This is a genomic window from Paenibacillus glycanilyticus (genome assembly GCF_030161375.1).
GTDB lineage: Bacteria > Bacillota > Bacilli > Paenibacillales > Paenibacillaceae > Pristimantibacillus > Pristimantibacillus glycanilyticus_B.
In genome coordinates this window covers 1-115,343 of sequence record NZ_BSSQ01000035.1, presented here as the reverse complement: position 1 = coordinate 115,343, position 115,343 = coordinate 1, and the positions used below count along the sequence as shown (strand labels likewise).

Genomic DNA, 115,343 nt, shown 5'->3' with positions numbered 1-115,343 from the left:
AAACAGGAGCAACGGGAGTAACTGGTGCGACGGGTGAAACGGGAGCAACCGGGGCGACAGGTACGACGGGAGTGACGGGAGCAACAGGAGCGACGGGAGCAACGGGAGCAATGGGAGTAACCGGGGCAACTGGGGAGACGGGAGCAACGGGAGCGACGGGAGTAACTGGGGAGACGGGAGCAACGGGAGCGACTGGAGAGACAGGAGCAACCGGGGCAACAGGGGCGACGGGAGTAACAGGAGCCACAGGAGCCACAGGAGCCACAGGAGCCACAGGAGCCACAGGAGCAACGGGAGCCACGGGCGAAACGGGAGCAACAGGAGCAACGGGGGCGACAGGAGCAACAGGTGCGACGGGAGCTACGGGAGCAACAGGAGCAACTGGGGAGACGGGAGCAACAGGAGTAACAGGTGCGACAGGTGCGACGGGAGCGACAGGGGCGTCGGGAGCCACCGGGGCAACAGGTGCAACCGGGGCGACGGGAGCAACGGGAGCGACGGGAGCAACCGGGGCAACAGGAGCCACAGCTGCGACGGGAGCAACTGGGGAGACAGGAGCGACAGGTGCGACGGGAGCGACAGGGGAAACGGGAGCGACGGGCGAAACAGGAGCAACTGGAGCAACCGGTGCAACGGGAGTAACTGGTGCGACGGGAGCAACAGGGGAGACAGGAGCAACAGGGGCGACAGGGGCGACAGGGGCGACAGGAGCGACGGGAGCAACCGGAGCAACAGGAGCAACGGGGGCGACGGGGGCGACGGGAGCAACCGGAGCGACAGGAGCGACGGGAGCAACAGGAGCAACGGGAGCAACAGGAGCAACGGGAGCCACCGGGGCAACGGGAGCAACAGGAGAAACAGGAGCAACAGGAGCAACAGGAGAAACAGGAGCCACAGGAGCAACGGGAGCGACGGGCGAAACGGGATTAACTGGTGCTACGGGAGCCACCGGGGCAACGGGAGCAACAGGAGCGACGGGAGTAACCGGGGCAACGGGCGAAACGGGAGCAACAGGTGCGACAGGGGCGACAGGGGCGACGGGAGCAACCGGGGAGACGGGAGCCACAGGTGCGACGGGAGCCACAGGTGCGACGGGAGCAACGGGAGCAACGGGAGTTACAGGAGCGACTGGGGAGACGGGAGCAACGGGAGCAACTGGGGCAACGGGAGCAACGGGAGCAACCGGGGCGACAGGGGCGACAGGGGCGACAGGGGCGACGGGAGCAACAGGAGCAACAGGAGCAACAGGAGCCACAGGAGCAACAGTAGCAACCGGAGCAACTGGGGCGACAGGAGCGACAGGAGCAACTGGGGCGACAGGAGCGACAGGAGCAACGGGGGCGACAAGTGCGACAGGAGCAACGGGGGCGACGGGAGCAACCGGGGCAACAGGTGCGACGGGAGCAACGGGAGCAACGGGAGCGACGGGAGCGACGGGAGCAACGGGAGCAACAGGAGTAACAGGAGCAACGGGAGCGACGGGAGCAACGGGAGCAACGGGGGCGACAGGGGCGACGGGAGCAACAGGAGCAACAGGAGCGACAGGGGCAACGGGAGCAACGGGAGCAACCGGGGCCACAGGAGCAACAGGACCCAATCTGTTGTCTGAGGGGTTTTCTGGATTTATTAGTACGCTTAACTTAGCGGCGAGCCAGCAATTGGCGAACTGGTCGACGGCTGCGCCGTATTTTACAAGCGCCAACTTCAACGCGGTTACAGGGAACTATACCGTTCCCGTTACTGGACGTTATGAAATTCTGGCCACGATCAACTACTCAACAACTGCTGCGATTTCCTTATCGTTAGGGGGTGGCATTAACCCCTCCTTTGCTGTCCAAAGGACTTCACCAGTAGCAACAACACTGATCAGCGGTCTATTCCCGTTGCTAAATGTTAACGTAACCCTTCTTAATCTAAGAGCTATACTTGGCAACGGAACGGTTACTTTGTCCGGTGACGTGACCTTAAACTCTGGCGATGTTATCGGTTTGTTCTATAATGCGGACGGTCTTACAGTTTCCCTAGTATTAGGCGGAGCTAACTCAGGAGGAATTGTCTGGAGTATGCACAGAATCACCTAATGAAAGCTAAAATAACAGTGAACGCACCGGGCTGGTGCGTTTTTCTGTTGCTAAGTACAGACAAGCTTCCCGAACCGTTCATATAATTTAGTAGCAAATGATAGAAAGGTGAGTGAAACGGTGAGTGATGGATTAACAGGTTATACCGGACTAACGGGACAAACAGGTCCTCCGGGACCGCAAGGCATTCAGGGACCTCCGGGGCCAACCGGATTAACGGGGAAAACAGGCGCAACTGGGGCAACAGGTCCTACTGGACCGACTGGGCAAACAGGGTTGACCGGTCCTCCTGGACCGCAAGGACCGCAAGGAGTACAAGGTGAGCAAGGGCCGCAAGGCATTCAAGGACCTCCTGGGCCGGTAGGCAGTCCCGTGAGCAGCTTTGGGGATGCGGGGTTAGCAGCCGAGTCGGTTAATTTGGTTAGCGGCGAGCCCATTGCCGTAAATAATTTTTATGAATGGGATAATGCGGAGCTTCAAGGCGGATCCATCATTGTGCCTGAGACGGGCTTGTACCTCGTTTCGTATTCCGTTAATGTAACCTTGCCTCCCGTTACTAACGTGACGTTTATCCTTGCAGTTGACGGTGTATTCATAGACAAGACAAGAGGAAGGCTTGGTAATGGGAAAAATGGAGATATCATCGCGACCGGCATAAGCAGAACGCATATTTTGACGTTATTCTCTGGATCGGCGATTACCTTAACCGTTGAAAGCATGACCGGCACCGTTGCTGCGTTTGAACCCGTTCTAACGGTAGTGAAGTTAAAAGAATTAGTCTTCATTCCAACTATTTCCTAATGATCTCCTATGTGATATTGTTTGTTATCATGCGGGAGAAGGATGAAGCAGATGGATATACCTGCGGAAGTTCAAGAGGTCATTGACGTTTACACGGCTCGAATGAGTAGAGATTTGCCCGGATTAATAGAGGATTGTTGTTTGTTTGGATCGGTCTCATTGGACGCTTTTCAAGCGGGATTAAGCGATTTGGATTTCTTGGTCGTCACTAGCCGTAAGCTCAAAGCTCAGGAAGTACAGACATTGGAGCAGATTCACCGTGAATTGGAAAACAGTTTCTCCCGTATGAGCTTGGATGGGAGATATGTTTGGACAGAAGAATGGGCTAACTTAGGCGTGGCGTATTGTCCTTATTATTATTTTAACAACGGGAGATTGATAGGCATCGAAAAGCTCTATAAGGACTCGATTGATGCTTTTCAAATCAAACAGTACGGTATCCCGGTTATCGGCGCGGATCCTAGGTCTTATAGTTATTCAATCGACTGGGATGTATTAACGGAGAACTTGAAGGGAAATTTGCAGACGTATTGGCTGAAATGGATCAACAAAGTGGAGAAGTTTCCATCCATTCCGTATTTCGGACTCTTGTTCAAAGGCTCGATGATTGAATGGGGAGTGCTTGGCGTATCCCGTATTTATTATTCCATCAGAGAGCATGACATGATCTCCAAATACGGAGCAGGCGAATATGCGTTGCAGCGTGTTCTTGAGCAGTGGCAACGAATTGTCCGGGAATCCATCAACTTGCGAAACGGAAATAGTAAGTCGCTGTACCGATCCGTATTCAAACGGAGACAGGATACGCTCGCTTATATGAATGATCTGATAAAGGAGTGCTTGGATGCGTAATTTAACCGCCGTTATCTTCGATCTTGACCAAACTTTATTGGATAAAGATTGTTCGTTAGTTCGATTCGCCGATCATCAATATGATTCGTTTCAGTTGAAGATCTTCGGAATTGATAAAGCCGAATTCATTCATCAATTTACGTTAATGAATCATGTTGTCCGGCCAAAAGAGGAAGTGTACAAAGAGTTAATTGAGCTATTCCAAATCGATCCGTCATTAATCACTGGCATGTTGGAAGACTTGAACCGCAATTTTGCTCGTTATGCGGTAGGTTATCCGGGGCTGATCGAGATGCTGGAGGAGCTCAAGGCTTCTTCATTCCAGCTAGGCATGATTACAAACGGCAGGGTTTTCTACCAGCGCAACAAAATTCAATCATTGGGTATTGAGAACTTTTTCGACGAAATTATCATTTCCGAAGCGGTTGGCCTCAGGAAGCCCGATCCCGCGATTTTTCAGTTAGCGTTAACGAAACTAGGCGTGGCGGCAAGCCAATCCGTATTTGTCGGGGATAATTTGAAGGCGGATATCATTCCGGCGAAGGAGCTTGGGATGGCGACAATATGGAAGCAAAAAAACACGAGTAATGAGGCAGCGGATATCGTGTGCGACGATCTTCGGGATATGGCAGGCCAGATCCAAAAGCTGATGGCTCTAAAAACCGGGTAACACAGCAAGTGTGTTACCCGGTTTTTCCTTACTTCTTGTTTGAGTTTGCAGTCAAAAACTTCTCCATCTCGGTACGGTTAGCCGTGTCTTCCGAAGGGACGGTATCGGTAACCCCCCAGTAATCCCGTTGGACAGTATCTTTATTCGGGAAAGCATATAAATCCAGATCATGCAGGATACGGTGCATGAACCGTAAAGCTTCCGGATCATGCTTCTTATTAGCGATACCGGCAAGCTCAATCATGGTGTTCATATCAAGCTGCAATCCTTGAACGCCATTTAATGTTTTGCCGATTTCTTCATATTTCTTCGCATCCAAAGCATCCGAAGCCAGGAATTCATTCCAGGCGTTGTCATTGTCGGTCGTGAAATTATCTAAGCCGCCTCCGGTTACTTTGAGGTCAAACGCAGCATGATATTCTTTTATTTGGGCAATCGCTTTGCCTTCCGCGGAATCAGCGGCAAAATCAACCTGCGGAACATGAAGAGGCTGCGCTTTAGTTGTGGTTTCGGTGCTATCGGCAGTCTCGGACTTGCCGCCGCCGTCCAACGCTTTCAGAACGTAATTTGCTCCAATGGCTCCAGCTCCGCAAATCAGGACGAAAGCGATAGCCGCGCCTATTAAATTCTCTTTTACTCGCAATGTATAATTCCCCTCCTTGGATGTCTGTCTCAAACGTAACGTCTAGTGTACCAAATTATGATCCCGTATGGAAATCTGCACGTGTGACGAATATAGGTTTTCGTAAAGGAAGGTCAGGATAAGACGGTCAGGAGAGAAAGCACATTAATAAGCTCCCCTATATTCCTGAATTATACAATTATACTTATAACTTGTATATTAGTTGTGCCGCACGTAGCAGAAAGAAGACCACTGCATGGTGCCGTGGTCTTCCGAGTCGTCTACTTCTTATTCCCGCATGAATTGAAACGATTGGAAATGGAATTGGCTGCCTGGCAGGAAAATAAACGTAACGGTCTGCATGCCGGTCATACAATCCAATACGTATTCCCGTTCAACATATTGTTCCGAATAGGGGAATTCGATGAGTTGTTTCGTCTCTCCTTCAACACCGCTGAATAAGACGTGTATTGTATTATTGTCGATGGGATATTGGCCGCAAATGACTAGCTTGCTTGTGCCTGCCGTTCCAAAATCCATCTCTTCAAAGACGAGCGAAACGTTGTTGCCGATGTTCTCGATTGCATGGTTTGCAAGCTTGAACGTATCTCCGTAAATATGAGTGTTCTCTAAGGCCTCCAGCCGTTCGAATGCTTTGGCTGCTTGACGGAATTGAAAACCTTTCAGATGAATCTTCCGCCGCAAGACAAAAGTAAGCGAAGTTATCCCTTTTAGCCTACGGGGCAGGCGATAGGTTTCCTCTTGATAGACATTCCATCTCGTCGGTTTTTGATAGGTTAATTGCGTAACTAACGTAGACGATGGATCGCTTGGAATACCTTCCCAGATCTCAAAGGTGAACCGCTCGCTGTCGAGGGAGAAGATCGGCAAAGTAATCTCGTCTGATCCAAAGCTGCCAAAATCAATATGGTCAAAACAAATCCAGCTTTCGCCGTCTCTGCTTGTCGCAACGCCGCGTTCGTTGCCGTTAGTCAGATTGCGGCTGAACTGGCTATGATAACCCGCGGATACAAATGCATAAGGATTGATAAACGCCTCGCCTATGCCGGTAATCCGCATTTCCATGACAGAGTATAACCGGATGTTATCCGATCCGTTGCGGGTTGCGCATCGGATATAAAACTCGCCGTCACTAACGGCAGTAACTTCTGCTTGGTGCCCGTCTGCCTTCAGCGTTGCAATATTCGCGTCGACTCCTGCGGCGTTAGTGACACGCCATTCTACCTCTTGATACGTGGCATTACTCGGGTGAACGATGACCTGAACAGGGAGTGAGCGGCGATCTTCCGCAAACGAGTTGCCTTGCGGACAAACGATTTCCATCTTGCGGACAGGAATCTCATCGTTTTCTAACGATATTACAGCCGTAGTTAATGCCGCTTGTTGCTCCGGCGCGTAATCGTACAGCGTATATTCCTCTCCAGGAGCTGCCGGTGACGGATCAATAGCCGTAAGTACGATTTCTCCGGCAATCAAACCATTGGACACGGCGCGAACGGTTACCGTACCGCTCTCGAGCGTTGGTGCAATGATAGCCAGAAGCTTGCCGCTGAACATGCGGCGATGCGTTCCTTTGTAGGAATCATAATCCGTGCTGTCGCCGTTATCGAGTCCAACAAGCCTGCCAGGTCCTTCTACGGAAATATGAACCCGATTGTTCGCATTGGCTACGGACAGGCCATTCTGGTCTAGCGCGGAGATCTCGATAAAGATCAGATCCTCACCGTCTGCCGCCATGGTTATCCTGTCAGGCGTTAGGCGAATAGATGCCGCATCTCCGAAAGAGGATTGGATGTCGGTCGCAATCCGATTGCCGAATTCATCATAAGCGACAGCGCGCAAGACGCCTTTAGCATACGGAATTTGCCATTCGCCAAGCAGTTGCTGGCCGTTCTTATGATCGATCTCATATGTCCCTAGTGACACTTCATTGAAGAACAACTCGATCTTAGGCGCATTCGAACAGACACGCACATCGATGAGCTGACCCTCCGAGAAGTCCCAATACGGGAAAATATGAACCATCGGATCGGTTTTATAATCGGTCCATTCCGCTTGATAAATATAGAAGGCATCTTTCTTGAAGCCCGCCGTATCGATCTGTCCGAAATAGGAGTTTTTCGTATGATAAGGCGTCGGCTCGCCGATATAATCAAACCCGGTCCACAGAAATTGTCCGATAGAGAAAGGCGCATCACGGTCAGCAATAATGCACGCTTCCGTGCTTTTGGCTCCCCAGCTGGTCGAGCTGTTGCCAAGCGAAGAGCATTGCTCATCGTCATCGGCCAGTACCGATTGGGCGAGAGGGAAATGATAGATGCCCCGGCTTTGCACGGTTGAGCAAGTTTCGCTGCCATAAATGAACCAATCCGGATGTTGTTCGTGATGCGGTTTGTAATATTTGTCCCCATAATTGTATCCGGCGAACTTGACCAGATCGGCGCATTTCTGAGCGTTCTCCCACGGCATATAGTTGGAGCCAATCGTAACGACGGCATTGCCCTTCGGATCATGAAGCTCGACCTCATTCCGCAGCTCCGCTGTCAATACTTGTCCGCGCTCATCCGCATGGGTATCGTAAATTTCATTCCCGATGCTCCACATCAGCATGCTGGGATGATTCCGGTCCCGGCGAACCCAGCTTGCGATATCTTTTTTCCACCATTCCGCATAGAAGCGGGCAAAATCGTAAGGCGTCTTCGACCGTTCCCACATGTCGTACGCTTCGGAGACGATAAGCACGCCCATCTCGTCGGCTAATTCCATCAGTTCTACCGCCGGCATATTATGGGCCGTTCGAATCGCATTAACGCCCATTTCCTGGAGGAGGGCAATTTGTCTTCTCAGAGCCGACTTGTTGACCGCAGCTCCAAGGGAACCGAGGTCATGATGCTGACAAACGCCTTGAAGTTTCACATGTCGGCCGTTCAGGAAGAAGCCTTTCTCCGTATTAAAGTCGAAGGTGCGGAATCCGAAGGTTTGCAGCTCGCTGTCTAGGACGATGCCGTCCATGATCAGTTCGGTTTGCAGCATGTAGCAGTATGGTTGATCAAGATCCCAAACATTCGGATCGTGAACGTTAAGCATCTGGTTGAAGCGTGCGGTAGAGTCGTTGTGCGGTTGAATAGCGGCTTCGAATTGCGTAATGATTGCAGATTCGGCATCCCTAATCGTATGGCGCAGCTTATATTCGGACGATAGGTTCGTATGTTTGGAAAAAGCTATCTCAGCATCGATCTGTACGGACCAGAGGTCGGCAGCATTTTTACGGGCGGAAATATAAATCCCGTCTGAAGCAAGATGCGTATCGGACGAAGTAATGAGCCAGACGGACCGATAAATCCCTGCTCCCGAATACCAGCGGGAATTTGGAGATTCATGAATAACCTGAACGAGAATCTCGTTATCGCCTTGTACAAGGAAAGAGGTCAGATCAACTTCAAAGGTGGAGTAGCCATTTTTCCAAGTACCTGCTTCTTGCCCGTTTATATAGATGGTCGAGTTCATGTAAACGCCTTCAAATCGCAGCGCAATTCGTTGGCGCGGATCTAATGCGTCGAAGACAATCGTCTTGCGGTACCAGCCGACCCCATTCTCGTATAGATTGCCGGAGTCGTATATTAACCAATCATGAGGAAGCGTAACGGGAGACCAATTGATGTTAGGTTCTACGATCGCATCTAGTTCCGTACCAAGCGGATGTTTCGAGAAATACCAGTCATTATTCAACTTTTGCTTATGGCTCATGGAAGAACTCCTTTCGGTTCTGACGATACTAATTCGATAGTGGCATCCGGTGTGCGAGAGTGCAATGAAAAATGGCAAGAAGTAAAGTAATTGAAGTAAATGATTTAATTTTCAAAGAAAAAGAGAGTACATAATTTCAATTGTATATGGAGATAAGTTGCATTAAAATTAAGTAAAAAGTCCCATTTTTGTGTATCTATCGGAGGATCTTGGGGCAGAAGGGTAGATGAGACTAATCTCAACCATTCGATTGCACTTATTACATGCGAAGATTGCTCAGCAACAAGTGGCGGTTTGGACGAATGAGGGGAAAATATGGCGCGGCAGAATTGAAAAGGTCGAGGAGCTGTTCGTACAGCTAAGACAAGACGCGAACCTATTAATTCATGTACCGATCTCCGTGATCGAAGAAGTCAGGCATAACTAAGGAAGAGGAGGCAGGCCATCCCGGCTTGCCTCTTTTCTTCGATACCGTTAATATGGTGCATGAAATGTCGGATGCGGTCGTTCGTCTTTTGATAATCTTGGAGTTAGGAAGGAGGGAAAGCGATGAATACGCTGGATCATATGAATCAGGCGCTCAAGTATATCGAGGATCATTTGGCGGAGGAGATTGATCTGAGGGAAGCGGCGAAGCGGGCCTATTGCTCGGAATACCATTTCTCGCGGATGTTCTCCTTCCTCGCGGGAGTGTCTCTGTCCGAATATATACGGCGCAGAAGATTGTCGCTTGCCGCGTTTGATCTCATGAACTCGTCATCAAGGGTTATAGATGTAGCCATAAAATATGGTTATTCTTCTGCGGATTCGTTCGCGAAAGCTTTCCAGAGCGTTCACGGAATTACGCCGTCAGAAGCTAGGCAAGAAGGTCAACCGCTCAAAGCTTTTCCCCGCATGTCCTTTCAATTAACGATATCAGGAGGAGACGAAATGAACTACCGGATCGAACAAAAAGAGGCCTTTAGCATCGTTGGCCTGATGAAGCGGGTTCCCATTGTATTTGAAGGGGTAAACCCGGAGATTGCCGCGATGTGGCAAAGCTTGACTGAAGAACGCATCCATCTGCTGAAATCATTGTCCAATATGGAGCCGAAAGGGATGATTAGCGCATCCGTTAACTTCTCGGAGGAACGCATGGAGGAGAAGGGAGAGCTGGATCATTATATCGGAGTGGCAACAACCGCGGTTTGCCCGGAGGAATTAAGCGAGCTGCATGTTGCGGCGGGTACATGGGCCGTATTTGAAGCGGTAGGGCCATTCCCGGCCACTCTTCAAAATGTTTGGGGACGCATTTATTCGGAATGGTTCCCGTCCTCGAATTATGAAGCGGCAGCGGGACCGGAGATCTTATGGAACGAACATAAGGATACGGCGTCGCCGACGTTCCGGAGCGAAATTTGGATTCCGGTTATCCAGATGGTGTAGTTGATCTAGGCGAGAAGAAGAGGTCAGATCCTCTTCTTTTTTTGCTTTACATAAGAACGTATGTTTGGTAATGTTTGGTGTATGGATGTTATTTCCAATGATTAGGGAGTGGAATGAAGATGAATAAGGCGAAAATCGAGAATTCTCTTACGGTCTTATTGGTATCCGATCTGGCAGCGTCGCAGAAGTATTATGAAGAAGCGTTAGGTTGTGAAGTGAATGACTATTGGGTCATTCGGGATAACTTTGGTCTAGGCTTCAAGCTTATTCAGGCGGAAGACGGCCAGGATGTGCGTCCTAACAAAGGAATATGGAATACGTATGCTTATGTGCAGACCCATCAAGAACTGGATCTTCTCTACGCGGAGTTCAAGGCTAACGGAGCAATCTTTGACGCGGAGCCTGCCCTGTCCGAGCACGATTGGGGCGTATGGAAGGAGTTTTCGGTGAAGGATCCGGACGGTTATATAATCGGATTTGGTTCCGGGAATAGGAATGAGGAATCTTAACATGGCGCTAGCTGTTAAGGAAGGCTGAATATTGGCGGTGTCAAAAACAAGCTGTACGGGGACTATTCCTGTACGGCTTTTTTGTTATTTGCGGGTTGAGATTGCCGCTTCATTTCAACTTCGTTGCCGAGGTGTAGTTTTCGTTGCTGCGGTAGATTGATAGAGGGTGGCGCAGCCAACTATGCTTAGTTTTGTAAGCGCTATATTCATGGTTGAATAGGTTCCATTACAAAGGAGGTAGTCTCGTGTATCGACGAACAAGAAGATTCGTGAGCTTGGCGACGAGTCTTCTGCTGGCTGCAACTCTGGCACTCGGAGCTGGCCCGGTTCCGACTGGGACAGCGAATGCGGAAGAAAGCAATCTGATAGTCAACGGGGATTTTGCAGACGGAACAACCGGATGGACAACATGGGGGGCGGACTGGAGCGCTGATGGCGGCATCGCGAAGATGCAGCCCGCTCAAGGCGGGATTGTCCAGGAAAACCTGCCGCTTGCGGCAGGAGCTACATACAAGCTGAGCATGGATGTCAAGCTTGGGGCAAAAGAAGGTGCAGAGCGGTACTTCTTCTTCGCCGTGCGAACGAATGAAGCTTCGCCCGTCGATATCGAAGGGACGAAATACGAGACCTATGTCAATGCGGCGGATGACGCGGGCATGGATTGGCAGACGATCGAGAAGACGTTCACCGCGCCAAGCACGCTAAGCGCAAGCGGCTATCGACTTGAATTGTGGGGGCTTGGCTCGGAACGGGACATTGATCATGTTCAATTGGTCCGAACAGGCGAGGGGAGCGGCAGCGAACCGCTGGAGCTCTTGCAGAACGGAGATTTCGAAAGCGGGCTTGATCATTGGGGAGTCTCGACAATTAGCCCCGCGGAAGCGGAAGTAACCGCTTCGGGCGATTCTCCGCTTACGGGCGCAGCGTCTTTCTACGCCAACATAGCCAAAGGAGGCTCTGCCAACTGGAACGTGCAGGCATTGCAGGTTGTGCCGGCCGACAAGACGCTTACTTACACGCTTCGCTTCAAGGCCAAGGCGGAGAAGCCGGGCAAGGTCATTGGCGTAGACATTCAGGAGAACGGAGGCTCTTGGACCAGGTATATGGATACTACCTTCGAGCTGACGACGGATGTCCAATCCTACGAGTATACGTTTAAGCCGGCAGATACGGACTTGAAAGCCGCCTTGAACTTTTTTGTGGGAGAGGGAGCAAACAGCGTCTGGCTGGATGATGTATCGCTGATGGTGAGCGGCATTCCTTCAGACGGGAAAACGCTGTACGCTTCGGGATTCGAAGACGGATTGACGACCGGCTGGGCACCTGCCGGAGCGCCTGCACTTTCAAATTCGGAAGCTGAGGCCCATGAAGGACAAAAAAGCATGCTCGTGTCTGGACGCACCGAGAATTGGCAGGGCGCGCAATACGATCTGCTGGGCAAAGCCCTTCCCGGGACGACCTATGTATTCACTTATTGGGTCAAACCAGTTGGAAGCGTTGCATCAACCGATGAAATGGTCATTACGCTAACGAGGGATTCGGGAGAAGGACCTTCCTATGAACGGGTTGCGGCAGCTGCCGTTCAGGAAGGGGAATGGACGAAGATAAGCGGTGATTATCAGATTCCGAGTCTAACCTCTGGAGCTTCCTATTCAACGCTTAACGTCAAGCTGGATTCGGCGATCGGTACGTTTGACTACTACGTGGATGAAGCAAGCATTACTCTTAAGCCTCCTTCCGCCATACAAAACGACATTCCTTCCATGTGGGAAGTTTACGCCGACAAGTTCCCGATTGGTGCTTCTGTAGAACCGCGCGATCTGGAAGGCGGAAACGGGGAACTGGTAAGCAAGCATTATAACAGCATGACGCTTGAGAATTCGATGAAGATGAACGTGCTCGAAGCTTCCAAAGACGTATACAACTTTACGTCTGGCGATACGGTTGCGCAGTACGCTCTGGAATCGGGCAAAAAACTTCGCGGGCATGCTCTGGTCTGGCACGCGTCCACTCCCGACTGGGTATTCAGGAATGATAGCGGAGGGAACCTCAGTCCGGATAACCCGGCGGACGTTCAGTTGGTGGACAGCCGGCTCAAGACCTACATTGAGACGGTCGTGAAGCATTACGAAGAGATGGATCATGCGGTATACGCCTGGGATGTCGTGAACGAAGCCATTGACGAGTCGCAGCCGGACGGATTCCGCCGAAGTCCGTGGTATGAATTTTTTGGTCCCGATTACATCGCCAAGGCATTCACATACGCGCATGACGCGGATATGGAAGACGGACATAAGGATCTCGAGCTTTTCTACAATGACTATAACGAATACGATCCGAAGAAACGGGCGCTTATCTTGAATATGCTTCAAGGGCTCAAGGATCAAGGCGTGCCAATTGACGGTTTTGGCATGCAAATGCATATTGGCCTGGCTTCGCCTTCCGTTGATGCCATCTCGAAGACGATAGACATGTATTCGGCGCTTGGTCTTAAGGTGCAGGCGACGGAGCTCGACGTAAACGTTTTTGATGTATATCCGCTTGCAATGGATAGCTTGACTCCGGAAGCGGACGCCGCGCTTGGTTACCGTTATAAAGCGTTGTTCGACGTCTTTAAGGAAAAAGCAGCGGAAGGGAAATTCCAGGCCGTAACGTTCTGGAACATCCATGACGGCCGCTCGTGGCTGAACGCTTACATTCAGCCGCTTAACAAGTCGCATCCGCTGCCGTTCGATCGCAATCTTCAGGCAAAAGGCGCTTATTGGGGAATTGTTGATCCTACAAAGCTGCCTGCGCTGATTAGGGAAGCTAAGGCTGCGGATGTCGCGGCCGTGAATGACGGATTGGAGGATGAGGGCTACCGGTATTTGGCGGCCACCAAACTTCCGTCCATTCAACCCGTCTCCTTCCGCGCGGTTTGGGATGCCGGCCATTTGTCCTTATTCGTTCATGTGTCAGATGCTACTGTGGATCAGACGGATAAAGTCGAAGTGTTTGTCGATCCCGACAACTCGGATAATGCCTTTGATCCATTGAAGGATATGACAGCCGTTCACGAACGAGGCGGCGAGGCAGGAGAAGGCTACAACGCGGAATTCGCAATTCCGGTTAACGGCTTGCGGTTAGGCCAGACGCTTGGGCTAGATATCCGCGTGACGGATGGAGAAAATGTGTTCAGTTGGAACGATGCGGCCAATGCCCAAGAGACGAGTACGTCGAACTACGGCAACCTAACGTTGTCTCATGTCCAGTTTACGACGGCCGTACAAGCGAAGAATAAACCGGTGATCGACGGTTTGGCCGATGCCTCATGGGAGAAGGCCGTGCCGGTTACGACGGACGTTGCGGTCAGCTCGAAGGAAGGAACAACTGCCGCTAAGGGCACATTCCGAGCCATGTGGAGCGAAGATGGCCTATACGTACTGGCTGATGTAAAGGATCCGCTTCTGAACAAAGACAGCGTCAACTCCTATGAACAGGACAGCATTGAGGTATTCCTCGACGAGAATAACGCCAAAACATCCGAATACGAGGAAGCGGGAGACGCACAGTACCGGATTAACTACAACAATGAGTACAACTTCAACGGCAAAACCTTGAATTCGGCTGTTCAATCGGCCACGAGCTTGACGGATGACGGGTACATCGTTGAGACCTTTATCCCGTTCCAGACCGTTAGCCGCGCCGAGGCAGGCATGCTGCTTGGTTATGACGTTCAGGTTAACGACGCGGATGAAACCGGCAAACGAATCAATACCCGAACATGGTCGGGAGCGGCAGACAACGGTTGGCGGAGTACGACCGATTACGGCGTCCTTAAGCTGGCGTCCGGCGTGGACGAAAATTCGGGCGGAGGCAGTACCGGTGGCGCAGCAATCCCCGTGACAGCTGACGTGCATGGCGATTCCGCGATCTTAAAGCTGAACGCCGACGTTATTGGCAAGCTGTTGGATGGCGATTCCAAGGTAATCCATATCGAGGCTAAAAGTTCGGGCGGCAACGCTTCTTCCATCTTAAATGAAAATGTTCAAATTCCAGCCTCGTTAATCGCCAAAGCAACGGCTAAGGGAAAGACGCTTGTTCTTAAGCTGAATGATACCGTGTTTACGATTGAGCCAGGTACGTTCAAGCTGAGCGACAACGCGCAACTCGTGGAACTTCATGTGGCGAAGATGCCGTTCGCCGATGCGGCGAAGAAGAATGCGGGGCTTCCAAGCCAAGGCGCAACGCCGGCATATGCCTACGAATTTGGTCTTGAGATCGACGGCCAGAAGCTGTCATCGTTTGAGAAACCTCTGGGTATACAGGTGCTGCTCGATGAGTCCGAGCGTTCCAAGCAAGACAAAGCCGGCGCTTATACGTTTAACGAAACAACCGGCAAATGGGATTATATCGGCGGGCATGCGGTTAACGGTATGTTGACATTTGCAACCGCACACTTCTCGGCCTATGCAGTCGTCGTGAACGACAAGACGTTTTCGGATATTGCCAGCCACTGGGCCAAGGCGGCGATTGAGCGGCTTGCATCAAGATGGATCGCAACAGGATTAACCGAAACGAAATTTGCACCGGATCAGAACGTTACCCGAGCCGAATTCGCCGCGCTTCTCGTTCGCGCGCTAGGAATGAAAGAGGCGAACGCAAGCGCAAGCTTTACGGATATTGGCGAGAACGACTGGTACCGCTCGTATGCCGAGGCTGCTGCGGATAATGGAGTGTTGCTAGGAAACGGCGCGGGACAATTTGTACCAAATCAGGCCATGACAAGGGAAGAGATGGCCGTGTCCATTATACGTGCCTACCATCTTTCAGAAGGGGAAACACGAGGCAATGGGGCAAGCGTCTCCATGTTCAGCGATCAATCCGCAGAGGCGCCATGGGCGCGGGCTTCCATTCAAGAAGCAGTTTCCCTTGGATTGCTGCAGGGCTACCCGGACCATACTTTCCGGCCTAAGGAAACGCTGAGCCGCGCTGAGGCGGCGGTTGCCTTGACGAAATTAATTGATCTTATCGGGCAATAGACAACTTGCATCATTGGAACCGAGCTGCTGGAAAATGCCCTTGAGCGGGCAAAACATTCAGGGAGGGAAAATAAGCATGTCTATTAAATCCATTCGGGAATCCGGTTTGTCTTTACTGATCATGATCATGCTCTTCTCGGCAATCGGGTGGGCACCGGGAGTTGTTCACGCGGCTGCGACTTATTACGTTGCCACAAACGGAACAACTTCGAATCCGGGCACGTTCAGCCAACCTTTCGCCAATATTAATCAGTTCATGGCGGTTGCGCAACCGGGGGATACCGTGCTAGTGCGCGGAGGGACTTATTCGATTGGCGAGACCTATTTGTCCAAGTCGGGAACCGCATCCGGCGGCAATATTACCATTAAGAATTATCCCGGAGAAGCTCCGATTCTAGATGGCGGAGGCTCGAACGGCGTCGCGTTTTATTTTGGCGAAGGGAATCAGGGCGCGGGCAATGGCAGTTATATTACGATTGACGGATTTATTATCCGGAACTACTGGCGCAGCGGGATCAATATCGGCTGCTGCGAAGTAAACGGCGCTCATCAGACGGTAAGCAACGTGACGATCCGCAATAACGTCGTTGACCGCATGGGTCAAAACGGCATTACGCTGATGAATGCCGCCAATGTTACCGTAGAGAACAATCTGGTCGGACGGACCGGATGGGATGCGGGTACCGGCTCTTGGTCCAGCGGAATTAACCTCTATCAAATTTACGGTTCCAATAATGTCGTTCGCAATAACGTCACCTATCACAATATTGACGTATCCGGCTATCATACGGACGGCAACGGCATTATCGTCGATTTGTCCTATTACAACGGCAGTGCAAGAATCGAAAATAACCTCGCTTTCGAGAACGGAGGAGCGGGGATTATTATGACCCACAGCGCGGGAGGCACCATCGTTAACAACACGTTATACGAGAACGGCAAGGAGCCGACCTATGTCAACGGAGGAACGGGTCTTGGCTTTTACGGCTCGGAAGGAACAAACGGCATGACCGTCAAGAACAATATTGTCTATCAATCGTTTGGCAATGGGCTCTACACGTCCCAAAGCATGACAAGCAGCACGTTTGCAAACAACAATATTGCCGGTCAATCCGGTTATGCCGATCCGGCATTCGTAGATGCCAACAACGCGGATTTCCGGTTGCAGTCGACTTCTTCCAGCATCGATACGGGCACATCCTCAGGCGCTCCTTCGGACAGCATTGGATTCGACAAAAACGCGCTAATGAAGACGACATCCAATCAGCCGGTCAGCTGGTATCGTTATGCGCCCGACTTCACGTATATTTTGGGCAAAGGCGAAGTTAAGAATTTGTTCGCTTCCGTCTCCAGACCTCAAGGCGGCGGTTATGATAAAGGGGCTTTCGAATCCACGGGCACTGGAGGAGGAACGGGCGGCCAAACGGGAACGAATCTGATAGCAAACGGCGAATTTGATAGCGGAACGAACGGCTGGTGGACGTATTTCGACAGTACGGCATCCGGTTCGATCGCTACAACGGCTAGCGCGGGGCTAAGCGGTTCAAATGCGCTTAAGTTCGATCTGGCAAACGGCGGGGATGCGGATTGGAAAGCCCAATTGGGCCAGACGGTTTCTTCGCTCTCGTCAGGGACAACGTATACGTTAAGCTTCAAGGCGAAGGCGGATTCCGCCCGCAGCATAACCGTCAGCGTCTCGCAGGAGGGATCGCCTTATTCGACCTTCTTAAGCCAATCTGCAAGCCTGACAACTAGCGGCCAAACTTATTCTTATACCTTTACGCCTAACGCGGCCGGCAATGTCTATGTCAAATTTAACGTTGGAGGCAGTAACGCGGATGTTTATGTTGACCAAATCTCTCTGGCGAGCGGGAGCGGAACGGCTTCGAATCTCGTAACGAACGGCGGCTTTGAATCTGGGGCGCTTGATGGCTGGTCGTCTTGGGGAGGGACGCAGCAAGCAACGGCTACTGCAAAATATTCGGGCAATTACGGATTGTCTTCTTCAAGCAACGGCATTGCTCAAACGATAACGGTAGAGCCTAATACGACTTATGTATTAACCGCCATGGGCAAGGCTGTTACCGGTTATATGAATATCGGCGTAACCAATTACGGAGGAAGCGAGATCAGCAGGCAGGTTTCATCCAGCTCTTGGGCAGCTATAGCGCCGATCACGTTTACGACGGGCTCAAGCACGACTACCGCTCAGATTTATGTATGGGAGCCGCAAGGCAATACGGGTTACGCGGATGATTTCAAGGTTGTCAAACAATAGCGTTCGGCGATGTCCTATCCTCCCCGCGAGCCGCGGGGAGGCTTCTCTGCCATATGCGGCAGAAGAATAGAGATTTCCGGGAGAGGCGGAGTTGAAATGTTTACTAGAAGAGCTTATCTGATTGAACCGGGCAAATTAGAGGTAAGGGAAACGGAGCTGCGGATGCAGCCGAACGAGCTGTTGCTGGAAGTATTGGCCTGCGGATTATGTACCTGGGAGCTTAACCATTATCAAGGGCGAATCGGAGAGGCTCCAATGTCGCTTGGACATGAATTCGTAGGTAGGGTTGTAGACAAAGGGGGACATGTTGCCGGCTTTGAGATTGGGGATGTGGTTACCGGTCTGCCCGGTGCGCTCGACGGGTTCTCCGATTACATGACGGTAGCTGCGAGCAACTGCGAGAAGGTTGCCCCGGGAATTAAACCGGAACATGCGCTTGGCGAACCGCTTAAGTGCGTGGTTACCGTGCTGCGCGGCGCTGCGCCGGAAGCGGGCGATTACGGGGTAGTGATAGGCGCGGGACCGATGGGACTATGGGCTATTCAAGCTCTTGCGGGCAACTCGCTCAGCGCTTTGATCGCGGTAGACGTTGATGAAGAGAAGCTGAAGCTGGCCGCGAATTACGGCGCAACGCATACGGTGAACCCGGCTGCCGGGAATGCAATCGAAGCGATCCGGGCGATTACGCGGGGCCACATGGCGGATTTTGTAATCGAAGGGACAGGCAACACGAAGGTCATTAATGACGGGATCGCAATGCTTAAGGCTGGCCGTGGCCGATTGGTTCTAATGAGCTCGTATAAATCGGCTGCCGACAACCTTGACGTTGTGGGCATGGTAGAACGTTCTGTTGAGATTCGCGTCCCTCATCCGGGTTACTCTCTCAGTGAGCAGGATGATTTGAGAAGAGCTGTACAGCTTCTCAATAAGGGGGTATTCCGTTTGGAAGGCATTGTAAGCCACCAATATTCCTTGAATCAGATTCAGCAGGCATTTGAGGCTCTTGAGAAGCGGCCGGCCGGTTATCTGAAGGGAGTCGTGATCCCCAAGCTATGAAGATGGAAGGAATGGAGACCCTGCAGCAAAGAAAGTTCAGCGTGAACTTTTTGTTAGCAGACGGAGCGGTGCTGCAGCGCGGCAAGCCCATCCGCGTCTGGGGCAAGAGACTAACGGCGAATACTAACCTGAAAGTAAGTTTAGAAGGCTATTCCGCATTTGCTACTGGCTGCGGGGAGGAATGGGAAGCGTTCCTGCCGGAGTTTGAAGCCGGGGGACCCTATGAGTTGCGGATTGAGGATCAGGAAAGCAACAATAACCTGGTTCTGACCGATATCTGGGTCGGAGATGTGTGGCTCGCGGGCGGACAATCCAACATGGAGTGGCCGTTGGAAGAATCCTTTGGAGGGCAAGAAGCGCTGCTTCAGGCAAAGGATTCCAACTTGCGGTATTTCCATGTTCCCCGGGTCGCTCACGAAAGTTTATATGAGGAGAGGGAGCATGGTCAGCCTAGTTGGGAGTCAGCGTCTCCCGAAGCAGCAGGGAAGTTCTCCGCGGTTGCTTATTATTTTGCCCGTAGCTTGCGGGAGTCGCTGGACGACGTGCCAATCGGGATCATCGGCTGCAATTGGGGAGACACGTCGGCAGCCTGCTGGGTCCCGGAAGAGACGTTGTTATCCGATCCTTGTCTGACTCCTATTCTGGAGAAACATCAGAAGGTTATGGAAGAGTTTCACCTTCCTGATTACGAGCGCCAAATGAGCGTTTATCTCGAGCAGGTGAAGCTGCAGGAAGAAGGAGTCAGGCAAGGTTTGCCTTCTGAGCAGCTGCCGCCATATCCTTGGCCAATGCCGCTTGGGCCGCATAGCCATCAGCGTCCAAACGGGCTATATCATACCATGGTGAAGCGGGTCATCCCTTACTCCATAAAAGGGTTTATCTATTACCAAGGCGAGAACGACGTCATGCTTGGCGGAGAATACGAGAGGCTTCTAACCGCCTTGATTCTCAAATGGAGAGCCGATTGGCAAGACCGCGCCTTGCCTTTTCTATTTGTGCAACTGCCGTTCTTTGGCAAAGGAGATGCTGCATTCGGCCAGGATTGGCCGAATCTTCGGGACGCTCAACAAGCCGTGGCACATCTGGTACCTCATGCGCATATGGTCGTCTCGCTGGATTGCGGGGAGAAGGAGGATATTCATCCGAAGGATAAGAAGCCGATTGGGGAACGCCTTGCCCGATTGGCTTTAAATAAGGTGTACGGGCTGCCCGTTATTGCAGAAAGGCCAACCCTCGAAGCGGCATGGCTGGAAGCGGGAACCGTTCATCTTCGCTTCGGACATGCGGATAGCGGGTTGAAAGGCGGAGTACGGGGAATAGATGGATTTGAACTAGCCGATGAGGAAGGCTTATTCCATTATGCGGCAGCATCCGTGCTCTCGGATGGCCGGACCATTCAAGTATCCTGCGAACACATCTCCCATCCGAGAAGGGTTCGTTACGGGTGGCGGAATTGGATGATGGCCAATCTGAGGAACGGACATGGCCTGCCTGCGGCGCCACTGCAAGCTTGCCTTGAGCCTGCTCAATTGCGTAAACCGGGCGATCTCTGGCTGGATACGGATAGGCGTCCCGTACATGCGCATGGCGGAAGCATCTTGTACCATGAAGGCGTATATTACTGGTATGGCGAATACAAACGCGGAGCAACATCGACGAGCCCAGCCGGCATTAACCGGGTCGATTTCTTGGGCATTGGCTGTTATTCTTCAATCGACCTGACCAATTGGCAGTTCCGGGGACTTGTCCTTAAGGCCGAGAACGATCCGGAGAGCGAATTGCATGCGAGCAGAGTGGCGGAGCGTCCGAAGGTTCTATACAACGCCTCCACCAAGCGGTTCGTGATGTGGCTGCATGCGGACGATGAAGATTACAAAGCAGCCAGCTGCGGGATTGCCGTGGCGGAAGCGCCGGAAGGACCGTTCCAATACGTGGGGAGCATTCGGCCAAACGGGGAAGAAAGCCGCGATTTTACGTTGTTTCAAGACGAGGATGACCGGGCATACCTCTATTATTCGTCGGAAGGGAATGCCACTTTGCATATAACGGAGTTGTCCGAAGATTACTTGGGAGTGCAGAATACCTTCACCCGCAACTTTGCTGGCCAATATCGGGAGGCGCCTGCCGTCTTCAAGAAAGACGGAAGCTATCACATGATTACCTCCGGTTGTACCGGCTGGGAGCCTAACGAGGCGGAGTGGGCAATGGCGTCAAACCCCGAAGGACCTTGGATGCCTATGGGCAACCCATGCCAAGGCGAGGGGGCTGACCGAACCTTCGAGGCTCAGGGAACATGGGTCTTGCAGTCGCCAGATACGGGTAAACCTGTGATATTTATGGCCGATCAATGGAATAAGGACGATTTGGAGAACTCGCGTTATGCCTGGTTTGTTATGGACTGGGAGAAGAATCGGCCTATCGTTCGCATGTCGGAATCTTAATACAGATTAATAGAAAGCCCTCCGCGATTTGCTTCGCGGAGGGCTTTTTCATGGCATTTCATCAAGTTTTAGCGAAGTCCGTTGTTCCCGTCTAGTTTTCGTTGTTCGCGTCGATTGATGGCCCCGGCGGCTGAAAGGTATGCTGAATACAAGCAAAACAAGGCAATCGGTTACTGGAGGGACAGTTAGGATGAGAACACAATCACAACTAAAAAAACGCTTGAGACGAGAATGGGACATCCATCTCATGATTATTCCGGGAGTGCTGCTGCTCTTTGTGTTCAGCTATCTGCCCATGTACGGCGTGGTGACGGCCTTTCAGGATTACAACTTGTTCAAAGGTTTTGCCGACAGTCCGTGGGCGGGTACGAAGCATTTCCGAATGTTTTTCCATTCGCCGGATTTTTGGACCATTATGCGGAACACGGTTATTGTAAGCCTGTTGAAGCTGGTATTCAGCTTTCCGGCTCCAATAGCGCTCGCGCTTCTGCTTAATGAGGTAGGCAGAGCTGCCTTTAAGCGAATTATCCAAACTGTGAGTTATTTACCGCATTTTCTCTCATGGGTTATAGTAGGGGGCTTCGTCATTTCCATGTTATCGGTCGACAACGGCAGCATCAACATTCTGCTTATGAAGCTGCATCTGATCGACGAACCGATCAACTGGCTTTCCGAATCGAATTATTTCTGGGGCATTCTGATCGCAAGCAACGTGTGGAAGGATATTGGCTTCTCCTCAATCGTCTATCTGGCAGCCATTTCGGGCATTGATCCCCACCTGTATGAATCGGCTTCCATTGACGGAGCCAACCGCTTCCGGCAAATGTTCTCCATTACGCTGCCAAGCATCATGCCGGTCATCGTTATCTTTATGATTCTGGCCATCGGCAACGTCATGAACGCCGGGTTTGAGGATATTCTGATCTTGACCAACAACGGGGTTAACGCGATCGTGCGGGATGTCTCGGATGTCATTGATACTTACGTCTACCGGATCGGCATTCAAAACCAGCGTTTCTCTTATGCGGCCGCTGTAGGACTATTCAAATCGGCGATTAACGTGTTGCTGCTGATCGGTGCAAACCGCTTGGCCAGAAGATCGGGACAAAGCTTATGGTAAGGCTAGAAAAGAAGAAACGAGGATTCGCTTATGATAAAGCTTAGCTCTGGCGAGAAGGTATTTCAATCTTTCGTATATATCGTACTGATTCTGTTAGGCCTGGTAACCTTGTATCCGTTCTGGAATGCCATCGTTATTTCGTTCAACGCGGGCGCTGATACGGCAAGAGGAGACATTACGTTTTGGCCGAGGGTATTTACACTGGACAACTATAAGCTGGTCTTCGAAGACGGACGGCTCACCCACGCTTTTCTAATTTCCGTTCTGCGCGTGATCGTTGGCACCGCATTGTCGATCGCCTTCACGTCCATGCTGGCTTACGGATTGTCCAAGACGAAAATTTTATTGTTCAAACCTTATATGTTCTATTGCATCGTCACGATGTTCTTCAGCGGCGGACTTATTCCTTCGTTTGTTCTGAACAAGGAACTGCATCTGAACAATACGTTCTGGGTACTCGTTATCCCTTCGTTGATCAGCGTGTATAACATGATTATATTCCGGACGTTCTTCCGCGAATTGCCTGACGGGCTTGAAGAATCAGCCAAAATGGACGGCTGCACGAATTTCGGAACTTTCGTTCGAATCGTGATCCCCGTATCGGGTCCGGTATTCGCAACTCTGGCTTTATTTACGGCAGTCTACCATTGGAACGACTGGTTCACCGCCGCTATCTATATCAATAAGATGAATTTGCTCCCAATCTCCTCCGTCCTGCAACAAATTCTGAACTCGAATTTGGCAACGGAGATGCTCGCCACACAGACGGGAGGCAATGCGTCGGCGATCGATGCAGTAGGGAAGATTCAGACCGTTACGAGCAAATCGCTTAGCATGGCTACGATGCTTGTCGCTTCCATGCCGATTATCCTAATCTATCCTTTTCTTCAGAAATATTTCGTAAAAGGCGTTCTGGTAGGTTCCATCAAGGGGTAGAGTTTCTTCCGGGAGGTTATCCTCTTATACGCTTCCTCCCGAAGAGTTTCTATATATAATAAAGAAGAACGAGAGGGGTTACTAGACTATGAAGAAGACTAGGAAATCATGGATTGCCATCATGTCCGCTTTGCTAATTGCCAGCACGGCTCTTGGAGCCTGCAGCAACAGCAACAACGGGAACAACAAACCGGAAGCTTCTCCAAGCGGCTCATCCGGTGAATCAACGCCATCCTCGAACAACGCTTCCGCTTCACCGGCCGGCTTCCAGCTTGGCAGCCAACCGCTTAAATTCTCGATGTACGGCAACTATGATTGGCTTACGCTTGATCCATGGGCGGACGATGTTCCTACGAAGTGGATTCAGGACAATCTGAAGGTGACGATTGAACCAGTTCAATCCGGCGGTGCCGCGCAGCAGAAATTCAGCACGATGCTGGCTACCGATGATTTGACGGATGTCTTACTGCTCGACCGCGGACCCGATGTGGAGAAGCTTCGCCAGGCTGGCAAGCTAATCCCGCTCGACGATTACTACAACAAATATCCGAACTTCAAGAAATGGATGGGCGATGAGACGATTAATATGCTTCGCTCCTCGGATGGACATATTTACCAAATGCCGAACTGGTATACGACTTCCTCCAACGGCAACGCGGGTTACTTAATTAACCGCAAAGTGTATAAGGAGCTTGGTTCGCCGAAGCTCGAAACCTTTGACGACTTGTATGCGTATTTGCAAAAGGTGAAAGCTACGTATCCCGACATGGTGCCGCTTGAGACGGACGTAGAAGCGCAAGGCGTTCAAATTCTGGCATCCGGATTCGGAGAAGGTTATTCGCCGAACTGGCCGGGTCAGAACCGCGCGGTGCCTGTGGACGGCAAATTCGTATCTATATTCACGGACCCTGTATTTAATGAAACAATGAAATATGCAAGCAAGCTGTTCAGAGAGAAGTTAATGACGCAGGATTCTCTTACCGAGAAGAAGGAACAGGTATTCGAGAAGCTGACGAACGGCAAGGTTGCCGTATTTGCTTCCTACTCCGTGCTGGAAAATCAGATCAACGCGGCCAATACGGTCATGCGCAAAAATGATCCGGATAGCGGTTACGAGGTTATTTGGCCGGTTCATAAGGAAGGCGTTAGCAAGGATAAAGTGTTCCCTAACAACTATAACAAGCTTGGTTGGAACGTGAACGTTATCACGACGGCCGCCAAGGATCCGGAAGCCATCTTTGCCTTCATGGATTGGCTTACAGGTCCGGAAGGGATGTCCACGCTTTACTTTGGTCCAAAGGGCAAATATTGGAACGAAATGGACGCTAACGATTATCCTGTACTGAACGATACCTGGTTTAATACTCCGCAAGAGGACAAAGACAAAGACAAACTTGGCCGCTGGGCATGGGTGGGCAATACGACTTATCTGGACACAATGAAGATGGCCAACAATGCGAAGATGAAGCCGGAGCAAGTGCAATGGCCGGATACTCAGCAATCGGCCGTTACCTGGAAGACGTCTCAGGATCTTACGGCTTTCGTTAATCTGATGCCTGCCGGAGACACGGAAGCGGGTATTGCCAAAACGGCGGTTGACGAGATCTTCAAGAAATATTATGCGCAAGCCTTGTTCGCCAAGAGTGATGAAGAAGTTGATAACATCTTGAAAAAAGCGCAAGACGAAGCGATGTCTCAAGGCTACCAGAAGCTGCTCGATTACGAGACTGAAGCTTGGCAGAACAACCTGAAACAAATGGCTGGCAAATAAGAATATTGTGCACTGTAAGCGAAAGGGCCGAGCAGATATACTAAAGCTATATCTGCTCGGTCCTTGCTATATTTTCCATTGCCGACAGGAATGACAGGAATCGAGGTGGCTTCCGTGTATCGAGTAATACTAGCGGATGATGAAATGCTGGATCTGGAGGGCATGGAGTTTCTCCTGCCTTGGAAGGAACTTGGCATGGAGGTTGTGTACCGGGCAACTAACGCTTTCAAGGTTATCGAGTATTTGAAAAACAATGAAGCGGATGTGCTGGTCACGGATATCCGCATGCCGATTATGTCGGGTCTTGAACTCGTTCGCAAGCTTAAGGATGCGGGCTGTGAACTGAAAGTCGTGTTTGTAAGCGGGCATGAGGAATTTCAGTACGCCCGGCAAGCCATCCAGATGAATGCAAACGGTTACGTTCTAAAACCCGTAGATCACGCGGAAATGATGAAAGTGCTTAAGGAAATCCGTTCCCAACTCGATACCGAACGGTATCGCGGTGCCATGGACGAGAAATACCGCGAGTCAGCCCCTCTTATTCGGGATGAACAAATGAAAAGATGGCTGCGGGGAGAACAGGTGCCTGCCTCGGAGGAAGAGTGGCTCGCAGAAGCAGGGTTAGACAATCGCGAATCGAGTTATGGGGTCATACTGGCAGAATTGGATGACGCCGGTCTCAAATACGCAAAAAGAGAAGCAGCAGATTCCGGGGACGAGCAAGCTGAACAAGCATTGAAATTCATAGAGTATGCTTCAAGCTCAATGGGAGCTTTATTTGCGTTACGGGTCCATGCGATTCGGATACTGCTCGTATTTGACGTTACCGAACAATCACTGGAAACAGTGGCGCAGCAGCTGTTGACGACATTCAGAGAGCGGTTAAGCGGCACGATTACGGCAGCGGCTGGAGCGCCTTTCCCTCTACTTACGGCATTGCCAACAGCTTTCTCGGAAGTAAATAAGTTATTGGAGCACAAATGGCTGAGCGGGAAAAACCGGATTATTCAAGCCATCGACGTTGCGGAGGAAAGAGGAGCAGAAGGAAGACGTCCGGAGATCATGCTGGACGAGATGTTTGCGGCTATGCTGAATTACGATCTTGTCAAAATTGACGATTGTCTGCAGGATTTATTTTCCTTTATCAAGCATTTCGACCGAAAATTAAATGTCCAGTCCTTCGCCCAGCATATTCTTTCCAAGCTGGATACTTATTTGGAAAGCGTGAACGAGAATCTGGAAAGTCTCTTAGGCATCCGATTTGATCAGCTAGACATACTCTATCATTTCGAGACGGTGTACGATATCCAGTCGTGGATGCGCAGGAGATTCTTCGAAATTTCGGAATCCTTGCAGAGAAAGAAGCAGAAGAAGAACCATAAAATCATTAAAGAGATCGAGGAGTACGTGAATGCCCATCTTGACCGGAGCATCGAGCTTCGCGAAGTGGCGGACCGTTTCTCGTTCTCGCCCAACTATCTGGGCCATCTCTTTAAGGAAGAGAGCGGGGTCACGTTCAGCGAGTTCGTCATTCGGCAAAGGCTCGCCAAAGCGCATGAAATGCTGCAGGACCCGGTACGCAAAGTTTACGAGGTTGCCTTCAGCGTCGGTTACAAAAATCTGACCCACTTCAACAAGCTGTTCCGGGATGCCTACGGGCTCTCGCCGAACGAGTTCAGGAGGCAGCGTTGATGAAGCGGTTGCTTGGACTTAAGGATAAGCGGATGTCCTTCGGCTTCAAGCTGATGATCTCTTATCTTGTCTTCGCCTTAACGCCAACGGCGGTTGTTGGCATGATTGCCTACCAGTCGTCGGTGCACTCGATCAAGGAGCAAACCCGCGTTAATCTTAGCGGAACCTTGGAGCAGATGCGGGATAATATCGATTACAAGTCGTCCGAGATCAAGCGAAGCTCGGATCAGCTGTTTTACGATCTGACCGTGCAAAAGCTGCTGCGAACGTACAAGGAAGGCTGGACGAGCTACGATTCTCTTCAGAATTACATGCTGCCCACCTTGCAGAACATAATGCTTAGAGCAAGCGGCAAGCTGCAGGTACGGCTCTATTTGGCCGAGGAATCTTTTCCCGAGATCTATGGCGAGCTGGATTCGCGGAACGATCCGCTTAACGAGAATAACCGGTTCGATATTTACCATCTGTCACGCATCGAAGACGAATCTTGGTACAAAGACTTGCCTTGGCAAGCCAATCCGGATGCCATTGAGCCCAAGGTGTACAGGGGAGAAGAATATGTCTGGAGCCAGGTCGAGAATGACGGGGAATTCGGCAACGTGTCCATGATTCGCCGCCTTGTCGATTTCGATAAGGGCAAAACATTTGGCATCCTCCGCATTATGGTCAAGGTGGATGCTCTGCTGGAAGCGGCCGATTACCGGAAGCTCGGAGACTCCAGCACTTTATCGGTAGAGGACAGCGAGGGCAAGACAATGCGGCTGTCCGGTGTTACGGATAACAACTTTGGCGAGACTGCAGGTCGCCAAACGTTTACCATACAGGATGTTTTGCCCGGATTGGGCTGGAAGATCATAGCATCCCTACCTCAATCGGTACTGGAGAAGGATGCCAGGCATGTCCGCAATTTGACGCTGCTTGTTTGTTTTATAAGCACGATCGTGCTGATTGCGATTGGAATTGTGATCTCTCGTTATTTCTCCAACGGGGTAAAGAGAGTTATCGCTTCCTTGAACGCGTTCCGGAGCGGCGATTTCGGAAGCCGGATGGAGATTCACGGCGCCGATGAATTCGCTCAGATTGCAAGAGCGTTTAATAAGATGAGCAAAGACATCGATCTATTGATTCAAGAAGTGTATCTGGCCAACATAGAGAAAAAGGAAGCCGAGCTCGAGACGCTGCAAGCGCAGATTAACCCGCATTTTCTGTACAATACGTTATCTTCGATCAGCCGGTTGGCCAAGATGGGCGAGATCGACAGGCTGCATGACATGGTTATGGGACTTGCGAAGTTTTACCGTCTTACGCTAAACGAAGGCAAGACTCATATTCCCGTTACCAAAGAGCTGGAGCAGGCTATCACTTATCTGGAGATACAGAAAATCAAGCACCGGGACCGGATTCAGGTATGGTATGATATCGAACCTTCCGTATACGGGTACGAAACGATCAAAATTATTCTTCAGCCGTTCCTGGAAAATGCGCTGCAGCATGCTTTTTTCGAGGATGAAATGTCGTTAAAGCTAATGGCGAGGCGGGAAGGCGATCTAATCGTCTTTGGCATTGTTGACGATGGCGTAGGCATGAGCAAAGAGCAGCTTCGGCAGATCAATGATCCGAATGGAGTCAAAATAGGCTACGGCGTCCGCAATGTCGATGAGCGAATTAAACTTCAATACGGACAGGCCTACGGCGTGGAGTTTGGCGGCGGTCAAGGAATAGGGACATCCGTACGCATAACGGTACCCGCCATTCGAATCGGCGGGAGAAATGCCTAACGATTGTCTATCCAAGAACAGTCATAAATCCTACTCCGCTAATGGCCGTTCATAGGTAACATAGGGGGAGACGTAAGACACTTAAAGAGGGAGCCTGTTGAATGAACATTTCCTTTGTACCGGTTACGGCAAATGCGGTTGTCACTTACGATCGCTACGAGATCGTTATTCGGGTTGATGAACCGGCATTTCGCAATCCATTCACCGAAGTGGAGATCATCGGACAATTCGGACGCGATGAAGACTTATTTACCTTTCAACATGGTACGCCCGATGGCGAGCTCGGAACGGCGGACAATCGCGATAGCCTTATTCCGGTAGACGGATTTTGCGATTCGGAGGACGGAAGCTTGTATCGGATTCGATTCATGCCGCGTTCGGCGGGGCGGTACGTTTACACGGTCTCTTTCCAATACGGGGGCAAGGTATGGTCACATGAGGGGCATTTCGATGCCATAGCCGGCGATAACCGCGGACTGATCCGGGTAGATGAGGAGCATCCGTTTCATTTCGTATGGGAGGGAACGGGCGAGCATTACTTCTATAACGGAATGACGGCTTACCATTTGCCCGGCATCCGCAAGGAAGAAGAAATCAGGCGCACGCTTGACCGCTTTCATCATCATAAAGTTAACCGGGTGAGGTTCGGATTAAGCTCCAGCAGGGTGCGCAGCGCGATGGCTTGGTTTGAGCCGGTATACGAATCGGAGGATTTCACGTTCTGCTATGGCCCTTGGAAGGCTGAACGTCCGGAAGATGCGGAAAATCCGGGATGGGACGTAACCAGGTTCGACCTTGCTTATTGGCATAAGCTGGAGCGGTTAGTCGAATACGCCGGCCGGAAAGATATCGTTCTTTCTATCATTATGTATGTAGACGCTTACCGAAAGGGTGCTGATCCCTTTGGCAAGCTTCTGATGGGCGGCCAAGACGAACAGAGGTATTTCCGTTATGCGGCGTCACGGCTCGCTGCTTTCCCGAATATAACCTGGGACCTAACGAATGAATACCGGTTGATCCGTCCGCGGCAATGGGTGGAACGAATGGGGCATTATCTTCAATCATGCGATCCCTATCATCATCTCATGACCTGCCATGGGCACGGAACCTTTGAATTCCGCACGTCGGGCTGGGCGGATTTCGCCGTATACCAAAGCTGGGATGAGAACGGCGGTTATTCGTACATGCGGCAGAACAGGGAATTGCAGCTGCAAACAGGCAGAATCATTCCTCAAATCAACGAAGAATTTGGCTATGAAGATCATTACCCGACGGCTTGGGGCGAAGGCAAAGTATACCCGATGAGAAGCCGCGATACGCTGAGGCGCAGAGCATGGGAAATCTATATGGCCGGCGGTTATCAGACAAGCGGAGAATACGCGGGACATGGTCTCGGCGGCTGGGTGAACGGGCGCGGCGATGATTCGATGAAGCTGCTCGAAGGGTTTGCCCACATTGCGACTTTCTTCGAAACTTGCGCGTGGTGGAAGGCGAACCCGAGTGAAGCTTTGGTCAAGCAACCGGATGCGTTCTGTCTTGCCAATGAGGGTGAACTGTACATCGTGTATACACCGGTTCCCCAGAACATTGAGCTTCAACTGCAAGCCGGGAGCTACGAAACGACCTGGTATAACCCGAGAACAGGACAATTTATGGAACCGCATGTTATTCAAGCGTCGGGACAAGCCGTTCAGTTCGAGTGCCCTCAAGCAGGGAGCAGCGCAGTGAATAATGATTACGTGCTCCGTCTGAGACGAAGCGAGGACTAATACCGTTGTAACCCGCAGGCCGTGGAGAATCCTGAAATTGGAACTCGCAACGGCCTGTTTTTTTTAGAGAGCATAATCACCCGATCTTCCTACCTGCAGCAATCTATTGTCCCACTCTACTTTCGTAAAGCCGCCCCTATAATGAGGAGGATATAGGAGCAGAAAGAAGGGACAGACATGAGCAAGATGTATGTAAACGTCATTCACCGGGCTGACCGGGGGGCGTCCATGCTGGAAGGAATTAAGTTTCAACAGGATGAAGCACACCGCGCCGGCATCCGGACAACGATATTATTGTCTTACGAGGGACTATGCGATCCGGATATGGTGGCTTACGTAAAGACGCAAATGGGATTAGGCGATGAAATAGGCATTCATTTCCACAACATGATGTGCGAAGAAATGCTTCCATACGCGGAGAGCGACGAGCAGGCGTTGTATTTGCATTCGTTTTCGTCGAAAAAGAAAATCGTGGACCGCATCTTCGAGGTATTCCAAGCGGAGTTTGGCTTTGTTCCAACTGCCATCGGCGGTTATATCATGGACACGGAAACCACGCTTTATATTAAAGAGAAATATCCGCAGGTGAAGACGTCCATTACGAATTGCTTCGAAGAAGGCGTCAAGATGTTCGAGGGCAATAACGGCTCCTGGTATTTGTTCAGCGACGGCGGACCTTGGGGGGCTTTTTATCCTTCCAAATATCACTATCTGGCTCCCGGCCGGGACAAAGAAAGCTCCATTGATCTGGTTGCCTTGCCGCATTTGAACCGGGATATGGTGCTTGCGCTGACTAGCCGCGACGATTATTTCTCCTCCCATCCCGCTAACGTGATGAGAGCCAAGGCGAATGACGGACCAAACAGCCCGTATATGCACCGGTTTGTCGATCAATGGATCGAGCAGAAGAACTATAACGGCTTTTCCTATTACAACGTGTTTGTCAGCACGCCATGGGTAGTGCCCGGCAATATATTTGTCGATAACTTTGAACATGCGCGCGCGTTATATATCGATTCCCTGCAATACCTGAAAGGGAAGGCGGAGCAAGGCGAAGTGGAGTTCGTGACGATGAGCGAATTCGCCGACTTCTACAAAACGGAGATTGGCGCCGGAGCGGCGGAGGTCAACTTGTGGAAGGACATCCTGGCCGGCACGAAACGCCAGACGTTCTGGTACGCGGATTCCTATTTCCGCGCGGCTATTGATTTGAATATTGGCGGCGTTATTTGCGATTTCCGCCCGTACGTCGGCGAATTGTCCGGCGATACCGGACCGGATACGGACATTTTGTGGAACGGCAACTACCCTTATGTCATTGCCCGGGAGCATCGCGGCCATTCCGGACACCGCTGCGTGATCAAGTATGGCGATGCATCGGCCAGCATTGAAGGAAAACGCGCCAAGGGAAGAATCGAACGTACGCATGATGGCAAGCAGCAGCTTGTTGTCGAGCCGATCAGCATTCAAGTTGGCGATCTCGAGGTTACGCTGGAATCCGCGTTCACCTTCACGGGAGATGGCAGAATTCTTATTGAACGCCGCGTACTTGAGCTGTCCGATCCAACGGCTGAAATTACGCTGACGGAAGTGCTCGACGGCTGTTACGGAACAACGGTGTATCCGGAGGATATGCGAGGCATTGAATTGACCGTACTGTCGCATCAAGAGGAGAAGCACACGATCCCGTTCACTTACCGTTCGAAGGAAGCGCGCGTTGCGGCTCCAACGGAAGTGAAGGCCGTTATCCCGCAAATCCGCACGCAATTGTCCCTGACTCCCGAAGGGGAAGCGGATTGGGGTAGCGTGAAGGAAGGCGTCCTGTTCAAGCCCTACTACAAGCTCACGCTTGAGAAAAAAGTTCAGCTCGGAGGTGTCCTGTCATCATGGCTCAACGTGGAAAAACGATGAAATTGCTATTATGCCCTTCCTGCTTCGCCAGAGAGATCGATTACTTGCTCGCTTATGACGAGGAGGAAGATGAATATTATTGCCAGCGTTGCTGTTATGCGGGTAAAGAAGAGAACGTACTAGAGTTCTACAAAGTATTCCGCAATGAAAAATATAAACTTTATAACGTCACGTACTAGGAGAGGATCCTTTGTGAATTATAAAAATCTCTATTTGCATAATGTCGCGGAACTTATGCCGGTTCAAGACGGGGAAGGTATGCAGTTGTGCCGCATTCCGAATGCTCTGCGGCTGCAGCTTCACGAAATTGCGCATGATTCGGCACTCAAGACGGGCTCCGTGGAAATCCGGTTCCATATGAAATCGGATCGCGTAAAGCTGAAGTTCGCGGTATTGAATACGAAGCAGCTGACGGGAGGACATACGGTAGCCGAGGTGTATCACGGAACCTTCCAGGAGAACGCTCCCCGGATTCTGGGTACCCATGTGACGGAGATCGAGATTGAACGTCCGAAGGAAATGGAGCTTATGCAGATGATTGCAGCCAAAGAGCAGCTCCGTTTTCCTCCGGATCTCGTTCGGGTCATTCTTCCCTATGAGAGCCATATCGCTTTCATTGGCGTGGAGGGAGAGACCGAGCTGCCAAGAGAAGGCAGCATGCCCGAGCGCAAAATGCTCCTGTACGGTTCGTCAATCTCAAGCGGCGCGTCAGCCGTTCGTCCAACCGGAGCTTACAGCATGCGCACGGCCGAGAAGCTTGGCGTGGATCTATGGAGCTTGTCCATGGCCGGAGCGGCTATGGTAGACGCGGAGATGGCGGATTATATCGCGCAGCTGTCCGGCTGGGAATTTGCTTTTATCGAACTTGGCATCAACATGATTTGGGACGTCAAGAACGGAGTTCCGGGTTCGCCGGATGAATTCCGGAAGCGCGTCGATTATTTTATTTCCACCATCGCGGATGCTCACCCGGATAAATGGATCTTCGTCACCGATCTGTTCACCTACATGGGAGACGTGAGAAACGGAGAGATTGGACAGCAATTCCGCCGTATCGTCGAAGAAAAAGTGATGCGAATGAACAGACCAAAGCTGATCCATATTCCCGGCGTCCAGCTGCTGACCAAGACTTCGCTGCTCACCTACGACATCATTCATCCGTCGGAAGAAGGGCTTCTGGAAATTTCCAACCATCTGGCGGAGCAAATCAGCCGCTATTTGACGGTGACGGCATGATTCGGATTTTGCTTCGGGGCGATGACTTTGGAGGAAGCTTATCGGCGAATCAAGCGATTGCGGAAGCATGCCAGCGCGGCTTGCTGAGAAATGTCAGCGTGATGGCTCCCGGACCTTATTTGGAACAAGGAGCTATGCTGCTCTCCGATTGCAAAGAGATTTGCTTCGGCATGCATATTACGATGAATGCCGAATGGGACCGCGCGAAATGGAAGCCCGTGCTTCCTTGTGAACAAGTGCCGAGCCTTATAGATGAACAAGGGTACTTCCTGTCTCATCCATCCCTAATGGGGAATGTGAATTTAGAAGAAGCCGTTGCGGAGACGCTCGCACAGTATGATCGGCTACGAGAGGTCGGATTCCCGATTTCGTACGTTGATGAGCATATGTTTTTCAGTTATTGCGTGAAGGGTTATGCGGAGTGGCTCGATAACTGGTGCCGACAGGAAGGCCTCGTCAATTTCCACCGTTATTTCCGGCCGCTTCCAAGGGCAGACGAAGCTGCGGCTATGGAATTCGCAGATCCGAATGATCTGGCCCAGATTTATCTATCTAAGCATATGCAAGATATACAAGCAGCACAAGAAGGGCTATATACCGTCATTCTGCATCCCGGTCTAGACAGCGGCGAGATGCGGCAATTCGGCAATGCCGAGTTGGACGGAGCGGACATCGCCGCGGAGCGGGATGCCGAACGCAGGATGCTTCTGGATCCGCGTCTTGAATCTTTATACAACCAATACGGCGTGACCTCCGTTCGTTACGACGAGCTGGAAGAGAGGAGTTAACTTAACCTATGAATGCTCATCATCATTATCCGAAGTCTTATCCCAGGGCAAAAGAAGTCTCGGTTACAGTAAACGGCCGCCTGGTAGACGTACTTCGCACAAACGTAGCTTATTTCGCACCGGTCACTTATTCCGGCTCGGCCGTCGTTGAGATCGAGGCAGCAGCGCCAATCCGCTCCGTGGCCATTAGCCCTCTAAAGCTCAATATTCCCGTTGAGGTTTCGGGCAACACTGCGCGATTTACCTTGGAGGATAACCGGTATTTGCATCTCAAAATCGAGGGCATCTCTTTGCCCCTGTTCTTCTATGGAAATGAGGAGCAGGCGTATGACGGCAAAGCGACATTGTACTTCAAGGGCGGACAGGTTTATGAAATTGGCGAGCTTGTCCTTCAGGACAATGAATCCATCTATATTGAAGACGGTGCCATAGTTAAAGGCAGCGTCCGCGCAAGCGGCGCTTCGAATATCAAAATCTATGGCAATGGCGTATTGGACGGTTCGTATTTCCATGGTACGAGAGATTACAGGACAATCCTGCTGTACGACTGCTCTAATGTTGAGATCCGGGATATTATTATGGTCGAACCGCCATGCTGGATGATTATGCTGGCGAACTGCCGTCACGTGCATATCGACCGCATCAAGCAGATCGGCGAGGTGGTCAGCTCCGACGGCATTGATATTGTTGGCTGCCAGCATGTACTGATCGAGAATTGCATTCTCCGCAATAACGACGACTGCGTTGTTATCAAAGCGTTCGACTGGTCGGAGAATCCGGACAGCCCTATGCTGTATGCGGCAAAAGACGTACATGGCATCGAAGTGCGCTCCTGCGTCTTCGTTAACGGACCGTCGGGCAATGCGGTTGAAATCGGCCATGAGCTGACGATTGACGAAGTTAGAGACGTGAAATTCCACGATATCGACATCGTCTCCGTTAACGGTTACGGCGCCGCGCTCAGCATTCATGTCGGCGATCGCGCAACGGTGAGGGACATCGTATTCGAGAATATCCGCATCGAGCATTATTACGATAAGCTGATCGACTTCCGGGTGATGCGTTCCATGTATAACACCGACAATGAAAGAGGCCGAATCCAAGATATCCTGCTGAAGGATATCGAGGTTGTAAGCTCGCTCTACAATCCCGGATATTCGATTTCCGTTATCGGCGGATACGATGCGGAACATCCCGTTGAACGCGTAACGTTCGACAACTTCAAGCTTGGCGGCCGCAAAATCATGGACGGCAATGAGCTTGATCTCTTTGTAAAAGAAGCAAGAGACATTAAGTTCAAATAACAGCCGATTCTCGACTATTTTCGAACGATTTTCCTACCGGCTCGCGGAATCGGCTTTTTATACTTTACATTAGGGGAGGCATCTCGTTTATGCGGGTCGATGTATCCAAAATACCTTTTAGTTATCCCGGCTCTTACTTCGCCATTAATCGGATGGGGACGTACGAAGATGAGCCGGAAGGCCTTTATATAAGATCGCTTCATAAAGACGTTTACCGTCAGCGGGTGGCTAGATTGGTCCTTCTTCATGAAGGGAATCCCGTACCGTTCGCGGAAGAAGCATCCGCTGCAAGCATCGCGCTACGCTCGGAATTCGGCAGCGCGGTCATTTGCTTCGAGGATCCGACAACCTTGCAGGTCCAGACGGAAAACGTAAGCATTCGATTCGAATTTATTAGAGCCTCGCATGTTGTTCCCTATGGCGCGAAGCAATGCGAAGTGAATTCGGACGGATCGCGCGAGCATATCCGTTTAACCTCCGCTGCGGGAGACTTGATTGTTAACACGAGCTGGAACGGCGATAACGCGGATTACGTCAACATTGACTTTGCGCCAAGCGCCGGAGCAACATCAGCCGAGGGAGCGTTGGAGTTATACCGGGACAGCATTACATGGAAGGAACGGACGTATTCCTCTTTCACGGACAGCCTTCAAGCTGCAACAGACCTGTTCGAGGCGTATGAGCAGTCGGCTCTTCCGCTTCCCGAGCGCTATTCGGAAGCTAGGCAATTAGCTGTGTATTTGAACTGGATGGTGCAGGTACGGCCATACGAGAATATTACGCGCCCAACGATGTATGCTTCCAAAAGCGGCATGTGCGGCATTTGGAGCTGGGATCATTGCTTCCATGCCATGGCGGTTGCGGAGCAGGATCCGGAGCTGGCTTGGCATCAGTGGATGCTGGTCTTTGATCACCAGGATCAGTTCGGGGCATTGCCGGATACGATCACGGACAATTACCTGGTAAGAGGTTACGTAAAACCTCCAATCCATGGTTTCGCGCTGAAATGGATCATGGAGCATACGGATTGGGTGACGAACGACCATCTGCTTGAAGCTTATCCATCGCTCGCGAAATGGACGGAATGGTGGTTCAATCACCGGGACAGCGATAAGGACGGCATGCCGGAATATCATAACGGCAACGACTGCGGATGGGACAACAGCACGATATTCGCGGATGGCATGCCGCTTGAAAGTCCCGATCTCGCTACCTATTTGATTATTCAAATGGAGACCCTTGAGACGATCGCCAGAAAGCTTGGCATGCTGGCCGAAGCAAATAGCTGGAAGATAAGATCGCAGCAGTTGTTCGATAATTTGCTTGAGCATTTTGTTGACGAAGGCAGGCTTAAGGCAAGACGCGCAGGCAATCATGAGTTTGTGGAGAGCAAATCGTTAATTCTGTATCTTCCATTATTGTTAGGCGAAAAATTGCCTAAGGGGATTCGAGACCGTATGATAGAAGAGCTTAAGGTTGAAGGAGCTTTCTTGACGGAATACGGACTAGCGAGCGAACGTCTGGACAGTGCATGGTTCGAGGAGGATGGCTATTGGAGAGGTCCGATCTGGGCGCCTCCGATGTTTCTGCTCTCTCATGCCTTAAGTCAACTAGGCGAAGAGGAATTTGCTAAGGATCTTGCAGGACGATTCTGCGACTTGGTCGCAAAGAGCGGAATGGCCGAGAATTTCCAAGCCAAGACAGGACGAGCCTTGCGCGATCCGGGCATCACGTGGACGTCGAGCATTTTCTTGCTGCTTGGCAGCAAATACGCATAACTTATAAACTTATAACGGTTACATGAACATAGGATGTCTCCCGCGAGCGGGGGCGTCCTTTTCCTATACAGAGCAGCGGGGGATCAGGATGGTAAAAGGATTAGCGAGAATTGTACGGACCAATACATTGATGTTTAAATTAGGCAGCGTCATGACGCTCAATCTTCTTATACCGATTCTGCTGATCGGAAGTATTTCCTATTACTCGATCTATTCTATCCTGCAGAATAACATCGAGAAAGGCGTACAGAGCCGGATGAAGGAAATCGAGCATTCGATGCAGTCTTCCTTAGATAATCTGGGTTATGCCTCGCGGCAGCTTACTTTGGACGGGGATATTGGCAAACGTCTGGAACAATACATGAATCCAACCATACCGAACAACTTGAAATCCGAAATCCAGAGCGACATTGAATCGCGGCTTACGTTAATCAGCTATGCCAACCAAGGCCTTGGCCCGATGTATTATTTCATTCCGGAGCAGCAGATGAATCTGTTCCAAACGATGCTGCTCAAGAAAAACGTAGATCCCATGGAATATCCGACCTTGTTCACGGATCCGCTTACTTTATATCAAGGTCCTCATCCGAGCATTTATTTGTACAGCGACAACATTGTATTCTCGATTGTTCAGGAGATGACGGGCAACCGGAACCTGCCCAAAACTTATGTCTATATCGAAACAAACTTCAAAGTCGTTCAGGATTTGTTTCCGAAAGACGCCTTTGGCTTTAACGTGAATTACCTCATTCTTGATTCAACGAACAAGATTTTGTACAGCGATTTAAAGGATACGTATCCCATTAACTCCGAAATGCCATTATCCGGCTCATCCAGCCAGGTAATTAACGATAAGGGGAAAAAACTGTTCGTCCAGCGCGGGGAAGGCAATTGGTCGATCGTCGCGGTTGTGAACAAAAGAGATTTATCCGACGAGATTATTTCGTGGTCCATCCGCTACGGGTTAATTGCGGTTGGTTCATTAATCATCTGCCTTCTGCTGGCTTGGATGACCTGGCGGTTTATTAATCAGAAGCTGAGCTTGCTGAAGGAAGAAATTAAACAGACAACCGATCTACAGTTCGACCGTCCCTACGTCCCCATGAACATTATCGAATTCGACGAAGTGGTGGACCGGTTCTATCTGATGAGAACCCGAATCCGGGATCTGATCGTTGAAGTGGAAGAGAAGGAGAAGAATAAGCGGAAGCTGGAAGTGCAGAAGCTGAAGTATCAAATTAATCCGCATTTCATTCATAACACGCTCAACACCATCCAATGGATCGCAAGAATGCACAAGCAGGAGGAAATCGTGAATTTGGTCTCTATTTTCTCCCGAATTCTACATTATAACTTGGGGAAAGAAGGGGAGATCGTCCATCTCCGGGAAGAGATATCCGCGCTTAAGGATTACGTGGCGCTGCAGAAGATTCGTTACAATCATCACTTCCACGTCGTATTCGAGATAGAACCGGATACGGAGGAGCTGCCGATTATCCGGTTCCTGATCCAGCCTTTGGTAGAAAATGCGATGTATCATGCGTTTGTGGACGATAACGGGCAAATTACGGTTCGCGTGTTCAAAGAAAACGAAACCTCATTCATGATTGAGGTCGAAGATAACGGGCAGGGAATGGATCCCGATACGATTCAAAGACTGCTGTACTCGGATAACGAGAAGCGGAAGAGCGGGATGGGAATTGGCCTTAAATTCGTAAACCATATGATCCGGGAATATTTCGGCGAGGAGCATGCATTCGAAATAACAAGCGAGATTGGCGTGGGGACGATTATCAGAATCCGTCTTCCAATTCTGGACAAGGAGGCTGTTCAATGAAGACATTAATTGTAGACGACGAGCATTTTGTGAGGAAAGGGCTTATCCTGACGGTCCCTTGGAAGGAATACGGATTTGACATTGTCGGGGAAGCGGAGAATGGACAAAAAGCATTGGAACAGCTTGCGGCTCAGCCGATTGAAGTGTTGATCACGGATTTGACGATGCCGAAGATGTCGGGCTTTGAATTGATGAAAGAGGTGCAACAGCAGTATCCCCATATTTGGATTGTCGTACTGACCTGCCATCAGGATTTCGGGTACGTCGTAGACGCGATGCATGCCGGAGCAATTGACTATTTGGTGAAGACGCAAATTGAAGAAGGCAAGATGGAAGAAGCATTGGCCAGAATCGAGAAACGGATAAGTGATGGAACCAGGCACCGGCAACAGGCGGTTGTTCAGAAATCATCGTGCCCGGAGTTGATAGTCGTTCCGGCCCGAGCCAATGCGAAGCTGGATATGGTTCCATGGCCGGCTTCGCCGACGATTATGCCGATCGAACAAGGCTGCTTCCGCATTGCCGACTATGGCATTTACGACGTCAAACCGCTTCATAAGTTTTGGGAGGAAGAGCAGCTGTACGAAAGCTGGATCCCCGTTGTATGCGAAACGGCACCGGAGAAGGAATTTATGTCGACGAAGGATTGGGTCGCTCAAGTGAAAGAAAGCGTCTTTTACCGTTTCCGGCGAGATCTCCCATCCCCGGTGCGATTCATTCCCGCGGTCAGCCGCCCGACGAAAGGCATGGAACCTCTAGAGAAGATTGACCGAATGTTCCACTCCATGCACTGGATCTTTGATATGGGCTTGTATCAAACCTGGATTCAGCTGGTTGAAGAAGCCGAGCCAAACTCTTCGTACATTAGCGATGTAGTCGGCAAATTTCTGAAGGCGTTGTCCGTTATTCAAGGCTCTCCGACAGAGCTTGTAGATAATAGATCCATGTTGAAGCAATGGGACTGGCATGAGCTGCTGCAAAGCTTGACCGAACTGAGGCTTTTCCTGCAGCAGCGCAATTTCCCGGAAGAGACGGCAATCGGGATCTATAAAGCCATTTTGCTTATCCATGACGAATTATCCGAAAATCTGAATCAGGAGAACGTCGCGCAAAGGGTAGCGTTAAGCCGAAGCTATTTCGGCCAATGCTTCCGTCCGATTGTAGGCATGTCCTTCCATGAGCTGCTAACGGAAATGCGGATCCGCAAAGCCGAAGAGCTTCTCGTCACGTCCAACGAATACATTTATTCCGTTGCGGAGCAATCCGGATTCCAGGACGAGAAATATTTCAGCAAGGTGTTTAAGCAGCACCGTAATCTGCTGCCGAAGGAATACAGGGAGAAATACCGCAAATAACCGGATAGACAAATGAGTGAACGAAGTAGGAAAAATGAACGAAGAGCTTATTCGCTCGCGTTATTTAACAAATAAACTGCAATCTGTTATCTACCGCCCCCCGACCATAACTACGAGTAGAATTTCCGGCTTGCTTGGTAAAATAGGAGAGCAAGAACGAAAGGACAGCATCGAAAGGGGCAAGACGAAAGTGAAACGCAGCAAGACAATACTCTCAGTCGTAATCGCATGCAGCATGATCATGGCAACGGCGGCATGTTCAAGTTCGAACAAGAACGATTCAACAAGCGCAGAGAACAAGAACAACCCGGTAGTAGACGACAATGCGGATCCAATGGCTCCTTACAAGGAGACGGTTAATTATACCGTTGTCCGCAGCGTCAACCAGGATCCTAAGTTCCCGGCGGGCGAAAGCTACGAGAAGAACAGCTTCCAGGATTATGTGGAGAAGACGCTAAACGTAAAAGGGAAGCTGCTTTGGACGGCACCATCCGACGGTGATCAATATCCGAAGAAACTGTCTCTTGATATCGCGAGCAATCGCATTCCCGACATCTTTACCATTGAAGGCCAGAACATTGTCAGCATGCTGAACACGCTGGTAGAAGGGGATATGATCGAGGACTTAACGCCTTACTACGAGAAGTACGCATCGCAAACCGTGAAGGATCGTTACGCTCAGAATCCTTATGCTTTCAATACCGTGAATTTCGGCGGCAAAATGATGGCTATTCCATACGGAATGGAAAAAGAGCAGCCTATGCTTGTCTGGGTTAGGGAAGACTGGCGCAAGAAATTGAATTTGCCGGAACCGAAGACAATTGACGATGTTCGGACGATATCCAAAGCTTTCGCAACCCAAGATCCGGACGGCAACGGCAAACAAGATACGTTGGGTCTCGTTGCGCAAAGCAGCAGCATGTACAGCCCGGCTTTTGACCTCCATACGCTAGATTCTATTTATTGGGCGATGAACGCATTCCCTGCGACTTGGATTCAAGGCGAAGACGGCAAGGTGAAGTACGGCGGCATTCAACCGGAAGCCAAAGCCGCGTTATCCGTCTTGCGCGACATGTACAAGGAAGGCTCGCTGGATAAAGAATACGGTCTGAAGGACGGCGGCAAAACAACGGAAGACGTGAGTTCCGGCCGAGCGGGCATGGTATTTGAAGCTTGGTATGCGCCTTATTATCCGCTTGGCAACACGCTGCAGAACAATCCGAACGCGGACTGGAAGGCGTACCCGCTATTAAGTGCCGACGGGAAGCTGAATGTGGGCTCAAATCCTAGTCCGGCGGGTTATCTGGTTGTGAAGAAGGGCTTTAAGCATCCGGAATTGCTTATGAAATTGATCAATCTTTCGACTGAATTCAAGGACAAGACGATTCCGGAACTTCAGGATGCGTACGAGAAGTACGAGCAAGCCGGAACGGTATCCGTTGCCCAGCATCCGCAATACGTGGACCTTGCCGTCATTGAGCCTGCCATGATCTACAACCAACAGAAGAAATACGATGACATTCTGGCTGGCAAAGCAGACAAGTCGATATTGCTTCCAACGGAAATCTCGAGCTTTGAACAAATTGAAGCTGAAATGAAAAATCCGCTGGAAAATGTACTGAAAAGCAATCCGACGAAGGAAGCTTTAGGGACGGCTATTGCAAACCGGATCGGATTCCTGGCCTATAACAATGCCATGAAGACCGTCATTGATAACGAGAGCAATATTGTAGTTACGCCAAACGCCTTTGCCGGACAGACCCCTACGATGGTTAAGTCCTGGGCGGATCTGCAATCGCTTCAGAAACAAGCTTATCTGAAGATCATTATTGGCTCCCAGCCGATCGATTCCTTTGACGATTTCGTGAAACAATGGAATGGGCAAGGCGGCAGCCAAATTACGCAAGAAGTACAAGCCGAGCTAGACAAACGCAAATAAGATCAGAGAAATGGGCGCAAACGGCAGTTAGCGCCCATTTCTAAAAATGACAGGGAAATGAGGGGGCCCCATGCGATTATCCAAAAACAGCTATCACTACTTGCTCATGCTGATTCCTGGCCTTGCATTGCTCGCCGTATTCAGCATTGCGCCCATGTTCGGCATTATTATGGCATTCCAACATTTTAATCCGGGTAAAGGGATGTGGCATTCTCCTTTAGTTGGATTTGAGAACTTCAGTTACATGTTTCATAACCAGGCAAGCTGGCAAGCGATACGCAATACGTTGATTATTTCCATCTCCAAGATGGTGACAGGACTCATTGTCCCTGTTGTGTTCGCTCTCTTCCTGAACGAAGTCAGACATATGTTCTTCAAGAGAGTGGTGCAAACGATCGTGTATCTCCCGCATTTCTTATCCTGGGTTATTATCGCGGGAATCATTAAAGATATTCTGGGCGCGAACGGTCTGCTTAACGTCATGCTTGGTCACCTTGGCCTGCACGACCCGATTCTGTTTCTCGGCAGCAACACCTGGTTCCGTCCGATTCTTGTCGTGACCGACGTATGGAAAGAGTTTGGGTTCTCGGCCATCGTCTACCTGGCTGCGCTTACGAATATTAATCCGTCTCTCTATGAAGCTGCGGATATTGACGGGGCTACCCGCATGCAGAAAATTAGATACATCAGCCTTCCGGGCATTACGACAACGGTCATTCTGCTCGCGACATTAAGTCTTCAAGGCGTTCTGAACGCCGGATTTGACCAAGTCTTCAACTTGTATAACCCGGTTGTTGAGCCTACGGGCGATATCATCGATACGTACGTGTATCGCATCGGCTTTGAACAGGTCAACTACGAACTCGGTACAGCCGTCGGATTGTTTAAATCCGTCATCAGCTTGCTCTTGATCGCTACAGCTTACAAACTGGCATCGAAATTTGCGGGCTATCGCATCTTTTAGAGGGAGGGACAACGAATGATAGCTTCCATTCGGAAGAAGAAATCTAAATCGGCATTTGATTATATGGTTTATCTGCTTATGCTGATCATCATGCTGCTATCCATTGCACCCATGCTTCATACGTTATCCGTCTCGCTTAGTGCGCAAGCCAAGGCAGAGGCGGGGCTGGTCTCCATCTTTCCACGGGACATTACGTTCCAATCTTATGTAAGCATCTTCAAGGATGCCGCGTTCTTCAAAGCGGCATGGGTATCGGTTGAACGGGTTGTCTATACAACGGCCGGCAGTTTCCTTGTCACGTTGTTGCTCGCGTTCCCGTTATCGCGCGATACAAGACAATTCCCGCTGCGGAACCCGTTTATGTGGCTTCTTATCTTCTGTATGTTATTCAGCGGTGGTCTTGTTCCTTTCTACATGATCGTCAACGATTTAGGGTTGTTTGACAAAATGGCTGCGCTTGTTCTGCCTGGAATAGTCAATGTGTACAACACAATTCTTGTTATCAACTTCTTCAGAAGCATTCCGAAGGAGCTGGAAGAATCGGCGGGCATAGACGGGGCGAACCCTTGGCAGATGCTGTTTCGTATATTCCTTCCGCTCTCGATGCCGGTGCTTGCAACCGTTTCCCTGTTCACCATCGTAGGGACATGGAACGAATATTTGAATGGTTTGCTCTTCATCCGCGACCCCGGAATGATGCCGCTGCAAACGTATTTGCAGTCCATCTTTATCCAGATTGACCCGTCGCGCATGACAAGCCAAGAAATTATTGAAGCAAGCCTTGTCTCCAACAAGACGCTTAATTCGGCAAAAATTATACTGTCGCTTGTTCCGATTATCGCGATTTATCCGTTCCTGCAACGCTACTTCATTCATGGCATTATGATGGGTTCCGTCAAAGAGTAGACGAACGATAGAGGAGAATGCAAGGTGAATCATAAAATACGCGTAGGCATCATTGGAGCCGGAACCATCGGCAAAGTCCACGCTTCTTACTTCCAGCAGCAACCGGATACAGAGGTTGCGGCTATTGCGGACGTGCAGCTCGCGGCAGCCCGTCTGGTCGCGGAGCAATATCGAATAGCAACCGTTCACGAGAGCATTGACGCGTTGCTGCAAGACAAGCAGATCGACGCGGTTGTTATCGCCGTTCCTAATCTCTTTCATGAAGCTTTGGTCATCCAAGCATTGCATGAAGGAAAGCATGTCCTGATTGAGAAGCCGCTTGCCATTGATTTGGCAAGCGCCAGAAATATCGTGAAAGCGCAGAAAGAATCCGGCAAAGTGGTCATGATCCCGCATCAATTGCGCTGGGATGCGGCTTCAATGGCCGTTAAGGAACAGTCGGCAAAAGGAACTCTTGGTCAGATCTATTACGCCAAAACCGGCTGGTTCCGCAGAAAAAACATTCCGGGCTGGGGCTCCTGGTTCACTCAGCAGAAGATGTCGGGCGGCGGACCGCTTATCGACGTTGGCGTTCATATGCTGGATCTGGCTATCTATTTGATGGGCAATCCCAAACCGGTTTCCGTCTTCGCGGCTGCTTACTCGGAGTTTGGCGAGAAGAAGAAAGGAATCGGAACCTGGGGAACGCCTAACTGGAACGGAAGCTTTGACGTTGAGGATTTGGCTTCCGCAATGATCCGGTTCGATAACGGCGCAACTTTGCAGCTGGAAGTGAGCTGGGCCGCTCACACGGTCGCCGAAAATAACGGTTCGTTCCTGCATCTGATGGGATCGGAGGGAGGAGCGGCCATTCAAGGCGATTCAGGCAAATTCCTTCTGGAACAATTCAACCGCACGGGCGATATCGACATCACGACTTCGCCAGGCGCGGAAGACCCGCGTTCGCTCATGATCCGCCATTTTACCGATTGCATTCAGCAGAATGCAGAGCCAATAACGAATGCTTACAGCGGTTTCGTAAACATGGCTATTATTGAAGCGATTTATGAATCGGCGCGTGAAGGCAAGCTTGCTCTGGTAGACCTGGGAGGAGTAGAGGGATGAAGCTGGCGTTTATGACAGCCAATTATGTGGCTGAAGCCCTGCAATATCGACCGGGCTTGGAATGGGGAGCCTATCAGGAAGAGACTTTCCGCAAGTTCCACGGCAGCTCCTTCGCTTATGAGTTTGAGCAACTGTTGAACCGGATCAAGCAGCTGGGATTTGACGCGTTGGAATTATGGGTTGCCCATCTGGATCCTCTTCAGGCTACGCCGGAAATGCTTCAAACGGCGGTGGAGCTATTGGAGCGTTATGAGCTGGAAGTCGTATCCTATACGCCTTCCTTCCGCACGCCGCATACGGGCAAGGAAGAAATCAAGAAAGTATATGAAACGGCCAAAGCCATCGGCGCGCCGGTACTCGCGAACGGCTTTCATGCTTCGAATGCCCCGGCCATCTATGAACTGGGCAAGCAGTTCGGCATCAAATACGGCATTGAGAACCATCCTGAGAGAAACGCGCAGGAAGTCTTAAGCCAGATCGAAGGCTTCGCGCCTTGGATAGGCTCAACGCTCGATACAGGCTGGTTCGCTACGCAAGGATATGATCCGGTTAAAGCGGTATTGGAGCTGAAGGATCATCTTGTACACGTTCATCTGAAGGATGTAGCGGCAGTGGGAGCACATGATTCTTGCGAGCTTGGACAAGGCATCGTTCCGCTCGCGGACGTCATTCGTCAACTGAAAGCCATTAACTATCAAGGCGCGTTGACCATCGAGCATGAGCCGATGGATCATGATCCGTCCGATGAAGTGATGAAGAGCTTAATCTATGTTAGAAGATTGCTGAGCGATGGGGCCATCCCAAAAGGTGATCGCTCATTGTGAAGACGGTTCGCATTAGCAATTAAAGAGTTTAACAGCTATAAATACAGTTTCTAGCAGCCAGACACATAAACATTCTTTCTGTTTGAACATTTTTCTTGAACAAGTGAAGGGCAGACGGAGCATTAAATGATTCTGGAGAAGCGAAGCTCATGCTTACGAAGTAGCTTTCTTTCAGAAAGCTTTGAAGCGTTCGCTTTTGTAAAGGAATTCCTACCTCTGAAATGTTAATTCAAGGAATCCCTGAGCAATGGCGATCGGAAGAACATTTAATGCGCAGGCAGCTGTTTAACTTAGATAAAAAAAGGAGGTACCCATCCGTCATTTTCATGACTTATGGGATACCTCATTTTTTTGTTGACGGCTGTCGTTTTTTCCCGATAATCTAAGTAGGACTTAAGTTGTTGGAATTTTGAGCGATGTGGGTGGAAAAATGAATGAAAATGCTTACATTTACAAAAAAACATCCGCCTTTTCTCTACCAAGCTGCGTCCAGTAGTCTGACGGCTATTTCCCTACGGGTTGGTACAATGAACTTGTTTGAAAGACACTTGTTAAGGGGGAAATAAGAAATGAAGCGCAGCAAAAAAGCATTATCCGTCGTTTTTGCATCTTGCTTGATGTTCTCCATGGTAGCCTGCTCGAATAACTCAAATGAAAGCGCTACAAAGAATTCAAACAACACAGGTGCAACGGCAAGCGCCAATGCAGATGCAAGTGCAAGTCCTGATGTAGCCTTTGATCCGATGGCGCCTTACAAAGACGTCGTGAATTACACGGCTGTCAAAAGCATCAACCAGGATCCAAAGTTCCCGGCGGGACAAAGTTATGAGAAAAACGCGTTCCAAGATTATGTTGAGAAAACCTTGAACATCAAAGGCAAGTTGGAATGGACAGCCCCTTCCGATGGCGATCAATATGCGAAGAAGTTGTCGCTCGATATTGCGAGCAACCGGATTCCGGATATTTTCCCGCTTGAAGGGCAAACAACGGTTAGCATGTTAAATACATTGGTACAGGGCGATATGATTGAAGATCTGACGCCTTACTTCGAGAAATACGCTTCTCAAAAGGTCAACGACCGTTATGCGGCTAATAAATATGCCTTTGACACCGTTAACTTCGGCGGCAAAATGATGGCTATCCCTTACGGCATGGAAAAAGAACAGCCGATGCTCGTATGGGTGCGCGAAGATTGGCGCAAGAAGCTTAACCTGCCAGAACCTAAGACCATTGATGATATCCGCACCATCTCGAAAGCGTTCACAACCCAAGATCCGGACGGCAACGGCAAGAACGATACGTTAGGACTTGTGGCGCAGAGCAACAGCATGTACAGCACGCAATTCGATTTGCATACGCTTGATTCGATCTATTGGGCGATGAACGCATTCCCTGCTACTTGGGAACAAAGCGAGGACGGTACCGTGAAATACGGCGGTATTCAACCGGAAGCAAAAGCGGCTCTTGCCGTATTGCGCGACATGTACAAAGAAGGTTCGCTGGACAAAGAATACGGTCTGAAAGACGGCGGCAAAACAACGGAAGACGTAAGCTCCGGCCGTGCGGGCATGGTGTTTGAAGCTTGGTATGCTCCGTATTATCCGCTTGGCAATACCATTCACAACAATCCTAATGCGGATTGGAAGGCATATGCGCTGTTGACATCCGACGGCAAGCTGAACGTTGGCTCGAACCCTAGCCCAGGCGGTTACATGGTTGTGAAAAAAGGCTTTGCGCATCCAGAGCTTCTTATCCAATTGATCAACCTCTCGACCGAATTCCAGGACAAAACGATTCCTGAGCTGGTTCCGATGAGCGAAGAGTATCAAAAAGCAGGCACGGTATCCGTAGCGGCGCATGCGCAATACGTTGATCTGAGCGTTAATGACCCTGCACTGATTTATAACCAACAGAAGAAATACAACGACATTCTGGCAGGCAAAGCCGACGAAAGCATTCTTCTCGCAACGGAAGTGGATGGTCTGAAGCAGCTTCAAGCTGAGATCAGCAATCCGCTGGAGAATGTGGTGAAGGGCAAACCTACCGATGAAGAACTGAATACGGCGATTGCCAACCGCATTGGCTACCTCGCTTACAACAATGCGATGAAGGTTGTAACCGACAACGAGAGCAATATCGTTGTGACGCCTAATGTGTATGGCGGCCAAACCGAGACGATGACGAAATCATGGGCGGATCTGCAGTCGCTCCAGAAGCAAGCATACCTGAAAATAATTCTTGGTTCGCAGCCGATTGATTCGTTTGATACGTTCGTATCGCAATGGAAAGCGCAAGGCGGCGACAAAATTACGCAAGAGGTTCAAGCCGAAGTGGATAAGAGAAAATAAGATTGTTAAGAAGACGCAAGCCGGGTTCCCCGGTTTGCGTCTTTTTTTGCTACCTTGCGCAATCAGTTGTCCCTCTCTGAAGGAATCCGTTCCTCATTATAATAGGAGAGATTACCATAAATAAATGAAGGTGGAATTACAATGAAATCTAATCATGAATCGATCTTCTTTAATGCACAGCATTCCCCGATCGGCGCATTTGCCAGCTTTACGTTAGGCTATCCGGGTGCAAACGGAGGATTTGGTCTCGAGCTGGGCAAACCGGCTGACCAGAATATATATATTGGCTGCTCCAGCCGGGACGGCGGCTATTATGAACTGCTTCCGTTTTACGCGGGGAGCGATAACGAAAGACAACGTTACGTCCAATCCGGGGGAGAGGCTGAAGCGGAATCTACCATTCTTAGAGCATTCCCTTTAGACGCGATTACGCGGGAGTACAAAGCCGCAACGGATGAATGGCGCGCCGGAGACTTGAGCTTCCGCATATTGACGCAAATTCAGGCGGTACCCGACCCGGAGCAGGCCGCGGCGGAAGATCTTAAAGCGGCTTTGGTGCCGGCGGTGTGGGCGGAATTGACTCTGGATAATACGAGCGGAGACAAGACCAGAACATTATTCTTCGGTTATCAAGGCAATGATCCGTATTCCAATATGAGAAGGCTTGACGATACCATGACTACGGGATATACCGGAGTTGGACAAGGGCTGCGGACCGCAATCGTGACCGAGAATAAGGAGACATATTCCTCACTTGGATTCGATATGGAGAGCATTCTGAAGCCCCGTTCGAAAGCCCACCATACGTTTGGCCTCGGATCATGCGGAGCCTTATTGACAGAAGTGCCGGCAGGCGAGAAGGTAACGGTCCGATATGCCGTTTGCTTCTATCAGGCTGGCATCGTAACTTCCGGGCTTCAAGGTTCCTATTACTATTCGAAGCTGTTTGATTCGATAGAATCGGTCGCTTGTTATGCTTTAGAGCAATTCGATACGGTAGATGCCGCTTCCGGCCGATTAGAAGAGGAAATGAATGCGGTTGGTCTCTCGGAGGATCAGAAGTTCCTGATTCGCCATTCCGTTCACAGCTATTACGGCAGCACGGAATTGCTCGATGTACAGGGAAAGCCGGTATGGATCGTCAACGAAGGCGAATATCGCATGATCAATACTCTTGATTTGACCGTGGACCAATTATTTTTCGAGATGAAAATGAACCCTTGGACGGTTCGCAACGTGCTGGATTTATTCGCGGAGCGCTATAGCTATACGGATGAAGTTCAAGAATACGGCAGTTCTGGCAAACATGAAGGCGGCATCAGCTTTACGCATGACATGGGGGTCGCTAACGTCTTTTCCAGACCGCAATATTCCGCCTATGAAATTTCGGAGATCGAGGATTGCTTCTCGTACATGACGCAGGAGCAGCTGACGAATTGGCTGTTATGCGCGCTGATTTATGCGGAGAAGACGCAGGATCGTGCTTGGCAGGATAGCAAAATGCCGCTTATCAAGAACTGTTTCACCAGCATGCTGAACCGCGACCATCATCAGGCTGAACAAAGAGACGGCCTGATGGATCTGGAGAGCAGCCGGACGAACGGCGGCGCGGAAATTACGACCTACGACAGCTTGGACGTCTCGCTTGGACAATCCCGCCGGAATATCTACATTGCGAGCAAATGCTGGGCGGTTTATGTTATGCTGGCTCACCGGTTTGAAGAGGAAGGAGAAGCGGAGCTTGCCGGACTTGCAGCCGAACAGGCGTCCCGCTGCGCGTCAACCGTAGCTTCAGGTGTGGAGAAAGATGGTACGATTCCAGCCATATTGGATGGAGAGAGCGTATCCCGAATCATTCCTGCCATTGAAGGTCTGGTCTATCCGCATGCAGCAGGCTTGCTTGATGTTTACGGCAAAGAAAGCCCGTATGGAACTTACTTGAAGGTTTTGAAGAAGCACTTGGAGAACATTCTTGTTCCTGGCGTATGCCTCTTCGCCGATGGCGGCTGGCAGTTATCGTCCACGAGCATAAATTCCTGGTCCAGCAAAATTTATTTGAACCAGTATGTTGCCAGAGAAGTACTCGGCGTTATTCAACCGGAGCAGCAAACCGCGGCTGACCATGCCCACGTATCCTGGCTCAAGGATCCGCAAAATGCTTATTGGGCATGGAGCGACCAGACCCATGAAGGCATCGTAAAAGGAAGCCGGTATTATCCGCGGGGCGTAACCTCGATTTTATGGCTGGACGAGAGAAACAAGAAATAAAGAATAAGAATTAGGGATGAGAAAAGGCGCCTTCGGCCATCGGAGGCGCCTTTCCTTCTGCCCGAGCTTTAAGGCAGGTAAGACATTGAGATTACCGTAGGGGGAAGGATCGCTGTTTCGGTGAACTAGAGACCGGACATTCAGCCTTTCTATTAACCGTTCCCATCATTCCTTCCTACCCTGATCATTCTCTTCTCCCACTCCAATTTTCGGCCGGATCATATACACTCTTACACGAAAGGAAATATCCAATAAAAGGGGAGGAGTCGCCGGATAATCGCATCATCTTGCAACCGCTTACAAAATGAATGTTTTTTTGGAAATGGAAGGGGGAGATACACGTGTCAAGACGCAGGAAAAGATTATTTATGCTAGTCGTAACGGCCGTACTATTTGTTCAAAGTTTAGGAAGCGTTTCCAATAAGGCCTTGGCAGAAGGAACCGGAGAAGTGGTCCATAACGGCGATTTCTCGCAGGGGCTTGCGGATTGGTGGCTGGATACGGGGAAAACCTCGTTTGAAACGGCAGACGGTTGGGCAACCTTCACGCCTTTGATTCAGGATGACATGTGGGCGCAATCGTTAGGACAAACAACGGGCGCGCTTGCCAAAGACGTGGAATATACGTTTTCCTTCGACGCCAAGGCGCCGGAAGAACGGGGAATCGAAATATGGCTCAGGGCAAGCGTAAATGGCGGCAACAACATTGTCCTGTCACAGCAGACCTTGACGCTTGGGGAGGAGCACCATTACTCCGTGACCTTTACGCCGTCCGAAGATTTGGATAGCGCAACGCTGCAAATTCCATTTGGCGGCAATATGACGGCGTTTTCCTTGAAACAAGTCTCCATCCGTCCGACTTCGGGAGGGACGCCCGGAGGAGAAAATCCCGGAGATGGAGATGGCGGCGCAGGCTCTTCGCCACAGCCTCCAGTCAATACACTGTTGCTTAACCCGGGGATGGAAGACGGATTAACGAATTGGCAGGCTTGGGGAGAAGGCTTTACGGCTTCAGGCGATGCCGCGCACACGGGGAATGCGAGTCTCCAAGTGATGCTGAACAACGGAGGCCGTCAAGTCGTTACCCTTCAGTCAGGAAAGACCTATAAGCTTGGCGTATGGGGCAAAACGGCGGGTACCGGTACGGGAACGCAAACCGCTACGGTCATGATTAACTATAAGAAACCAGGTGATGATTCCTCCAAGACTTACGGCTCCTTCCAGTTTGGGCCAAGCGACACGGCGTTTACTTACAAGGAAATCACATTTGAGACGCCGGCGGACATGGTGGAGGAATGGGGTACGCAATTCGTATCGATCTGGAGCGAAGGCGCGGATCAGGTTAACCTGGACGATTTCACTCTAAGCGAAGTGACAGGCGGGGATACGGGAGAAGAACCAGAAACGCCTGCTGTTCCGCGAACGTTAACCGGACTTAAAGTGGACGATACGGCTATTCCAGATTTTGATCCCGCAACTCACACTTACTATTACGATCTAGCTGTTGGCACGACGGCCGTTCCGGCAGTCACGGCAACGGCGCAAGACGGGAATCAGGTAACGATTGAACAAGCGCAAGGTTTGCCTGGACAAGCGGATATTACCGTATCCGATAGCGAAGGCTCGGATCGCTATATTGTGCATTTTAGGCTTGTTCAGCCCGCCACCATTAACGAGAACTTCGAGACTACAGAGGATGGCGGACTGCCGGAAGGGTGGACCACAAACGGCACGAATCCTGACGAAGGCTCTTATAAGGTAATTTCCCAGGATGGCGGCAAGCTGCTGAAGCTGAAGCATGATTTGCAAAACTCCCCTAACGGTCTTACGAAATCGTTTGACCCGCAAAGCGGAAACTTCACATTTGAATACCGCATGAAAAATACGGATCAAAGCGCCGTATCCATCGTTCGGCTCTGGGACAGCACATCCGATCAAGATGCGTTGTCGCTTGTTGAGGGATGGGGCTTGCGGTTCAATATGGTAGGCCAGAACTTTGCCAGTGTAGAAGTGCCGGGACACCGCATTGTGGATGGGGATTTCAATCCAAACGAATGGCGCGACTACAAACTGATCGTTCATGTCCCTACGCATACCTATGATATTTACTTAAACGGCGAGCTGAAGCAGCAAGATATTCCTTTCCTCGGCGACGTGGACAAGATCGACCGTTTGTCTATCGGCCATATTTTCTGGTCAACCACTACCACGACCTACGTCGACAACGTTCGGATGCAGCCGTTGCCTTTCGTGAATAATCATGTCGAGAATGGCGACTTCTCCAGCGGTTTGGACCATTGGTCCGTATCGGGAAGCGGGGCAGAATTAGCCAATGCTTACGGGCGCGGAAAAATAGCGATCGAAGCAGGCAAAGGACCGGCGGTAGTAAAGCTTGACGGAGCCGATGTTGATATCGGTCAAAGCTATACGCTGCGTTTTACCCTGAGAGGCTCCAGCCCGGCAGATGTTAACGTGAGCATTGCAGGAAACGACGGCGAAGATTTAATCAAAACAAAAGCGATTGAGACGACAACCGAACCTGGTCAATATGAAGTGACCTTTACTCCCGGACCCTCGGCCGCTGCTCCGCAGAATACGGTAATAACTTGGACAGTTAACGGTGATTCATCGTCTGATTGGACCGGTTACCTGGATCAGGTTCAGCTCCTTACCTCCGATGCGGTCGTTTCGTTGCCGAAACCGGCTGATTACGTTGCGGTAGATTGGATTAAGACAACCGATGGCACGGCGGAGCTTCCTTATGCGGGGGTCAATTATAAGGATGTGTCCGTGCAATTTGCGAACGAGTCATTCATGAAGCTGGACACGGTTTATGTCATTGAGCTGCGGGATCCTTCAGGCGAGGTGGTGGATCGCTCGACAGTCCGCATGGAAGCCTCCGCTTCCGAATTGTCCGTAATTCATGCAGGATTTATCGTTCCGGGGGAAGCAACCGGATACCGCATTTATGCTTATGCTTTAAAACCTGAGCAATCATCTGCCTATTCGCCGGTAGTCGCAGCTGATCTGTCTTAACGGAAAGAATGGAGGGTTAGACCATGAGAAGAAACAAGAAGTGGCTGAGCGCCGTGTTTGCGGCCGTATTGCTCTTGCAGGGGATAGGTTTTGTCGGAACGCCAAGCGTCCAAGCATCGCCTGTCATAGACTCGCCTACCGCAGATAACGAGCAGCCATGGGATTGGAATAGCGTGAATCTGCAGGGCATGGGCTGGGTAACCGGTATTGTCGCGCAGAAGACAGCTCCTTATCTGATGTATGCGAAGACGGACGTTGGCGGCGTGTACCGTTATGTTCGCGATGATGACCGCTGGGAGCCGTTATCGGACTGGCTTAGCCTGGATAATCGCCATGGCTATTCCGTGGAGAGCATAGCGATTGATCCGGGTGCCGCGGATGATGTGTATATGGCCGTTAATGGCGCTAGCGGCGAAGGCGGGGAAATATACGTTTCCCATAATCGCGGCGAGACTTGGGCAGCTACGGGCATGGGAACAAACGATATTTACATGGGAGGCAACGATGCGCTCCGTTCGGAGACGGGCGAGCGGCTGGCGGTTGACCCGAACCGTGCCGGAAGCGTTTATTTCGCTTCGCGCGGCGACGGATTGTGGTCGAAGAAGGGGAACAACGCATGGTCCAAGCTGACCGGCGGGCTGCCAAATACGCCAACCTGCCAGGACAAAGCGGGCTGCGGCGGATTTTCGTTTGTTGCCTTTGATAAAAATTCGGGTACGACGGCATCGGGCGATACCAAGATTTTCTATGTCGGTGTCTACGATGACGGGGTCTACAAAACGACTAACGGCGGCGCAAGCTTTACGAAGCTCGGCGGTCCGACGGGAAGCGATTCCAATCATTTTTTCCGCGCCGCGGTGAATGCAAACGGTACCTTGCTTGTAACAAGCGGACAGACTATTCTTCGCGCGGAACGCTCGGATTCGGCACTTGCCAAGGTGTTTGATTCCAATGACCATGAAGAAATCGAGCAAAAGACGGTTGTGGGCGTCGATATCGATCCGTCCAATGCTTCGCTGATCTACGCGCAAGCCGGTGATTCCAATGCGGGCAACGCGTGGATGTATGTCAGCTCGGATGCGGGCTTGACCTGGACACTGAAGCAAGAGCAGAAAGGGACAGAGCCGGAGTATTATCCGGAATGGTGGTCGAACCATGAGCGCGCGCCGCTTGTTGTCGATCCGCTGGACCCAACGACGGCTTGGACTTCAACGGGATTTGGCATCTTGAAGATCCGCGGCATTAATACGAATACGCCAGTTGCCGATGCCAACATGCACGGGGTTGAAGAATTGGTAGGCTACATCGCCAAAGTACCTCCTCTTGCCGGAGGCTACGACGTGCATGTCGGTTCGGCGGACTCTGCCGGATTCTCGGTACGGGACCGGAATACGGTGCCGGATACGAGGTTAATGGGCCAGAAATACGACGGCCCGCCGATGTGGGGCATTAATTTGACCCAAATGTCGGGGCTGGATTACAGCTACCAGAATCCAAGCGAGATGGCTTATATGGGCTATCATCAGTTCGCGCTCTGGAACGGCGCGCCGTTCAATTTCTACGGCACAACGCATGACGGCGGGCGCACTTGGGAGGAATCCGCCACACCTTCGGACCTCGAGACTACTGGCGGAATGATTGCCATGTCTTCGACAACGCCAAGCAGCTTGATCTGGTCGCCGTATAACGGTTACATGAAATACAGCGAAGACGGCGGCAAAACGTGGAAAGACTCGATTGGCATTGAAAGCCAGACATTTGGCCATCTGTATGAGCGCAACAGCTACTGGTGGAGCTCTACGCAGAATCTGGCATCCGATAAAGTGAACGGCAGCAAATTTTATATGTTCACGGAAAAGGATTCGAAGATCGCCCAATTCTATATGAGCGAAGACGGCGGCAAAACGTGGAAGAAGACGTATACCGGCTATGAAGCGCAAGGCAACGAGGATTACACCGCGTCCAATCCCGAGCATAAGGTAAACTTTGCGGCTCTTCCATTCGTGAAGGTCAAAGTGAACCCGGCTAAGGAAGGCGACGTATTCCTAGCTTCCAAGCAAGGCGATTTCGGCGATGACCATGCAGGCGAATTTTCGAAGCTGTACCGTTCTACGGATGCAACGGTCTCGAACTTTGCCGAGGTGCCTAACGTTCAGGCAGCCGTAGACGTGGCTTTCGGCAAAGGCGACAGTCCTGACCAGCCTTATATTTACTTGTATGGTCTGGCGAACGGTGATCGTATATCAGGCGTGTATGTATCCAAAGACAATGCGAAGAGCTGGCTCAAAATTTCGGATGACCGCCATTCCTACGGCGGAACGAACAGCATTGAAGCCGACATGCGCTACAAGGATCGCGTATACCTGTCGCTCGAAGGCCGTGGTTTCGTGTACGGTCAGCCTTCCGGACTGCCGGAAGTGAACGTCTCGGACATTCACTCGGATCAGGAACTGCCCAATGCGGTTCAATCCGGACGGGTTTACGGGGTGGGAGCAAACGTTGCCATTCAAGCCGAAGCAACGGCGGCAACCGGCAGTTCGATCGCTAAGGTAGAATTCTTTGACGGAGACCGGAAGCTGGGCGAGGATACGACAGCACCTTATTCTCTTCAGCTTGACGCCGATAAGCCCGGAGACTATTACGTGGTTGCCAAAGCAACGGATAGTCAAGGAAGAGAGCAATATTCGTCTCCGCAGGATTTCAGCGTTCGCAATCTAACGGAGGTAACGAACATTAGCTACAAGAACGGCTCCGGCCAACTGCTTAGCTCCTTAGTCGGCGGCCAGACCGTCAAGGTCGAGACTTCTGTACAGAACAATACCGGCATTGCGCAGCAAGTGAATTTGGTCGCTGCGCTCGAAGACGGTCAAGCGAAGCCCGTTAAGCTGGTCAAGACTACGGCAAGTTTGAAAGGAAGCGGCAAGGCTGTTCTTGGCGCCGAATTAAAGCTGCCGGCAAGCGTGGACGGCCATATCCTGAAGGTGTACGTCTGGGATAACGGCCAATCGGCCAGCCAGCCTGCGATCTCGACAATCCCGGATACGAAGGCTCCTACTTGGCCGAAGACCGCGAAGCTTTATTACACGGACCGCGGAGCAACAAGCGTGAAGCTGTATTGGGCAAACGCTGCAGACGAGTTCGGCGTATCGCGTTATGAAGTTTATCAAGACGGGATCGCGGCTCCAATTGCTACCGTTAATGGCAACGCTGTTCGCCAGTTTACAGTTACAGGGCTTAAGAAGGATACGGAATATTCCTATCGCGTTGTTGCGGTGGACGGAGTAGGCAGCGCGTCGGATGCGCTTGGACCGGTCCAAATCCAAACTTTAACGGCGGATCCGGTAACGCCTTCCGTTCCCGGTACATCGGCAACGGCTAATGATCCTAAAGTTAGCGGCGGAACGGTTCAAGCGGTTCCGAGCGTAAAAGGGACAAATGCAGCCTTGAGCCTGCAAGCGAAATCGTTAAGCCAAGCTATCCAAGGCGCTCTTAAAGACAAACAGGATTTCATTACCGTTGAGACCTCTGCATCGTCTGGAAGCTACGACGCGTTAGATCTGGAGATTCCGGCCGGATCGGTATTGGAGGCCAAGAAGCAAGGGATCAACCAGATTCGAATCGTAACGCCATTGTATACGATGACGTTATCGACGGAGGCAATAGCCGGGCTTAATGCCGATGATCGGACCATCAAGCTGCATGTCGGCAAGCTGGCGGCATCAGGCAGCACAGGTCAGCTTGTCTATGAATTTAATCTGTCGGTTGACGGAACGGCCGTGCATAGCTTCAGCGGTTACCATCCCGTGAAGGTGGAAATCCCTTATAGCTTGCAAGCCGGTCAACAGCCAAGCGCGGTTATTGCTTCTTATGTCGGCGAGAACGGCAAGCTGGAGCCGGTTAAAAACTCCCATTACGACGAAACATCCGGCAAACTTGTTTTCTACCCGCCGCATTTCAGCCAATATGCCATTACGGCAGCAGCTTCATCCTTTACCGATCTGGAGAAGGTGAAATGGGCGCAAGAGGCTATCGCCGGACTGGCCGCAAGGCAAATTGTAAAAGGCGTAGAAGAGGGACATTTCGCCCCTCAGAATAAAGTGACGCGAGCCGAGTTTATCTCCATGCTAGTCCGAACCTTTGATTTGCGTCAGCCGAATGCCGTACCGTCCTTTACGGATGTGAAACTCGGTGCCTGGTATGAGCAAGAAGTGGCTTCCGCGGAGAAGCTCGGAATCGTAAAAGGCTCCGGTGACGGAACATTTGGCCCTAATCGCATGATTACCCGCGAAGAGATGGCCGCAATGATCTGGAAGGCAGCCGGCGTGTTTGGTCTGAAGCCTGCCATTAACAGCCCGGCAGCCGGATATATCGACGAAACTTCCATATCTTCCTACGCTAAGGAGGCTATCCATCAATTAAGCGGAGCGGGATTGTTAAACGGATACGGCGATGGCAGCTTTAAGCCGGGCGGAAGCGCAACGCGCGCCGAAGCAGCCGTAGTAATCTATCGCATCTTGCAAGCAGCTAACTAATTGTCCACTCATCAAGCGGAAGAGAAGGGCGAATAGGCGTACAACGCCTATTCGCCTCACCTTCCATTCCGATTAAGAGCTTTTGAGGTGATCGTCCAACTATGTGAAAGCGCTCTTATACAGCCGTGCGAAGCTAAACCGGATTCTAAAATTACCGCCATGACGGTCTACACCCGGGAAGACCCGCGAGCGGATGACATAGATTCGACTTATGCATGCCACATGAAGATTAATCTCTCAATTACGAGGAGGAACTGGTTATGTTCAAGAAAGGCACCGCCATAATAGCGGTCGTTGCGCTGCTTGCGCAAATCTCCATTCTATCATTCAAGCCTGCGACCGCCGAGGCGGCTACAAGCGATATCTCGGCATCTTACGATTGGCAGCAATTAAAAACCGGAGGAGGAGGCTTTGTTACGGGAATCGATATCCATCCTAGCGGCAACGTGGTGTATGCCCGCACCGACGTGGGAGGGGGTTATCGCCTTAACGATGCCAAGACGGGCTGGATTCAAGTCGTAACCGCAAACAGCATGCCGGACGAATCGCCTGGCGGACATAAAGGGGTTGTCAGCCTTGTGTCGGCACCAAGCAATGCCAACGCGGCATACATGGCGTTTGGGGACAGCGTCTACAAAAGCGGCAACAAAGGCGACACTTGGAGCAAGACAAATGTCTCTGGACTTGACAACAACGCGAATGGCGACGCCCGAACGACAGGCGAACGGCTCGCGGTTGATCCGTCCAACGAGAATGTGGTTTATTACGGTACCATAGGCAACGGTTTATATGTGACTCGGAATGGAGGCAGCAACTGGTCGGCGGATGCGGGCATTCCAAGTACCGGCGAAAACGTGCATGGCGTGCAAGACGTGGCGATCGATGCCGGAAGCGGCACGGTAAGCGACGGCGGCGTTACGCGCACGAAGACGGTCTATGCATCGGTCTATGGCAAAGGCATTTACCGGACGGATAACGGCGGGAACAGCTGGTACAAAATTACGGGCTCCTGGCCTGCGGACAACGGCAACTATACCGACATGGAGATCGTCTCCGGCGCCTTGTACGTATCGGGCGGCGGGGTATGGAAATATGCGGGGGGAAGTTGGTCGCAGATCAATACGAATACGGATATTTGGAGTATTGCGGTCTCCCCAAGCAATCCGAACAAAATATTGGCGTTTAACGGCGGAGGCACCCCATACCGGACCACAAACGGCGGCGGACAATGGACGCAGCTCGACAAGAATAGGGTTACGGGTTCGGGCGACGTGCCATGGCTTTCTTGGACGGACGAAGGCTGGATGTCGGTCGGCAACGTCGCTTTTGACCCTGTAGTGCCCGATAAGCTTTGGTTCGCGCAAGGCATTGGCGTATGGACTTCTACGGATATCAACGACAGTCAATTAACTTGGACTTCGCTTAGCGCGGGCATCGAGGAGATGGTGTCCAACGATATCGTCGTGCCGCAAGGCGGCAAGCCGGTAACGGCATTCTGGGACCGTCCGTTATTCTATCATGCTAACAATGATCAATATCCTTCGCAGCACCAGCCAAGCTCGAGATTTAATTCGGCATGGGACCTGGACTATTCGTACAATAACCCGAACTTCCTGGTAGCCAGCATCTCGGATCACCGCTTCTGCTGCGAGAGCGACGGACAAGCCTTCCCAAGCGGTTATTCGACCGACGGAGGCCAGACTTGGACGCCGTTCGCTTCGGTACCGACAGACATGCATTTCGGAGATATTGCCGTAGCGGCTTCGGACACGAACAATATCGTTTACCTGCCGACCAGCAACCGGACGCCGTATTACACGACAAACCGCGGCCAATCCTGGAATCCGATTATTTTGCCTGGTACGGAGAGTTCGTATGATAACGGACAGTACGTAGGCGGATCGCATTTTGCCTACTATTTGAACCGTCATGCGCTAGCGGCCGATACCGTTAACGACCACACTTTCTACTTGTATCACAATGACAAAGGTTTGTACCGTACGACAAATGGCGGCCAGTCCTGGAGTCTTGTAAATACAACTCTTCCAAAAGGCTGGGCGGTAGGCTGGTTCAATATGCAAATCAAAGCGGTACCGGGTAAAGCGGGTCACCTGTTCCTGACCTTCGGCCAGCTTGATCAAGCTTCTTATTCCCTGTATCACTCCATTGACGGCGGTACGACTTGGACGGAGATCAGCGCCGTCAAGGATGCGACTTCTATCGGATTCGGCAAGGCAGCAACAACGGGCGGTTATCCGGCTATCTATCTCGCAGGCAAGGTAGAAGGGGATTACGGCGTATGGCGTTCCACGGACGAAGGAGCGAATTGGAGCAAGATTGCAACCTATCCAAAAGGCATTTACGACAATGTCTCGGCAATTGACGGAGACAAGGACGTATTCGGCAAGGTATACGTTGGATTTAAAGGGAATAGCTTCGTATACGGAGCGCCTAGCGGCACCAATCCGCCTTCGGGAGATTCCGGCGTAGGCAGCGGAACGGGATTAAACGGCACCTACTGGAACGGACTTAACTTCGAGCAATGGGTAGCGAATCGGACCGAAAACATTGATTTCGACTGGGGCGAAGGCGCGCCGGTATCCGGCATGAACACCGACAACTTCCTGGCTCGCTGGACTGGATTTGTACAGCCGAGATACAGCGAGACATACACGTTCTACACCAGTTCGGACGACGGTGTCCGGGTATGGGTGAACGATCAGCTCATTATCGACAAATGGATCGACCAGCCGGCGACGGAGTGGAGCGGAACCATCTCCCTTCAGTCCGGACAGAAGTACAGCATTCGCGTGGATTATTATGAGAAAACCGGCGGCGCATCCGCGAAGCTGAGCTGGTCCAGCGCAACGCAGTCGAAGCAAATCATTCCTTCCTCGCAACTTTATACGCAGTAAAAATGAAAAAGACCAAGCAGCCTAGAGCTGACTTGGTCTTTCGTATATCTATTAGCTTACAGGTTTACGGCCTGCATGCCAGATTCGTTCATGCGCTGGCCGTGGGCGATATTTTTCGGGCTGACGGCTTCAATGCGAGCCAGTTCATCCGCGGTCAATTCGATCGCGGCGGCTCCGGCATTTTCCTCCAAGTATGGAAGGCGTTTAGTCCCCGGGATCGGAAGGGCTCCGTTTGCAATGGTCCATGCCAACGCAAGCTGCGAAAGCGTGCAGTTCTTTTCGGCCGCAATCTTCTTAATCTCTTCAAGGACATCCAGATTTCTCTGGAAGTTGTCGCCTTGATACCGCGGCATGTATTTGCGGATATCATCCTCGGCAAAGTCGGAGAAGCTGCGGATTTCACCGGAAATAATGCCGCGGCTGAGCGGGCTGTAAGCAACGTGAGTGATGCCAAGCTCGCGCACGACGGGCAGAATTTCATCCTCGATCTCCCGGCTCCACAGCGAATATTCGGTTTGTAGCGCGGAGATCGGATGGACGGCATGCGCTCTGCGGATCGTTCCCGCGCCTGCCTCGGACAAGCCCAAATACCGGACCTTGCCGGCCTTCACCAAATCGGCCATTGCGCCAACGGTTTCTTCGATCGGCACGTTTGGATCTACTCGATGCTGGTAGTATAAGTCGATATAATCGAGGCCAAGCCGCTTGAGGCTCTCGTCGATCGCTTGCTTGACGTAATCGGGATGGCCTCCGCGGAATTCCCAGTTGGGTCCAAAAGTGAATTTGGTCGCAACGACCGCTTGATCGCGGCGTCCCTTCAATGCTTGTCCGAGAAGCTCTTCGTTGTGCCCGTTGCCGTAAGCATCGGCTGTATCCAATAGCGTTACGCCCAATTCCAAAGCGCGGTGTATAACGTTTATCGATTCTTGATCATTCGTCAGACCATAAATGCCGGAGGACATTCCCATCATGCCAAGTCCGATTGAAGATACGGTCAGATCGCTGTTGCCAAGTTGTCTTGTTTTCATCTTTTAATTCGCTCCTTCGAAATAAATTCGATTACGGTGAACAGAATACCACAGGATTCGTTCGAAGTAAACGAAAAACGTAAAAAACGTTTAGTGTGTTCATTAACTTCGTTTTTTTGTATAATAGGGCTATTGAAGGAGGCATCCGGCATGACCCCAAAGGAAGAGATCAAAGATCCGCATGCGGAAATGAGAAGCAAACTTGTGGCAAAAGTAATCCCCATCGTTCGAAAGAATGGTTTTCAGGCGCTTCGAATGGAAACTATCTGCAAGTATATGGATGTCAGCAAGGCAACGATGTATAAATATTTTGCATCCAAGGAAGAGGTTATGGGGAGCGCGGTTGATGTGCTCGTCGATTTCATCGAAGAGTTTGACGTTGATCCTGCTAGAACGGTGGACTCTTATGGAACCGTATTTCAACAACTCCTGGAGCAGTCGATCCTGATTGCGGCTTATATTTCCGACGGGTTCATGAATGAACTGCAGGCGGTATATCCGGATCTGCACATTCGGTTAACCGATGCGATGAAGAAGCGGGAAGAGAAGATTCGTGCGATTCATCTCGAAGGGAAAAGCAAAGGAATCTACAATGCGTTTAACGAGAATTTGTTATTCCTTCAGGAGCATGTACTCGTAAGAGCGATGATGGACGTAAAGTTCCTGATGAGCTACCAGATGTCGCTGGAAGAAGTACTGCTTGAATATTATAAGTTGAAGAAGCAGCAGCTATTCAAGCCGGAGTTCCAGCACCTGCCGGATGATGCGGCCATGGCGGCCAAATGCGAATTCCTGGCGAAGAAAATAACCCGCGATTTGTTCTGAAATGGCGTTAAAAAGCAAACAAAAAGAACGATTGTTGAAATCGTTCTTTTTGGCGTTCCAGAGGGTTTATTTCCACTCCGAATCAAGAAGAGAGAACATAAGCGTATCCGTAATCCATCGTCCAAAAGGATATTGCCGCAGCAATCCTTCCTGTTGGAAGCGCAATTTACGCAATACGGCAAGGGAAACGAAATTCTCGGGCATGACTTTTGCTTGCAGACGCTTCAGCTCCAGGATATCGAATCCGTAGGCAATAACCGCTTGAAGAGCTTCGGTCATATAGCCTTTTCCCCAATAGTCCGGCAGGATGATGTATTCCAAATCGCCTGCTGCATCAAGCTCGAAATCTCTTGCTATAACCATGCCAATAACCGTGCCTTGATCCTTAAGCGTAATCGCCCAGCGGATCATTTCCATCGCTTCAAATCTGTGCTGGCCTCTGCCGATTAATTGAACGGCTTGTTCCCTCGAGTTCATGGGCGTGTTTCCGAAATACTTGGCGCTCTCGGCGTCAGACAGCATTTCAAACAAAGCATCCGCATCCGTTGAATCCTCTTGGGCAAACGCTCTGAGAATAAGCCGCTCCGTTTCTATGACAGGGAACGTTGTAAAATGATGTTGAAAACTCATGCTGGCAACCTCCATGTCGTTAACAATAATGAAGCATTATACCATAAATATTACAGTAAGATCCTGTAACTATTACATTTCATGCGATGATCAAGCTCGGCTATTCTAGGGAGAAAGCGTTAAAAAGGAGCTGTCTACCTATGCATAGTCCAATCGTTCGTCCCGGCCTGTTCACGGTTCACGCTGCGGCGGATGCGCGCAGGCTTGAATTTGACGCGAAAAACGATGTTATCGTTAATAACAAGCTGTCAGTCGATTTCGTATTTGTTGGCGATTCCATAACCCATTGCTGGGAGTTGCAGGCTTTTTTCGGAGGGACGTCCCGCATTGTCATTAACCGCGGAATCGCCGGAGACAAGACCGAGTTTGCGAAACGAAGATTTATAGCGGATGTGATCCAACTGAGGCCAGCCTACGCGGTTATCATGATTGGCATTAATGATACCTGGGTGCTGGATGATGAGGGAGCGGCGGGCAATACGCCGCAAGAAGTCGAGCAGCTAATTGGGAAAAATATTGAAGCGATCGTTCAAATGGCGGATGAGCATGGGCAAAAGCTGATTCTATGTTCGCTATTGCCGACGAATATACCGGGCAACCGAACGAATGCCCCGCGCAACGAGATGATCGTCCGAATAAACGGCAGGCTGCAAGCTTTGGCCCAGCGCCAAAGCCATCTATTCGTAGACTATCACTCCGAGCTTGTTGGCCAAGATGGCATGACGCTGCTTGACGGCTTGACGGTTGACGGACTTCATCCCCATGTTCTCGGCTATAATAGGATGGCCCAAACGCTGAAGAACGATTTATCCCGTCAAGGGATCGAAATCTAGTAGCCAAGTGATGGGATCAGCAACAAAGCGGGCATGCCAATACAAGATGGCATGCCCGCTTTGTAGCATACCCGGCTTACTGCAGGCTAAGTGGAAGACGTACTTGAGCGGTAGCCGCTTGGTCCAAGACCTTCTATCTTCTTAAAAATGCGGGAGAAATAGAACGGATCCTCAAAACCGCATTGCTTCGCGATGTCGGCAACAGACAAGTTCGTGCTGGCCAGTAAATGCTTTGCGCGCTGAACGCGCAGCTGCTGCACGTATGTCCCAATCGTAATGCCCGCGTTTTTCTTGAATACTTGGCATAAATACACGTAGGAATGCAGCAGCTCTGATTCAAGCGCGGTACTGCTGACGTCACCGGTGTACGTTTCATCCAGCAGGTTAACCAGCTTTCGATAGAGCAAATAGTTAGGGGAAGAGTCGGTCTGCATCGGTAGTTGCTCCATCCAATTCTCGGCGATTAACCCCAAAATCTGGCCAAGCAGCAGGGAACAGCGGTAGCGGTAATAGCCCTCCGGTTCCCGAAACCGGTCGCATAGTTGTTCAAATAGTCCCAAAAGTTCGTAGCGCTTGGCCGCTTTTAATCTTCGCGGCAGCAGCAAATAATCCGAAGCGGAGGATTCGGTAATGCGAAGATCCTGCATGCCCGGATGCGGGTTGTTAGCAAGGACCAGCTGCTCGGATGAATCCGAAACGCCGCCTGCTTGATAGACCGGTGCGGGATCGGCAAGAAACTGTACCCAGTAGAATCCGCAATGATCGCCAACCGGCTTCCACCCCTTATGTTGTTCCCAGGAACGCATAAGGTAGCATTCTCCGCTGTTTAAAGTCAGCTGCTCCTCGCCAATCTGCAGATGAACAGGACCTTCCGTTATCATGATGAGCTCAAGGAACGGATTTGATTTCCATTGCCGCAAATGCTCGTTTCCTTGTAATTCAGAGACCCACTTTACGTCTAATCTAGCTAATCTGGACAAGTAGAAATAATCCATGCGTGGTCATTCACCTCTTTAGGGGATAATCCGGTCTGCTCTTCTCTAGTCAGCCTATTCTAGCATAAACTTTGCGTCCGATCTTCTTACCTTGCTGGATAAGAATGTCGGATTTTTCGTTTGTCTGTCCATCATGCCCGGACATAGGGATCAGATAAGATGAAGGTAACCCATAATTTGTACAGATGTTATCTGCAATTTCAACATCTGTGCCTGTTGCGGTTTTCTATTACCTTAACAATAGGAGGAGATAGGATGTATAACGTATTGCTGGTTGACGACGAGCCTTTGGTGATGGAAGGCATGCAAATGCTGATTGAGTGGGAGCATTACGGATTTACGATAAAAGATACGGCCGGCAATGGGTTTGAAGCTATGGAGAAATTGACCCGCGAGCATTACCATCTGGTTATTACCGATATTCGAATGCCGGAAATGGACGGTCTGGAGTTGATCGGGCAATTCAGCGAGCGGGAGAGCAGGCCCGCGGTCATTATTTTAAGCGGTCATAATGAGTTCAATTACGCGAAGCAAGCCCTTAGACATGGAGTTAACCAATATTTACTCAAGCCCGTAGACGTAACCGAACTTAAGGAAACGCTTACATCTATTAGAAGGCAGCTTGATCATACGCAAAGCCAATTATCGGCAGACTTGCAAACCTATCGGAATGCGCGCGCCAAAATGCTGATCGATCTGTCGAACGGCCATCTGTCTGAACAGGGGAGAAGCGTTTTGCAGTCTCGTTATCAGATCGGTCTAAGGCCTCTTATTCGAATCGCGATGTTGGAGATAGCCGATTATTACCTCATTTATCGCAATAAACCGGGAGACGCAACCTTATATAAATTCGGACTGCACAATATTGCGGAAGAACTAATTGAACAAGCCTCTATAGGTTATGTATATGACGATTCGTTCGGCAGAATAGGCGTCATTCTTCAGTCAGACGATTTCGACAAGGTTATGCTCAAGCTTCGGCATGTCCGCTCCGCCATGAAATCGATCTTCAAGACGGATGTGAGAATAGGCGTCAGCCGTTCTTATCCGCTTGAGGCTATCGCAGGGGGGAAACAGGAGGCCAATCAAATGCTGGAAACTTGGGAGGGCAGCCAAGATGCCGTTAAGCTGTTTGTCGAATCCGAGCCTAAATCCGATTCCTTGAATGCGTTGAAGCTTGTTTGGGATATTCATGCACTGATGGATGCGGTGGAGTCGGGGGACAAAACAGCCATTACGGGCCATATCTCAACCTTTATAACCGAGATTGTTCCAAAGGCTGTAACAAAAGCGGAAATTAGAAGCCTGCTGTACGGCATTGTCCTGCAATTTCATACCTTATGCCAAAAGCATGGCATGGAGATGGGCGATAACTATGCGAAGTTACCGGCGGAGGGGGCGAATCTTCCCCATGGATTAAGGGAATGGCTTGTTCAGCTCGCCTTTGAGACGAGCGGCCGCATTCTTAATGCGGATGCCGTGAAGGAACCGGAGTTGATTAAACAGATTGTGGCGTACATTCACGAGCATTATCAGGAGCCATTGTCGCTCAAAAGCTTGGCAGGACAGTTCTATTTGAATGCCGCCTATTTGGGGCAGTTGTTTAAACAGAAGATGGGGGAGCCCTTTAACGATTATTTGAATAAAGTGCGCATCTCGGAAGTGAAACGTTTGATTTTGCAAAAGCCGGGCAAGGTTATGGAATTTATAAGGATGGCGGGTTACAACAACGTCGAGCATTTCTACCGCCAGTTCAAGCGTTACGAGGGGATTTCCTTCGCCGAATATAAGCTTGGGAAACGTTCATTGATGAAATGACGGGAGGGGGGAGAAACGCGGGTGAAGATGCGCAAAAAACTGCTGCTGTCGTATTTGCTTGTTGTACTCATTCCAATCCTTGTGCTTGGTTATTATCTGATCAGCAGCTTGACAAGCGTGACGCTCCAGAACAACGACCGCATTAACCGAATCGGACTGCAGCAGATCGGCGCGAATATATCGGATGAAATCACTAATATTATCAAGTTTTCAGACCGCGTGATGCTGGACCGCTCCCTTACGAATTATCTCGATACGGAATACAGAGGCCTAGACGCGACGGAAGAAGAATTCGTGCAGTACCAGAAGGATTACAGCACCATCTTTGATACCTATTCCTCGGGACTTACGATTCTCAACAACAAGACGGAAATGGTGTTGTTCTCCGATAATCCTTCCACCATTAAAGACCGAACCTTCCTGCTGGAACTAAGCAATGAGATCAAACGTGAGGATTGGTCGCAACAATTAATGAAAGGCAAAGGCGACAATGTTCTGCTGGGGCTCAAGAAGGATGACCAGAACAACCGCCAGGAAATCGTGATCGGACGGCAGCTTTCCAGTGTCTCCAGCTATACCCATCTGCTGCAGCTAAGCGTTGCCGAAACAACCTTATATAAATATATCCAGATGGAGACCGGCAACAAGGATATTTATTTGCTTGATTCTGAGGGGCGCGTGATGACGGCAAATGCCAACCGCGATTATATCGGCCAAGCCTTCGACAGCATTCCCGGTATCGCTCCTATCTTTAACCAGTCGAAGAAAGACGGCAATACGGTCGTGACGCTCCCACTGGAACTCAGAAGTCCGTTTACGGGCTGGAAGCTGGTCGCGATATTCTCGTCAGGCACGGTGTTGTCCAACATCGGAGACATTGTACGTCAAAGTCTGCTTGTTTGCTTCATTTGCGTGCTTATCTCATTGCTGCTCACGATGATTTTCTCCGAAAGGCTGTCACGGCGGCTGAAGCTGCTTGTCCGCCATATGGCAACCATTAGGGACGGCAGAATGGCCGCGCCCGAACCCGATCATACCGGAGACGAGATTGGGGAGCTCAACCGGAGCTTCCGCAATATGATCCACCGCATTAACGAGTTGATCTCGGAAGTGTACCAGCAGGATATCGAGCGCAAGCAGCTCGTTATCGAGAAGCAAGGCGCGGAGCTGAGAGCGCTGCAAAGCCAAATCAATCCGCATTTTCTATTCAATACGATGGAGTCCATACGAATGACCTTGGTGAAAAAACGGGACACGGAAACGGCGGATATCGTGGCCAGCTTCTCCCGTCTGTTCCGCCAGAGCATGGATTGGCGCAGCGAGTGGAACACGGTCGCGCAAGAAGCCGACTTCATAAGCCACTATATCCGCGTCTCCAAGCTCCGTTTCCGCGACAAGCTGCAATTCAACATGCAGATCGACGAAGACGCGAAGCAGCTTCAGCTGCCCAAATTCACGCTCCAGCCCTTAATCGAGAACGCTATCGTTCATAGTATTGAGAGGCGAATCGAAGGAGGCCGAATTTCCTTGCAAGTTACTAAGTCCAGTGAGAGGATCAGGATTGCCGTCTGTGACGACGGCCCTGGCTTTACGACTGAACGAATACTCGAAATAAAAGATAGGTTAGCTCAGAGCGCCAGCGTGAAGACGTCGGAAAGAATCGGCCTGCTCAATGTTCATCTGAGGCTTGTAGCCGTATTTGGCCCGGAAGCCGGTCTTCGGATCGAAAGCGATCCGGGAAGAAAGACGGTGCTCAGCTTCGAGGTTCCCGCTTACCGGCTGGAGACGCAAACGTAAAGGCAACATCTATAAAATGTGCAGTGTTTCTCTATGATAAAATCCTTCGAAAACGCTTTATTTCCCTGTACGATGAAGGCATTCCAAAGATGAATGATAACGTAGCAGGGAGGGAGCCTCTTTGAGCAAGGCAACGGGAGAAATGGTGGCAAATGGCCTTATACAAGGCACGAAAGCGGAGAGCAAGCAAAGGAAAAAGGGCTTTTTCTTCGAGATGAGAAGGCATGGAGCATTGTACAGCATGTTTATACCGGGAGCAATTTTCCTGCTGATATTTGCTTACTTGCCGATGGTCGGATTAGTAATTCCATTCAAGTACATCACGTATAGCAACAGCTTCTGGTCAACGCTGTTTGACAGCGAATGGGTAGGCTTTTACAACTTCGAGTTTTTCTGGGACTCGCCGGACTTGTACCGGATTATGCGAAATACGATCGGTTATAACGTGATAAACATTGTGCTTGGGCTCGTTATCGCCGTTTCGGTTGCGATCGCCTTGAATGAGATTCGCAACCGCAAGTCGGCCAAGACCTATCAGACGATTATGTTCATGCCTTACTTTCTGTCTTGGGTTATTGTCGGATATCTGGCTTACGCGTTTCTGTCGCCAAACGGGTTTATCAATATGGGGATCCTGAAGCCTTTTGGCATTGAAGAGATCAGCTTTTATACCGATCCGAAGTATTGGCCGTTTATCTTAATCTTCTTCGCCCATTGGAAGGGCACGGGTTATGGCGTCATTATTTACCTCGCGGCCATCGCGGGACAGGACCAGTCGCTGTACGAGGCAGCGGCAATCGACGGTGCAAGCAGAGGGCAGCAAATCCGAAAGATCATGATTCCGCTGCTTAAGCCGATGATGATTATTTTAACGATACTGGCGGTTGGCGGCATATTCAGCAGCGATTTCGGTTTGTTCTACAACGTTCCGCTCAATCAAGGCGTGCTCAAGGAGACAACGGATGTCATCAACACTTATGTGTACAATGCCTTGATGTCTTCCGGCGATATTTCGCTCAGCGCAGCTGTCGGTTTGTTCCAATCCGTTCTTGGCTTCTTCATGGTCGTAGGCGTCAATTGGATAGCCGGCAAGATTGATCCTGAGAGCAAGCTATTCTAGAAAGGGGCGCCACGGAAAATGGGAACATCGATATCGCGTACGACCAATGTCATTGTCAATGTATTTCTTATCGTACTGGTTCTGTTGTGCTTACTGCCGATTGTTCTGGTGCTGTCCGTCTCGTTTACGGATGAGACGTCGCTGCTCAACCAAGGATACAGCTTCTTTCCTGGCAAATTCAGCATTGAACCTTACAGGTTTCTTATGGAAACGAATTTGTCCGGAATATTAAACGCTTACAAAATTACGATATTTAACACGGTTGTCGGTACGCTGTTAACGCTATTAATGGTTGCGTTGTACGCCTATCCCTTGTCGCGCAGGGATTTGAAGTACAACAACTTCTTCACCTTCTTCCTGTACTTCACGATGTTGTTCGGCGGGGGAATGGTGCCTTGGTATCTCGTCTGTACGCAAGTGCTTGGTCTCAAGGATTCGATCTGGGCCATGATTCTGCCAAGCATATTCAACGGATTTTTCGTCTTCGTCATGCGGACGTTCTACAAGAGCACCATCCCTATTGAGGTGCTGGAGTCGGCCAAGATCGACGGCGCCGGCGAATACCGCATCTTTTTCCAACTTGTATTGCCGCTGTCGCTTCCCGCGATTGCGACGATAGCCATCTTTACCGCCGTAGGCTTCTGGAACGATTATTGGCTGCCGCTTATGCTGATCAACGATCCGAAGCTGTCGAATCTTCAATATATGATCTATCGCATCATGACCAACATACAGGCTATACGCGAGTACAGCCAGGACGCATCCGGTATCGCGACCTCGCTCGCCAACGCGCCAAGCGAAGGCATTCGGATGGCGATGGCCATGATTACGATGGGGCCAATTGTACTGATTTATCCGTTCTTGCAAAAGTACTTCGTCAAAGGTCTGACTATCGGTGCAATTAAAGGCTAGACCGAAGTTGGTGTCAACCGGGATATAACCGGATGAACATAAATTACGCAATAGGGGGATAACCATGGTTAACAAGAAAGCCCGCTCTACACGCAGCTTGTTCTTTATGCTTGCACTTGTTCTAATTACGAGCATGCTTGCGGCTTGTTCGGGAGGCAACGACAAGCCGAACAACTCGGCTTCATCGGCAACGCCAAGCAACACATCGGGCAACGGCAAGGAGGATACGGCGAAACAGGAAGTAGACGGCATCGATATTTCCAAGCCGGTGACGCTCAAGTGGTACATGATGACGTTTGGCGAAATCCCGGCGGACCAGGACCGTATCCTGACGGCAATCAACAAATATACGCAAGAGAAGCTCAATACGACAATTGACATGGAGTACATCGATGTCGGCTCGTGGGATACGAAAGTGAACGCGATGCTGACGACCCGGGAAGAGTTCGATATGATTTTTGCTCCGTCCTGGAGATGGTTCCGTTCTAACGCGCAAAAAGGCGCTTACTACGAAATTACGCCTGACGCGCTTGATAAATATTTGCCTCAGACAAAAGCGCTGTTCACGGATGCGATCTGGGACAGCACGAAAGTAAAAGGAAAGTATTACGCGGTTCCGGGCAACAAGGATATCGCGGAAGCTTGGGGCTGGGTATGGCGCAAGGATATTGCGGACAAGTACGGCATCGATATGACGAAAGTGAAGACGTTCCAGGATATCGAACCGATTCTGGCCAAGATCAAAGAGGTTGAACCGGATCTGGTGCCAATCGACGAGAATCAGGAGCCGCTTAGAGGCCGCACTTATTTCGAAACGCTGAACGCGGGCAACTGGACGCTCCGCACGGACAATGATTCGATGGAGCTTGTGAAGCTGTACGACCAACCGGAAGCGCTCGAAATGAGAAAGCTGTGGTACGGCTTCTACAAGAAAGGGTTTATCCGCAAAGACGCCGCGACCAAACGCGATGTGGACCTGATCAACACAGGCAAGGTATTCGCAAGCTGGATGCAGCTTAAACCGGGCAAGGATGCCGAGCTTAACGCGGCTGCCAAAGGCAATCCGGCATTCCCGAAAGATGCCGTCTACGCGCAAAATATCGTTACCGAACCTTATATTACGAACGATGCGGCGCTGGGTTCTTCCACGGCTATTTCCAGCACGTCCAAAAATCCGGAGCGGGCCATGATGTTCCTGGAGCTGTACATGAACGACAAGTATTTGAACAACCTGATCAACTTTGGCGAAGAAGGCGTTGACTACACGAAAGTCAGCGACAACCGCATTGAGCCGATTGAAGGCAAATACTCGCTTAAAGGCATGAACTGGGCTTACGGCAACCAATTCCTGAATTACCTGCAGCCTGGCGAAGCCGATGACAAGTGGGAGCAATTCAAAGCGTTCAACTCGTCGGCCATTCCGGTTAAGAGTCTTGGCTTCTTCTTCGACGAAGAACCGGTCCGCAAGGAATTAAACGCGCTGACCGCGGCAACGTCGGAATTCGCCGCCATGTATTGGGGCCTGCTTGACCCGGATGTCTATCTTCCTAAGTTAGAGAAGAAAGAGAAAGCGGCCGGCATGGATAAAGTGAACGAGGAAGTTCAGCGTCAATGGGCGGAGTTCCTGGCTTCTAAAGGCCAAACCGCGAACCAATAACCGTTCTTAAGAAGCAGCAAAAGCAAGCCGTTCTAGACGCATAGTCGTTGGGAGCGGCTTGCTCTTTATAAGGGAGAATAGGGAAGGAGCGTTAGGTATGAAATTGAAAGCGGGAAGGAAGAGATTCGCGAGCGGCTTGCTTGCGCTTATCCTCTTATTCACGATGGCATGGCCGGCATCCGCGGAATCATGGGTCCATGTCCCTCTGGTATCCGAGTCCTCGTTAAATGCAGGGAACAGCGGCGGAGACGGTACACAGTGGCTGCAAGGGTTGGCAGTAGATTCAACGGATGGGCAATTCCTCGTATTTACAACGGATGTTGGAGGCGTCTACCGCAGCTTGGACGGAGGAGAACATTGGGAAGCGGCGAATATCGGCTTGAAATCACGCGGCGGCAGCACCGTTGCGATTGATCCGAATAATGCAAGCAGAGTGCTGATGGTGGGCGGAAACTCGATGGCCAATGATGCCAACGGGCTCTATCTGTCCGATAATAAAGCGGAAAGCTGGAACCAGGTATTCGGTGCGAGAATCGTAGCTTACCGGGACTACCGGACACAGCTCGCGTTCGACCCTGCGAGTTATGAGGAGTCCGTTCACGGCAGCGCGGTTGTGTATTGGAGCCGGGCGGCATGGGAAGTCAATCCTTATCAGAACCCGGAGATCCATCCGGCGATCTATAAATCGACGGACGGCGGACATACCTGGGCGGAGCTGCCTGGCACCAGCGCGTATGCGGGTGGCCAGATCGCGGTTCATCCGACCAAAGGCTACGTCTATTCTGCACGTAGCGACGGCTTCTACAAGAGCACGGATGGCGGAACGACCTTCGCCCTGAAAGAGCCAGGCGACATTAAGAGCATGAGCGTGGTCGCTTCGCGCGAGAACAATGTTTATATCAATAAAAACGACGGCTTGTATGTGTCCACGGACAGCGGCGAGTCTTTTAGCAAGGTGCAATCGGCTTCTTTTCCGACATGGAATCCGATGTATTTGCAGGTGAATCCGGTTAATCCCGACCGAATGATGATCTGCAACAACGTTATGGACAAGCAGGATGGCTTCACGGATGGCGATCCGTGGTTCTCAACCAAGACGTATTACACGACAGACGGCGGCATGACTTGGACAGAATCCATTAAGGACAATACGTATCACTTTGGTCCGTTTAACGCGCGCCAGCAAATTTACGCCTGGCATCCGACCGATGAGAAGAAGGCATGGGCTTTCGGCGGAGACTGGATGACTACAACAACGGATGGCGGGGCGCATTTTGCTTGGGCTAACAACGGCTACGGAGGCGTGATGATCGGCGGTTCCTTCAATTTCAACCTGAATAATCCCGACTTGCTCTTCGTTGCTTCGCAGGATTATAACGGGGGATTAACCATAAATGGCGGAACGAGCTGGAAGTATGTCAACTTCAGCGATTGGGAATGGGGCGGCTGGGGCTACGGTGCCTATGCGGTAACGGAAGACGTGCTGATTGTTGCCCGCAAATATTGGGACGGCACGAAAGATATTGCGGTAAGCCGCGATGGCGGCAAATCCTTTAACCAAGTCGATCTGGGGAAAGACGCAAGCGGTCAGCAGATTCATCTGCAAGGTTTGGAAACCGCTTACGCGGATCCGACGAATGACCAGATTTTGTTCGTTCACGAGTACCGAAGCAGCGACCAAGGCCGAACGTGGAAGCGAATGATAGGAGCAAACGGAGTTCTGACATCCAATCCTGAAGGCGATCATGAGCTTTACGGCGCCAGAGGACATAAGGTTGTCGTATCGCGCGATCATGGCTTGTCCTGGAATACGGTGGCAACATTCCCGCAGGACGTAAGAGACGTTGCTTACGATCAGGATCGGAATAGGATTTACGCCGCGACATGGGACGGATTATTCTCTTACGATCTTGCCACAACAACGATGATAACAGACCTGAAACCTTCGGTTCCCGCCGATCAATACGGCATGCAGAGGTTCTCGACCGTAGCCGTTGATCCGGTTGATCCTGCTATCGTCTACACGGGTGGACCGGCCAATACTTACATGTCGGATGCAGCGGTTCTTCGTTCGACGGATGCCGGCCAGACCTGGGAGGTTATCAATCGGAATGACCGCAACAGCGTCATTGACTCCGGACCGGTCGGGGCGCGCGAAACGAGCTGGATTCGCGTTAATCCGAAGACAAGGTATGCTTTTGTCGCCGGGCAATGCTACGGCTTCTGGAAGATTGCGCCTCCGGGAAGTCCGGACGAGACGACCGGTCCTGCGCTTCTCGCCTATGCGGGTATGGGAGAGGTTGCGCTTGACTGGTACGGCAACGGCTCAACAACTTTGGATGATCTAATGAACGTAGCCAAGAATGTTGGCAATAACAACGATTCGCGCGTTAAAGATGAATACGACGTGAATGGAGACCGGTTGATTGACGGCAAAGACCTGTCTATTGTATCGAGAAGAGTAGCCCAGTCTCAGGATAAACCGTTGTCTACCTATTCTATCGAGAGACAAGATACTCCTGGCGGCGAATTTGCGGTGATTGCCGGGGAGCTGACGGAGACCTCCTACGTAGATGCAGGCTTAACGAACGGTACAGCTTATGCTTATCGGGTTGTGGAGCATAATGGAGACTCGGAGCAGACTGCGACAGTCATCGCTGAAGCGAAGCCATCGAGCGCGGCTCCTGCCTATTTGACGGCAACGGGCGAGAATGACCGGATTCGTCTGTACTGGGAGAAGAAAGCCGGACATTACAAAGTCTATCGCAAGGCCGAAGGCGATTCGGACTGGACGCTCCTTGCATCCGGGCTAGACGATAATCGCTATGAAGACGATCAAGCGGAAGCAGGCGTGGATTATGCGTATGCGGTTACAACCGTATCAACCGCAGATCCCGCGATGGAATCGGCAAGATCGGAGGAACGTACGGCAAGGCTGTACAAGGAAGGCGAAGTGACGGAGATTTCTCCTTATATCACGCAGTATTCGCAGAATTTTGATGACAATGCGGCCGACGAATGGAACTTGGCATCGTCCATGTCCTTGGACGGAGGTCAGCTCAAGAGCAGTCAGCAAGGTTATGAACGTGCTTACTATTCGGGAGGCCTATTGCCTGAAACCTACGATTACCGCGTAACGGTTACGCGCGGCGGAGGCGGGGATCTGAATCGGGCTCAAATCGTATTTAACCGGCAGGATGAGAACAACTACTACATGCTGGATCTTACGCCTACCGAAACCCTGTTCATGAAAGTGAAGGACGGGGCGATTACGAAGCTTGGCGGCACGGCTTATTCCAATCCCGAGTGGACCCCGGTAGAATATACCGTCAAACGTAACGCGGGAGACCAGTATACGGTTATTGCCAAGAAGGACGGCGTTGCAAAACTTCTATTTAATAATGTGGCGGATTCCGATTTCCTTGGCGGATATGTCGGAGTTGGAGCAACATGGAGCTTCTCCTCGTTCGACAATGTCAGCGTTGGTCCGGTAACGGAGAACGAAGCGACTGTCGATACGATTGTCACCTATAATCAATCCTTTGACGAGACGGTTGACAACTGGGATCTTGGAGCCATGAACGTGGCAGACGGCAAGTTGAAGGTGAACAACTTCGGCGGAGGGACAACCGCACTCTACAAAGGGGCGATTGCCGACGGGGCCATGACGTACTCGGCTTCCCTAATGCTCGGCGGAGGAGGGTCGGCTAATTTGGGCCGGATGCTGTTCTATATGGAAGACGCGGGCAATGGGTATGCCTTCCAGATTACGAAAGACACGGCTAAGCTGCTGAAGCTTCAGAATGGCCAAACCACGGTATTGGCAGAAGCCGATCAACCGAAAGACGAGTGGGCAACGTTGACCTACAAAATCACGTCCGACGGAGCCGGGAATCTCCAGGTCGACACGGTAGATGCCGGCGGCGCCACGTCCATTCTGACAGCAGAAGATACAACTTTCACGCGCGGCTACATCGGGGTGTCTCATGAATATAGCGCATTTGAGGTCGACGATATTCATGTTCGCACGCCTCGTTCGGAGCAGCAGGAGAATGCTGGCCTTAAGATGGAGGTATGGACGAATATCGACGGGGAATCCATTGACCAGATTCCGCTTGACACCGCTCCGACCCGGACCGACGTGATCGAGAACTTCGATGCGCCGCGAGGACAGGGCGATGACTACGGCATTCGGATAAGCGGCTATTTGAAGCCTGCCGTAACCGGCAATTACAAGTTTTATATGGCTAGCGACGATCATGGGCAATTATGGCTCAGCACGGATAGCGACCCTGCCAACAAGTCGAAGATCGCCTTCCTTAATTATTGGGCTAACCCATATGAGTGGCAGAAATACCCGGGCGATCAAATTACGGGAGAAATCTATCTCGAAGCCGGTCATTCCTATTATGTGGAAGGTTTAATGAAGCAGGACGGCGGCGGAGACCATTACGAAGTTGCATGGACCGGGCCGGAGTTCGCGGATCCGACTATCATTTCCAATGAATATTTGTCTCTTATTCCATAAGCAAACATCTGTTCTTTCTAGGAGGTTACTACCGTGAAAATATTACGAATGCTCCTCGCCGTCGTTATTGCGTTTGGAGCGGCTTCGGCTCCCGGAGCCCTTGCGCATGCTTCTGCGCCGCCATCCGTTAAGGCGGCACCGTCGGCTTCGGGCGAGCTGGTGAATGTAACGATTAACGGAAGCGGAGTCAGCAATCTATACGGCGTGCAGCTGCAAATCTCCTATGATGAGACGGCGCTGCAATTCGTATCCGCGAAGCCGAGATATTTCGCATTTGCCTCGCAGAGCCAAGTGAATACGGATGCTTATGATTTGCTGGACACCGCCGGCGCTTCGGTTGGTTTCCAGTATGTCACGGCAGTAGACGGCGTAATCAACTGCATAATGAGCCAAGTCAAGCAAGGCATGGCCGTCTCGGCCAATACTCCCGTACTCGATTTGCAGTTCAGAGCGCTTCGCGCGGACGAAACGGCGATTACGGTCGAAAAAACCAAGCTAATGGAACTGCTGCACGACCAGCCTTCACCGTTAGCGGGTGGGACGCTGTCTCTCTCCTTAAGCGGCAACTCTTCCTCGACCGGCCATGGCGGAAGCGGTTCGACGACTACGGCAACGGATTCCGCGGCGGGCTTCAAGGCAGCAATTGAAGCTATTCTGAAGGACGCGACGCTAAACGCGGAACAGAAGAAGGAGCGGATTAAAGCTTATATTGCCGCCCATCTACCGGCTCTGTCCGTATATGCGGTGCCAGCAGGCAACGTGAGCGGAGGCGGAAGCAGCTCTTCGCCGGTACATGCCGTTGTAAACGCGCAAGCGGTTCGTGATGCGGCTGCTGCCTATGCGGAATTATTGAAGCAGATTAAGGCGTTGGAGGCTGCGGCAGGCGTTAATGATCCGCTGCCAAGCGTATTCCGCATTCAACTGCCGCAGACGGCCAATGCAAAGAGTGTTCAAGTCGATTTGCCTGCCGATGTTGCCATGAGTTTGAAGCAGGCAGAATTATCCATGCTTATCGAGACCTCAATCGGTAGTCTAGCCGGGAATCCGGACGCATTCTGGCTGCCCGCGAACGCGCAAACGGCTGCTATTACGATAAGTAAGCTTTCAGGGTCCGCCGGAACGGGCATTCAGGCAACTCTGCAGATTGATCAGGCAGCCGCCGTGCGGTTCCCCGGTCCGGTCCAGCTTAGCTTCCCTTATGTATTGGCGCCTGATCAGAAGGCAGACCGGGTCATTGTGGTCCAGGTTCAAGAAGACGGAAGCGAAACGCCGGTCGTGAATAGTTGGTACGATGCCGATCACGGCCGGATAATGTTTAGAACCGTTCAAACCGGATCGTTTATCGTAAAGACAAATTCTTCCTCGTTCTCCGATCTGCAAAGCCATTGGTCGAAAAACGCGGTCGAGCAGCTGGCGGACAGAGGAATTATTAAGGGGAAAACCGCAAGTCGCTTCGACCCGCAGGGCGAGGTAACGAGGGAAGAATTCGCGGCACTGATTGTTAGAGCCTTCGAATTGACTGCGGATACTTCCGGTCATGCTCCTTCTCCGTTTACGGATGTAGCGGCAGACAGCTGGTCAAGCGATGCGATTCAAACCGCCTATAAGCTTGGTATTGTGAAGGGCACAAGCGCGTCCGCATTTGAACCGAAGAAGTCAATTACGCGCGAGGAGCTTGCGGTCATGCTGGCTAAAGCCGCGCAAGCCGCGCAATTGCAACTGCCGAGCACCAAGGCAGCTAACGCCAAGGATTTGGCTGAAGCGTCGGCTTTCGCAACGGCAAGCTTAACTCAATTGCTGCAAGCCGGCATTATGCAAGGCGATGGCAACGGAGCCGTAAATCCGCGGCAATCCGCAACCCGGGCAGAATCCGCGATGATGATTTTTAAAGCCTTAATGTTATTCAGGCCGTAAACGTATAAACAAGCTGGACGATCTTTAGCTCGCGCTTGCGCGAATGCCGAAGATCGTTCATTTGATTAGAGGCACCCCGTTGCTATACTGCGGGTATAACTTGATGGGAGGAATAAGGAATGAAGCTGATGTTACGGAAATATCGGGAGAAAGTTACGGGATGTTGGATTGGCAAAAATATCGGGGGTACGCTGGGCGCTCCGTTCGAATGCAAGCGCGGCGTGTTTGACTTCGATTTCTATACGCAGGAGTTAAACGGCGAGCCGCTTCCTAATGATGATCTGGATTTGCAGCTGGTATGGCTTAACGCGGCGGAGAAACACGGCCGCCAAGTTAACGCGCGCATTTTGGGCGAATATTGGCTTTCTTTCATCGTTCCGAACTGGGGCGAATACGGTGCGGGCAAGAACAATATGCGCCAGGGTCTTGTTCCTCCGCTCTCCGGTTATGTAAATAACGTGTTCCGTGACAGCAACGGGGCATGGATCCGTTCGGAGATTTGGGCTTGCTTAACGCCGGGCCATCCCGAGCTGGCCGTCAAATACGCTTACGAGGACGCGATTGTCGACCATAGCCATGAAGGGGTCTATGCCGAGGTATTCTTCGCGGCGATTCAAAGCTCTGCATTCGTGGAAAGCGACCGGGATACGCTTATTGATATCGGTTTGTCCTACATTCCCGCAGACAGCGGCATTGCCAAAGGGGTAGCTTCCGTTCGCGCTTCCTATGCGGCAGGAGCGACCTGGCAGGAGGCGCGGGTGAAATTAATGAACGATGTGCCCGGCAGCTTTGGCATCTTGGCAATGGCCAAGAAGGATCTTCCATCCGATGTGCCGGTTGGTCCGATGGGTTATGATGCGCCAAGCAATGTTGGCATTACGATATTGGGCTGGCTTTATGGCGAAGGGGATTTCGCGAAGAGCATCTGCATAGCGAACAATTGCGGCGAGGATACGGATTGCACCGCCGCGACATTAGGGTCCATCCTTGGCATTATAGGAGGGGCGGAGAGTATTCCGGCCAATTGGAAGGAGCCGATTGGCGATGCGATTAAGACATTATGTCTGAATCTGGGGGATCAAGGCATTCGCATTCCAAAGACGGTTACCGAGCTTACGGACCGGATCATTCGCCTGACTCCGCTGTTCCTCGGCAGCGAGTTGTGCGATTACGTTACTTCGTCAGAAGGTTATACCATTGAGACGAGAGAGGGCGGAGCGCTTTATCAGCATCCGGAATGGGTAAATGCGTGGATTGAGCGCAGGTTCTCCGACAAGCTGGCACAAAGTCCGTTTACGGTGGAATACGATTTTGCGATTTTCTCGGCGAGGCTGAATTATGGCGGCGTGCCGTTTGTCCAGGAAGGCAAGGAGATGACGTTCAAGTTGCAGGTCGTGAATCAGTTGTTTATCCAGCAATGGCTGCAGGTGAAATGGCATCTGCCGGAGGGCTGGAGTATTTCGCCGAGCCCGGTGTATGCGGCTTCGCTGGAGCATTACCACTGTAACGACGGCATGACGGAGCTGGAGTTTACGATTACGGCGAGCGGTTTGACGCAGCCGCGTTATGATCTGATTGTGGAGATTTCATCAAACGGACGGCCGACGAAAGGCTTGATTCCGGTTGTATTGATTCACGGCAAGCCAGGGCAATAGGCCATTCGCAATGCCATAATTATTACATGCTTCTTGTATAATCACACCCCTGCGCTCGCGGGGGTGTTTCGTTATTGTTAGAACATATAACGGTACATAAGGAGTGTCGACATTGAATCCATGGTTGGAAATCGAGAGCAGCGGCAAGCTGAAACTTGGCGGAGTTACCGTATTTGAGAAGCTGGTTCCCGTGCTTGCTCTGGAGCTAGACGGAATAGCGGAGGAAAAGGCGAAGCTGGAGCTTGCGGAAGAGCAATTAAACGCGGCAGGTTACCAAGCGCGTTACGAAGACCGGGAGAAGGGCATCTCGTTTACGTTGAGCCTGACGTACAAGGATGGGGAAGAAGTTATACTAGGCAGCGTTCGATATGAATCGGCGAGCGAAATGGTAGGGGGCAAATGCCGTACGCTTCATGCGCGTCAAGGCATTCGGTTGTTTGCAGGGCAGCCTGTACGCTCGCAATCCGCCCCGCAGCCACCGCGTTATATGGCTCTTCATTTGCACAAAGACTGGTGGACAAGGCCTGCGTTCGGCAGCTCCTGGTCGGAGCTCCCGCCAAGGACGCAGTCCTTGACTTCGGAGCTGGAGAACGGCCGGCACATGACGATCGTGCCGATTACCGGTTCTCAGCTGAAGACGGAGATCATTGGCGCGAAACAAGAAGAAGGGTTATGCCTCAATACCTCGGCTTATGCCGGCGGTTATGCGAATATTGAGAGTCCCGCATTCGCCATCTCGCTTGGCGATACGCCTTTTGAATCCGCCAAGCTCGCCATGAAGTTTGCGATGGAAGCCTCCGGATCGCTTGGCAAGCTGCGGGAAGAACGCCGGTATCCGGAGATGTTCGAATATTTGGGATGGTGCTCGTGGGATGCGTTTTATTACGATATTTCCGAGCAAGGCCTGCTGGATAAAGCCGCTGAGCTGAAGGAGAAAGGCGTGCCGGCGAAATGGATGATTATCGACGCGGGCTGGTCCGATGACGACGATTACGCGCTCAAGTCTTTCGAAGCGCATCCGGAGAAATTTCCGGGAGGTCTCGCACGCGCCGTCGGCAAACTGAAAGCAAACGACGGGATGCGCTGGATAGGCGTATGGCATACGCTGATCGGCTATTGGAACGGGATTGCCAGGAATAGCGAGCTTGCCATCAGGCACCAATCGGCATTAACCGCTACCCGGTGCGGAAAGCTGGTACCCGCGCCTAGCGCGGAAGCCGCCTTTCCTTTCTGGAATGAGTGGCATAGGGGCTTGAAGCAAAGCGGTGTTGACTTCGTCAAAGTGGATTACCAGAGCGTATTGAGCAATATGCTAGGTCATTCCGGCGCAATTGGAAGCACCGCCCGGGAGGCGCACGAAGCCCTCGAGGCATCGGTTGGCAAAAACTTTGATTCCGCTATGATCAACTGCATGGGGATGGCTTCGGAAAATGTATTTAACCGCGCGAATTCGGCTTTGTCCCGCAATAGCGACGACTTCTTCCCGAGCGAACCGCAAGGATTTGCGGAGCATGTGATGCAGAACGTTTATAATGCCGTTGTTCACGGAACGGTATTCTGGACCGACTGGGATATGTGGTGGACGAAGCACGTCGACGCCGCGGTGCATTCCTTGCTGCGCGCGTTAAGCGGAGGCCCGATCTATGTCAGCGACAAGGTTGGGGAAACGGACAAGGAAAGTTTGCTTCCGCTTGTCTACTCGGACGGCCGTATCGCCAGAGCCGAGCAGCCGGGATTGCCGACGGCAGACTGTCTATACGCTGATCCTACCGCAGCCGAAATGCCGCTGAAGGTATGGAACAAGAAGGGAGTCCATTCCTTTGTCGGAGCGTTCCATCTACACGGCGCAGCCGGGAAGCTTAACGGCAATATTAGCCGTTTAGATATTGCGGCCTATCGGCAGCAGGAAGAAGATACGCTGGTCTATGAACATTTCAGCGGCGAAGCTAGAGTGTTTCGAGCGGGGAATAACGGACGGGAAGAAGCTTCATGGCCGTTCGAGCTGTCACGAGGCGAAGCGAAGCTCTTTAAGGGATGTCCGCTGCGGGAAGGAACGGCAATTATCGGTCTGGCCGATAAATATCTCAGCGCGGACGGCGTGCTTGAGAGCGCAGTGCATGAAGGACGTTGGAGCGTGAAGCTGCGCGAGGGCGGACGTTTTGTCTGGTATAGCGAGAATGAACCTAGCGGAGTCGAGGTGAACGGCAAGGCGACGGAAGCTGCCCGGATCGGCGATCGGCTTTACGAGGTGCGTACAATGGCGACTGGCGATCCGGTCTGGATTCGCTGGCAGTCATAAGTAGTTTGCTCTCATGAATTACAGCCCGTTTGCAGGAGCACTATGTTGGGTTCTATCCAGCGTAGTGCTCTTTTTTGATCATGCACGTTTGTCATAATCTGATCAGCTAATATCCATAATCCCTTCAGTGCCTTAAGGGAGCCAATTTTATATCATAGGAACATCAATTAGCAGAAGCTGAGGGGGAAATGAAATGTCATTGAGATTGCACGAGAAGCCGGAAGGGATTGCTCCTTCCCCGGATTATACTTTGAAGATTAATGGCGAGGAAGCGTTCGTCTACCACATTCCGGGTATGGCGGGCGGCGCCGTGTCCTATGCTTCCTTCGACTTCGAGGGCATAGCGAAGATAGAGATTACTTCCGCATGGAATGTGGAATCGGCTGAAGTCAGGCCGCAATCGTATGGCATACCATCCAAGCTGGTGGGCAATACGGTACTATTCGAGATCGACCGTCCTTGCCAGCTATTCGTGAAGTGGAACGACCAGTTCGAACTTCCGTTCTATTTGTTCGCCAACGGATTGGAGGACGAGCCATCCGCAGATGCGGAGGGCATTAAGCATTACTTTGGACCGGGCATTCATAATGGCGGCAATATGACTTTGAGCAGCGGCGAATCGGTTTATCTGGCAGCAGGCGCTTTTGTCCACGGAACGATTCATGCCGAGTTTGCTTCCAACGTGAAGATCTACGGCAGGGGCATCTTATGCGCGTCTGACATTCCGTTCGGCACGCCTGAGGGTTATCCGACGGAAGTTGTCGGCTTCAATGCCTGCAACAATATCGAGGTTAGCGGCATAACGATAATCGATTCCTTCGGATGGACGCTTGTTGGTTATGATTGCGATAACATGCTTGTGTCCAACGTGAAGATCATTAACGAGCGCAAATGGTCTACCGACGGGATTAATCCTTGCAACTGCCGGGATGTCCGCATTGAGAGATGCTTCGTGCGCAGCAAGGATGACTGCGTGGCGGTAAAAGGCCTGCAGGCAAGCGACCGCTTCGATTGCAACTGGTCGCCGCTAACCAATATACATGTCGTGGACTGCGTCTTCTGGAGCGACAACAATAACGGAATTGTAGTTGGCTGCGAGAACAAAGCTCAGATTATAGAGAACATTCGGTTCGAGAATTGCGACTTGCTCAAAGTGAGCAATACTTGCGGAGATATCGCCGGAGCGCTATCCGTCATCGCCATCGACGATACGGTCATCCGCGATATCACGTTCGAGCATATCCGGATTGAACATGCGGCGGGCCCTCTGTTTAACGTCTTTTTCGCGGAGAGCATGTTCAGCGGTCAAATTGTCGGCTCCTTCAAGCCGGAGGGCGGGGTGATCGATAATATCGCGTTTCGTTCCATAAGCGTAACCGGCGGTCCGGCACGCCGCTCTTACGTTCGGGGCATGGGCAACAATCGGACGATCAGCAACGTAACGTTCGAGCAAGTATCCATTCATGGCGAGAGCATAAAGACGCCTCAGCAAATGAAGCTTGTTGTCAATGAATTCGCCGAGGGGGTTCAAATCCTCTAGTCTCTATAGATACTGCAGTATGGACCTTTAATTAATCCAACGTTTCTGCAAGGCCATTCTTCTATACTGGTAGCATCCGCTCTTCGGAGCTCCGGTATAGGAGGTGACTTGCGAGTGCTAGCCGCTGAAAACGGTATCTAGAAGAAAGATTTTGAAAGCGCATACAAACTAGTCAGTCTCGCCAAAAGCTTGTCCCAATGAGAGGAGCTTGTTTGATGATGACAAGATTATCCGGTAAGTCGCAGCGCTTCAGTAACAGAATGAATAAATGGGCTATTGCTCTATTGTCCTGTCTGTTGCTAGCAGGATTTGGGGATGCTCCCAGCGTGTTTGCTGAAGCCTGGACGCCTGTTCCGCTGGTAACCGCAGCAACGAAAAACGCCGGCAATATGGGGGGAGAAGGCGCGCAGTGGCCCATCTACATGACCGTATCGGAATCGGATCCGAATTTTATGCTGTATGGTACCGATGTGGGCGGCATGTTCAGAAGTACGAATGGCGGCGCTAGCTGGGAGCCGTCTGGCAATGGCTTCGATTCAGGCGGCGCAACCGGCATGCAGATTGATCCGTTTAACGCGAACCGTGCCATTGCCGTTGGCGCGTATTCCATGCCGCTCTCTTGGAATGGCCTCTATCTCACGACGAATAAAGGAGCAAGCTGGACGCGAACCCGCGGCGAGAATATTGCCGGATATCGGGATACACGGGATCAGATTGCTTATGATCGCAGCAGTTATGACGCCACCGCGGGCTATACGAAAGTGGTCTACTGGAGCAGGGTCAGACATGACTCTTATAACTGGGGTACACCGACGATAGATCCTAATATCTATAAATCGACGGATGGAGGAGCAACCTGGAACGTCATCAGCGGATCCGCAGATCCGGCGGGCGGCGATATCGCGGTACATCCGACAAACGGATGGGTCTACTCGGCAAGCGAGAACGGATTTTATCGCAGCAAGAATGGCGGGGTCAGCTTTGACCGTCTGCGAACTTCCGCTGCCATTGATATCGAAGTGATCCCATCGCAGCCAAATACGGTATGGATTACGCAGGATGACGGCATCTACAAATCAACGGATAGCGGAGACTCCTTCACGAAGGTTAGCGGCTCTTCCTGGCCTGCTGCTTATCCAAAGTATTTGGCGGTCAGTCCCGTTAATCCGTCCAACATGATGATATCCGAAGAGACGGACGATTGGACCGTAAACCGCCATTACCGCTCAACCGACGGAGGAGCAACTTGGTCGCTCTCGCAAAATATCGATAGCTCCAGCAGCTTTATTCCGCTCAATCTCCGGAGCTCCCATTATGTATGGAGCCCCGCGAACGGTAATACCGTCTGGGGGTTTGGCGGAGACGTCATCCTGAAGAGCGCGGATGCGGGCGCGAACTGGCAGTGGGCCAATAACGGCAACAACGGAATCATGACCGGCGGACTGATGAATTGGAGTACGCAGGACGGCAACGTCATGTACATGTCCGCGCAGGACTATAATGGCGGACTAACTACGGACGCGGGGAACACGTGGACATACGTCGACCCTAACAGCAACGGTTGGGGCGGCTGGGTATACGGCGGTTATGCGCTTAACAATCAAATCATGTACGGCGGCTACGGGCATGGCAATTATTCGCTTTACGTGACTAGGAACGGTTCAACAAGCGGATGGACGAATACCGGCTTGCCACTATACGGGATGCAAGTATCGTACAGCGATCCGACAGATTCCAATGTATTGTTCGCTTGGGAATACCGAAGCGGGGACGGCGGCCAGACCTGGAAACCGCTCGCCGGAGCCAGGGGCGTATTTACTTCCAATCCGACCGGACAACGAGAGCTGTATGGCTCGTACGGCGGCGACGTAGTGACATCCTTTGATAAAGGTCTTACATGGTCGACGGTAGTATCGCTGCCTTCCGGAGAAGGGGTGAGAGACATTGCCTTCGATCAGAAGCGCAACCGCCTCTTCATTGCTTCCACCGCGGAGAAGCTTTATCGGTTCGAATCTGGCGTCCTGACTGACATTACAAGCCAGATTCCGGCAGATCAGATGGGCAACCGCCGCATTTGGTCGGTAGCCGTAGATCCGGGCAATCCGAATATCGTGTACAAAGCGGGTGCGGCCAATATTTATCAGTCCGACGTTTCAGCCGCGCGTTCGATTGACGGAGGGAATACTTGGCAGTCGCTGAACCTGAGTCCGCGATTCAACAATAGCGCGTTTGGCAAAAGCGGAGGTATTGGCGCGTCTGTCGTGCGCGTTAACCCGATTACGCATGAAGCGTTTTTTGGATCCGTTTGTTATGGGCTTTGGAAGATAGGCGCCCCGGCTGGCATCAGCGTCCCGGCTCAAGGTCCGTCAGGACCAGCCGTACAAGGTCCAAGCGTCTTGTATTCGAATGATTTAGAGAGCAATTCCGCTGCTGACTGGACAATTGTTTCGGGAAGCGCAGGCAATGGCCAACTGCAATTTTACGATTTCAGCGGCAACCGGATGAAGGCGATATATGACGGCCAGTCATTCAGCGGCGACTATCGCTTCTCGGCCGATGTAACGGCGCATGGCGCTGCTTATGCCAACGTATCGCAGCTCGTATTCAACTATCAAAGCGACAGCAATTATTATTACGTGAGCGTAGGCGGCGGTGACAGCAATACGGTTGAACTGCATAAAGTCGTCGCAGGCAGCGATTCTACCCTGTCTGTTTATCCAGGCAGCTGGCCGGTAACCGACAAACGGATTACGTACGACATTAAGGTTAAGCAAGGTAGTTCCATTACAGTCACCGGCATTCGCGACAATGTGTCCACGCTGTTATTCGATCATGTATCCGATTCGTCGCTTCAATCTGGCAAGGTTGGATTTATGGGCATGTGGAATGCATTCGAAGCCGACAATGTGCTCGTTACCGCCGCTGGCAGCTCTAACGTAACAGGCGAATTGAACCGTTCGGGCTGGACGGCTACGGCTACGGACAGCTACTATCTGCGTCCTGCTTCGAATGCGCTCGACGGCGACAACAACACCTCCTGGACATCCGGGGTATCGCAGGCGAGCGGGCAAAACTTCATCGTAGACATGAAGTCCGTCCAGCAATTCGATCGAATCGAGCTTGATCTTGGAACGGCGAACAATGATTACATGAGAGGGTTTAATTTGTACGCGTCCAATGACGGCACGAATTGGGGCAGTCCCATTGCCAGCGGCATAGGCGTAGACCCGGTGACGACTATATCTTTTCCCAGCCAATCTGCCCGTTACTTCAAGTTTACCTTAACGGGGGCTAACGGTTACTGGTGGTCCATTACGGAATTAAAGGTATTCCAATCCGTGGCGTTAAACCGAACGGGGTGGACGGCTGCCGCAACAAATTCGTATTATTTGCGTCCCGAATCGAATGCTTTGGATGGCGATTCTTCGACTTCCTGGACATCCGGCGTTTCGCAAGCGAGCGGACAGACCTTTGTCATCGATATGAAGACGGCCCAGACTATTCGCAAGCTAGTACTTGATCTCGGTACAGCGAATAACGACTATATGCGCGGGTATGACGTTTACGTTTCCGGTAACAGAACGAATTGGGGCAGCCCTATCGCCTCCGGTGTGGGATTAAATCCGCTTACGACAATCTCGTTCTCTCCGCAGACGGCGAGGTATATCAAATTTCAGTTAACCGCGGCAAACGGGTATTGGTGGAGCATAACAGAGCTTAACGTGTATTGAGAAATGATTCAGGGGATGGCGTCGGGATTCCCGGCGTCATCTATTTAGATGAAGTTGTAGACCGTGAGAGGGGAAATGACAGATGTGGGAACCGATATTGAAAAAGGAAGATTATATGCCGGGACCGCCGCCAGGCGTCGATCTGAACAAATATGGAATTGGCATTATCGGCTGCGGAGGAATCGTGAATATTGCCCATTTGCCGGCATACAAGAAAGCAGGCTTCAAAGTTGTGGCTTGCTGCGACTTGAATGCGGAAGCGGCGCGAAGCACAGCCGAAAAGTTCGATATTCCGTTCTGGACATCCAAGGTGGAAGAACTTCTGGAGAGAGAAGACGTAGCCGTAATCGATATTGCATTGCATCCGCCTGCCCGGCTGGAGGTCATGAAGCTGGTAGCGAAGTCGCCCCGGCCGGTTCTGATTCAGAAGCCGCTTCATTTCGATCTGCCGCAAGCACAGGAAATTAGCGAGGTTGCAAGGCAAGCCGGCATTACGCTTGCCGTTAATCAGCAAGCGCGCTGGGTATCGGGTCACAAAGCAATGAGGCATTTGCTTGACCGCGGAGCAATCGGACAGGTGTACGGCATCCAACATTTTATGCGCTCTTATCAGGATCAGCCTGATACTTGGTATAAGGATGTCAAACATTTCAATATCTTGGATCATGGCATTCATTATTTGGATCTGAGCCGTTATTTCGCATCGTCGCCTGCTGCGGGCGGAAGCGAATGGACAAGACTGCATTGCACTACCGCAATGCTGCCGGATCAGAATGGCATCGATCCGATGATCTACTCCGCCAATGTGGAATTCGGTGAGGTTGGAGGAAGGGCTTCGCTGATGGCCAGCCTTCAATTCAACAATATCGTAAGAGCGGCCAAAGCCCACAAATATACATGGTGGATCGACGGCACGGAGGGCAGCATGTGGCAGGACGGCGATCTGTATATCGCAAGAGCGGATGATCCTCATTCGGTTATCCGAATCGAAACGGAAGGAAGCTGGTTCCCGGATGCCTTCCAGGGGCCGATGTCGGACCTCATCGCGGCGGTCGATGAAGGGCGCAAGCCGGAGGTAACGCCGGAGGATAATTTCAATACGGTAGCCATGACATCCGCAATGGTGAAATCCAGCCAGGAAGGCCGGGTAGTAACCCGCGCGGAGATGCTGGAGCAATTGAAGCAGGGAGTGAATCAAGCGTGAGTAATAAAGGAATGGAATATGGTGCCTTATGCCATGAATTCGAGGGCATATCCATAGAAGAAACAGCAGAACGAATGAGGGAAATTGGATTTACGATTGTGCAGCTGGATCCTCGCGCGGCTAATGTTTCATTAGGTGAGGGTCTACCCTCTCCTAAACGTGCACAGCAGGTACGCCGTATTTTTGAAGCACAAGGCATTCGGATTGCCGCGCTTGCGGGATATTCCAATCTCATGGACTGCAATCCGTCCAAGCGGGAAAAGGTGCTTGAGGTCTTTGAAGGAATGATTGCCTTATGCGAGCATTTCGGAACCTCCTATATTGCAACGGAAACGGGCGGACTTGATCCCGTTAATCCGTGGGCGAATAGTCCTCTTAATCATACCGAAGAGGCTTGGGATGAATTTGTACCCCTTCTTCGCAGACTTCAAGGCAAAGCAATTGAGCACGATGCCGTTATCCTCTTGGAGGGTTATGTGAATAATGTTCTCTCGACGACGGATAAAGCCAAAAGGATTATTGAAGAGTTGGGAATGAAAGGATTAGGATTTGTGCTGGATCCATTCAATTACATGAATCCGGAGGACTTCGACGATCAGAGGCAAGCTTTCGGGCGCGTATTTGAAGCCATCGGCGCTTATTCGCCAATTGCCCACGCGAAAGACGCCGTATGGATCGACGAATGGTTAGTTACGCCAAGGGCGGGAACGGGGCTTGCCGAGTGGCCAATCTACGCAGAGATGCTAAGGCAATATAAGCCGGAAATTCCGCTCCTTCTGGAACATATGAAGCTGGAGGAAGCGGAAGAAAGCTTGCGTTTTGTCCAAGACGCGCTACGAATAAACCATCTGCAGATCTAGCAGCATGGTTCATAGAAGAAAGGCCGGACAAGTCGTAATGGCTTGTCCGGCCTTTCGCCTTGTTATACGTTCCCTTCTCCAAAGTGCATAATATTGTGTACCCGTTCATAATTTCAGGACATACTTTTGCCTATTGAAATCGGATACATTTAGGTGGCAAGATATATGAAGTTGCCGAAAGGGGTATTGGAATGAGACGGAGACTAGGGAAGAAATCGTTGCTGCTGCTCGTCATGGCTCTCATGATGGTTGTAACCGCTGCTTGCGGGGGAGGCAATAACTCGAAAGACAATAACGCCGGCCAGAGTACCGACAAAGGGAAAACAGAGAGCTCCTCGTCGGAACCCGTAACGCTTACTTTCGCCATGCAGGCGAATGCCAACGAAATTGCGGGCTGGACGGCCATGATCGACGCCGCGAACAAGAAGCTGAAGGACGACGGCAAAAAAATTACGATCAAGATCGAGAAGATCAATACTTCCACTTGGCCGGAATACTATCAGAAGGTAACCGCTCAGATCGCGGCGGGCAAAGCGCCGGACCTTGGCCGGATTGCGGAATCGTTCATGCCGCAAATTATCAAGAAGGATCAAGCGCTTGATATTACGGATATGATGGCATCCCTGGATTCCAGCAAATACTTCGAGAATACGTTCAAGAACGCTGGCTTCCAAGACGGCAAGTATTACGGACTTCCTTCCGGCATTTATTACATGCTCATGTATTACAACAAAGATATGTTCAAGGCAAAAGGCATTGCGGAGCCGTCGCATGACTGGAACAATGCGATTTCGTTCCCGCAAGTAAGAGACATCGCGAAGCAGTTCACCGAAGGCCAAGGGGCGCAGAAGAAATTCGGCTTATCCGCAGGACCGTTCCTCAGCTATGCGGGCGGAATGTTCTCCCTGTCAAACGGCGGCAAAAATATTTTCAACGATGATCTGACGCCTGCTATTCAAGAACCGGCTACGAAAGAAGTTTATCAATGGTTCGACGACATGCTCCGCGTGGACAACTCGGTGCCGCGTCCGACCGATACGAAAATTATGGGCGGTTTCGATATGTTCAAAGCGGGCCGCATCGCCATGGCGATTGACGGTACGTGGTATGCCGGCAGCGTGAAGAACGACATCAAGAATTTCAACGTAGGCATCGCGGCTATTCCGGCAGGCAAAGGACAAGCTTACTCTTCGCAATTCATTGATAATTTCCTGATCTGGAAAGGCACGAAACATCCGCAGGAGGCATGGGAAGCGCTTCAAGCGATCTACAGCAAAGAGGCATGGGAAGCTCTTGCGAAGACGGGCGTAGGCGGTCTTCCGATCCATCGCGAAGTGTTTGACGAGATCAAGCAAGATCTGTTCGGCGACAAAATTTCCGCGGAAGATATGGATACATTCACAAAGGCATTGGATCATACCGTATCCGTCCCTTATAATTCTTTCTATGAAGAAGCGGACCAGAAGATCAACGCGCAGCTCGATACATGGCTGCTTGGCAAAATGTCGGTCGACGAGTTCCTGGGCAAAGCGTCCCAAATTCTGACGGAGACCAAGGAAAAAACCGATCAAAAAGCTAATTGAGACCGTGTAATTGTGAGGGATTGAGGACGAGGGAGGATAGACTCCCTCGTCTTTTCTGACGAGTACCGGTTATAGATATACGGAACATCATGATGGTCCAAGCGGGGCCAATTCAGTTCAGGGGGAAACAGCATGTACAAAGTATTAATCGTGGATGATGACGGATTGATCCGGGAAGATGTTCAAACCATGATGGATTGGCGCGAGCACGGTTACGATATCATTGGCGAAGCCGATAACGGCAAGGCAGCTCTCAAATTGGTCGAGCAGCATGATCCCGACATTATCCTGACTGATATTTACATGCCTGTAATGGATGGCATCGAGCTCATTAAGCAGGTGAGAAGCGCAAGGCGCAGAGCCAAAATCGTGGTCATGAGCAACTATGATGATTTTGCTTCCGTTAAGGAAGCCATGAAATACGGCGCTTCGGACTACGTGCTCAAATATAAGCTTGATCCGGACGTGTTGCTGGATTTGCTCGGGCAGATGAAGAAACAACTGGCGGCGGAGGCTCGGGAGTCCGAGCAGCAAGCCCAGCTGGACAAGATTAGACAGGTCGGACAAACCGCCCTGATCCATCAATTCTGGACGGATTGGCTGAGCGGCGGAATGACGGCCGAAGATTATGCGGAGCGGGCCAGCCGCCTGGACATTCCTCATGAGAAGGGAGTCTGGGTTCCTATGCTTGTCCAAGCGGAGAAGCTTGAACGGGAAACCGTATTAGCCTTAGCCGGCCAACAGGAAGAATATTTGGACGCGGTAAAAGTAGGGGAGAAGCAGGTTGTTTTGCTTGTTTTTACGGTGCAGAGAAGTTATTTGCTGCTTAAGCAGCTTCAGCATGAGCTTTCTTTGCGTTTGGTGTCCGGTCTGGTCGATCAGCAGGGCATGGTCGTGAAAGGCGATATTTGCATGCAGCCAACCGATTTGCGCAAACAGTTCCAACATATGAAGGACAAGCTGTCGGATGTGTTCTACGACGGATATAAACCGCTTATGGACATGAGCATTCCCGCGGCGCCCAAACCGGGAACGATGGATATTTTCGCGTTTGAGCCATACGAGCTTGCGGTCGTGAAGGCGGTTCAAGCGGCTGACGGCGAGTACGCGACGGAGCAGCTGCAATCGCTCCACCGTTATTTGGCCGGTGCGCGCTTTGATCCTCTCCTGGTTCGCGATAGTCTTCGCCGACTAGGCGAACAGCTGATTCGCGTAATGAAGAACAAAGGCTTTACGCCTATTGACGAGGTGCATCCCGAATCGCTTAAGATGGCTTTGCTTGCCGATCAAGCGACATTAAGTTCGCTGATGAAGCTGCTGATTTCCTTAGTGGCGCAATTTGCGGAGCACCGGCAATCCGGCAACCGCATGGCGGATTTGAGAGTAGAAGTCCGGAATGCGATCAGCTATATGGAACAAGGGTACGCGGACGATATTTCGCTAACCGACGTATCGAATCATGTTGGCCTCAGCAAAAATCATTTCTGCAAATTGTTCAAGCAGGAGACGGGCGATAATTTCATCAACGTCCTGAATAAAATCCGAATCGAGAAAGCAAAGCTATTGATTATGCAGCCCGACAGCCGGGTGAAGGATATCGCTGGCAAAGTAGGCATGGATAATTACCGATATTTTTGCCGGATCTTCAAGCAATTGACCGGACTTCGGCCAACGGAATACAAACAATCGGCGAATCAGGTCCGCTAAGGCGAGGGGTAATTCTGACATGAAGCGAATCCGTTTCCTGATGGATTGGGCGAACCGGTTGTATCAGCAGCTGGAAGGCAGTCTGAAATATAAGCTTATTGTGTTTTTTATCGGCATATCGATTATCCCTCTGGCGGTAGTCGGCTATTTGGTCAGCACCAAATCATCCGATCTTGCGGTTAAGCGGGAAACCGAAAACGCCCTGAACCTGAACAATACGAAGATGAGCGCGCTCGACCGCTCCTTTAATGAAATCGAGTTTATGCTCGGCGATTTGGTTACGAACTTCAATACCACGTACTATCTGCAAAATATTGACGATACGAATTACGAGTCCGACCGCGCGTTTTCGGTCGTGTCGGAAGTGGGTTCGCGACTTGACAACATAATGACCAGCAAGCCCGGTCTGTTTGACGCGGTTCTTATTATCCCAAGCGGGGACGTTATGCCGTTTCTGCGAGGAGTGGTCAAAGGCGGCGAGTTGAACAATTTCAAGAGTTTGCCTGCTTACATCAATACCGTCAACATCCAAGCCAAAGCAGTATGGCAATATTCATATGGGAACGAAGGGCAGGAGCTTACCGTCTCGGAAAGCGTGGTGGAACCGTTCAGCGACGAGGTATTGGGGGTTGCGGTCTTTGACGTCAATGCCGAAATGCTCTTTGACGAGCTTGATTCCAGTACGCTGGCACCGGGAGAATCGATTCAGATAGTGACGGCCGATCATAAAGTCATTTATGATTCCGACCGGACTAAAATTGGAGAAACCGTTCATATCGGAGAAGAGAACGCCCGAATCTGGCAGACGGCGAGCGGCAGCTTTAAAGAGACAGCCAAGCAAGGAGATGCCGTTGTCTCTTACCGTACCTCCGATATTAACGGCTGGAAAATCATCTACAAGATTCCTTACGGCAATATCGTGCAAGGAGTCAGTCAAATTTCCCGCATGATTCTACTTGTTACCTTGATTGTAGGTTGCTTTGCCTTTATCGCGGCCTTATTGTTGTATATTCATTTGTACAAGCCGATTGCCCAATTGATTAAAGCGATGAAGAGGTTTGAAATCGGCCAGCTGCAGGAGCGGGTTCAGCTGGAGAGGACCGATGAATTCGGCAGACTCGCCCGGGCCTTCAATTATTTGGCTGAACGGGTCGAGGTCTTGATTGAGGATGTAACCCTGGAGCAGAAGGCGAAGAAGGAGCATGAGATCCGTGCTTTGCAAGCGCAGATCACCCCTCATTTTCTGTACAACACGATCAATTCGATCAAGTCGCTGGCCAGAATGAACCGTCCGAAAGATATCGAAGCCATGTCGGGCGCTTTGATCGACTTGCTTCGTCTCAGCGCCAACCAGCAAACGGACCGGATCCGAATCGTCGACGAGTTGAATTATGTAGGCAGCTACGTGACGATTATGCAATACCGCTACAAAATGCAGCTTGTCTTGGATACTCGAATTCCGCCCAGTCTCCAAGCCTGCGGCATCCTGAAATTCTCGATCCAACCCATAGTGGAGAATTGCATCATTCATGCCTTTGACCCGGAAATGACGGAGAGGCGCATTCGGATCGAAGCGTTTGAAGAGGAAGACAAGATCCGAATCGAAATCAGCGATAACGGCAGAGGAATGGATGCCGGGCAGCTGGAGCGGCTTGCCGGCAAGCTTGGCTCTGCGGCAACGATGCCGGCGCGCGATCATAAGGGCAGGCTGCATATCGGCGGGATGGGTCTGCGGAATATCCACGAGCGGCTCAAGCTGCATTACGGGGATCCGTACGGCCTTGAATTCGTCAGTCAGACGGGAGAAGGCACGACTGTTATTATGCATATTCCCTATATACAGTTAGACGAATAGGAGACACGACAACAGCAGCGGCTGCCCAAATGAGGGCGGCTGCTTTTTGCTTTCTAGACAGTCTGCAAGATTGATAATATTGTGCACCACCTCATAATATCCACTCGTTACGATTGCGCTTACAAACCTTTAATCTTAGAGCATGGCGCTAAAGCAATAGAAAAAATGACGAAAAGCTTAAAGGAGTGAAGACATGCAAGGCGCATCGAAATTAAACAAGCGTGAGAATTTCTGGGGGTATTTGTTCATCTCGCCGCAGATCATTGGATTATTGTCCTTTGTCCTGTTCCCGGTCGCGATGTCGTTCTACTTAATGTTCACGGAGTGGGATTTCACCAATGCTCCGAAATGGACGGGCACGGACAACTTCAACGTGATTTTCCATGAAGAGAATTTCTATTACGCTCTTCGGAATACGTTCTACTTCGTTCTTGGCATTGTGCCGGTAACGACGGTCATCTCGCTTGTTATGGCCCTTCTGACGAACCGGGCGATTAAAGGGTTGTCGATCTATAAGGCGGCGTTTTTCCTGCCGATGGTTACCTCTTCCGTTGCCATCGTGCTTGTATGGTATTGGGTGTTTGCGCCTGATATCGGACTGCTTAACAATTTCCTCGACGTCATCGGCATCACGGGCCCTAACTGGCTGACGGAAGCCTTCTGGGCAAGAATCGCAATCGTCATCATGAGCACGTGGCAAGGAATGGGCTATTATTATCTGATTTTCCTCGCCGGACTGAAAGGCATTCCCGAGGATTATTATGAAGCGGCGGAAATAGACGGCGCGGGCAAGCTGCGGAAGTTTTTCAACATTACGCTGCCGCTTCTGTCGCCAACAACCTTCTTCATTATCGTAACGATGCTGATCGGCGTGTTTAATCTGTTCCAGGAAAGCTTCATCCTGACGGGCGGCGGTCCGGCCTTCTCGACTTACACGCTTGTCATGTACATCTATGATCTGGCTTTCCGTTACTTCCGGATGGGCGAAGCTGCGGTTGTATCCGTTGTGCTGTTCGCCATCGTGCTGCTGGTCACCTTTATCCAGTTCCGACTTTCCAAAAGGTGGGTGAATTACATTGAATAGCTCCAAACGCGGCAATCTCCTGATTCATGTCATTCTCATTATCGTTGCCTTGACGACGGTCTTCCCGTTCTATTGGATGATTACGACTGCCGTCAAACCTAGCGATGCGATCTTCCAAGTTCCGCCTCAGATGTTTCCGAAACATTTTACATGGGACTATTTCCCGAAAGTGTTCGAGCTTATGCCGATGGCGCTTGCTTATCTGAACAGCATGAAGATTGCCGTGCTTGTAACGGTGGGGACGCTGTTGACAAGCAGTATCGCGGCGTATGCATTTGCCAAAATCCAGTTCAAAGGAAGCAGCATGCTCTTTGGCGTTTTCCTTGCCACGCTTATGATTCCGGGTCAAGTGACCTTGATCCCGCTGTACATTCTGTTCAGCAAAATCGACTGGATTGATACGCATCTGCCGCTGATGGTGCCGGCAATCATGATTAACGCTTATGGCGTATTTATGATCAAGCAGTTCATGGGCAGCATTCCGAACGGCTATATCGAATCGGCCAAAATCGACGGCGCGAGCCATCCCCGCATTTACTGGCAGATTATGATGCCGCTCTGCAAACCGGCGATTATTACTCTCGGATTGTTTACGTTTATCGGCAACTGGAACAACTTCTTTGGTCCGCTGATCTTCCTGAACAGCGAGAAGAAATTTACGGTACCGCTTATTATCTCGTCATTCAAAGGCGTATACACCGTGGATTGGGGCCTCCTGATGGCCGCTTCCACCGTAGCGATCGTACCGATTATCATCTTGTATCTGCTCACGCAAAAATATTACGTACAGGGCATCGCAATGTCCGGAATGAAAGGATAATTGCCTCGTATCGGTCGAAGCGGAGGCAGCCAAGCTCACTTGATTCGAAGCCGTAAGCGGAAGCGAAGCAGAAGCATCCGGCGGCCGGTACGTTCGTCTGCCAGGCGGGGCGTCCGCATTATCTTCAAACGGACAAGCTCCGTTGATCGATCGGATCGAGATTGCAACGGCTCCGAAAGCCGTAAACGAATAAATAAAATTAGTGGAGGGAAACGCCATGCAAGACGTCAGTTTCGAACTTAAACATCCAACATTCGAGTTTTACGGACATACCTTTACGCTTTATATCCACACCTTCGAGAACGTGTACGGGCTGGATGCCGACCGCTGCCGCGTGACCCGCGACGAGAATTCCATGATGATTGCGGCAGATGGCCTCACTTGGGCAAACGGTCAGGAAAAAGCGGAAGGCAACGCGGTTATTCACGTCTATAAATCTACCGATGGCCATAGCGTTCGCTTTCGCGTGCAAGCCAGCGTCGGCAGCAAGAAGCTCCGCAGCGTAAAGCTTCTGCTGGAAGGAATCGCGGACGGCGAAGTTATAAATCTACGCGAGACGCCTTCCAAAGCCATTGAAAGCTCCGGCCTGTTGCTCCATTATCCGGAGGGCTGGCGCAATTTATATACGCCGCTCGTTGTCATGAAGACAGCGGAGGACCGCTTGGTCTATTATCGTTCGCTTGATTCTTCCGTTCGCGACAAACGGTTTGCATTCTTATGGACATCCAAGGGATTGACAGCGGAACTCATCTTCGAGGAAGACGCGGTACGGATGCAAAGCGAGGTTGTTGTCCCGGAATGGGAAATCGGAGAGTGCCCTTCCTTGGAAGCGATCAGCGCTTTGCATCACCGGGAAACGGAGCAGCACTATGGTCTGTTGCCTTGGGAGACAAGGGAAGACGTACCCGCATGGGCGCGCGAGATTTCGCTCGTAGCCGCGATTCATATGCAGCATTGGAACGGGTATATCTTCAATGACTACAAGAAAACCGGAGATACGCTGGAATGGCTTGCCGAGCGAATGGATCCCAAACGGATACTTGCCTATTTGCCCGGTTGGGAAGGCCGTTATTACTGGCAATACGGCGATTTCCGCCCCGATCCGCGCATGGGCGGCGAAGCGGGCTTTGAAGAACTGATGAGCAGAGCCAAGAAGCTTGGCATTCGCGTCATGCCGATGTTCGGGATGAACGTCGTGAATCCGGGTCTCGAGAATTTCGAGCAATGGGGAGCTCCATCCCGCGCGCATACGGCTGGCGGATTCCCGATTACGGGCTCGGTTGACTGGGACGGATCGCGGCATTACGACCATGCATCCAATGTGTTTCTTAATCCCGGCGCTCCGGGATGGCAGAACCGTCTTGCCGGTCAAATCGGCAAGCTGATGGACCGTTACGGCTTTGACGGCGTCTTCCTCGACATATCCGCGGCTTGGATGAATGATCCTTATTATCACTATTATGAGGGCTTCATAGAGCTTTGCCGCAAAATCCGCGAGAACCGCCCGGATTGCCTTATCGCGGGCGAAGGCTGGTACGACGCAGCCGGACTTGGCACGCCGCTCATGCAGTCCGGCCATACGGATGGGGTTATGCATTGGCATGACGAGCCATATGCGCCATTATTCGAGCAGTACAACCGAAGCTTCGGCCATTTATGCCTTGGCGCACCGGGCAAAGGTTCTACCGGCGTGCATGAACATGGATACAATCCGGATTACAGACGCGCGCCGATCCGCAAAGCCATCATTCCGACCGTCACGATTGTGGACGATACGCTGGAGACGGCAGCCGATGAGGTTGAATCGATTATTGCCGACGCAAATAGCTATGCAGACCAATTCCTGACGAATACGAAATAGAGGAGTCAATGCCATGACCATTGATATCAAACGCAAACCAACAACGCCGGTTCCCAATCGGGCTCCGCTTAAACCGGCAGCCCTAATGAGCTTGCCGCTTGGCGCGATACGCCCAAAAGGCTGGCTGAAGGATCAGCTGCAAATCCAGCTGAACGGCTTTACCGGCAAGCTGCCGGACCATTGGGAGGACCTGAACGCGAACAGCGGATGGCTAGGCGGCAGCGGCGAAAGCTGGGAACGGGGACCTTACTATGTAGACGGACTGCTCCCGCTGGCTTACGCCTTGCAGGATGAAGCTTTAATCGAGAAAGCGCAGGCATGGATCGAATGGACGCTTGGCAGCCAGCGCGAAGACGGGCAATTCGGACCATCCACCAATGACGACTGGTGGAGCCGCATGGTTATGGCGAAGGTGCTTACCCAGCATCAGGAAGCAACGGGCGATGAGCGGGTAATCCCGTTCCTGCTGAACTACTTCCGATATCAAGCCGAGCATATTGACAAGCGGCCGTTAACCGACTGGGCAGAAGCGCGCGGCGCCGAGAATGTGCTCATCCTTCAGTGGCTGTATAACCGGACGGGCGAGACATTCCTACTGGAGCTTGCGGAAAAGACGCAAAAGCAGACTTTGGGATGGACCGAGATTTTCTCGGACTTTCCATACTGGCGCTACCAGACTAAGTTTGATCACCGCATCCATGTCGTGAACGTTCTGATGGCGCTCAAGGAACCCGCGCTCCGTTATTTGCAGACCGGTGAAGCGAAGCATAGCGAAGCGCCTTACCGCGGTATTGAGAGTCTCATGAAATACCATGGACAGGTTCACGGTCTTTGCTCGGGGGATGAGTGGCTGGCCGGAACAAGCCCGACGCAAGGCGTTGAATTATGCGCGGTCGTGGAATATATGTTCACGCTGGAACAGCTCGTACGGATTTACGGCGACGGCTACTTTGCCGATATATTGGAAAAAGTATCCTTTAACGCGCTCCCGGCGACAATCTCGGCGGATTGGACGAGCCGGCAATACGTGCAGCAAGCCAATCAGATCAGGTGCACGCAGGAGCACCGCAATTGGACGGAAAACCGCGACGACGCCAATATGTTCGGACTGGAACCAAACTTCGGCTGCTGCACGGCCAATATGCATCAAGGCTGGCCGAAGCTTGCCGCGCATCTGTGGATGGCTACGCCTGATGGCGGACTTGCCGCAATATCTTACGCCGCATGCGAGGTAACGGCAACCGTGGCCCATGGCGTGGAGGCAACCGTTAAAGTCGCGTCCAGCTATCCGTTCGAAGAAGGCGTTCAGCTCTCGCTTCAGCTGTCCGAGCCCGCTGCGTTTCCGCTCAAGCTCCGTATACCGGCATGGTGCAAGGAGCCAGCGGTCATCGTGAACGGAGAAGTACAGGAGCTGGACGTTCAATCCGGATTCGCAACTATTGAACGGTTATGGCAACAAGATGATAACGTGATGGTGCTCTTGCCGATGAACGTGCAGGTTGACCGCCGCGGCAATGATGCCGTCAGTCTGTCCAGAGGACCTCTTGTGTACGCGTTGCCAATCGCCGAACGTTGGTACAAGCGCTACGGAAGTTTGCCTTTTGCCGACTGGGAAGTTTTCCCTGATGATAACAGCGCATGGAATTATGGACTGCTTCTGGACGGCGCGATTGGCGGTCAGTCATTTGAGGTCAAGAAAAGTCCGATGGCGCGGCAGCCTTTCCTTGCCCAGAATGCCCCGGTAAGATTGATTGGCAAGGGACGGCGGATTCCGGAGTGGAAGGAAGAGCGGCATTCCGCAGGCGAGCTGCCATTAAGCCCGGTCAAATCATCCGAGCAGGTGGAGACCATCGAGCTTGTGCCATATGGCAGTGCAAGGCTCCGCATTGCGGAATTCCCGGTCTTATCGGAATAAATAGCATGATCCTAACGTTCATAATCTACTAATAGAAGAAATCCCCGGTATACGCCAATCAAGCGTTTACCGGGGATTTTCCATTTAACCTTGCTTCAGACGAAGCATCATCGTCCAGAGATCTGTGGTCTCGTAACCGAGGCGCCAGGCAGCTACGCCGGCGAGGTCGTATTTCTTCGCCAAGTTGATTCGCGCTTGAACCGTGCTTGCGTTCTCGGCCCAGAATACGTACGTGAAGCCGTCCTTCACGTATTTGTATTTGGTCTGGCCTGGCGCTGCAGGATCGGTAACGCCAACGGCATTCGTATCCGCAACAAGCTTCGGAATGTCGCTCATCAGGACGGCACGGTTGCTGACGAGATTGCCGGAACCGTCAACTTTCCATTCCCGCACGTAGAACGGGATTCCGAGCATCAGCTTGCTGCGGGGAACGCCGTAGGTTAGAAATTGCTGAACGCCTTTCTCAACCCATGGCAGGCTGGCTACCGAACCGGCGGTCGAACTGCCGCTCCAATGCTCGTCGTAAGCCATGATGATGATCGTATCCACCGCTTGCGAGAGGGCAGCATGGTCATAGGCAGTCAGATGATCCCAGGATACGTCGCCGCGCGGCAAGTCGATGGAAACCTTAAGACCTTTGGCATGCGCGGCTTTCGATAGGGCCGCAACAAAAGCCGTATATTCATCGCGGTCCGTACCAGCGATTTCCTCAAAGTCAATGTTCACGCCGTATACGCCAAGCGTGGCCAGCTTCGTGATTAGAGTTGAAATAAACTGTTGCTGCGCCGTTGAATTCGCAAGAAATGCTGTCGTCATCTGCTTGTCGAAATCGTTGGAGACAAGTGGCATTACCTTAATGTTCTGCGACTCTAACGTCGACACGACCGTTGGATCGGACAGATCCGTTATCGTGCCGTTTGCGTTTGCTAACTCAAACCAGGAAGGCGAATCGATGGACAAACCTTGCGTTTTCGCTGTTTGATTCAAGATCGTCTGCGTATTGGAGGAACCGTTCCATGCCATATACACGAGACTTTTTGTATTGCTCCACAATTTACGGCCGTCCGCGTTAATAACAAAGCTGTTCGAGTAAGCCTTAGCATAAGCAACGGCCGACGAGCGGGTGAAGAAGGACTTGAGCTTTTTATCGCCTTGATAGACCGCCAAATAAGGAATGCTGGTCCACCAGGTTGTCCCGTTATGTTTGACTTCCGAGTTGCCGAAATATTTGGCGTAGTTGAGTGCCGGCTGCAGGGCTACAAACGATTTGATCGTTTTGCCGCTTTGCTGCACGTCATAAGTTGGCTCATTGGAGTGGACAACCAGACCGGACACCGTATTAACGACCGTGCTGTTAGGAATGGAAGCGGCTGCTTTTATCGCATCGTACAAAAAAGCGTACGTTTTTGTCCCGTCAACTTGAACCTTATCGACCTTGATCGTATAGATGGCATTGCCGTTCCGCAGTTTTTTCACCGTCGCATCGGACATATTGTCCCAAATCCAGCTGTTAGAGCTTAGATCCATGACATGCGCGTTCGTCCAACTAGCCGCCGCTTTCTTGGCTGCGTCCAGAGTTGTAAAACCCCAATTCGCATTAGTTTTATCGCCCTGATAGAGCTGGTATTTCGGATAGGATTGATAAATCCAGCCCGGGCTTTGCAAATCCCGGATATGTACGTTCTTCATTTGTTTGGCTGCGGCCGTTGCCTCGTTGTAGGTGCGGTACTCCCATTTCAAGCTGGATGTCCCGCCTTGATAGATTTTGTACCTCGGCCAATTATCCCAAACCCATTCGCGACCGGTAATCGCCTCCACATGGCTGTACTCAAAGCCTTTGGCGTAAGCGATTGCCTGCTTATCGGTAGCAAATTCACGCAATGCACGATCGTTCTGGTATACGCGATACTTTGTCATTGTGCCGGAATCCGGGCTAGCTGCCATGCTGCTCGCAGTTGATCCAATCGCTTGGGCAACGAACAGAAGCAGAACTGCCGCCGATAGTTTTTTGAACATGTTCTTCTATCACTCTCCTCTCAAAGTCTATTAATTAGACGCTTTTGGGAGGGAGAGGTTGCGGTTTTTTTAAGCTTTCTTTCAGGTGTAAATAATGGAAGGGAATTCGCAAGGCAATAGTGGATGGATAAAAAAAGTGGAAAAGAATAACAATAAGTCCATTAGGAAGGATGTGGTAATGGAGTGGCACAGCTGTTCGAGCGGCTAAACCTGAAGGAAATGCTTGACGGTGACGGCGTAGAGCCGTTGGAGCTGGAAAAAAGCCTTCGCGAAGTGTGGGGCGTCAACCGGTATCTCGGCGGCAATCCCGCATTGTTCGTCCATCTGAAAAAGCTGATGCGAAAGCTTTCTCCGTCTGAGCCGATTCGCATATTGGACGTTGCGACCGGACTCGCGGATCTCCCGGTGGCGCTGGTAGAGTGGTGCAGGCGGCGAGGAAGGGAAGTTACGCTTGTTGCCGTGGACAACCATCCGCAGATTGTTCAGCTGGCTGCTAGCCGGACGAACGAACATTCTTCAATCGAGGTGCTCTTGGCGGATGGCACGGCGCTTCCCTTTGCAGACAAAAGCTTTGATCTGGCCTTTTGCAATCTTGCGCTTCATCATCTGGACGAGGAATCGGCTGTGAAGCTATTTGCCGAAATGGCCCGCGTTACCCGTTCAGGATGGGTGGTTACGGATTTGGAACGGCACCGGCTTGCTTATGCGGCAGCGAAGCTGCTTGCCAAATTCGTATGGAAAAGCCCGGTCACCAGACATGACGGGCCGCTTTCGGTCCAGCGTTCGTTCACTCCGCAGGAAGCCCGGGAGCTCGTAGCATTAGCTGGGGTTGAAGCGGCTGTGCATAAACATTTTCCGTTCCGGCTAGCTGTGGTTGGCCATGTCTAGGTACGACGTCATCGTAGTTGGTGCCGGCCCGTCTGGCAGCGCAGCGTCCAAATTACTGGCAGACAGTGGTGTCCGGGTCTTGATGGTAGACGCCGAAGTATTCCCGCGGCGGAAACCGTGCGGAGAGTCGTTAAATCCCGGAGCTGTTGCTGCACTCGGCAGAATTACGGGGCAATTGCGCGCAGAGGAAGCCTTTGATTTTCCATTCTCTCCTATACAAGGTTGGAGAGTTATTAGCGGCAGGACAAACCTAGAGGCATCATTCCCTGAAGGGCTTAACGGAGCCGGCTGCCGAAGGGAACTGCTGGATCATTGGCTCGCCCAGATGGCCTGCAGAGCAGGAACCGAGTTCGAACAGCGTACAAGGGTGGAGCGTCTGCTGTGGGAAGGGGAGCGGATTGCAGGGGTTATCGCACGATCTCCAGGGGGGAGACCGGTGACGCTTCGGGCTGCCCTCGTTGCGGGAAGCGACGGGCTTCGGTCCGTTGTGGCGAGGAATGCGAAGGTCAACCGTTATGGTCCGCTCCGCAAGGCGGCATTTACGGCCAGACTGGACGGCGTTTATGGATTAAACGGCAGGGTAGAGCTGTTTACTGCTCGAGACGGTAAGGTCATCGGCCTTGCTCCAATCGGCGGCGGTCTAGCGAACATGACCGTTGCTCTAGGGAAGAACCATACGGCTGGGGCGGCTGCTGCAGGCAAAGACCGAGCCGGCTATGTGCTGCGCGAAGCTAGAGAAATACCTGAGCTGGCAGAACGGTTGCAAGATGCCGAAGTTGACGGGGAAGTATTGGCTTGCGGCCCGTTTGACCGCCCTATACTGCCTCATCATATAGAAGGATTGGCGCTGCTTGGCGATGCGGCCGGCTATTATGATCCCTTAACGGGTCAAGGGATATACCGGGCATTAAGAAGCGCCGAGCTTGCCGCACCAGCCATCCTGCAAGCTTTGCAGACCCGAAGTTCGGAGTCTATCCGAGATTATGGCATATCCCGTCATGAGGAGTTTGCGTTCGGGACGAGACTGCAGCACGTGATTGAACGATTAAGCAGACAACCGCTATTATGGCGCATGGCGTTAAGAATGATTGGTGCCTCCTCGTTATTAACAAGCAAGCTTGCCGAAGTAATTGGAGATTGTCCGAAGGAGACGAACGCATGTATACCCGTAATGAAATCACCATAAATTGCGACATTCAGACCGCTTTTGAATATGCCCGGCAGGTCGAGCAATGGCCCGAACTGCTGCCGCATTACCGGGGCGTCCGGTTTGAGGAGGGCAGCAGCGAGCAAGGCGGGTTAGTCATGATGAGAGCGGTAAGGCCGTTCAAACCGTTCAAATGGCCAGTCTGGTGGGTTAGCGAGATGATTGTGGATGAACGGCGCAATTCCGTATTTTACAAGCATGTTCGCGGCGTTACGGCAGGGATGGAAGTCGAATGGCAGATTGAACCGCATGTGGATGGCGATCAAGTCAAAGTGGTCATCATTCATAAATGGCTGCAGCCGCCTTTTGGCAGAAAGCTTGCTTCGGACATGATTGGCGAGGTGTTTGTGTTTGCGATTGCGGAACGAACGTTACAAGGTTTAAAGCAGCAGATTGAGCAACAGATTGAACAGCAGATCGAACAGCAGATCGAACAGCAGATCGAACAGCAGATTGTACAGGAAGAGGTGGGCTAAGATGACTGAGATTAGAGCAGTAGTGACTGGCATTGGCTGCGTAACGCCAATTGGCATAGGCGTCGAGGCGTTATGGGCAGGCGTACAGCGAGGCGAAAGCGCGGTTAAACCGATCGACCGGTTTGTGCCAGAAGGGCTCAGGAGCCGGATTGCGGCGCAAATCCCGCATTTTGACGCAACCGCGTTTATGGATAAAAAAAGAGCGCACCGGATGGACCGCTATTCCCAATTGGCCGTGGCCGGCGGAATTATGGCCCTTCGGGATTCCGGATTGGACGCGGAAGACCTGGAGTCCGAGCGCGCAGGCGTATATATGGGTTCCGCGCTAGGCGGAATCGCTTTTGCGGAAGAGCAATGCGGTCAATATTTCCAAGGAGGCTTCCGCTCGGTCTCTCCGACGCTTGGCTTCTCGGTATTTGGCGGGGCGGCGTCCTGCAATCTTGCGATGGAATTTGGATTTAACGGACCTAATGAAACAAACGCGATGTCATGCGGCTCCGGCGCGGTTGCGATTGGACGAGCTTTGCAGGCCATCCGCCGCGGCGAAGCCGACGTGGTGTTGGCCGGAGGATCGGAAGCTCCGCTTGCTCCTTTGTCATTCGGAGCATTCGATATGCTGAGGGCCATGTCAACGCGCAATGAAGAGCCTTCCAGCGCAAGCAGACCGTTTGACCGGAACCGGGACGGCTTTGTTATGGGCGAAGGTTCGGCAATCCTTGTCATTGAAGCCGAACATCATGCCCGTGCCCGCGGTGCGCGCATTTATGGGGAGCTGGCAGGGTTTGGACTAACCAATGATGCTCACCATATGAGCGCGCCGCTGCCAACGGGAGCACAAGCGGCCCGGGCGATTAAGCTGGCGCTCTCGAGCGCCGACATGTCGCCGGATGATGTCTCTTACGTCAATGCGCATGGCTCATCGACCTTGCTCAATGATGTGACCGAGTCCAAAGTTATACGCAGCGTATTCGGCAATCGGCCTGTTGCCGTCAGCGGCACGAAAGGCTTGTACGGGCATCCGCTTGGTGCTTCGGGAGCGATTGAAGCCGCTATCACGCTTCTGTCCTTGAACAACGGCTGGCTGCCGCCAACCACCAATTTGAATGATCCGGATCCAGAAGCCGAGATCGATCTGGTTGCGCGTCAAGCTAGAGAAGTCAAAGCGGAAGCGGCCGTATCCAATTCATACGGATTTGGCGGCGTAAACGCCGTGCTGGCATTCCGCAAAGCGTAAACTTAGTCCGTACAATAAGCATTCCCGTTCACGGCAGAGGTCATCTGTTGCCTGGAAGGGGGATGCTTTTTTGCGGTTAGTAACATCACTGGCTCTCAGACGAATACTGTAATAATAGGAAGGATGGAGTCGAAGCGATATACCTTATTGGAAGGGCGGGAGCAACGATGGAAATACCCGTGTATCGCCCGCAAAACCATGTACGCTTTATTACAGCCGCCGCTTTGTTTGACGGTCATGACGCATCCATTAATATTATGAGACGGATTCTGCAAGCATCAGGCGTGGAAGTTATCCATCTGGGCCATAACCGGTCGGTTCAGGAAGTAACTAGCGCTGCCATTCAGGAGGATGTGCAAGGGATTGCGATTAGCTCCTATCAGGGCGGGCATATTGAATATTTAACCTACATGCATGACGTGCTTAAGCAGGCCGGGGCAGGCCATATTCGGATTTATGCGGGTGGAGGGGGCGTTATTATCCCTTCCGAGATCGAGGCTTTGCATCGTTACGGTATCGCCAAAGTATTCTCCCCTGAGGACGGCCGCGTTATGGGGCTGCAGGGGATGATCAACCATATGATAGAGGCTTGCGATCATCCCACGCCAAGACAGGCAGAGCTTGATCTCAAGCTGTTGAAGCAGCGCAACTGGGGGGCTGCGGCAAGACTAATCACCGCCGCGGAGGATGTGGCCGCAAGAAGAGAGGTTGATGCCTGCACGGCGGCAGCTCTAGAGCAGCTTCGCGGGCAGATGCCGGAAGTACCCGTGCTAGGCATAACGGGAACGGGAGGCGCGGGCAAAAGCTCGCTGACCGACGAGCTTGTGCGCCGGTATTTGGATTATTATCCGAACCGCTCCATTGCGGTTATCTCGGTAGATCCAACCAAGATGAAATCGGGAGGAGCCTTGCTAGGGGACCGAATTCGAATGAACGCCATCCATGATCCGCGCGCTTATATGCGAAGCATGGCAACCAGGAAGTCGAAGTCGGAGATTAGCGACGCAACAAGCGATGCGATTGCCGTCGTTAAGCATGCCGGTTATGACTTCGTTATTGTCGAGACAAGCGGGATTGGCCAAGGAGATGCCGCTATTGTTGATTTGTGCGATATTGCGATGTACGTGATGACCAGTGAATACGGAGCGGCCAGCCAACTTGAAAAAATCGACATGATCGATTATGCGGATGTTATCGTCATCAATAAATTCGAGCGTCAAGGCTCCGAGGACGCTCTAAGGGATGTACGCAAACAATACAGAAGAAGCAAACGGCTTGAATCGGTGCCGAATGAGCAACTTCCCGTGTTTGGAACGATTGCTAGCCAGTTCAACGATCAAGGCGTAACGACGCTTTTTCGGCATGTGATGAAGCTTGTGGAGAGGAAAGGCAGCTGGCCGTTGCGTCCGGTAGAGATCTCTACCAGCGGGACTATGGGCAATGCAATCGGGAATACGTTTAAGAATGCAATCATTCCGCAGGAGAGAATCGGCTATTTACGGGAAATTGTTCTTACGGTACGGCAGTATAAAGCGTTTATCGAGGAGCAAGTTGCAGTCGTGCGGACGATCACGCAATTGAAAGGAACCAGGCAGCTTTTCTATGCGAATCAGGGGCGCCTCTTGACCAGAGAAGAAACTTCCCTTTTCTCGGAAAAGCTTGATGCGATGGTGGCGGAGTGGGAAGCCGAGCTTAATCCGAACTGCCGGAAGCTGCTTGCCGAGTGGCCGACGGTCCGCAATGCTTACCGCCCCGTTACGCTGGAATCGCTTTCGGGGAGCGCCGTTCCAAGAGTAAGCCTTCCAAAATTTCATGATCCAGGAGAGTTGCTGCGATGGCTGCTCTTGGAAAATTTGCCGGGTTACTTCCCGTATACGGCAGGCGTATTTGCATTCAAGCGAACGGATGAGGATCCCAAACGCCAATTTGCCGGTGAAGGCACTCCCGAGCGGACCAATCGCCGCTTTCATTATCTGTGCCGGAACGATGAAGCGAAACGTTTGTCAACCGCCTTCGACAGCGTCACGCTGTACGGGCAGGATCCAAGCGACCGGCCTGATATTTACGGAAGAATAGGGAACAGCGGGGTTAACGTATGCACGCTTGAGGATATGAAAAAGCTGTACGCGGGGTTTGATCTCTGCGAGCCTTCCGTCAGCGTCTCCATGACGATTAACGGACCGGCGCCTATCTTGCTCGCCATGTTTATGAATACCGCGATTGATCAGCAGGCGGAGAAATTCGCGAACGCAAATGGCCGGCAGCCAGACGAGACGGAGTATCAGGACATCAAAACAGCGGCTATGCGATCAGTTCGCGGGACCGTGCAGGCCGATATTTTGAAGGAGGATCAGGGACAAAACACCTGCATTTTCAGTACGGAATTTTCGCTCAAAATGATGGGAGATGTCCAGCAATACTTTATCGATCACGGCGTACGCCATTATTATTCGGTCAGCATAAGCGGTTATCATATCGCGGAAGCGGGTGCCAATCCGGTTACGCAGCTGGCATTCACGCTTGCGAACGGTTTTACTTATGTCGAGTATTACTTGGCCAGAGGCATGAAGATCGATGATTTTGCCCCCAACCTGTCGTTCTTCTTCAGCAACGGGCTTGATCCCGAATACAGCGTGATGGGGCGCGTCGCGAGGCGCATTTGGGCAACCGTCATGAAACATAAATACGGGGGCAACGAACGGAGTCAAAAGCTGAAATACCATATTCAGACTTCGGGACGTTCGCTGCATGCGCAGGAAATGGATTTCAATGATATCCGGACCACGCTGCAGGCGCTAATGGCGACCTATGACAATTGCAATTCTCTTCATACCAACGCATATGACGAGGCTGTAACCACGCCTACCGAAAATTCCGTAAGGAGGGCAATGGCCATTCAGCTCATTATTAACCGGGAGTTCGGACTTGCGAAGAACGAAAATCCGTTGCAGGGTTCTTTTATCGTGGAAGAGCTAACCGACCTAATGGAGGAGGCCGTGCTTCAGGAGTTTATCCGGATTCATGAACGGGGCGGCGTGCTTGGCGCGATGGAAACGCAATATCAGCGGGGCAAAATTCAAGAAGAGTCGTTATATTACGAGCAGAAAAAACATGCCGGGGAGCTTCCGATTATTGGCGTGAATACGTTCCTTAACCCTAATCCGGAACAATTCCACTCGGAACTCGAGCTTGCCCGTTCGACCGAAGAGGAAAAGCAGGCTCAAATCAAGCAATTACAGGCGTTCCAGACGAAGCATGAAGAGGTATGCGCGCTAGCGCTGGAAGAGCTGAAGCATACGGCGGTGTCAGGCGGCAACCTGTTTGAAGCTTTAATGGAAGCGGTGAAATACGCATCCATCGGTCAAATTACAGGCACGTTATTTGAGATCGGCGGACAATATAGAAGGAATATGTGAATCGCAACTAGATTGCGCAAGAAGCGGTTGACCGGGCATGGGCTAATGATCGAAAGAGAAGGGAAGAGGAGCAACAAACGGATAGATAGCAAAGCAAAAGCCTCCAGGCCTGATGGACTGGAGGCTTTTGCTTTATTCTTCGATATCCGCCCACATTTCTTCTTCGTCCACATCAAGCTTGATGTTGGAGCGGAAGACGCGGCGGTTGTACTGCCGGTACATATATTGCTCGATCGCCTCGAGCAGATTTGCTTCGATGATGTATTGGCTCCGACCACTTACCCATACTTCTGCGGTGAAGCCGTACTCTTCTTCCCAAGCCAGCTGCACCTCCACGTCCGAAGGTTGCACGCCTCTTCGATCTGCCATGTGCAGACAAACGGCATTAATAATTTCGTCCGTGAATATTCTGATCATTAATAAGGTCTCCGTGTATCGGGATTATTTTTTTTCTTAAACATTCTGAACAACGAAATAACGATTCTTACAAGGACAAAAATCGCAATCAGGTTAATGAGAAGGCCGAAGAACTGACCCATGCCGCCCATATTGCCGATCAGACCGCCAAACAACATACCAGCCAGACCGCCAACGAGCATGCCTTTCATAAAGCTGCCGCCGCCGAAAAATCCTTTGTTCGTCGTTGTAGCGCCGGTCTTATTCGTTGTAGCGCCAGTCTTTGTTCCCGTTGTAGATTCTTGCACGTTCGCTTGTTTCTTAGGTGTTTGCGTGTAGCTTTGTTTCGGAGATTTGAATCCGCCGCCTCGTTTCGCCGCGTCCGCTTGTCCTAGACCAAATGTCAGGAACAAAGCGAAAGCCATGATGACCAGTAACCCTTTTCTCATTGTGTACGTCTCCTCCTGCTTCGATGTGTAGCTCATTCGTTGCTATGATACACATTTACGGCTAATATTAACGGAGGTTTCAAAATATTTTTGTACACAATGTTCCAAATCATATATATGCAAAGGGGAGAAGCTCTATGACGTATCCATCCGCTTATGTTTCGTATTTGGTGCAATTTAACGGGACGCGCGATTTCTTCGAATGTCACGAGCTGCTGGAGGAATATTGGAAGGAGCATCCAGGCGATCCGCGGTCCGCGATTTGGGTTGGATTGATCCAGCTTGCCGTGGGTTTATATCATGAACGGCGGGGCAACTGGAAAGGCGCTATTAAGATGTACGAAAAAGCATTGGAGAAGCTCGGCGAGCAATCCCTGGATGAGTTAGGCCTGGATGGCGCAAGGGCTCTTGCGGATCTGAAGCTTAGCTATGAACGATTGCATGCAGGGCAGGGGGAGCCGATACCGTATCAAGACATGACGTTAACCGTTACGGATCCTCAGCTGGAGGAGCAATGTTTGCGGCAATGCCAGTCACTTGCGGTAGATTGGGGGAGAACGAGTCCTCTTCATGAAGAGTCCCTGATCCATCGCCATAAGCTGCGCGACCGAAGCGATGTTGTAGCGGAACGCGCGGCAGCGATAGAAGCGAAAAAAAGGAACCGGACCGTGAATTAACCACGGGTTCGGTTCCTTTGCTGTCTCTCTTATTTCAGATGCTGATAGCCGTCAACGATGAGATCAAGCGCGCCTGTTTCCGGGTGGATCGCAAGGCCGTGAACCGGCGTGTTCGGCGGCAGAAGCGGATGGTTGCGCACAATGCTTACGCTTTTCTCAACGCTGTCTTGCAGGTTGTCGAAGCCGGTCAGCCAACGGTTCAGGTCAACGCCGGAATTGCGAAGCGTATTAATGGTTTGATCCGGGATTCCGCGCTCCAGCATGTGGCCAACCACCGTCTCCGGATCGATGCCCGTCATGCCGCAGCCATGATGCGCGATGATGAATACTTCGTCAGCCCCGAGCTCATACAAGGCTACCAGTACGCTGCGCATGATGTTGCCGAATGGCTGCGTAATAATCGCTCCGGCATTTTTGATAACTTTGGCATCGCCGTTCTTCAGGTTAAGAGCTTTAGGCAGAAGTTCTACAAGGCGAGTGTCCATACAAGTGACAACTACGATCTTGCGGTTAGGGAATTTATCAGTCAGGTATTGCTCATATTCTTTGTTTTCAACAAAAGCTTTGTTGTGGTTCAAGATTTTTTCCAGATTGCTCATTAGAATAACCTCCTGATGATTATGATTCGTAATTAGTTCTTCACAAAACGCAGGTTGAGCGTATAGATTTGGTTATCGCTCTTAAGGCTGTAGGCATACCGTTCGGCATTATAATCAATGCGAAGCTCCGGTTCAAAAAACACCTCGTGACGAGGTTCGAACCAGAACGGGAACGGATCGCCTTGGGCCAAACGGTCGTCGGGACCGCCTTGCTCAATCAATTGAAGAGCAGGCACGCCGCTCATGACGCAGCCGCAGCCTTCGGTATCATGCAGCAGCTTAAGCTGCTTTTGGCCATCCTCTATGTAAGGGGTCAATGCCTCTACGGCAGCAGGAGTAAAAGTAATGCGCATGCAGGTTCCTCTCCTTCTTTCTACTCTACTAATGACGAAAAGGTTAAAGTTGATTATACGTTTTGTAATCGGTAAGATCAAGTTATGCTCTGCATTAAATGAGCAAATTTGGAACAGGGAAGGTGGAAGAAACATGACGGTACATAACGATTCAACAACAGCAAAGTTCATGGAGACTATACGCAAGATTAAGAGCTACGAGGAAGCGCTTGGCGTGTTGTATTGGGATCTTCGGACCGGCGCGCCGCGCAAAGGGATGGATACCCGTTCGGAAGTGATCGGCGCATTGTCCGGCGATATGTTCAAGCTATCGACGTCGCCGGAACTTGGCGAATATTTGAATGAGCTGGAGCAGCCTGCCGCCCAAGCACAATTGTCGGAAATCGAGCGGAAGCTTGTCAGTGAAACGCGTAAAGACTATGATCGAAGCGTCAAAATTCCGCCGAAACTTTATCAGGAATATGTCGTTCTCTCGTCGCAAGCGGAATCCAAATGGGAGGAAGCGAAAGCAAATAACGATTACGCCAGCTTCCAGCCGCTGCTGGAGAAAGTAATTGATTATACGCAGCAATTTATTGATCTGTGGGGACCTAAAGCTACACGCTACGATACTTTGCTTGACCAATATGAGCCGGGGATGACAACAGCTGAACTCGACCGCGTATTTGGCGGTTTGCGCGAGCAGCTCGTTCCGCTCGCTGCGGCGATTGCGGCATCTCCTCATCAACCGGATACGTCTTTCCTGAGACAGAATTATGACAAGCAAGCGCAGAAAAAGTTCAGCTTGTTTATTCTGAACCAGATGGGTTACAACTTCGAAGCCGGCAGACTGGACGAGAGCGTTCATCCGTTTGCGACGGGGCTGAACCCCGGCGATGTGCGCATCACGACCCGTTATCTGGAAGACGATGTGACAAGCGCGTTGTTTGGCACGATCCATGAAGGCGGACATGCCTTGTACGAGCAAAACCTTATGCAGGAGCTCATTGGCACTACGCTATGCACGGGGACTTCGATGGGCATTCACGAATCGCAGTCGCGGTTCTGGGAAAATGTCATCGGACGCAGCAAGCCGTTCTGGGAACAATATTTCGGCAAGCTGCAGGAGCAATTCCCAGGTCAGCTGGACGTGTCCGTTGAGCAATTTTACCGCGGCATCAATGTCGTGGAGCCGTCGCTGATTCGGATTGAAGCAGACGAGCTTACTTATAACCTGCACATTATTATCCGTTATGAGATCGAGAAGATGATCTTTAATGAAGGCGCCAAGGCAGCCGATCTGCCGGCCATCTGGAATGACAAATACAAAGAATATTTGGGGATTGTTCCTCCAAACAACGCGGAAGGCGTGCTGCAAGATGTTCACTGGTCAGGCGGCGCTTTTGGTTACTTCCCGTCGTATTCGCTAGGCAACATGTACGCCGCGCAAATCGCGGACACGATGGAGCGGGAGCTTGATGGCTTCTGGAACCTGGTGGGCCGCGGCGAGCTTCTTCCCATTAAGGAGTGGCTGACGGAACGGATCTACAAATACGGCAAGCTGAAGTCACCGTCTGAGCTCATTCAGGGCATCTCCGGCAAACCGCTAGATCCGCAGCACCTGGTGAATTACCTCGAGCGCAAATACAAAGACATTTATAAGCTGTAAAATAAGCTGTAAAAGCGCGGCCGCCCCGGAAGGGGCGGTTTTTTGTTTGTATTTGGCCATTTTCACCGCATGCTACTCCATCACACCGGCTGTAAGTCGGTTAATTCCTCTTAATTAGCTACTTTCCAGCACACGTGCTGTTTGGACCTCTGTCAAGAAAGTGGACACTGAGTTAGTGT

General features: G+C 51.3%; 74 protein-coding genes (1 of these 74 running past the window's edge). 64 read left to right on the top strand and 10 right to left on the bottom strand.

What is annotated here, in order from left to right:
* From QQK89_RS29485 to QQK89_RS29470, 4 genes are all read left to right on the top strand, one after another.
* The coding region annotated (locus tag QQK89_RS29485; protein WP_434481807.1) for a hypothetical protein crosses the window boundary (this coding region is incomplete at its 5' end): on the top strand, window positions 1–2,081 show 2,081 of its 3,913 nt. Its footprint begins 1,832 nt before the window's first position.
* A 120-nt stretch (window positions 2,082–2,201) separates the two neighbouring features.
* Complete coding sequence (locus QQK89_RS29480) at window positions 2,202–2,882, top strand: hypothetical protein (RefSeq protein WP_284242367.1); 681 nt, start codon at window positions 2,202–2,204, stop codon at window positions 2,880–2,882.
* A 51-nt stretch (window positions 2,883–2,933) separates the two neighbouring features.
* Window positions 2,934–3,734 carry an aminoglycoside adenylyltransferase domain-containing protein gene (locus tag QQK89_RS29475; RefSeq protein WP_284242366.1) on the top strand — a complete coding sequence of 267 codons (801 nt, stop codon included), beginning with the start codon at window positions 2,934–2,936 and terminating at the stop codon, window positions 3,732–3,734.
* Entirely contained in the window at window positions 3,727–4,404 is a 678-nt protein-coding gene (locus QQK89_RS29470; RefSeq protein WP_284242365.1) for an HAD family hydrolase, read from the top strand. The genes QQK89_RS29475 and QQK89_RS29470 overlap by 8 nt, the downstream gene beginning before the upstream one ends.
* 28 nt (window positions 4,405–4,432) lie before the next feature.
* Here QQK89_RS29470 and QQK89_RS29465 read toward each other — a convergent pair whose 3' ends face one another.
* On the bottom strand, window positions 4,433–5,047 hold the full coding sequence (locus QQK89_RS29465; RefSeq protein ID WP_284242364.1) for a hypothetical protein: 615 nt from the start codon (window positions 5,045–5,047) through the stop codon (window positions 4,433–4,435).
* Window positions 5,048–5,314: 267 nt separating this feature from the next.
* Window positions 5,315–8,794 (bottom strand): glycoside hydrolase family 2 TIM barrel-domain containing protein, encoded by a 3,480-nt coding sequence (locus QQK89_RS29460; RefSeq protein WP_284242362.1) that lies wholly within the window; start codon window positions 8,792–8,794, stop codon window positions 5,315–5,317.
* 226 nt (window positions 8,795–9,020) lie between these two features.
* Between QQK89_RS29460 and QQK89_RS29455 the strand changes: the two genes are divergently transcribed.
* From QQK89_RS29455 to QQK89_RS29305, 31 genes are all read left to right on the top strand, one after another.
* On the top strand, window positions 9,021–9,221 hold the full coding sequence (locus QQK89_RS29455; RefSeq protein WP_284242360.1) for a hypothetical protein: 201 nt from the start codon (window positions 9,021–9,023) through the stop codon (window positions 9,219–9,221).
* A gap of 122 nt (window positions 9,222–9,343) precedes the next feature.
* The gene (locus QQK89_RS29450) at window positions 9,344–10,219 is read left to right on the top strand and encodes an AraC family transcriptional regulator (RefSeq protein ID WP_284242358.1); all 876 of its coding nucleotides are present in this window, start codon (window positions 9,344–9,346) and stop codon (window positions 10,217–10,219) included.
* A 119-nt stretch (window positions 10,220–10,338) separates the two neighbouring features.
* A complete protein-coding gene (locus QQK89_RS29445; RefSeq protein WP_284242356.1) occupies window positions 10,339–10,728 on the top strand; it encodes a VOC family protein in 390 nt (129 codons plus the stop codon).
* Between the two features lie 245 nt (window positions 10,729–10,973).
* Window positions 10,974–15,749 carry an endo-1,4-beta-xylanase gene (locus QQK89_RS29440; RefSeq protein ID WP_284242355.1) on the top strand — a complete coding sequence of 1,592 codons (4,776 nt, stop codon included), beginning with the start codon at window positions 10,974–10,976 and terminating at the stop codon, window positions 15,747–15,749.
* A 76-nt stretch (window positions 15,750–15,825) separates the two neighbouring features.
* Entirely contained in the window at window positions 15,826–18,027 is a 2,202-nt protein-coding gene (locus QQK89_RS29435) for a carbohydrate binding domain-containing protein (protein WP_284242352.1), read from the top strand.
* Window positions 18,028–18,123: 96 nt separating this feature from the next.
* The gene (locus tag QQK89_RS29430; RefSeq protein WP_284242350.1) at window positions 18,124–19,083 is read left to right on the top strand and encodes a zinc-dependent alcohol dehydrogenase; all 960 of its coding nucleotides are present in this window, start codon (window positions 18,124–18,126) and stop codon (window positions 19,081–19,083) included.
* An 11-nt stretch (window positions 19,084–19,094) separates the two neighbouring features.
* Complete coding sequence (locus QQK89_RS29425; RefSeq protein ID WP_284242347.1) at window positions 19,095–21,524, top strand: family 43 glycosylhydrolase; 2,430 nt, start codon at window positions 19,095–19,097, stop codon at window positions 21,522–21,524.
* 190 nt (window positions 21,525–21,714) lie between these two features.
* Window positions 21,715–22,644, top strand: a complete 930-nt coding sequence (locus tag QQK89_RS29420) for an ABC transporter permease (protein ID WP_284242344.1) — start codon at window positions 21,715–21,717, stop codon at window positions 22,642–22,644.
* Window positions 22,645–22,674: 30 nt separating this feature from the next.
* Entirely contained in the window at window positions 22,675–23,580 is a 906-nt protein-coding gene (locus QQK89_RS29415; protein WP_284242342.1) for a carbohydrate ABC transporter permease, read from the top strand.
* Window positions 23,581–23,668: 88 nt separating this feature from the next.
* On the top strand, window positions 23,669–25,351 hold the full coding sequence (locus tag QQK89_RS29410) for an extracellular solute-binding protein (protein WP_284242341.1): 1,683 nt from the start codon (window positions 23,669–23,671) through the stop codon (window positions 25,349–25,351).
* Between the two features lie 114 nt (window positions 25,352–25,465).
* Window positions 25,466–27,043: a response regulator gene (locus QQK89_RS29405; protein WP_284242340.1), complete on the top strand. Its 1,578-nt coding sequence runs from the start codon at window positions 25,466–25,468 to the stop codon at window positions 27,041–27,043.
* Window positions 27,043–28,821 (top strand): cache domain-containing sensor histidine kinase, encoded by a 1,779-nt coding sequence (locus QQK89_RS29400; RefSeq protein ID WP_284242339.1) that lies wholly within the window; start codon window positions 27,043–27,045, stop codon window positions 28,819–28,821. Before QQK89_RS29405 ends, QQK89_RS29400 begins: the two co-directional genes overlap by 1 nt.
* Window positions 28,822–28,922: 101 nt before the next feature.
* Window positions 28,923–30,590 carry a DUF4038 domain-containing protein gene (locus QQK89_RS29395; protein ID WP_284242338.1) on the top strand — a complete coding sequence of 556 codons (1,668 nt, stop codon included), beginning with the start codon at window positions 28,923–28,925 and terminating at the stop codon, window positions 30,588–30,590.
* A gap of 177 nt (window positions 30,591–30,767) precedes the next feature.
* Window positions 30,768–32,501: a hypothetical protein gene (locus QQK89_RS29390; RefSeq protein WP_284242337.1), complete on the top strand. Its 1,734-nt coding sequence runs from the start codon at window positions 30,768–30,770 to the stop codon at window positions 32,499–32,501.
* Window positions 32,477–32,680 carry a hypothetical protein gene (locus QQK89_RS29385; RefSeq protein ID WP_284242335.1) on the top strand — a complete coding sequence of 68 codons (204 nt, stop codon included), beginning with the start codon at window positions 32,477–32,479 and terminating at the stop codon, window positions 32,678–32,680. The genes QQK89_RS29390 and QQK89_RS29385 overlap by 25 nt, the downstream gene beginning before the upstream one ends.
* 13 nt (window positions 32,681–32,693) lie before the next feature.
* Window positions 32,694–33,737 carry an SGNH/GDSL hydrolase family protein gene (locus QQK89_RS29380; protein WP_284242334.1) on the top strand — a complete coding sequence of 348 codons (1,044 nt, stop codon included), beginning with the start codon at window positions 32,694–32,696 and terminating at the stop codon, window positions 33,735–33,737.
* The gene (locus QQK89_RS29375; RefSeq protein ID WP_284242333.1) at window positions 33,734–34,525 is read left to right on the top strand and encodes a ChbG/HpnK family deacetylase; all 792 of its coding nucleotides are present in this window, start codon (window positions 33,734–33,736) and stop codon (window positions 34,523–34,525) included. The genes QQK89_RS29380 and QQK89_RS29375 overlap by 4 nt, the downstream gene beginning before the upstream one ends.
* A gap of 8 nt (window positions 34,526–34,533) precedes the next feature.
* A complete protein-coding gene (locus QQK89_RS29370) occupies window positions 34,534–35,829 on the top strand; it encodes a glycosyl hydrolase family 28 protein (RefSeq protein WP_284242331.1) in 1,296 nt (431 codons plus the stop codon).
* An 89-nt stretch (window positions 35,830–35,918) separates the two neighbouring features.
* Window positions 35,919–37,607: an amylo-alpha-1,6-glucosidase gene (locus QQK89_RS29365; RefSeq protein ID WP_284242330.1), complete on the top strand. Its 1,689-nt coding sequence runs from the start codon at window positions 35,919–35,921 to the stop codon at window positions 37,605–37,607.
* An 88-nt stretch (window positions 37,608–37,695) separates the two neighbouring features.
* Window positions 37,696–39,444: a cache domain-containing sensor histidine kinase gene (locus tag QQK89_RS29360; protein WP_284242329.1), complete on the top strand. Its 1,749-nt coding sequence runs from the start codon at window positions 37,696–37,698 to the stop codon at window positions 39,442–39,444.
* The gene (locus QQK89_RS29355) at window positions 39,441–40,799 is read left to right on the top strand and encodes a response regulator transcription factor (protein ID WP_284242328.1); all 1,359 of its coding nucleotides are present in this window, start codon (window positions 39,441–39,443) and stop codon (window positions 40,797–40,799) included. The genes QQK89_RS29360 and QQK89_RS29355 overlap by 4 nt, the downstream gene beginning before the upstream one ends.
* A gap of 190 nt (window positions 40,800–40,989) precedes the next feature.
* On the top strand, window positions 40,990–42,738 hold the full coding sequence (locus QQK89_RS29350; protein WP_284242327.1) for an ABC transporter substrate-binding protein: 1,749 nt from the start codon (window positions 40,990–40,992) through the stop codon (window positions 42,736–42,738).
* A 70-nt stretch (window positions 42,739–42,808) separates the two neighbouring features.
* Window positions 42,809–43,702: an ABC transporter permease gene (locus tag QQK89_RS29345; protein WP_284242326.1), complete on the top strand. Its 894-nt coding sequence runs from the start codon at window positions 42,809–42,811 to the stop codon at window positions 43,700–43,702.
* A gap of 15 nt (window positions 43,703–43,717) precedes the next feature.
* On the top strand, window positions 43,718–44,608 hold the full coding sequence (locus QQK89_RS29340; RefSeq protein WP_284242325.1) for a carbohydrate ABC transporter permease: 891 nt from the start codon (window positions 43,718–43,720) through the stop codon (window positions 44,606–44,608).
* A 24-nt stretch (window positions 44,609–44,632) separates the two neighbouring features.
* Window positions 44,633–45,712: a Gfo/Idh/MocA family protein gene (locus tag QQK89_RS29335; RefSeq protein ID WP_284242324.1), complete on the top strand. Its 1,080-nt coding sequence runs from the start codon at window positions 44,633–44,635 to the stop codon at window positions 45,710–45,712.
* A complete protein-coding gene (locus QQK89_RS29330) occupies window positions 45,709–46,536 on the top strand; it encodes a sugar phosphate isomerase/epimerase family protein (RefSeq protein ID WP_284242322.1) in 828 nt (275 codons plus the stop codon). Before QQK89_RS29335 ends, QQK89_RS29330 begins: the two co-directional genes overlap by 4 nt.
* A 569-nt stretch (window positions 46,537–47,105) precedes the next feature.
* Entirely contained in the window at window positions 47,106–48,884 is a 1,779-nt protein-coding gene (locus QQK89_RS29325) for an ABC transporter substrate-binding protein (RefSeq protein WP_284242321.1), read from the top strand.
* A gap of 141 nt (window positions 48,885–49,025) precedes the next feature.
* Window positions 49,026–51,152 (top strand): glycoside hydrolase family 52 protein, encoded by a 2,127-nt coding sequence (locus QQK89_RS29320; protein WP_284242320.1) that lies wholly within the window; start codon window positions 49,026–49,028, stop codon window positions 51,150–51,152.
* Between the two features lie 341 nt (window positions 51,153–51,493).
* A complete protein-coding gene (locus QQK89_RS29315; protein ID WP_284242319.1) occupies window positions 51,494–54,187 on the top strand; it encodes a carbohydrate binding domain-containing protein in 2,694 nt (897 codons plus the stop codon).
* 23 nt (window positions 54,188–54,210) lie between these two features.
* Window positions 54,211–58,719 carry an S-layer homology domain-containing protein gene (locus QQK89_RS29310; RefSeq protein ID WP_284242318.1) on the top strand — a complete coding sequence of 1,503 codons (4,509 nt, stop codon included), beginning with the start codon at window positions 54,211–54,213 and terminating at the stop codon, window positions 58,717–58,719.
* Between the two features lie 260 nt (window positions 58,720–58,979).
* Complete coding sequence (locus tag QQK89_RS29305) at window positions 58,980–61,634, top strand: PA14 domain-containing protein (RefSeq protein ID WP_284242317.1); 2,655 nt, start codon at window positions 58,980–58,982, stop codon at window positions 61,632–61,634.
* A 56-nt stretch (window positions 61,635–61,690) separates the two neighbouring features.
* Here QQK89_RS29305 and QQK89_RS29300 read toward each other — a convergent pair whose 3' ends face one another.
* Entirely contained in the window at window positions 61,691–62,662 is a 972-nt protein-coding gene (locus QQK89_RS29300) for an aldo/keto reductase (RefSeq protein WP_284242316.1), read from the bottom strand.
* Window positions 62,663–62,812: 150 nt separating this feature from the next.
* Here QQK89_RS29300 and QQK89_RS29295 point away from each other — a divergent pair, with 150 nt between their 5' ends.
* Window positions 62,813–63,487, top strand: coding sequence for a TetR/AcrR family transcriptional regulator (locus tag QQK89_RS29295; protein ID WP_284242315.1), 675 nt, complete (start codon window positions 62,813–62,815; stop codon window positions 63,485–63,487).
* 66 nt (window positions 63,488–63,553) lie between these two features.
* On the opposite strand, the gene QQK89_RS29290 is transcribed toward QQK89_RS29295, so the two are convergent.
* On the bottom strand, window positions 63,554–64,117 hold the full coding sequence (locus QQK89_RS29290; protein WP_284242313.1) for a GNAT family N-acetyltransferase: 564 nt from the start codon (window positions 64,115–64,117) through the stop codon (window positions 63,554–63,556).
* 140 nt (window positions 64,118–64,257) lie between these two features.
* Between QQK89_RS29290 and QQK89_RS29285 the strand changes: the two genes are divergently transcribed.
* Window positions 64,258–64,950, top strand: a complete 693-nt coding sequence (locus QQK89_RS29285; RefSeq protein WP_284242312.1) for a GDSL-type esterase/lipase family protein — start codon at window positions 64,258–64,260, stop codon at window positions 64,948–64,950.
* A gap of 86 nt (window positions 64,951–65,036) precedes the next feature.
* On the opposite strand, the gene QQK89_RS29280 is transcribed toward QQK89_RS29285, so the two are convergent.
* The gene (locus tag QQK89_RS29280; RefSeq protein ID WP_284242311.1) at window positions 65,037–65,945 is read right to left on the bottom strand and encodes an AraC family transcriptional regulator; all 909 of its coding nucleotides are present in this window, start codon (window positions 65,943–65,945) and stop codon (window positions 65,037–65,039) included.
* Window positions 65,946–66,200: 255 nt separating this feature from the next.
* Between QQK89_RS29280 and QQK89_RS29275 the strand changes: the two genes are divergently transcribed.
* The 20 genes from QQK89_RS29275 to QQK89_RS29180 all read left to right on the top strand — a co-directional run bounded on the left by QQK89_RS29275 (window position 66,201) and on the right by QQK89_RS29180 (window position 101,805).
* A complete protein-coding gene (locus QQK89_RS29275; protein ID WP_284242310.1) occupies window positions 66,201–67,763 on the top strand; it encodes a response regulator in 1,563 nt (520 codons plus the stop codon).
* A gap of 27 nt (window positions 67,764–67,790) precedes the next feature.
* Window positions 67,791–69,560 carry a cache domain-containing sensor histidine kinase gene (locus tag QQK89_RS29270; protein ID WP_284242368.1) on the top strand — a complete coding sequence of 590 codons (1,770 nt, stop codon included), beginning with the start codon at window positions 67,791–67,793 and terminating at the stop codon, window positions 69,558–69,560.
* Window positions 69,561–69,681: 121 nt separating this feature from the next.
* Window positions 69,682–70,680 (top strand): ABC transporter permease, encoded by a 999-nt coding sequence (locus QQK89_RS29265; protein WP_284242309.1) that lies wholly within the window; start codon window positions 69,682–69,684, stop codon window positions 70,678–70,680.
* An 18-nt stretch (window positions 70,681–70,698) separates the two neighbouring features.
* The gene (locus QQK89_RS29260) at window positions 70,699–71,592 is read left to right on the top strand and encodes a carbohydrate ABC transporter permease (protein WP_284242308.1); all 894 of its coding nucleotides are present in this window, start codon (window positions 70,699–70,701) and stop codon (window positions 71,590–71,592) included.
* Between the two features lie 64 nt (window positions 71,593–71,656).
* On the top strand, window positions 71,657–73,249 hold the full coding sequence (locus QQK89_RS29255) for an ABC transporter substrate-binding protein (RefSeq protein WP_284242307.1): 1,593 nt from the start codon (window positions 71,657–71,659) through the stop codon (window positions 73,247–73,249).
* Window positions 73,250–73,346: 97 nt separating this feature from the next.
* On the top strand, window positions 73,347–77,777 hold the full coding sequence (locus tag QQK89_RS29250) for a VPS10 domain-containing protein (protein WP_284242306.1): 4,431 nt from the start codon (window positions 73,347–73,349) through the stop codon (window positions 77,775–77,777).
* Window positions 77,778–77,810: 33 nt separating this feature from the next.
* Window positions 77,811–79,691 carry an S-layer homology domain-containing protein gene (locus QQK89_RS29245; protein WP_284242305.1) on the top strand — a complete coding sequence of 627 codons (1,881 nt, stop codon included), beginning with the start codon at window positions 77,811–77,813 and terminating at the stop codon, window positions 79,689–79,691.
* Window positions 79,692–79,810: 119 nt separating this feature from the next.
* On the top strand, window positions 79,811–81,346 hold the full coding sequence (locus tag QQK89_RS29240; RefSeq protein WP_284242304.1) for an ADP-ribosylglycohydrolase family protein: 1,536 nt from the start codon (window positions 79,811–79,813) through the stop codon (window positions 81,344–81,346).
* Window positions 81,347–81,458: 112 nt separating this feature from the next.
* Window positions 81,459–83,645: a Sip1-related alpha-galactosidase gene (locus QQK89_RS29235; protein ID WP_284242303.1), complete on the top strand. Its 2,187-nt coding sequence runs from the start codon at window positions 81,459–81,461 to the stop codon at window positions 83,643–83,645.
* A gap of 193 nt (window positions 83,646–83,838) precedes the next feature.
* On the top strand, window positions 83,839–85,185 hold the full coding sequence (locus tag QQK89_RS29230; RefSeq protein ID WP_284242302.1) for a glycosyl hydrolase family 28 protein: 1,347 nt from the start codon (window positions 83,839–83,841) through the stop codon (window positions 85,183–85,185).
* A gap of 215 nt (window positions 85,186–85,400) precedes the next feature.
* Complete coding sequence (locus tag QQK89_RS29225) at window positions 85,401–88,916, top strand: discoidin domain-containing protein (protein WP_284242301.1); 3,516 nt, start codon at window positions 85,401–85,403, stop codon at window positions 88,914–88,916.
* Window positions 88,917–88,998: 82 nt separating this feature from the next.
* Window positions 88,999–90,120 carry a Gfo/Idh/MocA family protein gene (locus tag QQK89_RS29220; RefSeq protein WP_284242300.1) on the top strand — a complete coding sequence of 374 codons (1,122 nt, stop codon included), beginning with the start codon at window positions 88,999–89,001 and terminating at the stop codon, window positions 90,118–90,120.
* Complete coding sequence (locus QQK89_RS29215) at window positions 90,117–90,980, top strand: sugar phosphate isomerase/epimerase family protein (RefSeq protein WP_284242299.1); 864 nt, start codon at window positions 90,117–90,119, stop codon at window positions 90,978–90,980. Before QQK89_RS29220 ends, QQK89_RS29215 begins: the two co-directional genes overlap by 4 nt.
* Before the next feature lie 191 nt (window positions 90,981–91,171).
* On the top strand, window positions 91,172–92,563 hold the full coding sequence (locus tag QQK89_RS29210; RefSeq protein WP_284242298.1) for an ABC transporter substrate-binding protein: 1,392 nt from the start codon (window positions 91,172–91,174) through the stop codon (window positions 92,561–92,563).
* A 132-nt stretch (window positions 92,564–92,695) separates the two neighbouring features.
* Window positions 92,696–94,270 carry a response regulator gene (locus QQK89_RS29205; RefSeq protein WP_284242297.1) on the top strand — a complete coding sequence of 525 codons (1,575 nt, stop codon included), beginning with the start codon at window positions 92,696–92,698 and terminating at the stop codon, window positions 94,268–94,270.
* A gap of 19 nt (window positions 94,271–94,289) precedes the next feature.
* The gene (locus QQK89_RS29200; protein WP_284242296.1) at window positions 94,290–96,125 is read left to right on the top strand and encodes a cache domain-containing sensor histidine kinase; all 1,836 of its coding nucleotides are present in this window, start codon (window positions 94,290–94,292) and stop codon (window positions 96,123–96,125) included.
* A 193-nt stretch (window positions 96,126–96,318) separates the two neighbouring features.
* Window positions 96,319–97,209, top strand: a complete 891-nt coding sequence (locus QQK89_RS29195) for a carbohydrate ABC transporter permease (RefSeq protein WP_284242295.1) — start codon at window positions 96,319–96,321, stop codon at window positions 97,207–97,209.
* Window positions 97,202–98,029: a carbohydrate ABC transporter permease gene (locus QQK89_RS29190; RefSeq protein ID WP_015844175.1), complete on the top strand. Its 828-nt coding sequence runs from the start codon at window positions 97,202–97,204 to the stop codon at window positions 98,027–98,029. The genes QQK89_RS29195 and QQK89_RS29190 overlap by 8 nt, the downstream gene beginning before the upstream one ends.
* Before the next feature lie 217 nt (window positions 98,030–98,246).
* Window positions 98,247–99,890, top strand: a complete 1,644-nt coding sequence (locus QQK89_RS29185; RefSeq protein WP_284242293.1) for a hypothetical protein — start codon at window positions 98,247–98,249, stop codon at window positions 99,888–99,890.
* Between the two features lie 13 nt (window positions 99,891–99,903).
* On the top strand, window positions 99,904–101,805 hold the full coding sequence (locus QQK89_RS29180; RefSeq protein WP_284242292.1) for a beta-L-arabinofuranosidase domain-containing protein: 1,902 nt from the start codon (window positions 99,904–99,906) through the stop codon (window positions 101,803–101,805).
* Between the two features lie 84 nt (window positions 101,806–101,889).
* Here QQK89_RS29180 and QQK89_RS29175 read toward each other — a convergent pair whose 3' ends face one another.
* Window positions 101,890–103,821 (bottom strand): glycosyl hydrolase family 18 protein, encoded by a 1,932-nt coding sequence (locus QQK89_RS29175; RefSeq protein ID WP_284242291.1) that lies wholly within the window; start codon window positions 103,819–103,821, stop codon window positions 101,890–101,892.
* 183 nt (window positions 103,822–104,004) lie between these two features.
* Here QQK89_RS29175 and QQK89_RS29170 point away from each other — a divergent pair, with 183 nt between their 5' ends.
* The 5 genes from QQK89_RS29170 (at window position 104,005) to icmF (ending at window position 111,042) form a co-directional block, all read left to right on the top strand.
* Window positions 104,005–104,709, top strand: coding sequence for a methyltransferase domain-containing protein (locus tag QQK89_RS29170; RefSeq protein WP_284242289.1), 705 nt, complete (start codon window positions 104,005–104,007; stop codon window positions 104,707–104,709).
* Window positions 104,702–105,895, top strand: coding sequence for an NAD(P)/FAD-dependent oxidoreductase (locus QQK89_RS29165; RefSeq protein ID WP_284242288.1), 1,194 nt, complete (start codon window positions 104,702–104,704; stop codon window positions 105,893–105,895). Before QQK89_RS29170 ends, QQK89_RS29165 begins: the two co-directional genes overlap by 8 nt.
* The gene (locus QQK89_RS29160; RefSeq protein ID WP_284242287.1) at window positions 105,868–106,392 is read left to right on the top strand and encodes an SRPBCC family protein; all 525 of its coding nucleotides are present in this window, start codon (window positions 105,868–105,870) and stop codon (window positions 106,390–106,392) included. The genes QQK89_RS29165 and QQK89_RS29160 overlap by 28 nt, the downstream gene beginning before the upstream one ends.
* Window position 106,393: 1 nt before the next feature.
* The gene (locus QQK89_RS29155) at window positions 106,394–107,626 is read left to right on the top strand and encodes a beta-ketoacyl-[acyl-carrier-protein] synthase family protein (RefSeq protein ID WP_284242286.1); all 1,233 of its coding nucleotides are present in this window, start codon (window positions 106,394–106,396) and stop codon (window positions 107,624–107,626) included.
* 167 nt (window positions 107,627–107,793) lie between these two features.
* The gene (gene icmF / locus QQK89_RS29150; RefSeq protein WP_284242285.1) at window positions 107,794–111,042 is read left to right on the top strand and encodes a fused isobutyryl-CoA mutase/GTPase IcmF; all 3,249 of its coding nucleotides are present in this window, start codon (window positions 107,794–107,796) and stop codon (window positions 111,040–111,042) included.
* 132 nt (window positions 111,043–111,174) lie between these two features.
* Here the strand turns inward: icmF and QQK89_RS29145 are convergent, their stop codons facing one another.
* Both QQK89_RS29145 and QQK89_RS29140 read right to left on the bottom strand, forming a co-directional pair.
* Entirely contained in the window at window positions 111,175–111,459 is a 285-nt protein-coding gene (locus tag QQK89_RS29145) for a YxcD family protein (RefSeq protein WP_284242284.1), read from the bottom strand.
* The gene (locus QQK89_RS29140) at window positions 111,459–111,887 is read right to left on the bottom strand and encodes a hypothetical protein (RefSeq protein WP_284242283.1); all 429 of its coding nucleotides are present in this window, start codon (window positions 111,885–111,887) and stop codon (window positions 111,459–111,461) included. The genes QQK89_RS29145 and QQK89_RS29140 overlap by 1 nt, the downstream gene beginning before the upstream one ends.
* Window positions 111,888–112,024: 137 nt before the next feature.
* Here QQK89_RS29140 and QQK89_RS29135 point away from each other — a divergent pair, with 137 nt between their 5' ends.
* Window positions 112,025–112,564 (top strand): DUF309 domain-containing protein, encoded by a 540-nt coding sequence (locus QQK89_RS29135; protein ID WP_284242282.1) that lies wholly within the window; start codon window positions 112,025–112,027, stop codon window positions 112,562–112,564.
* Between the two features lie 29 nt (window positions 112,565–112,593).
* Here QQK89_RS29135 and QQK89_RS29130 read toward each other — a convergent pair whose 3' ends face one another.
* A complete protein-coding gene (locus QQK89_RS29130) occupies window positions 112,594–113,163 on the bottom strand; it encodes a beta-class carbonic anhydrase (RefSeq protein ID WP_284242281.1) in 570 nt (189 codons plus the stop codon).
* Between the two features lie 32 nt (window positions 113,164–113,195).
* Window positions 113,196–113,516 carry an iron-sulfur cluster biosynthesis family protein gene (locus tag QQK89_RS29125; RefSeq protein WP_284242280.1) on the bottom strand — a complete coding sequence of 107 codons (321 nt, stop codon included), beginning with the start codon at window positions 113,514–113,516 and terminating at the stop codon, window positions 113,196–113,198.
* A gap of 133 nt (window positions 113,517–113,649) precedes the next feature.
* Here QQK89_RS29125 and QQK89_RS29120 point away from each other — a divergent pair, with 133 nt between their 5' ends.
* On the top strand, window positions 113,650–115,164 hold the full coding sequence (locus QQK89_RS29120) for a carboxypeptidase M32 (RefSeq protein ID WP_284242279.1): 1,515 nt from the start codon (window positions 113,650–113,652) through the stop codon (window positions 115,162–115,164).
* The last annotated feature ends 179 nt before the right edge of the window (window positions 115,165–115,343 follow it).

Excerpts from the sequence above, each read along its gene's own strand:
- QQK89_RS29475 (WP_284242366.1), top strand. The coding sequence starts at position 2,934 with ATGGATATACCTGCGGAAGTTCAAGAGGTCATTGACGTTTACACGGCT.
- QQK89_RS29470 (WP_284242365.1), top strand. The coding sequence starts at position 3,727 with ATGCGTAATTTAACCGCCGTTATCTTCGATCTTGACCAAACTTTATTG.
- QQK89_RS29460 (WP_284242362.1), bottom strand. The coding sequence starts at position 8,794 with ATGAGCCATAAGCAAAAGTTGAATAATGACTGGTATTTCTCGAAACAT.
- QQK89_RS29455 (WP_284242360.1), top strand. The coding sequence starts at position 9,021 with ATGAGACTAATCTCAACCATTCGATTGCACTTATTACATGCGAAGATT.
- QQK89_RS29450 (WP_284242358.1), top strand. The coding sequence starts at position 9,344 with ATGAATACGCTGGATCATATGAATCAGGCGCTCAAGTATATCGAGGAT.
- QQK89_RS29445 (WP_284242356.1), top strand. The coding sequence starts at position 10,339 with ATGAATAAGGCGAAAATCGAGAATTCTCTTACGGTCTTATTGGTATCC.
- QQK89_RS29435 (WP_284242352.1), top strand. The coding sequence starts at position 15,826 with ATGTCTATTAAATCCATTCGGGAATCCGGTTTGTCTTTACTGATCATG.
- QQK89_RS29430 (WP_284242350.1), top strand. The coding sequence starts at position 18,124 with ATGTTTACTAGAAGAGCTTATCTGATTGAACCGGGCAAATTAGAGGTA.
- QQK89_RS29425 (WP_284242347.1), top strand. The coding sequence starts at position 19,095 with ATGGAGACCCTGCAGCAAAGAAAGTTCAGCGTGAACTTTTTGTTAGCA.
- QQK89_RS29420 (WP_284242344.1), top strand. The coding sequence starts at position 21,715 with ATGAGAACACAATCACAACTAAAAAAACGCTTGAGACGAGAATGGGAC.
- QQK89_RS29415 (WP_284242342.1), top strand. The coding sequence starts at position 22,675 with ATGATAAAGCTTAGCTCTGGCGAGAAGGTATTTCAATCTTTCGTATAT.
- QQK89_RS29410 (WP_284242341.1), top strand. The coding sequence starts at position 23,669 with ATGAAGAAGACTAGGAAATCATGGATTGCCATCATGTCCGCTTTGCTA.
- QQK89_RS29400 (WP_284242339.1), top strand. The coding sequence starts at position 27,043 with ATGAAGCGGTTGCTTGGACTTAAGGATAAGCGGATGTCCTTCGGCTTC.
- QQK89_RS29395 (WP_284242338.1), top strand. The coding sequence starts at position 28,923 with ATGAACATTTCCTTTGTACCGGTTACGGCAAATGCGGTTGTCACTTAC.
- QQK89_RS29390 (WP_284242337.1), top strand. The coding sequence starts at position 30,768 with ATGAGCAAGATGTATGTAAACGTCATTCACCGGGCTGACCGGGGGGCG.
- QQK89_RS29385 (WP_284242335.1), top strand. The coding sequence starts at position 32,477 with ATGGCTCAACGTGGAAAAACGATGAAATTGCTATTATGCCCTTCCTGC.
- QQK89_RS29375 (WP_284242333.1), top strand. The coding sequence starts at position 33,734 with ATGATTCGGATTTTGCTTCGGGGCGATGACTTTGGAGGAAGCTTATCG.
- QQK89_RS29370 (WP_284242331.1), top strand. The coding sequence starts at position 34,534 with ATGAATGCTCATCATCATTATCCGAAGTCTTATCCCAGGGCAAAAGAA.
- QQK89_RS29365 (WP_284242330.1), top strand. The coding sequence starts at position 35,919 with ATGCGGGTCGATGTATCCAAAATACCTTTTAGTTATCCCGGCTCTTAC.
- QQK89_RS29360 (WP_284242329.1), top strand. The coding sequence starts at position 37,696 with ATGGTAAAAGGATTAGCGAGAATTGTACGGACCAATACATTGATGTTT.
- QQK89_RS29355 (WP_284242328.1), top strand. The coding sequence starts at position 39,441 with ATGAAGACATTAATTGTAGACGACGAGCATTTTGTGAGGAAAGGGCTT.
- QQK89_RS29345 (WP_284242326.1), top strand. The coding sequence starts at position 42,809 with ATGCGATTATCCAAAAACAGCTATCACTACTTGCTCATGCTGATTCCT.
- QQK89_RS29340 (WP_284242325.1), top strand. The coding sequence starts at position 43,718 with ATGATAGCTTCCATTCGGAAGAAGAAATCTAAATCGGCATTTGATTAT.
- QQK89_RS29330 (WP_284242322.1), top strand. The coding sequence starts at position 45,709 with ATGAAGCTGGCGTTTATGACAGCCAATTATGTGGCTGAAGCCCTGCAA.
- QQK89_RS29325 (WP_284242321.1), top strand. The coding sequence starts at position 47,106 with ATGAAGCGCAGCAAAAAAGCATTATCCGTCGTTTTTGCATCTTGCTTG.
- QQK89_RS29320 (WP_284242320.1), top strand. The coding sequence starts at position 49,026 with ATGAAATCTAATCATGAATCGATCTTCTTTAATGCACAGCATTCCCCG.
- QQK89_RS29310 (WP_284242318.1), top strand. The coding sequence starts at position 54,211 with ATGAGAAGAAACAAGAAGTGGCTGAGCGCCGTGTTTGCGGCCGTATTG.
- QQK89_RS29305 (WP_284242317.1), top strand. The coding sequence starts at position 58,980 with ATGTTCAAGAAAGGCACCGCCATAATAGCGGTCGTTGCGCTGCTTGCG.
- QQK89_RS29300 (WP_284242316.1), bottom strand. The coding sequence starts at position 62,662 with ATGAAAACAAGACAACTTGGCAACAGCGATCTGACCGTATCTTCAATC.
- QQK89_RS29295 (WP_284242315.1), top strand. The coding sequence starts at position 62,813 with ATGACCCCAAAGGAAGAGATCAAAGATCCGCATGCGGAAATGAGAAGC.
- QQK89_RS29290 (WP_284242313.1), bottom strand. The coding sequence starts at position 64,117 with ATGAGTTTTCAACATCATTTTACAACGTTCCCTGTCATAGAAACGGAG.
- QQK89_RS29285 (WP_284242312.1), top strand. The coding sequence starts at position 64,258 with ATGCATAGTCCAATCGTTCGTCCCGGCCTGTTCACGGTTCACGCTGCG.
- QQK89_RS29280 (WP_284242311.1), bottom strand. The coding sequence starts at position 65,945 with ATGGATTATTTCTACTTGTCCAGATTAGCTAGATTAGACGTAAAGTGG.
- QQK89_RS29275 (WP_284242310.1), top strand. The coding sequence starts at position 66,201 with ATGTATAACGTATTGCTGGTTGACGACGAGCCTTTGGTGATGGAAGGC.
- QQK89_RS29270 (WP_284242368.1), top strand. The coding sequence starts at position 67,791 with ATGCGCAAAAAACTGCTGCTGTCGTATTTGCTTGTTGTACTCATTCCA.
- QQK89_RS29260 (WP_284242308.1), top strand. The coding sequence starts at position 70,699 with ATGGGAACATCGATATCGCGTACGACCAATGTCATTGTCAATGTATTT.
- QQK89_RS29255 (WP_284242307.1), top strand. The coding sequence starts at position 71,657 with ATGGTTAACAAGAAAGCCCGCTCTACACGCAGCTTGTTCTTTATGCTT.
- QQK89_RS29250 (WP_284242306.1), top strand. The coding sequence starts at position 73,347 with ATGAAATTGAAAGCGGGAAGGAAGAGATTCGCGAGCGGCTTGCTTGCG.
- QQK89_RS29240 (WP_284242304.1), top strand. The coding sequence starts at position 79,811 with ATGAAGCTGATGTTACGGAAATATCGGGAGAAAGTTACGGGATGTTGG.
- QQK89_RS29230 (WP_284242302.1), top strand. The coding sequence starts at position 83,839 with ATGTCATTGAGATTGCACGAGAAGCCGGAAGGGATTGCTCCTTCCCCG.
- QQK89_RS29225 (WP_284242301.1), top strand. The coding sequence starts at position 85,401 with ATGATGACAAGATTATCCGGTAAGTCGCAGCGCTTCAGTAACAGAATG.
- QQK89_RS29220 (WP_284242300.1), top strand. The coding sequence starts at position 88,999 with ATGTGGGAACCGATATTGAAAAAGGAAGATTATATGCCGGGACCGCCG.
- QQK89_RS29210 (WP_284242298.1), top strand. The coding sequence starts at position 91,172 with ATGAGACGGAGACTAGGGAAGAAATCGTTGCTGCTGCTCGTCATGGCT.
- QQK89_RS29205 (WP_284242297.1), top strand. The coding sequence starts at position 92,696 with ATGTACAAAGTATTAATCGTGGATGATGACGGATTGATCCGGGAAGAT.
- QQK89_RS29200 (WP_284242296.1), top strand. The coding sequence starts at position 94,290 with ATGAAGCGAATCCGTTTCCTGATGGATTGGGCGAACCGGTTGTATCAG.
- QQK89_RS29195 (WP_284242295.1), top strand. The coding sequence starts at position 96,319 with ATGCAAGGCGCATCGAAATTAAACAAGCGTGAGAATTTCTGGGGGTAT.
- QQK89_RS29185 (WP_284242293.1), top strand. The coding sequence starts at position 98,247 with ATGCAAGACGTCAGTTTCGAACTTAAACATCCAACATTCGAGTTTTAC.
- QQK89_RS29180 (WP_284242292.1), top strand. The coding sequence starts at position 99,904 with ATGACCATTGATATCAAACGCAAACCAACAACGCCGGTTCCCAATCGG.
- QQK89_RS29175 (WP_284242291.1), bottom strand. The coding sequence starts at position 103,821 with ATGTTCAAAAAACTATCGGCGGCAGTTCTGCTTCTGTTCGTTGCCCAA.
- QQK89_RS29165 (WP_284242288.1), top strand. The coding sequence starts at position 104,702 with ATGTCTAGGTACGACGTCATCGTAGTTGGTGCCGGCCCGTCTGGCAGC.
- QQK89_RS29160 (WP_284242287.1), top strand. The coding sequence starts at position 105,868 with ATGTATACCCGTAATGAAATCACCATAAATTGCGACATTCAGACCGCT.
- QQK89_RS29155 (WP_284242286.1), top strand. The coding sequence starts at position 106,394 with ATGACTGAGATTAGAGCAGTAGTGACTGGCATTGGCTGCGTAACGCCA.
- icmF (WP_284242285.1), top strand. The coding sequence starts at position 107,794 with ATGGAAATACCCGTGTATCGCCCGCAAAACCATGTACGCTTTATTACA.
- QQK89_RS29145 (WP_284242284.1), bottom strand. The coding sequence starts at position 111,459 with ATGATCAGAATATTCACGGACGAAATTATTAATGCCGTTTGTCTGCAC.
- QQK89_RS29140 (WP_284242283.1), bottom strand. The coding sequence starts at position 111,887 with ATGAGAAAAGGGTTACTGGTCATCATGGCTTTCGCTTTGTTCCTGACA.
- QQK89_RS29135 (WP_284242282.1), top strand. The coding sequence starts at position 112,025 with ATGACGTATCCATCCGCTTATGTTTCGTATTTGGTGCAATTTAACGGG.
- QQK89_RS29130 (WP_284242281.1), bottom strand. The coding sequence starts at position 113,163 with ATGAGCAATCTGGAAAAAATCTTGAACCACAACAAAGCTTTTGTTGAA.
- QQK89_RS29125 (WP_284242280.1), bottom strand. The coding sequence starts at position 113,516 with ATGCGCATTACTTTTACTCCTGCTGCCGTAGAGGCATTGACCCCTTAC.
- QQK89_RS29120 (WP_284242279.1), top strand. The coding sequence starts at position 113,650 with ATGACGGTACATAACGATTCAACAACAGCAAAGTTCATGGAGACTATA.